This window comes from Vibrio sp. T3Y01, from assembly GCF_013114525.1.
Classification (GTDB): domain Bacteria; phylum Pseudomonadota; class Gammaproteobacteria; order Enterobacterales; family Vibrionaceae; genus Vibrio; species Vibrio chagasii_B.
The window spans coordinates 1-115,343 of record NZ_VTXJ01000003.1 but is presented as its reverse complement, the minus strand read 5'-3'; the positions used below and the strand labels follow the sequence as shown (position 1 = coordinate 115,343).

The 115,343-nt window shown below is 44.2% G+C and carries 97 protein-coding genes, 2 tRNA genes and 1 pseudogene (1 of these 100 running past the window's edge); 45 read left to right on the top strand and 55 right to left on the bottom strand.

The features are described 5' to 3' along the window. The 5 genes from F0232_RS04730 to F0232_RS04710 all read left to right on the top strand — a co-directional run. On the top strand, positions 1-657 hold the 3' portion of the coding sequence (locus F0232_RS04730; RefSeq protein ID WP_105057292.1) for a LexA family transcriptional regulator. The gene continues 6 nt to the left of window position 1, outside the view; 657 of the gene's 663 nt are visible here — the last part of the coding sequence; its start codon lies off the left edge, out of view; the stop codon is at positions 655-657. Between the two features lie 168 nt (positions 658-825). After that, complete coding sequence (locus tag F0232_RS04725; protein ID WP_105057293.1) at positions 826-1,089, top strand: hypothetical protein; 264 nt, start codon at positions 826-828, stop codon at positions 1,087-1,089. A 178-nt stretch (positions 1,090-1,267) separates the two neighbouring features. Further along, on the top strand, positions 1,268-1,522 hold the full coding sequence (locus tag F0232_RS04720; protein WP_105057294.1) for a hypothetical protein: 255 nt from the start codon (positions 1,268-1,270) through the stop codon (positions 1,520-1,522). After that, positions 1,519-1,899, top strand: coding sequence for a hypothetical protein (locus F0232_RS04715; protein WP_105057295.1), 381 nt, complete (start codon positions 1,519-1,521; stop codon positions 1,897-1,899). The genes F0232_RS04720 and F0232_RS04715 overlap by 4 nt, the downstream gene beginning before the upstream one ends. Positions 1,900-1,980: 81 nt before the next feature. Next, the gene (locus F0232_RS04710) at positions 1,981-2,181 is read left to right on the top strand and encodes an AlpA family transcriptional regulator (protein ID WP_105057296.1); all 201 of its coding nucleotides are present in this window, start codon (positions 1,981-1,983) and stop codon (positions 2,179-2,181) included. 51 nt (positions 2,182-2,232) lie between these two features. Here the strand turns inward: F0232_RS04710 and F0232_RS04705 are convergent, their stop codons facing one another. Genes F0232_RS04705 through F0232_RS04695 form a run of 3 tightly spaced genes read right to left on the bottom strand, consistent with a single transcriptional unit; the run spans position 2,233 to position 6,323 of the window. Then, positions 2,233-3,984 (bottom strand): hypothetical protein, encoded by a 1,752-nt coding sequence (locus F0232_RS04705; protein WP_105057297.1) that lies wholly within the window; start codon positions 3,982-3,984, stop codon positions 2,233-2,235. Between the two features lie 9 nt (positions 3,985-3,993). Continuing rightward, positions 3,994-5,100 carry a dsDNA nuclease domain-containing protein gene (locus F0232_RS04700; protein WP_171750713.1) on the bottom strand — a complete coding sequence of 369 codons (1,107 nt, stop codon included), beginning with the start codon at positions 5,098-5,100 and terminating at the stop codon, positions 3,994-3,996. Positions 5,101-5,120: 20 nt separating this feature from the next. Beyond that, on the bottom strand, positions 5,121-6,323 hold the full coding sequence (locus tag F0232_RS04695; RefSeq protein ID WP_105057299.1) for a site-specific integrase: 1,203 nt from the start codon (positions 6,321-6,323) through the stop codon (positions 5,121-5,123). A 597-nt stretch (positions 6,324-6,920) separates the two neighbouring features. On the opposite strand from F0232_RS04695, the gene F0232_RS04690 reads away from it, so the two are divergent. Next, positions 6,921-7,853 (top strand): DUF3187 family protein, encoded by a 933-nt coding sequence (locus F0232_RS04690; RefSeq protein ID WP_105057300.1) that lies wholly within the window; start codon positions 6,921-6,923, stop codon positions 7,851-7,853. A 109-nt stretch (positions 7,854-7,962) separates the two neighbouring features. Here F0232_RS04690 and F0232_RS04685 read toward each other — a convergent pair whose 3' ends face one another. After that, positions 7,963-8,706: a sporulation protein gene (locus F0232_RS04685; protein WP_105057301.1), complete on the bottom strand. Its 744-nt coding sequence runs from the start codon at positions 8,704-8,706 to the stop codon at positions 7,963-7,965. Positions 8,707-8,883: 177 nt separating this feature from the next. Here F0232_RS04685 and hutC point away from each other — a divergent pair, with 177 nt between their 5' ends. The 6 genes from hutC (at position 8,884) to F0232_RS04655 (ending at position 16,203) form a co-directional block, all read left to right on the top strand. Next, positions 8,884-9,597, top strand: coding sequence for a histidine utilization repressor (hutC, locus tag F0232_RS04680; protein WP_061032737.1), 714 nt, complete (start codon positions 8,884-8,886; stop codon positions 9,595-9,597). A gap of 113 nt (positions 9,598-9,710) precedes the next feature. Continuing rightward, on the top strand, positions 9,711-10,955 hold the full coding sequence (gene hutI / locus F0232_RS04675; protein ID WP_061032738.1) for an imidazolonepropionase: 1,245 nt from the start codon (positions 9,711-9,713) through the stop codon (positions 10,953-10,955). Next, complete coding sequence (gene hutG, locus F0232_RS04670) at positions 10,942-11,967, top strand: formimidoylglutamase (protein WP_061032739.1); 1,026 nt, start codon at positions 10,942-10,944, stop codon at positions 11,965-11,967. The genes hutI and hutG overlap by 14 nt, the downstream gene beginning before the upstream one ends. Positions 11,968-12,027: 60 nt before the next feature. Next, positions 12,028-13,722, top strand: coding sequence for a urocanate hydratase (hutU, locus tag F0232_RS04665; protein WP_061032740.1), 1,695 nt, complete (start codon positions 12,028-12,030; stop codon positions 13,720-13,722). A 14-nt stretch (positions 13,723-13,736) separates the two neighbouring features. Then, entirely contained in the window at positions 13,737-15,269 is a 1,533-nt protein-coding gene (hutH, locus tag F0232_RS04660) for a histidine ammonia-lyase (RefSeq protein ID WP_105057302.1), read from the top strand. 208 nt (positions 15,270-15,477) lie between these two features. After that, on the top strand, positions 15,478-16,203 hold the full coding sequence (locus F0232_RS04655) for a DUF3581 domain-containing protein (protein ID WP_105057303.1): 726 nt from the start codon (positions 15,478-15,480) through the stop codon (positions 16,201-16,203). 94 nt (positions 16,204-16,297) lie between these two features. Here the strand turns inward: F0232_RS04655 and F0232_RS04650 are convergent, their stop codons facing one another. The 5 genes and pseudogenes from F0232_RS04650 to F0232_RS04635 form a co-directional block, all read right to left on the bottom strand. Further along, entirely contained in the window at positions 16,298-17,956 is a 1,659-nt protein-coding gene (locus F0232_RS04650; RefSeq protein WP_105057304.1) for a trypsin-like serine protease, read from the bottom strand. 145 nt (positions 17,957-18,101) lie between these two features. Further along, positions 18,102-18,224: pseudogene (locus tag F0232_RS25240) on the bottom strand (isoprenylcysteine carboxylmethyltransferase family protein); the annotation flags it as partial. A 121-nt stretch (positions 18,225-18,345) separates the two neighbouring features. After that, positions 18,346-19,977 (bottom strand): trypsin-like serine protease, encoded by a 1,632-nt coding sequence (locus F0232_RS04645; RefSeq protein ID WP_105057852.1) that lies wholly within the window; start codon positions 19,975-19,977, stop codon positions 18,346-18,348. Positions 19,978-20,126: 149 nt separating this feature from the next. Continuing rightward, a complete protein-coding gene (locus F0232_RS04640; RefSeq protein ID WP_105057305.1) occupies positions 20,127-20,588 on the bottom strand; it encodes an isoprenylcysteine carboxylmethyltransferase family protein in 462 nt (153 codons plus the stop codon). 67 nt (positions 20,589-20,655) lie between these two features. Next, positions 20,656-23,691: an FAD-binding and (Fe-S)-binding domain-containing protein gene (locus F0232_RS04635; protein WP_105057306.1), complete on the bottom strand. Its 3,036-nt coding sequence runs from the start codon at positions 23,689-23,691 to the stop codon at positions 20,656-20,658. 222 nt (positions 23,692-23,913) lie between these two features. Here F0232_RS04635 and F0232_RS04630 point away from each other — a divergent pair, with 222 nt between their 5' ends. The 7 genes from F0232_RS04630 (at position 23,914) to F0232_RS04600 (ending at position 29,946) form a co-directional block, all read left to right on the top strand. Then, entirely contained in the window at positions 23,914-24,597 is a 684-nt protein-coding gene (locus tag F0232_RS04630; RefSeq protein ID WP_008223007.1) for a DUF3334 family protein, read from the top strand. 209 nt (positions 24,598-24,806) lie between these two features. Next, complete coding sequence (locus tag F0232_RS04625) at positions 24,807-25,496, top strand: DUF2786 domain-containing protein (RefSeq protein ID WP_061032746.1); 690 nt, start codon at positions 24,807-24,809, stop codon at positions 25,494-25,496. Positions 25,497-25,612: 116 nt separating this feature from the next. Further along, positions 25,613-26,278: an OmpA family protein gene (locus F0232_RS04620; protein ID WP_105057307.1), complete on the top strand. Its 666-nt coding sequence runs from the start codon at positions 25,613-25,615 to the stop codon at positions 26,276-26,278. 154 nt (positions 26,279-26,432) lie between these two features. Beyond that, positions 26,433-27,506 (top strand): J domain-containing protein, encoded by a 1,074-nt coding sequence (locus F0232_RS04615; RefSeq protein WP_105057308.1) that lies wholly within the window; start codon positions 26,433-26,435, stop codon positions 27,504-27,506. 165 nt (positions 27,507-27,671) lie between these two features. After that, a complete protein-coding gene (locus F0232_RS04610) occupies positions 27,672-27,860 on the top strand; it encodes a hypothetical protein (RefSeq protein WP_004738475.1) in 189 nt (62 codons plus the stop codon). Between the two features lie 337 nt (positions 27,861-28,197). Continuing rightward, a complete protein-coding gene (locus tag F0232_RS04605; protein WP_061032749.1) occupies positions 28,198-28,605 on the top strand; it encodes a SulA-like leucine-rich domain-containing protein in 408 nt (135 codons plus the stop codon). Between the two features lie 237 nt (positions 28,606-28,842). Next, positions 28,843-29,946, top strand: a complete 1,104-nt coding sequence (locus tag F0232_RS04600) for a phosphoribosylaminoimidazolesuccinocarboxamide synthase (protein WP_004738479.1) — start codon at positions 28,843-28,845, stop codon at positions 29,944-29,946. Positions 29,947-30,058: 112 nt separating this feature from the next. Here the strand turns inward: F0232_RS04600 and F0232_RS04595 are convergent, their stop codons facing one another. Together F0232_RS04595 and F0232_RS04590 are read right to left on the bottom strand one after the other, a co-directional pair. Next, positions 30,059-30,436 carry a hypothetical protein gene (locus tag F0232_RS04595; protein WP_004738481.1) on the bottom strand — a complete coding sequence of 126 codons (378 nt, stop codon included), beginning with the start codon at positions 30,434-30,436 and terminating at the stop codon, positions 30,059-30,061. Positions 30,437-30,639: 203 nt separating this feature from the next. Continuing rightward, positions 30,640-33,036 carry a helicase-related protein gene (locus F0232_RS04590; RefSeq protein WP_171750712.1) on the bottom strand — a complete coding sequence of 799 codons (2,397 nt, stop codon included), beginning with the start codon at positions 33,034-33,036 and terminating at the stop codon, positions 30,640-30,642. A gap of 184 nt (positions 33,037-33,220) precedes the next feature. On the opposite strand from F0232_RS04590, the gene F0232_RS04585 reads away from it, so the two are divergent. The 3 genes from F0232_RS04585 (at position 33,221) to F0232_RS04575 (ending at position 37,394) form a co-directional block, all read left to right on the top strand. After that, positions 33,221-34,909 carry an NAD-dependent malic enzyme gene (locus F0232_RS04585; RefSeq protein WP_061032752.1) on the top strand — a complete coding sequence of 563 codons (1,689 nt, stop codon included), beginning with the start codon at positions 33,221-33,223 and terminating at the stop codon, positions 34,907-34,909. A gap of 162 nt (positions 34,910-35,071) precedes the next feature. Continuing rightward, the gene (locus tag F0232_RS04580; protein ID WP_032498702.1) at positions 35,072-35,824 is read left to right on the top strand and encodes a vancomycin high temperature exclusion protein; all 753 of its coding nucleotides are present in this window, start codon (positions 35,072-35,074) and stop codon (positions 35,822-35,824) included. Positions 35,825-36,023: 199 nt separating this feature from the next. Continuing rightward, positions 36,024-37,394, top strand: a complete 1,371-nt coding sequence (locus tag F0232_RS04575) for a DASS family sodium-coupled anion symporter (RefSeq protein ID WP_008222995.1) — start codon at positions 36,024-36,026, stop codon at positions 37,392-37,394. A gap of 241 nt (positions 37,395-37,635) precedes the next feature. Here F0232_RS04575 and F0232_RS04570 read toward each other — a convergent pair whose 3' ends face one another. Together F0232_RS04570 and F0232_RS04565 are read right to left on the bottom strand one after the other, a co-directional pair. Then, positions 37,636-37,986: a GlpM family protein gene (locus F0232_RS04570; protein WP_105057310.1), complete on the bottom strand. Its 351-nt coding sequence runs from the start codon at positions 37,984-37,986 to the stop codon at positions 37,636-37,638. A 124-nt stretch (positions 37,987-38,110) separates the two neighbouring features. After that, positions 38,111-39,406 carry a GGDEF domain-containing protein gene (locus F0232_RS04565; protein WP_061032754.1) on the bottom strand — a complete coding sequence of 432 codons (1,296 nt, stop codon included), beginning with the start codon at positions 39,404-39,406 and terminating at the stop codon, positions 38,111-38,113. A 302-nt stretch (positions 39,407-39,708) separates the two neighbouring features. On the opposite strand from F0232_RS04565, the gene F0232_RS04560 reads away from it, so the two are divergent. Continuing rightward, positions 39,709-40,533 (top strand): DUF2797 domain-containing protein, encoded by an 825-nt coding sequence (locus F0232_RS04560; RefSeq protein ID WP_105057311.1) that lies wholly within the window; start codon positions 39,709-39,711, stop codon positions 40,531-40,533. Positions 40,534-40,642: 109 nt separating this feature from the next. On the opposite strand, the gene F0232_RS04555 is transcribed toward F0232_RS04560, so the two are convergent. Together F0232_RS04555 and F0232_RS04550 are read right to left on the bottom strand one after the other, a co-directional pair. Further along, the gene (locus tag F0232_RS04555) at positions 40,643-41,893 is read right to left on the bottom strand and encodes a sensor domain-containing diguanylate cyclase (protein ID WP_105057312.1); all 1,251 of its coding nucleotides are present in this window, start codon (positions 41,891-41,893) and stop codon (positions 40,643-40,645) included. A 305-nt stretch (positions 41,894-42,198) separates the two neighbouring features. Next, positions 42,199-43,083 carry a LysR family transcriptional regulator gene (locus F0232_RS04550; protein WP_105057313.1) on the bottom strand — a complete coding sequence of 295 codons (885 nt, stop codon included), beginning with the start codon at positions 43,081-43,083 and terminating at the stop codon, positions 42,199-42,201. Between the two features lie 207 nt (positions 43,084-43,290). Here F0232_RS04550 and F0232_RS04545 point away from each other — a divergent pair, with 207 nt between their 5' ends. After that, positions 43,291-43,962 carry a type 1 glutamine amidotransferase domain-containing protein gene (locus tag F0232_RS04545; RefSeq protein ID WP_105057314.1) on the top strand — a complete coding sequence of 224 codons (672 nt, stop codon included), beginning with the start codon at positions 43,291-43,293 and terminating at the stop codon, positions 43,960-43,962. 140 nt (positions 43,963-44,102) lie between these two features. Here F0232_RS04545 and F0232_RS04540 read toward each other — a convergent pair whose 3' ends face one another. After that, on the bottom strand, positions 44,103-45,338 hold the full coding sequence (locus tag F0232_RS04540; protein WP_105057315.1) for a cysteine desulfurase-like protein: 1,236 nt from the start codon (positions 45,336-45,338) through the stop codon (positions 44,103-44,105). Continuing rightward, a complete protein-coding gene (locus F0232_RS04535) occupies positions 45,322-45,978 on the bottom strand; it encodes a 2OG-Fe dioxygenase family protein (protein ID WP_102320493.1) in 657 nt (218 codons plus the stop codon). Before F0232_RS04535 ends, F0232_RS04540 begins: the two co-directional genes overlap by 17 nt. A 983-nt stretch (positions 45,979-46,961) precedes the next feature. On the opposite strand from F0232_RS04535, the gene F0232_RS04530 reads away from it, so the two are divergent. Further along, complete coding sequence (locus F0232_RS04530; protein ID WP_105057853.1) at positions 46,962-47,729, top strand: S9 family peptidase; 768 nt, start codon at positions 46,962-46,964, stop codon at positions 47,727-47,729. Positions 47,730-48,148: 419 nt separating this feature from the next. On the opposite strand, the gene F0232_RS04525 is transcribed toward F0232_RS04530, so the two are convergent. Next, entirely contained in the window at positions 48,149-48,583 is a 435-nt protein-coding gene (locus tag F0232_RS04525) for a MarR family winged helix-turn-helix transcriptional regulator (RefSeq protein WP_105057316.1), read from the bottom strand. Continuing rightward, positions 48,576-49,001: an SRPBCC family protein gene (locus F0232_RS04520; RefSeq protein WP_216608162.1), complete on the bottom strand. Its 426-nt coding sequence runs from the start codon at positions 48,999-49,001 to the stop codon at positions 48,576-48,578. Before F0232_RS04520 ends, F0232_RS04525 begins: the two co-directional genes overlap by 8 nt. A 214-nt stretch (positions 49,002-49,215) precedes the next feature. Here F0232_RS04520 and trxB point away from each other — a divergent pair, with 214 nt between their 5' ends. The 5 genes from trxB (at position 49,216) to F0232_RS04495 (ending at position 55,222) form a co-directional block, all read left to right on the top strand. Beyond that, on the top strand, positions 49,216-50,175 hold the full coding sequence (trxB, locus tag F0232_RS04515) for a thioredoxin-disulfide reductase (protein ID WP_008223323.1): 960 nt from the start codon (positions 49,216-49,218) through the stop codon (positions 50,173-50,175). Between the two features lie 161 nt (positions 50,176-50,336). Continuing rightward, complete coding sequence (gene cydD, locus F0232_RS04510) at positions 50,337-52,121, top strand: cysteine/glutathione ABC transporter permease/ATP-binding protein CydD (protein WP_061032762.1); 1,785 nt, start codon at positions 50,337-50,339, stop codon at positions 52,119-52,121. After that, positions 52,114-53,835 carry a cysteine/glutathione ABC transporter ATP-binding protein/permease CydC gene (gene cydC / locus F0232_RS04505; RefSeq protein ID WP_105057318.1) on the top strand — a complete coding sequence of 574 codons (1,722 nt, stop codon included), beginning with the start codon at positions 52,114-52,116 and terminating at the stop codon, positions 53,833-53,835. The genes cydD and cydC overlap by 8 nt, the downstream gene beginning before the upstream one ends. A 332-nt stretch (positions 53,836-54,167) precedes the next feature. After that, complete coding sequence (locus tag F0232_RS04500; protein ID WP_105057319.1) at positions 54,168-54,743, top strand: nucleoside 2-deoxyribosyltransferase; 576 nt, start codon at positions 54,168-54,170, stop codon at positions 54,741-54,743. A gap of 125 nt (positions 54,744-54,868) precedes the next feature. Further along, positions 54,869-55,222 carry a hypothetical protein gene (locus tag F0232_RS04495; RefSeq protein WP_239961572.1) on the top strand — a complete coding sequence of 118 codons (354 nt, stop codon included), beginning with the start codon at positions 54,869-54,871 and terminating at the stop codon, positions 55,220-55,222. Between the two features lie 201 nt (positions 55,223-55,423). On the opposite strand, the gene F0232_RS04490 is transcribed toward F0232_RS04495, so the two are convergent. Continuing rightward, positions 55,424-56,281, bottom strand: coding sequence for an EAL domain-containing protein (locus F0232_RS04490; RefSeq protein ID WP_105057320.1), 858 nt, complete (start codon positions 56,279-56,281; stop codon positions 55,424-55,426). A 9-nt stretch (positions 56,282-56,290) separates the two neighbouring features. Beyond that, positions 56,291-56,581, bottom strand: coding sequence for a hypothetical protein (locus F0232_RS04485; protein WP_105057321.1), 291 nt, complete (start codon positions 56,579-56,581; stop codon positions 56,291-56,293). 260 nt (positions 56,582-56,841) lie between these two features. Between F0232_RS04485 and F0232_RS04480 the strand changes: the two genes are divergently transcribed. The 3 genes from F0232_RS04480 (at position 56,842) to F0232_RS04470 (ending at position 60,152) form a co-directional block, all read left to right on the top strand. Then, the gene (locus F0232_RS04480; protein WP_105057322.1) at positions 56,842-57,747 is read left to right on the top strand and encodes a transcriptional regulator; all 906 of its coding nucleotides are present in this window, start codon (positions 56,842-56,844) and stop codon (positions 57,745-57,747) included. Positions 57,748-57,900: 153 nt separating this feature from the next. After that, positions 57,901-58,518: a peroxiredoxin gene (locus F0232_RS04475; protein WP_061032769.1), complete on the top strand. Its 618-nt coding sequence runs from the start codon at positions 57,901-57,903 to the stop codon at positions 58,516-58,518. Between the two features lie 197 nt (positions 58,519-58,715). Then, on the top strand, positions 58,716-60,152 hold the full coding sequence (locus tag F0232_RS04470) for a hypothetical protein (protein WP_105057323.1): 1,437 nt from the start codon (positions 58,716-58,718) through the stop codon (positions 60,150-60,152). Positions 60,153-60,237: 85 nt separating this feature from the next. Here F0232_RS04470 and F0232_RS04465 read toward each other — a convergent pair whose 3' ends face one another. From F0232_RS04465 to F0232_RS04425, 9 genes are all read right to left on the bottom strand, one after another. Beyond that, entirely contained in the window at positions 60,238-62,121 is a 1,884-nt protein-coding gene (locus F0232_RS04465; RefSeq protein WP_008224272.1) for a methyl-accepting chemotaxis protein, read from the bottom strand. A gap of 345 nt (positions 62,122-62,466) precedes the next feature. After that, entirely contained in the window at positions 62,467-64,038 is a 1,572-nt protein-coding gene (locus F0232_RS04460) for a BCCT family transporter (RefSeq protein WP_008224276.1), read from the bottom strand. Between the two features lie 256 nt (positions 64,039-64,294). Beyond that, positions 64,295-65,893 carry a BCCT family transporter gene (locus F0232_RS04455; protein ID WP_105057324.1) on the bottom strand — a complete coding sequence of 533 codons (1,599 nt, stop codon included), beginning with the start codon at positions 65,891-65,893 and terminating at the stop codon, positions 64,295-64,297. Between the two features lie 170 nt (positions 65,894-66,063). Further along, positions 66,064-66,702 (bottom strand): response regulator transcription factor, encoded by a 639-nt coding sequence (locus tag F0232_RS04450; protein WP_061032772.1) that lies wholly within the window; start codon positions 66,700-66,702, stop codon positions 66,064-66,066. Next, on the bottom strand, positions 66,695-68,050 hold the full coding sequence (locus tag F0232_RS04445) for a cache domain-containing protein (RefSeq protein WP_061032773.1): 1,356 nt from the start codon (positions 68,048-68,050) through the stop codon (positions 66,695-66,697). Before F0232_RS04445 ends, F0232_RS04450 begins: the two co-directional genes overlap by 8 nt. Positions 68,051-68,154: 104 nt before the next feature. Then, positions 68,155-69,438: a TRAP transporter large permease subunit gene (locus tag F0232_RS04440; protein ID WP_105057325.1), complete on the bottom strand. Its 1,284-nt coding sequence runs from the start codon at positions 69,436-69,438 to the stop codon at positions 68,155-68,157. Positions 69,439-69,447: 9 nt separating this feature from the next. Then, positions 69,448-69,978: a TRAP transporter small permease subunit gene (locus F0232_RS04435; protein WP_008224282.1), complete on the bottom strand. Its 531-nt coding sequence runs from the start codon at positions 69,976-69,978 to the stop codon at positions 69,448-69,450. A 177-nt stretch (positions 69,979-70,155) separates the two neighbouring features. Continuing rightward, positions 70,156-71,250, bottom strand: a complete 1,095-nt coding sequence (locus F0232_RS04430) for a TRAP transporter substrate-binding protein (RefSeq protein ID WP_105057326.1) — start codon at positions 71,248-71,250, stop codon at positions 70,156-70,158. Positions 71,251-71,758: 508 nt separating this feature from the next. Next, positions 71,759-72,151, bottom strand: coding sequence for a hypothetical protein (locus F0232_RS04425; RefSeq protein ID WP_004740184.1), 393 nt, complete (start codon positions 72,149-72,151; stop codon positions 71,759-71,761). Between the two features lie 220 nt (positions 72,152-72,371). Between F0232_RS04425 and F0232_RS04420 the strand changes: the two genes are divergently transcribed. Further along, complete coding sequence (locus tag F0232_RS04420) at positions 72,372-73,172, top strand: DUF2982 domain-containing protein (RefSeq protein WP_105057327.1); 801 nt, start codon at positions 72,372-72,374, stop codon at positions 73,170-73,172. A gap of 118 nt (positions 73,173-73,290) precedes the next feature. On the opposite strand, the gene F0232_RS04415 is transcribed toward F0232_RS04420, so the two are convergent. The 15 genes from F0232_RS04415 to nrfB all read right to left on the bottom strand — a co-directional run bounded on the left by F0232_RS04415 (position 73,291) and on the right by nrfB (position 88,079). Continuing rightward, positions 73,291-73,944, bottom strand: coding sequence for an MBL fold metallo-hydrolase (locus F0232_RS04415; protein ID WP_105057328.1), 654 nt, complete (start codon positions 73,942-73,944; stop codon positions 73,291-73,293). A gap of 100 nt (positions 73,945-74,044) precedes the next feature. Next, on the bottom strand, positions 74,045-74,593 hold the full coding sequence (locus F0232_RS04410; protein ID WP_008222012.1) for a YcbK family protein: 549 nt from the start codon (positions 74,591-74,593) through the stop codon (positions 74,045-74,047). Between the two features lie 198 nt (positions 74,594-74,791). Then, positions 74,792-76,330, bottom strand: coding sequence for a murein L,D-transpeptidase (locus F0232_RS04405; protein WP_061032776.1), 1,539 nt, complete (start codon positions 76,328-76,330; stop codon positions 74,792-74,794). Between the two features lie 81 nt (positions 76,331-76,411). Then, positions 76,412-77,497, bottom strand: coding sequence for a DUF1513 domain-containing protein (locus tag F0232_RS04400; protein ID WP_105057329.1), 1,086 nt, complete (start codon positions 77,495-77,497; stop codon positions 76,412-76,414). After that, entirely contained in the window at positions 77,487-78,548 is a 1,062-nt protein-coding gene (locus tag F0232_RS04395) for an imelysin family protein (protein ID WP_105057330.1), read from the bottom strand. Before F0232_RS04395 ends, F0232_RS04400 begins: the two co-directional genes overlap by 11 nt. 160 nt (positions 78,549-78,708) lie before the next feature. Next, on the bottom strand, positions 78,709-80,097 hold the full coding sequence (locus F0232_RS04390) for a di-heme oxidoredictase family protein (RefSeq protein ID WP_105057331.1): 1,389 nt from the start codon (positions 80,095-80,097) through the stop codon (positions 78,709-78,711). Between the two features lie 111 nt (positions 80,098-80,208). Next, the gene (locus tag F0232_RS04385; RefSeq protein WP_105057332.1) at positions 80,209-81,468 is read right to left on the bottom strand and encodes an imelysin family protein; all 1,260 of its coding nucleotides are present in this window, start codon (positions 81,466-81,468) and stop codon (positions 80,209-80,211) included. Between the two features lie 175 nt (positions 81,469-81,643). Next, entirely contained in the window at positions 81,644-82,240 is a 597-nt protein-coding gene (ribA, locus tag F0232_RS04380) for a GTP cyclohydrolase II (protein ID WP_061032781.1), read from the bottom strand. A 248-nt stretch (positions 82,241-82,488) separates the two neighbouring features. After that, positions 82,489-82,665, bottom strand: coding sequence for a hypothetical protein (locus F0232_RS04375; protein WP_008222025.1), 177 nt, complete (start codon positions 82,663-82,665; stop codon positions 82,489-82,491). 88 nt (positions 82,666-82,753) lie between these two features. Beyond that, on the bottom strand, positions 82,754-83,194 hold the full coding sequence (locus F0232_RS04370; protein WP_061032782.1) for a cytochrome c-type biogenesis protein CcmH: 441 nt from the start codon (positions 83,192-83,194) through the stop codon (positions 82,754-82,756). Beyond that, the gene (locus tag F0232_RS04365) at positions 83,191-83,745 is read right to left on the bottom strand and encodes a DsbE family thiol:disulfide interchange protein (RefSeq protein WP_061032783.1); all 555 of its coding nucleotides are present in this window, start codon (positions 83,743-83,745) and stop codon (positions 83,191-83,193) included. The genes F0232_RS04370 and F0232_RS04365 overlap by 4 nt, the downstream gene beginning before the upstream one ends. Beyond that, positions 83,726-85,642: a heme lyase CcmF/NrfE family subunit gene (locus tag F0232_RS04360; protein ID WP_105057333.1), complete on the bottom strand. Its 1,917-nt coding sequence runs from the start codon at positions 85,640-85,642 to the stop codon at positions 83,726-83,728. Before F0232_RS04360 ends, F0232_RS04365 begins: the two co-directional genes overlap by 20 nt. Before the next feature lie 185 nt (positions 85,643-85,827). Next, on the bottom strand, positions 85,828-86,802 hold the full coding sequence (gene nrfD, locus F0232_RS04355; RefSeq protein WP_105057334.1) for a cytochrome c nitrite reductase subunit NrfD: 975 nt from the start codon (positions 86,800-86,802) through the stop codon (positions 85,828-85,830). Positions 86,803-86,804: 2 nt separating this feature from the next. Beyond that, the gene (gene nrfC, locus F0232_RS04350) at positions 86,805-87,491 is read right to left on the bottom strand and encodes a cytochrome c nitrite reductase Fe-S protein (RefSeq protein WP_061032786.1); all 687 of its coding nucleotides are present in this window, start codon (positions 87,489-87,491) and stop codon (positions 86,805-86,807) included. Between the two features lie 3 nt (positions 87,492-87,494). Further along, positions 87,495-88,079 (bottom strand): cytochrome c nitrite reductase pentaheme subunit, encoded by a 585-nt coding sequence (gene nrfB / locus F0232_RS04345; protein ID WP_008222036.1) that lies wholly within the window; start codon positions 88,077-88,079, stop codon positions 87,495-87,497. A 482-nt stretch (positions 88,080-88,561) separates the two neighbouring features. Here nrfB and nrfA point away from each other — a divergent pair, with 482 nt between their 5' ends. Further along, complete coding sequence (gene nrfA / locus F0232_RS04340; protein ID WP_171731631.1) at positions 88,562-89,992, top strand: ammonia-forming nitrite reductase cytochrome c552 subunit; 1,431 nt, start codon at positions 88,562-88,564, stop codon at positions 89,990-89,992. 125 nt (positions 89,993-90,117) lie between these two features. Beyond that, positions 90,118-90,462 (top strand): rhodanese-like domain-containing protein, encoded by a 345-nt coding sequence (locus tag F0232_RS04335; protein WP_061032788.1) that lies wholly within the window; start codon positions 90,118-90,120, stop codon positions 90,460-90,462. 25 nt (positions 90,463-90,487) lie between these two features. Here F0232_RS04335 and F0232_RS04330 read toward each other — a convergent pair whose 3' ends face one another. Together F0232_RS04330 and gyrA are read right to left on the bottom strand one after the other, a co-directional pair. Continuing rightward, positions 90,488-91,117: a tetratricopeptide repeat protein gene (locus F0232_RS04330; protein ID WP_061032789.1), complete on the bottom strand. Its 630-nt coding sequence runs from the start codon at positions 91,115-91,117 to the stop codon at positions 90,488-90,490. Between the two features lie 169 nt (positions 91,118-91,286). After that, positions 91,287-93,929, bottom strand: a complete 2,643-nt coding sequence (gene gyrA / locus F0232_RS04325) for a DNA topoisomerase (ATP-hydrolyzing) subunit A (protein ID WP_061032790.1) — start codon at positions 93,927-93,929, stop codon at positions 91,287-91,289. Between the two features lie 258 nt (positions 93,930-94,187). Here gyrA and ubiG point away from each other — a divergent pair, with 258 nt between their 5' ends. The 4 genes from ubiG to yfaE all read left to right on the top strand — a co-directional run bounded on the left by ubiG (position 94,188) and on the right by yfaE (position 99,237). Then, the gene (gene ubiG, locus F0232_RS04320) at positions 94,188-94,931 is read left to right on the top strand and encodes a bifunctional 2-polyprenyl-6-hydroxyphenol methylase/3-demethylubiquinol 3-O-methyltransferase UbiG (RefSeq protein ID WP_171750711.1); all 744 of its coding nucleotides are present in this window, start codon (positions 94,188-94,190) and stop codon (positions 94,929-94,931) included. Between the two features lie 509 nt (positions 94,932-95,440). Continuing rightward, positions 95,441-97,723, top strand: coding sequence for a class 1a ribonucleoside-diphosphate reductase subunit alpha (gene nrdA, locus F0232_RS04315; RefSeq protein ID WP_008222047.1), 2,283 nt, complete (start codon positions 95,441-95,443; stop codon positions 97,721-97,723). A gap of 102 nt (positions 97,724-97,825) precedes the next feature. After that, positions 97,826-98,959: a class Ia ribonucleoside-diphosphate reductase subunit beta gene (gene nrdB, locus F0232_RS04310; protein WP_061032791.1), complete on the top strand. Its 1,134-nt coding sequence runs from the start codon at positions 97,826-97,828 to the stop codon at positions 98,957-98,959. Further along, positions 98,959-99,237 (top strand): class I ribonucleotide reductase maintenance protein YfaE, encoded by a 279-nt coding sequence (yfaE, locus tag F0232_RS04305; RefSeq protein WP_105057336.1) that lies wholly within the window; start codon positions 98,959-98,961, stop codon positions 99,235-99,237. Before nrdB ends, yfaE begins: the two co-directional genes overlap by 1 nt. A 155-nt stretch (positions 99,238-99,392) precedes the next feature. Here the strand turns inward: yfaE and napF are convergent, their stop codons facing one another. Both napF and F0232_RS04295 read right to left on the bottom strand, forming a co-directional pair. Then, a complete protein-coding gene (gene napF, locus F0232_RS04300; RefSeq protein ID WP_061032792.1) occupies positions 99,393-99,908 on the bottom strand; it encodes a ferredoxin-type protein NapF in 516 nt (171 codons plus the stop codon). After that, positions 99,908-100,474 carry a molecular chaperone gene (locus F0232_RS04295; protein WP_105057337.1) on the bottom strand — a complete coding sequence of 189 codons (567 nt, stop codon included), beginning with the start codon at positions 100,472-100,474 and terminating at the stop codon, positions 99,908-99,910. The genes napF and F0232_RS04295 overlap by 1 nt, the downstream gene beginning before the upstream one ends. 198 nt (positions 100,475-100,672) lie before the next feature. Between F0232_RS04295 and F0232_RS04290 the strand changes: the two genes are divergently transcribed. Genes F0232_RS04290 through F0232_RS04280 form a run of 3 tightly spaced genes read left to right on the top strand, consistent with a single transcriptional unit; the run spans position 100,673 to position 104,590 of the window. Then, complete coding sequence (locus F0232_RS04290) at positions 100,673-103,111, top strand: DmsA/YnfE/YnfF family dimethyl sulfoxide reductase (protein WP_105057338.1); 2,439 nt, start codon at positions 100,673-100,675, stop codon at positions 103,109-103,111. A gap of 11 nt (positions 103,112-103,122) precedes the next feature. Next, the gene (locus F0232_RS04285; RefSeq protein WP_061032795.1) at positions 103,123-103,743 is read left to right on the top strand and encodes a DMSO/selenate family reductase complex B subunit; all 621 of its coding nucleotides are present in this window, start codon (positions 103,123-103,125) and stop codon (positions 103,741-103,743) included. A 1-nt stretch (position 103,744) separates the two neighbouring features. Beyond that, entirely contained in the window at positions 103,745-104,590 is an 846-nt protein-coding gene (locus F0232_RS04280; RefSeq protein WP_105057339.1) for a DmsC/YnfH family molybdoenzyme membrane anchor subunit, read from the top strand. Positions 104,591-104,721: 131 nt separating this feature from the next. Here F0232_RS04280 and F0232_RS04275 read toward each other — a convergent pair whose 3' ends face one another. Then, the gene (locus F0232_RS04275) at positions 104,722-105,960 is read right to left on the bottom strand and encodes a CinA family nicotinamide mononucleotide deamidase-related protein (protein ID WP_105057340.1); all 1,239 of its coding nucleotides are present in this window, start codon (positions 105,958-105,960) and stop codon (positions 104,722-104,724) included. 210 nt (positions 105,961-106,170) lie between these two features. Here F0232_RS04275 and F0232_RS04270 point away from each other — a divergent pair, with 210 nt between their 5' ends. Next, positions 106,171-107,079, top strand: a complete 909-nt coding sequence (locus F0232_RS04270) for a DUF3943 domain-containing protein (RefSeq protein ID WP_032498632.1) — start codon at positions 106,171-106,173, stop codon at positions 107,077-107,079. Between the two features lie 234 nt (positions 107,080-107,313). Then, a complete protein-coding gene (locus tag F0232_RS04265; protein ID WP_008222069.1) occupies positions 107,314-107,826 on the top strand; it encodes a glycine cleavage system protein R in 513 nt (170 codons plus the stop codon). A gap of 122 nt (positions 107,827-107,948) precedes the next feature. On the opposite strand, the gene nspC is transcribed toward F0232_RS04265, so the two are convergent. From nspC to F0232_RS04240, 5 genes are all read right to left on the bottom strand, one after another. Then, entirely contained in the window at positions 107,949-109,082 is a 1,134-nt protein-coding gene (nspC, locus tag F0232_RS04260; RefSeq protein ID WP_061032801.1) for a carboxynorspermidine decarboxylase, read from the bottom strand. 462 nt (positions 109,083-109,544) lie between these two features. Further along, entirely contained in the window at positions 109,545-110,795 is a 1,251-nt protein-coding gene (locus F0232_RS04255) for a carboxynorspermidine synthase (RefSeq protein WP_105057341.1), read from the bottom strand. 8 nt (positions 110,796-110,803) lie between these two features. Continuing rightward, complete coding sequence (locus tag F0232_RS04250; RefSeq protein WP_171750710.1) at positions 110,804-113,743, bottom strand: pyridoxal phosphate-dependent class III aminotransferase; 2,940 nt, start codon at positions 113,741-113,743, stop codon at positions 110,804-110,806. 1,394 nt (positions 113,744-115,137) lie between these two features. Then, positions 115,138-115,213: transfer RNA gene (locus F0232_RS04245), tRNA-Gly, on the bottom strand. Between the two features lie 30 nt (positions 115,214-115,243). Further along, positions 115,244-115,330, bottom strand: a tRNA-Leu gene (locus tag F0232_RS04240). Between the last annotated feature and the right edge of the window lie 13 nt (positions 115,331-115,343).

Below are 115,343 nucleotides of genomic sequence, written 5' to 3'. Positions count from 1 at the left end.
ACTGCAGAAGATATTAGAAGAGAAAATGCACGAGCTCTCGCTCAAAAAGTTGGTGGTACTACGGCATTTGCAGACAAAATTGACCGTTCTACAACTCAAGCCAGTCGATTTATGGGAAAAGGCGCAACACGTGCTATTGGGCCAAAAATTGCTCGGCACATAGAGAAATCTTTCAACATGCCAGAAGGTTGGTTAGATACAGATCATACTGAAGATGAGCTAAAAGAAGCGTCGACGCAATTCACTTCAACACAAACTAGACGAGTACCTATTCTTAGTCATGTGCAAGCAGGTTCTTGGGGTAAAATCGACTCTAAAGACATTATTTACGAGGATTTAGACTGGCAAACAACCTCAAGCAATATCAGTGAGGAAGCCTTTGCCATGCGTGTTACGGGCAACTCTATGACCAATCCACACGGTTCCCCGTCGATACCAGCAGGCTCCATTGTAGTAGTTGAACCATGCAACTGCCCTGATAATGGAAAGATTGTCGTAGCGACACTTAATGATGCTCCAGAGGCAACGATTAAAAAGCTAGAGATTGATGGTCCACATAAGTTTTTGGTCCCACTGAATCCCAAATATGACCCTATCCCAATCAGTGGGAATTGCCGAATAGTCGGCTATGTAAAACAAGTCATTATGAACTTGTAGCAAAGAATCACTCAAAGAAAGCCGCTCACAATAGCGGCTTTTTTGTACCTTAAATTCGTAAAATTCAAATAAAACACAAAAAATGTACTTTACAAGGACAAATATAATAAGTACCTTAAATGTACATTTCGATAAATAACAATGTACCTAAAGTAAAAAGGAAAACCCATGACGTATTTATCTGTTACAGACATCAACAAAACTCTAGAAGGCGCTAAAGCTATTCAATTACATAGAACGAGCTTCGAACATTACCTAGCAAAGATGCCAAAAAGCGATCCATTTTATGACGATCTAGAACAACTCATTCAGCTAAGCGATAAGTGTGAAAATTTGGAAGTAAGCGTAGGAAAAGAAGACGCCCAAACGATCCATCAATTCAACGCTCTTTCTGACCAATTGAGCACTAAATTGAATGAAATGAGATTTTGAAAGGCTGAAAAAGAGAAAACCCCTATCGGTGACCAAACCAATAAGGGCTTACTTTGTGCAATGAGACTTAGATAACCAAACCTAGACCTCGCAATCAGTATATAACTGGCTGACCACCAATTTCAAGTACTTAGACTGATTGCCAGGTTTCACCCAGAAACCAAAGGAACTTTGTGTAATGACGACTCCCCTACTTCGAAACTCTCAGGAAGAGTTTATCCATAAAAAGATTCATCAAATCTTACTTGGTGAAGGCTACGAACACCACGAAGCAACTCGTTCATGTAATTTCGCGATTGAGACCTACCGAACCACCGCTTCGTTCGGAGGCCGTTGTGGAAAGTGTTTCGACTTTTGTTTAGCAAAAGCTCGTCAGTTACTTGCCCCAGTAAAAAAGAAGGCCACCGCTCGAAAGCGAAAAGCTGCAAAATGACTAAGGAACGTAAACGCAAACAAGCAGCAGCTCGCGCCAAGCGCCTAAGGGGTAAGCGTAAAACCAGTCGCAATAAAGATATCCGAGTGACGTTATCACCCAATGAAATCACAAAGCTTATTGATATATGCCAGTTCTTCGCTTACCCAAGGGAACCTTACACCCAAGTTGAAGCTTTGCAGTCGCTTATTCATCGTATTCATGCCGAGATGCCCAAGATAGAAAGCGATTTGGGTTGCTGCGGTAAATGTGGTGAACAGCTACCACAAGGCTGCGCTAAGTTACGCCAAGGCGGTTTGTTTAATGGTGATGCTATGTGTTGGCACACCACGAACCGAGTACGAATTATGCCACCAGCAAAAGGAGTTGCCCAATGATCAGTTTCACCGTCTATGCCGTTATTTGTGCGGTGTTTTATGTTTTTTATATGAAAAGTTCAGTTAATAGAGGAAATTAAAATGATTAATTCAACGATAAACCTAGCAACACAACGCTTTTTCATCAGTGATAAAGAGGTTCGTGAAACTCTTGGGATCAGCCAGCCTACGCTGTGGCGTTGGACTCAAGACCTTGGCTTCCCAAAAGCAGTAAAAGGCATGAGAGGAAAACGTCCTTACAAAGAGTTCATTGAATGGGCGAAAGAGCGCGGGATGATTTGAGAACTTAAGAAGGGAAGCTAGCGCTTCCCTTTATTTGTACACTTTATTCCATCAGCTCACAATATCTAGTGTATCCATCAACATTTCTTCATCATATTGACTCATTTTAGTAAAGAAACTTCTCTCATCTTCTCCTTGGCCAATGTATATAACTTTAGCCTTATTAGCGAAATAACTACTATTCACTTCGCTAACTTTAACCGCTTCAAATGGTTTTTCTTCCCTTTCTGTCACGATCTCTTCAACTTTATGCTCTGATATCGATATAAAACTTTGGGTATCACTAGGGACGTTCCTCCCAATAAATTTAAGGATCAAATCCAAATTAGTCTGGTCAATATCTTCTTTCAATACAGCATCTAATAAAAATGGAAGGCGATGAATATTATCTGTAGCTTCAATCAATTTATTAAGGGCAAAGTGGTACGCCATAACAGTTTTATGAAGCTCAACCCCTTGGAATGGGAATGAATTTATTCGATAGAGCTCTGAATAACGCTTCTCCTTAAGTGGCCTCAACTTAAGTTCTCTTAAGTAGCTATTAAAGAGAGTTGAAAAGTTACGCTCTTTAACTCGTCGCTCAACTAACGTCTCCTCTTCCGTTTTCATAGCACTAAGTTCGCCCTTTGCTTTATCAAGCTTAACTCTTAGCTCTTTGACTTCTGCTTGAATATGAGCATATAACTTTACATCCGTTTTATTCTCAAGCCACTCATCAAAAGTAACACCTTCAAATTTGATCTCTAACAACTCACCATAAGTAGATAATATCTCAGCCTCTAATTTTCTTATTTTTTTATCAGCCGTGTTCAAGGCAGATTGCTTATTCTTCAACTTGCCTTTGATTGTTTCCTCAAGTTTTTCTGTATCATTTACTTTCTGATAATGACTGTATAACCCTTCCAAAGAGTAGGATAAGACTTGAGTACAAGAAGGACATCTATCTACTCCATCAAACTTCTGCTTCTTAATATTATTTTTCGTTCTTCTAAGAATACTTTTATGATTTTGAAGTAATGAGATTTCATTGCTTAACTTAGTATGTGAGTTTCGCTCAGCGATTAAGTTCTGCATCACAATTTGATAGTCTACGAGGTAGTCGTTCGCATCCTCACCAAACTTTTCATCTACTAAGCAAGAAAACTTAAAGTCAGCTTTTTTACTGTACCTAGCAAGGTTATTGATATCTGAAGAAAGGGTGTCCTTCACTTTGGTTAATCTACGGTGTTCTACTCGATCAAAATCATTAGTAATACCTAAGTAATAATCTAAGTAATCTTCACTAAAGCCTTTGTAGTAATTGAGATTCGAGAACGACTCACGAACATAAACCCACCCTACAGACTGAGATACATAATATGGTAAAAACATACTCTCTAGAGGAGCATGCTTAAGCTCACCATTTTGCTCTAACATTAGATTAAAGCCAAACTGTTCACTTAAGTACTTCTTCAGTTTTACATGTTCAGCACTGTGATCAAAATCTACACCATAAAATATGGTCGTTCCCTCAGGACCTTTGATATACAAATCATCAGCTTCTCTAATAAGTGTATATCGTTCACTTACTCGACCCCAATTTTTTGTAAAATCCAGCCTAAATGTCGGATTATAGGATAGAATTTCGTACAGGCCTTCCTTTACATCATTTATTCCGAACGCATATAGCATGCTCTGCATAAGAGTACTTTTCCCTGACGTATTTCTCCCACTAATCAGGTTCGGTCCAATATTAAAGCTCTCATAAAAAGAAAGCTTCTTATCTCCGGTAAATACAAAAAGACTTTCAAAGTTAATTATCATAGTAACAACCTAGCAGTAGTGCTCTACAAATGAGCATAAAATAGCCAACAGAATATCTGCGTCACTTAAGTTCGTATGATGTGATTTCTTAATATCAATTAAGTAATCATTAAACATCTCCCCCAAGGTTCCTTTTGACATGTAGTCATGAGTTTTTACATAGCTTTTTATTACTTGGTATGAGAAATTATTCATATCTTTTAGCAACTCAAACGTATCTGAAATATGCTGCTCTGGTTTCAAAACAACCTTTATAGGGAAACTAACCTGTTTCGAAAAATCAGCGGAAAAATCCCTCCAAAAGTCATAGGTTTTCTGTTTCTCGTCAAGAATCACCAAAGTATTGCCAATCTCATGCCCTTCAACTCTCTTAGAAGTATCCATTAGTTGGACGTCATTTCCTTGGTTGTATGTATACTCGACATTTCGAAAAAGCTCCAAAAGCACATCTACAGCCGCCTTTGAATCAACTATATGTGGAAACTTGTTCTGCATCAGACCGTACAGCGCTTCTTTTTGCCTTTGAGGAGTCTTTTGCAACTCAATAAACTGGAATCGAACATCGCAAAGACCATCTTGATGATCATCCAGGTCATACTTTTCATAAAAACACTGTATATAATTACATGCCTTCTCTTGTATATCCAGTGGCAATTCATCAAATTTGATGAGTTCATTTGCCTCGCTGATCAGCACCTTCTGAGCAATTTTGCCTTGTTCCATTTCAGCTTTTTTAGGATTGTAAAAGTAATCTTGCTCAGTATTTGAGATAAAAGTTAGTTCTTGTACATAATCTGGTGACTTAGGAATAGGATCATTTTTAAGATCATGCCCAGCCTCAAGCATCTTGCCCAAAACCTCTCCCATAGCTGAATCTATCGTCCATAAAGCACCCGTTTTTTTCTTGGCTTGGTATGCTTCAATCTTTTCAACTTGCGTAGAGTCTGCGGTTCTATAACAAAACAAGAAATCATCATAATGCTCTATGCACAAAAAATAGTCTTTATCCTTAAAAGAGTCATAGTTATCTAACAGTAAAAACAATGCGCAATTTCTCTGGAATTCATAACCACTGAGAGCAACTACACCGGAGTTGGCCGCTTTTTTCTTAGTCAATGAGTGATTCTCCAAAGTATTTACTTGAACGCACAAAGTAAGGTTCGAGTCCAAAGATCATACGCATTTACCTGCTCTTCTAGATAGTCATAATCAAGATAGTGGCTCTGTACCCCTCTGTGCACCTTGTGCCCAAGCATGGTTTCAGCCACATGAAAAGGAACACCCATAGCTTCCCATATATTGCGAGCTGTTCTTCGCATGTCGTGATTGGTTGTCCTAGGGAAACCTGCCGCCTCTATCGCATCAGCTAACTTACGGCCAAACTCTACAGGCTGGTTTTCAGACATTGGCCTATCGGCTTCTACTCTTACGGGTGGGAACATAATTTCAAGATCAGGATAAATGGCGAACTGATTGCGAATGACTTCTTCTGCCAATGGTGGAATCGCTCGTCGAATTGCCCCGCCCTGCTTTTTCCTGATCTTGTTGTTTTCTGCTGGTACTGTCCACACAAGTGCCTCTAAATCGAAGTCTTGCTTCTTCGCTAAACGCAGCTCGTTACTACGATTGGCAAATATCATCATTAGGCGCAGGAAGTTTTTGTTGCTCTCATGCACACCTATGTCGTCAATAGCTTTCCATAGTGCTTTAACGCCAGCTTCTGTCTGCTTGCTCTTTTTGGTGTCTGTTGGTGCACCTACATCGGTTTTTTTTACTTCTGCAAGCATGTTGTATTTGAGTAAACCGTGACGAACAGCATAAGACAGCACTTGTTTAAAGCGCGACATAAGGTTTGCTGAATGCTTGGCACTCACGCGAATCTTAGCCTTTTGAAATACTGGCATGTAATCGGTCAGTTCGAGGTGTTTGGCTTGGCGTTGGCCTAAATATGGACTGATGTCTGTTCTAAACATCTTCTCTAGTGCTTGCCACTGCTTTACGTTGTGTTTGCCATGGTGTTCAACCCAATAGTCAATTAGGTCATCGACTGTACTTGGTAGAGCTTTATCTGAAGGGTTGATGCCTATTCTTGGGTCAATGCCTAAGATAACGAGCTCAGCTTTCTTTTCACGCTCGCGCAATGCATCGCGCATTTTCATAGCTGGGTACTCGCCAAGCTTCATTTTTATGGCTTTACCTAGATAAGTAACGCGGTAAACCCAGGTCACTTTACCTTTCGGGCTCACACGCACGCCTAAGCCATCCCTATGGGTAACTTCGGGTTGCCCTTTGTAAGGCTTACCTTGTGTGGCTCTTAGCCAAGCATCTGTAATTGCCATTCATTTACACCAAAAATATTTGGTACAAATTTGGTACAAATCCAATATGAATGCAAGTGTATTCTAATCATTATGAGCTACTATCCACCAAATATTTTGAATGACGTTCTTTTTGTTAAGCGATTGTATTGAAAGGATTAGATCAAGGGGTATGAATGGTAAATAGGAATTGCAATAAGAAGGGAAATTCACGTCTTGAGGCACACCAAGCAACACATGAAAATGTTTAATATATGTCTTTCAATCAACTAGTACGCTGATTGGGGATATATGCATAATAAATATACCCACGGAGAAGCAAATACAGATGCCTCGCTCGTGGGTATCAGAGCATTGTAACGAAATAATATGAAATAACAATGACGGAGGAGATCTCCCTACACTTCTGTCGCCCTTTGCTACCCAGCTTATGCAGACTCGAATCGCTTCTATTATGCTTCCACAATTTGAAGCGCCTTTCACAATGAGCCAAATCAATTTAGCTATTTCGGTTTATTCATTTCGAACTAAGCTATATAGGTGTGCCGAAATAAGGATGAGGTGTGTATGGGAAAACGAAGGGCTTTTCTATCGCTCACATCACCCCTGCCCTTCATAATGCTCACAACGGCCTGCGTACCGAGCGCTTGGGCCAATAAGGATTACGGCCCCTTAATCAGTTATACCCAAGCGCCACTGCAATCCGTTCGACTCACTCCAATGCTTCGCTCTGGTTTCGCACTCGAAGAGGATAAACTCGAGTTGTTTACCTCTTTAACAGCCGCCAGTATCTGGGCTAACTCCCGCGACTATCATTTAGATTATTATCAAAACCAACTTCAAACAGGGCTACGATGGCAATTAACCTCAGACTGGCAAGTAGAACTGAATTACCGTTGGCTTTTCGCCGCCAACAATCACCTCGACAAAATCACCATCAACTTCCATGAACTGTTTAGCATCGACCAAGCCGGACGAGAGCGAAAAGCCAGACATCAATTCGACATCTATGCTCCAGAGCACGATATCAGCATCCGAGACTTTTCTGGCGACACACTGACCAGCGCTTTGACGCTCTACACCCAATACCAAATCATAGAGAAAGAGAACCATGGATTATCTGTTGGTGTCTCGCTTTACCACAACAACGTCAGTAACGGAGCATTTAAAGGAAGCAGCACAGAACAAAGCGCTCAACTCAACTATGCATACCAACTCGATATCAATACCTTCTATTCGAGCTTCGGCTTTGCGAACCAGTCTAATCGAGAATCAGAGAACAGCTTTATACATAAAAAGGTTACATGGTCTTGGCTGGGAGGCTATCAGCTAACGCTCATTGAAAACCACGAATTGCACATAGAATACCGGTGGTATGAAGGCGCTGATTATGGGGAAACAGAGTTATCAGAAGCTGCCAATGAAATGATGTTTGGCTATCGCTATGTGATGAAACGCTCGGCACTCGAGGTCTCCATCATCGAGAACATCTTCAATATGGACAACTCGACCGATGTGGCCTTTCAATTGGCTTATCGGCATCAGTGGTAGATCTTATTTAATTAGAGACAATAGAATCAAAAAAGCCGAACAGTTAAGTTCGGCTTTGAAGTTGTACTGTCACTATTAATGGAGAGAGCGACGACTAACAGAGAGGCAACTACGCACTCATGATTCTTGAAACGGCATTGCGAATGTCAGAGTCAGCCGCGTTCGCAGGCAGAGTGAACGAGATGTATTGGTCACCGCGGAAGCTCAGTGAACGGTCAATTTCGGCTAAGCAGTGAACCACAGAACCATCTACGATGAATGACAGCTCGATTTCTTTGTTATTCATGAAGCCACCACTACGAAATTCAATCTCTTGGTAGCACCCCGAACGTGAAGCGAAGGTGTTACCTTTCAAGTAGCCCTTCTCTACGTCTGCTTTCACCATTGCCATGCCCGAAGCTTCAACACCTTGAATGATTTTCGCGACTGTTGGTAATGGGTGAACAGAGATGAAATCACGGTCTTTAGGGTCAATCGCGAAGCCGATATCTAAGTTGGTTTCTACCCAAACATGGCACTGGTTCATTTTTGCATTCAATGCCGTTACTGGCGTCTCATCATTCAATTTAAGACGAAATGGCACCAACTTAGTTTCACCGGGTTGAATCACAAACGGCTCTACAGCTTGAATACGACCAAGTGAAAAGGTTTCGTAGCTGGTGCTGTCTTCTGTTTCTACTTTCACTTCTGTGTTGAGAACCAAGTTAATCATGTCGATTTGTTGCTCAACATCGCCACCAATGATGTGAACGTTGCCAGACAACTCGCCACCTTGGAAAACTTCAATATTATCTAAGACGGTATCGACCTTAGCTGCACCTATGCCTAGCGAGGCCTTTAATTTCTTAAACATATCCTTTCTCTTTGTAATTATTTGATTAACTGGGGCGTGTTGACAATTTGCGACACTTGCCCCACAGAATCAAGACATTTGCGCTATCTATGTTGAACAAGCTCACATCCTCTGAGGAAATGTTGAAATCGTGAAAAAATCCGTTACTCTATTTGTATAGTCAAATAAGGTTTCATTATGTCGAAAGCGCCGCTCTACCTGCAAATAAAACAGTTCATAGACGATAAGATCAGCAATGGTCATTGGCCGGTTGGCTATCAAATCACCACCGAACTCGAACTCACAGAGCAGTTCAACGTGAGTAGAATGACGGTGAATAAAGCCATTCGAGATCTTGTGTCTGAAGGCAAGCTAATTCGGAAACCAAGACTGGGCACTTTTGTGTGTGAGCCAGAGGAAAAAGCGCAATCTCCCCTACTTGATATCAACAACATCGCACAAGAGATCAAAGACCGTGGCCAAACTTACACAAGCCAAGTGATCAAACACGACAGTATCAAGGCTGATGAAAGCACCGCTACACGGTTAGGTGTGATGATCAATGCGGAAGTCTTCTATAGTGAAATCATCCACTTCGCCGACAACACACCGATACAGCTAGAAGCTCGCTGGGTAAACTCACAAGCGGCTCCCCAATACTTAAAACAAGATTTTTCAACCTCAACACCGAATGAATACCTTTCCAAAAGTTGCCCGTTGAGTGCGATTGAACACACGGTCGAAGCCATCATTCCAGACTCCAACATCCGCCAAGCACTAAAGCTAACGGAATCAGAACCTTGCTTGCTTCTTAATAGAAGAACATGGAGCAAGGAACGCCTTATCAGCTTTGCATTACTCTACCACCCTGGCTCTAAGTACAAATTAAGCTCTAAGATCGTTTTAGATTAAAGAATATCATCCTGATCGCCGATCACATTTTTGCAACATCAACTTGATTCGGGTCAGTATTTATCCTATTTATTTGTATATACATTTATTGTTTAGCAAAGATCTAGGTGATTATGAATTTGATCCTCAAAAATGCACGAGTGGTCTCGATGAGCTCGGGAGCTGACGGTTATCAACCTTCTTCCCCGCAAGATATCGTTATCGAGAACGGTAAGATCGTATCCCTGTCACACTCAAGCGATGAGTCACTTCATTGTGAAACGGCGAGTGTTAGCCGCTCTGTTGATCACATCATCTACGACTGCAAAAACAAGCTCGTTACCCCTGGGCTGATTGATTGCCACACTCATCTGGTGTTTGCTGGTAATCGTGCCAATGAATTTGAACAACGGTTAAATGGTGTCTCCTACACCGACATCGCAAAACAAGGCGGTGGTATTTTAGCGACGGTAACGGCGACACGAGCCGCACAAGAAGCCGAACTGGTTGAGAAGGCGCTGCCTAGATTAGACGGCCTGCTAAGAAGTGGTGTCACCAGCGTTGAAGTAAAGTCTGGCTATGGTTTAACGCTTGATGATGAACTCAAGATGTTACGTGCTGCTAAAGCCTTAGAAAACCACCGTCGTATTAAAATCACCACCACACTCCTTGCAGCACATGCTGTACCACCAGAATATAAAGAACAGCCCGATCGTTACGTTGATCTGGTATGCCAAGAGATCATCCCTAAAGCCGCAGAGCAAGGGCTAGCCGACGCAGTCGACGTATTCTGTGAATCGATCGGCTTCAACCTAGAACAAACTGAGCGTGTATTTGCGGCTGCTAAAGAACATGGGCTAGCGATCAAAGGCCACACAGAGCAGCTTTCTAACATGGGCGGCAGTGCGCTTGCCGCGAAATACGGTGCTCTGTCTGTTGATCATGTTGAGTACCTAGATGAAACCGGAGTAAAAGCACTGGCGGAATCAGGTACTGTCGCTACCTTATTACCGGGCGCTTTCTACTTTTTGAAAGAGACTCAACAGCCACCTATTGCCCTACTTCGCGAGCACAACATCCCAATGGCAATCGCGACCGACTTAAACCCCGGCACTTCCCCCTTTGCGGACTTAACGCTGATGATGAACATGAGCTGCACCCTATTTGGTACAACCCCAGAAGAAGCATTACGTGGGGTAACTTGCCATGCCGCCGCTGCCATTGGCGAGTCGCAAAACAGAGGCAAAATTGAAGTGGGTTACTCTGCTGATTTGGCTATCTGGAATATCGAGCACCCTGCCGACTTAAGCTATCAAGTTGGTGTTCCTCACCTGCATAAGCGCATTGTTAATGGCGAGGTCTGTCATGACTCAATCTAAATCCAGCTGCACTAATACAGTATCCACCACTCACAACTTTGTGTGGACGGGGCGTAATGACCTTGAAGATGGTGAGCTCGGTACTCGTGTTCATCACATTACCACGCAAGTACAAAGTAATGTTTTAAATGAAGGGCTTACTGACAACGCTGTTGCCTTGGTTGGCTTTGCTAGCGATGCCGGAGTGGCAAGAAATAAAGGACGTGTTGGCGCAAAACAAGCACCTAATTTGATTCGCCAAGCGTTAGCTAATATGGCTTGGCACTGTGATACACGCATTGCTGATCTTGGCGATATCGAATGTAACGATGATCAATTAGAAGTGAGCCAGAAGCAGTGCGCTACTGTGATTGCCAATGCGCTATCCACCAGCAAAGTGATTACCCTTGGCGGCGGTCACGAAGTCGCTTGGGCTTCTTTCCAAGGCCTAGCTGAGCATCTTCACAGAACTCAATCAGATCACAAACCTAAGATAGGCATCGTTAACTTTGATGCTCACTTTGACCTTCGTGAATTTGAAAGCGACATCGCTGACGTCAAACCAAGCTCAGGCACACCCTTTAATCAGATTAGCGAATACTGCCACACACATCAGTGGCCATTTCATTACGCGTGTCTCGGTGTAAGTGCCGCCAGCAATACCAAAGCGCTTTTCAACAAAGCCGACCAACTTGGTGTGTGGTACGAACATGATCGCGATATCACCCAAGTAAACCAAGTTGCCCAACTGGTTAAGTTGCAAAAATTCATGGCTGAGTGTGATTACCTCTATCTCACTATTGATCTCGATGTCTTCCCAGCGGCAACTGCACCGGGTGTCAGCGCCCCTGCGGCAAGAGGCGTTAGCTATGAAGCGCTCGCGCCTTTCCTAGAACAGATTTTTAAACACAGTGAGAAACTCATTATCGCGGACATTGCGGAATATAACCCAGACTACGACGTCGACGGCCAAACGGCTCGATTGGCGGCTCGTTTGTGTTGGGATATTGCCAGTGCAATGGCCAGTGAATAAGCCAGCTATATAGATAAATACAACTACAACGATATAACGTGAAACAGAAGGAATTTCAAAATGACGGAACACCACAACAGTGACCCTCGTCTCGACACGACTCGCGAAATTCGCGCACCTCATGGCACCACTTTGCGCGCAAAATCTTGGTTAACAGAAGCACCCCTTCGTATGCTAATGAACAACCTAGATCCTGATGTGGCAGAACACCCACATGCACTGGTTGTGTATGGCGGTATTGGTCGTGCAGCACGTGATTGGAGATGTTACGACAAGATTGTTGAAGTATTAGAGCGTTTAGAAGACGACCAAACATTACTTGTTCAGTCTGGTAAACCTGTAGGCGTGTTCCCGACTCATAAAAACGCACCTCGCGTGTTAATCGCTAACTCGAACCTTGTTCCACACTGGGCAAACTGGGAACATTTCAACGAGCTCGATAAAGAAGGCTTGATGATGTACGGCCAAATGACCGCAGGTAGCTGGATCTACATCGGTTCACAAGGCATCGTTCAAGGTACTTACGAAACCTTTGTCGCTATCGCGAAGAAACACTTCCAAGGCGAAGCAAAAGGCAAATGGGTACTTACAGGTGGCCTTGGCGGCATGGGTGGCGCTCAACCTCTTGCTGCTACCATGGCTGGCTTCTCAATGATTGCGGTTGAGTGTGATGAATCACGAATCGATTACCGTCTGCGTACTGGTTATGTAGACAAGAAAGCCACCAGCTTAGATGAAGCGATGGCTATCATTAAAGAGTCTGACACACCTATTTCTGTTGGTCTGTTGGGTAACGCTGCGGATGTGTTCCCTGAGTTAGTAAAGCGCAACATCACGCCAGATGTCGTTACTGACCAAACCTCTGCCCATGACCCTCTGAACGGCTATTTGCCACAAGGTTGGACGATGGAGAAAGCCGCACAAGAGCGCACTATTGATGAAGCGAAGGTCGTTAAGGCAGCTAAGCAGTCCATGGCGATTCAAGTTCAAGCGATGCTAGACCTGCAATATCGCGGCGCTGCAACCGTGGACTACGGCAACAACATTCGCCAAATGGCACTGGAAGAAGGCGTAGAAAACGCGTTTGATTTCCCGGGTTTCGTTCCTGCTTATATTCGTCCACTGTTCTGCGAAGGCATCGGTCCATTCCGTTGGGCAGCCCTTTCTGGCGACCCAGAAGACATCTACAAAACAGACCAAAAAGTAAAAGAACTGATTCCAGACAACCCTCACCTGCATAACTGGCTAGACATGGCGCGTGAACGCATTCAGTTCCAAGGTCTACCTGCACGTATCTGCTGGGTAGGTTTGAAAGATCGCGAACGCTTGGGTCAAGCCTTCAATGAAATGGTGAAAAATGGTGAACTAAAAGCACCAGTGGTTATCGGTCGTGACCACCTAGATTCAGGTTCGGTTGCCAGCCCGAACCGTGAAACAGAAGGCATGATGGATGGTTCAGATGCCGTTTCAGATTGGCCTCTATTGAATGCACTGCTAAACACTGCAGGCGGCGCAACTTGGGTTTCTTTACACCATGGTGGCGGCGTTGGTATGGGCTTCTCGCAACACTCAGGTATGGTGATTTGTTGTGACGGTTCGGAAGATGCATCGCAACGTATTGCTCGCGTACTTCACAATGATCCAGCGACAGGCGTTATGCGTCATGCTGATGCGGGTTACGACATTGCTAAGCAGTGTGCGAAAGAACAGAAACTTGATTTACCTATGCTAAACGAAGAACTTCGTCGCCTTTAATGTCTGGAGAAAACATGTTGAATTTATTACTGAAACCAGGACTTCTAGGCCTATCTGAACTTCGCAAGATTAGTCGTAGCCCTGTGAATCTGTCACTCGACTCTGCTGCTATTCCAGATATTGAAGCGAGTATGCAGGTTGTAGAACAAGTGATTGCTGAAGACCGCACTGTTTATGGCATCAACACGGGCTTTGGCTTACTGGCGAACACCAAGATCGCCCCAGAAGATCTCGAAGTTCTGCAGAAAAGTATCGTGCTGTCTCACGCAGCAGGCATCGGCAAATTCATGTCTGACGAAACCGTGCGCTTAATGATGGTGCTCAAGATTAACAGCTTGTCTCGTGGCTACTCAGGTATTCGACTCAAGGTGATCAATGCCCTGATCGATCTAGTGAACGCGCAGGTTTACCCTTGTGTGCCACAAAAAGGCTCAGTAGGTGCATCTGGCGACCTCGCTCCCCTAGCCCACATGAGTACCGTTCTACTTGGTGAAGGCCAAGCTCGTCACAACGGTAAAATCATTACTGGTTTGGAAGCAATGAAGATCGCAGGGCTAGAGCCAATTACACTCGCTCCTAAAGAAGGTTTAGCGCTACTCAACGGTACGCAAGCATCCACCGCATTCGCCTTAGAAGGCCTATTCGCAGCAGAAGACTTGTTCGCGTCTGCGACAGTATGTGGCGCTATGTCAGTTGAAGCTGCGCTAGGTAGCCGCCGCCCATTTGATCCTCGTATTCACCGCGTTCGTGGTCACCGTGGACAAATGGACGCTGCGCTTGCTTACCGTCATCTGCTTGACCAGAAGAGTGAGATTGGTGAATCACACACTTGTTGTGAAAAGGTTCAAGACCCTTACTCACTGCGTTGCCAGCCTCAAGTGATGGGCGCGTGTCTACAGCAGATCCGCAACTCAGCAGAAACACTGATGGTTGAAGCGAATTCCGTATCGGACAACCCACTGGTCTTTGCGGACGATGGTGACATCATTTCGGGTGGTAACTTCCACGCAGAACCCGTTGCTATGGCCGCAGATAACCTAGCCTTAGCCATTGCTGAAATCGGTAGTTTGTCAGAGCGTCGAATGGCACTGCTGATTGATAGCGCGCTAAGTAAACTTCCACCGTTCTTAGTCGACAATGGCGGCGTTAACTCTGGCTTTATGATTGCTCAGGTTACCTCAGCAGCACTAGCTAGTGAGAACAAAACACTGGCTCATCCAGCTTCTGTAGACAGTTTGCCAACGTCCGCTAACCAAGAAGATCATGTCTCTATGGCAACCTTTGCTGGTCGTCGTCTTCGTGACATGGCAGAGAACACTCGTGGAATCTTGGCAGTTGAGTATTTAGCAGCAGCGCAAGGGTTGGATTTTAGAGCGCCAAACCTCTCTTCACCTCGAGTAGAAGAAGCGAAACAGATCCTGCGTGAAAAAGTCAGCTTCTACGACAAAGACCGCTACTTCGCACCGGACATCGAGCAAGCTAACTTATTGCTCAAATTGTCTGTGCACAACCACTTAATGCCTGAAGGTATTTTGTGTAGCTTTTAAGTCGTGAAATAACACGTCATATAAACAAGGGCTATCGATTAGCCCCTGTTGCATTGAGCCAGTCACCATATCCCCTGTAAAACTGCCACATACCATCCAACGTATCTATCTAATTGACTGATATATAAGCAAAGTTAACTGGATAGACCATTAGATCGAAGTTAGTTAGCTATAATCCACCCCAGATTTGATGACTAATAGCGATACTATGTTTCTGACACCTTACTTTTCTACTGAAGACAATCAATTTCAATTCACTCGTGAACAAGCAAGCCACTTTGCTAAAAAAGTAGCTGGCGATTTCAACCCAATTCACGATGAAGACAACAAGCGCTTCTGTGTTCCTGGCGATCTTTTATTTGCGGTTCTTCTGCAAAAAGAAGGCATCAGCCAAAAAATGCGTTTTGATTTTTCAGGTATGGTTGGTAACGGTATTGCGTTAAGCGTTGATAACAAGAGTGAAAAAGAGAGCTCACTTATCGATGCAAATGGTAAAGAGTACCTACACATGTCTTGTGAAGGTGAGAAGAGCCACGATCAAGCATTCATCGAGCACGTAGTAACGAACTACGTTAAGTTCTCTGGTATGAACTTCCCTCACATCATGGTTCCTCTTATGGAAGAGCAACAAATGATGATCAACTGCCAACGTCCTCTTGTTATTTACGAGAGCATGGAAGTTGAGTTTACTCGCCTAGACCTTTCTCACCCAGAAGTTGAATTCTCTGGTGCGACTTTTGACGTTGAAGGCAAGCGCGGCATCGTGACCCTGAACTTCGATTTCAAAGAAGATGGCGAAGTAGTCGGTAAAGGCGTGAAGCGCATGGTAGCAAGCGGCCTTAAGCCATACGACCAAGCTTCTGTAGACGACCTAGTAAACCGCTTCAACGAGCGCAAAGAGATGTTTCTAGCTCAGTTCGCGGCTGCCGCTTAAGTAAGCCAACACAGAATTAAAAAGCCCAGCTTGATATCCTCAAGCTGGGCTTTTTTCATTCTAGACAATATATATTGGTATAAGTCGCAGTTATTTACTGAGTACCTTTCCTCTTCGATAACGAAAGTGACTTACGCATCATCGTGCCACCCAACAGCATTGCCAGCCAATACCAACCCATTGAACCGCCTGTCTTTTTGGTAGTTGGATCTTCCACCAAGCTTAGCTCCTTAATCTCATTACTATAAGCAAAGTTCTTAATGGTCACTCTGTCATGCCCTGCAGAACCCACCTCATCTTTGCTGTACGCAATCATGAAGCTATTGTCTTTAGCTCTCGCCATTGGCAGTTCAACAGTGCCAGATAATAGGCCTGCAAAAGCGCCAACTTCAAAGCCGTTAATGTAGATCTCCATGTAGTCACGATCTTCTTCAGAAAAGACGGTGAGATCCAAAGATACGGTACCAGCTGGGATCCCGTCGACAATGAATGCGGTGGACTGGCTATTACCAATATCCGGTGACGCTATCGTATCCCCTTCAACATCCCAAGCTTCTGTGCTGTAGACTGCATTCTTAGGTATCGTGACGAGTGAATTCACCGTATTAGAAACCTCATTCGCGCCAATAACATATGCCTTTGACGTCACTACACCCGCTAGTGAGTCGGTTGACACCTTGATACCAAAATCATGGTTACCCACTGAGTCTATGTTGTAGCTTACAACCACATCACAGCCTTCATTCGGTGATAACGTCGCACAACTATTGCTCTTTATAATCGCACTACCATTGTAGGTTATAGGATCGTTTGTACCGGTAGCCAAAGATACGTCGGTTACGTTAATCTCTTGATCGGATTTGTTCGTAAATTCAAACTTGTGTTCAATTGGACCCAAAGGTCGAGCGCCTAGCATCACTTTAGTTTGGTAACTAAAGCCTGCCGTCTTCTTACCTATCCAGTCAGCAAAGTGGCTTATGTTGGTGTAAACACCGTATGCCTCTGGCTGTGCGCAACCTTCTCCCCAACTCACAAGACCTAGCTGTTCATAGTGACCGTTGTTGGTGGACAACATGATTGGGCCACCGCTATCCCCACTACATGAATCGCGGCCGCCTTCTTTGTAGCCAGCACAAAAAGCATCAGCACCAATATCTGAATATCCATCTCCTTGACCAAGGTTACAATCTCGCTGACTAACTAACGGAACATTCACTTGCTGCAACTGGCTCGTGGATGAGTATTGCTCTTGCGACGAATTCTGGTCGCCCCAACCTATGACGGTTAGCATCTGACCTGCACTCAAGTTATCACGGACATAACCATCGACTAGGTCAACCGCAGATTCCATGGGCTTATCACTAAGCTCAATAATGGCAATATCATGACTCGCAGGCTCTTGAGTATAGCTTTCATGAGCATAAACTTGCTCGACGGAATAGCGGTGCTTCTCTACGTCAGGCGAAGAAAGATCAGAGAGACCAATGACAACCTCAAAATCTTGGCTACTGCTTGCTTCGATACAGTGCGCTGCTGTGAGTACATATCGCTCACCAATAAAACTTGCACCGCAGAACTGCCCTTCGTAGGCGTCCATGTTTTTTGAAACAAGTGCGACCATGAATGGCCAACTACCTTTTGTCGCTTCGTTACCGTTGATAATTTGAGGGGAGATATCTGCCAATACCGGCATTGAAGAGAGGCCAACCGCATAAATACTTAATGGCAGCCATTTTGTCTGGATAACTTTCATTACCTAACCTTTCATTTGTTTTAATAATGGCGGGCAGGTTATTTGATAAAAAATAAATATAAATGGTGAGTACGCCAAAATATGGCTTACCTTGAAAACGGAACTGATATTAGTGGTTGGTTAACTCATTACCCCACAGAACAAATCACACCCAACGCCTAACTTTTTGTTTGTAATCAACATATTCTGCACCGAATAATTGCTCTAGTGCTCGCTCTTCTGGTTTGATTTGGAACTGATTGATACCACGTTAGAAACGGAAATTGATGGTAGCTATAACCGTGAATTCAGATCAATAAAGCCCAGCTGATTTCATCATGCTGGGCTTTCGCGTTTAACTAAAGGTGATAGGTTGGCTATCAGTCTTAAGTTAACGTCAGTAGTATAGTTTACTGATCACCTTTCATCTTCAGTGGTGAAAATGACTTACGTACGATCGCACCGCCTAAAAGCACAAATAACCAATGCCAAGCCAGAGAACCGCCACTGCTACCTGAGCTTTTCGCATTCTGCGTACCCTCTGATTTAGATATCTTTATTTCATCGGTATAAGCAAAGTTTTTAATCGTAACTCTGTCATCCCCGTAAGAAATCGAGCCATCTTTCACATATTTAATCATAAGGCTGTTGTTGGAATCCCTCACCATCGGCAAGTTCACTGAACCAGACAGCTGACCTGATTCTTTGTCGAACTCTTGACCGTTAATATAGAGCTCAATGTAATCATGATCCAATTCAGACGATACCGTCACATCGAAAGAGACTGTACCGGTAGGTATCCCCTCTACAACCAACATGGTCGATTCGCTGCTACCTATTGATGGAGAGACGATTGTTGATCCTTCGGTACCCCACGCTTGTGTGCTGTAAACACCACTGTTTGGAACACTCACATGAGAGTCCACAGTATTCGTTACAGATCTCGCTCCTATCACAGAAGCCTTTGATGTGACCGTGCCCAATAGTGAATCAGTATCAACATTAATGCCAAACTCATGTTCGCCAATTGAGTTCAGGTTATAACTCACCACTACTTCACAGCTTTGTCCTGCTGTTAAAGTGCTACATCCGTTGTCAGTTATAACGGTGTCGTAATAAGAAATTGGAGAAACATGATTTACTTCGATATTTTGATCAGACTTGTTGGTAAATTCAAAAGTATGTGAGATAGGCGCCAATAATCTTGCACCTAGCATTTCTATTTGACGATAACTAAACCCTGCTTTCTGCTCATTAATCCAATCATCAAAATAGCTAATATTGGTATAGACTCCGTAGGCGTTGGCCTGTGCACAGCCTTTACCCCAGCTTACAATGCCCAGTTGCTCATATGTTCCATTTGTCGAAACGACGATTGGGCCACCACTGTCACCCTGACAAGAGTCATAACCACCATCACTGTACCCAGCACAGAATGCATCACTGCCAATAAAGGCATAGCCACTGTGAGGAACACTATTACATTGGTACTGGTTAACTAAAGGAACGTTGACTTGGTACAGTTCACTCTTAGATGCATATCCATCTGATGCGTCCTGATCCCCCCATCCCATCACCGTTAGCATCTGACCATCATTCAGGTTACCTCGAACATAACCATCAACGAGATTAACCACAGACTCCGATGGCTTATCGACGAGCTCGATAATCGCTATATCATTGCCTGTAACTACAGAGTTATAGTATTGATGTACATAAATATTCTCAACCGCGTATCTATGCTGTGCAGCTTGAGAGGCAGAGAGGTTGGATACACCAATCACCACATCGAGATCTTCACGACCATTACCGTCTACACAGTGAGCAGCCGTAAGGACATATCTCTCGCCAATGAAGCTCGCACCACAAAACTGACCGTCATAAGCGTTCACGTTTCTTGAGACTAGTGCAGCCATAAATGGCCAATTCCCTTGTGTTGCTTCTTTACCGTTTATAATTCGAGCTGAAACATCTGCCAACGCCGATGTTGAGGACAGACCCACTACACAGAAGCCTAATGACAACCATTTAGTCTGAACAATTTTCATTACCTAGCCTTTTATTTATATTAATAATGCTGACAGGCTATTTTATAAAAGATAGATATAAAACCAAAATCATAATGAAGTGTGATAGGTATCGATTAAATGATAACAATTCTTATCCTGTAGGTTTGTTTTAACGAGGTTTGTTAAACCCAACGTCTAACCTTTTGTTTGTAATCAACATATTCAGCACCGAATAATTGCTCTAGTGCTCGCTCTTCTGGTTTGATTTGGAACTGATTCATGTAGATGACAAAGGCAAAACTCAACAAGACGCTGAAAATATTTTGGAAGAAATAGCCAAAGCAGAACAGTAAGATGAAAAGGCCTAGATACATTGGGTTTCGCGTGTATCCAAAAATCCCGCTATCAACGACGGTAGAAGCGGTTTCGACTTTAATTGGATTAACGGTAGTTTTCTGTTTTCGAAACTCCCAAATGCCAGATAATCCAATAACGCCGCTCAAAACGATTCCGACACCAAGAATGATGAACTTAAACGGCATCCCTATCGCACCTGTACTCAACTGTTGCGCACTGAAATAAGAGGCGACTAAAACCAATATAAACAGAGCAACTGGTGGGACTTTCAACTCAAGAAATTTCATAGCTTTCCTTATTAACAATTCCATTGTTAGTTTAGAAAAAAGCCCAGCAATTGCTGGGCTAAATAGTTTAAAGAATTTGTGCGAGTGCCTGTAATGGGTGGGCGAGCTTCTCACCTTCAAAACGTTTCACTTGGCTACGGCAAGAGTATCCTGTTGCTAAACAGCGCTCTTTTGGTAAGTCTTGAATCCTTGGCTTCCAACTTAAACCGTAGATGTCTTTTGACATTTGTAACTTATCGACTTCATGTCCAAACGTCCCCGCCATGCCACAACAGCCTACAGGTACGCTAGTAAGTGCTGCTCCAAAGTGTTGGAAGATAGCGCCCCACTCTTTTTCAGCATTTGGCATCTTGGTTTTCTCGGTACAGTGAGAAAATAAATACCACATCTCTTCACTTGCAGAGCGCGCTTCATAGTCACCAAGCGATGGTAATAACCATTCATGAACAGTGAGCACATCAAAGTCACCACGCTTATCCGCTAAGATCTCGACATATTCGTCGCGATAGCAAAGTACCAAAGCGGGATCCACACCCACGAGCGGAATACCAATGTCTGCGACCATCGACAAGAAATCAGAAGTGGATTTCGCCTCGCGCGCAAAACGACTTAAGAAGCCCTTGATGTGCAACGCCTTACCATTTGGTTTAAACGGCAGTAGCACTGGTGTCTTGCCAAGCTTTTGAGCCAGAGTGACGAAGTCTTCAACCACCTCTGCATCATAGAAGCTGGTAAACGGGTCTTGGACAATCAATACATGCTGTTTCTTCTCTTCCGAAGAGAGCCCTTCTAGGTATTGAATATCAAAAAGTTGCAGCTCTTTGCTTGCCAGACGATTTTTGAGCGTAGGCACCGACATCAGTGGTGCATCGACATAACCGACTGTTTTCGCTGTTGCAGATTGAACCCACTTTTGACCCAATGCAGCATTAACGACCTTTGGCGCTTTCGCCATGAGTGGCAGCATGGTTTCAATGTTTGCGACCAAGTAATCTTTGGCAGGGCGTTGGTAGCGTGAGTAATAGATGTTTAAGAATCGTGAGCGGAAGCTTGGTACATCAACTTTGATCGGACATTGGCTCGCACACGCTTTACATGCAAGACAACCATTCATCGCTTCATGTACTTCGTGCGAGAAATCGTACTCGTGGCGTTTGTTCATGGTGTTACGAACGCGCTCAACCATAGTTTTGACCGGAGTGTCGTCTTTTAGTGCTTCTTGCTCTAAATCGAGAATATCCACGCCTTGCTCAGTTAGCTGACGCAACCATTCTCTCACTAAACCAGCACGACCTTTTGGTGAATGGCGACGGTCAGCAGTGACTTTCATAGAAGGACACATTGGCGAGCTGGTGTCGTAGTTAAAGCATAAGCCGTTGCCGTTACACTCCATCGCTTGCTTAAAGCTGTCGCGCACTTGAACGTCGATCTGGCGATCATAGAAACCACGCTTGGTGTCGGTCACTTTAACCAACTCAGCATCACTTTCTAAAGGTGTACAGATCTTGCCTGGGTTCATCTTATTGTGTGGGTCGAATGCCGCTTTAACACGTCGAAGCTCGGTAAACAGTTCTTCACCGAAGAAGTCAGGACCGTACTCAGAACGGAAACCTTTACCGTGCTCACCCCACATTAAGCCGCCGTATTTCGCCACCAGCTTAACCACTTCATCAGAAACTTCGTGCATCAAGGCTTCTTGCATAGGGTCACATAGGTCGAGTGCCGGACGAACGTGTAGAACGCCCGCATCAACGTGACCAAACATGCCGTAGTTCAACTCTTTTGAATCAAGCAGGACTCGGAATTCAGAGATGAAATCCGCCAAGTTTTCAGGTGGTACACAGGTATCTTCAGCAAAAGCGACAGGCTTAGCTCGGCCTTTCGCAGCACCTAATAGACCTACCGCTTTCTTACGCATGTTGTAGATTCGACCAATACTCGCCAAATCACTGCACACTTGGAAGCCAATCACGCCCGCTTCTTCGCTCTCAACCATGGTTTCAAGTTTGGCTGTCAGCGCTTGAACTTGTTGTTCAACTTCCGCTTCATCTTGGCCCGCAAACTCAACCATGTTGATGCCAAGCATCTCTTTGTTAGGAACATCCGTCAGTAGGTCACTCACGGTGTGCCAAACAATGTCTTGCTTCGCTAGATTCAATACTCGTGAATCGACCGTCTCTACAGAGAGAGCCTTCGCTTCAACCATGAAGGGTGCATTACGCAGCGCAGAATCAAACGTGTTGTATTTCACGTTAACCAGAGTTCGCGCTTTCGGGATTGGGGTTAGATTTAGCTTTGCTTCAGTAATGAAGGCTAAAGAACCTTCTGCGCCACATAAAACGCGAGTAAGGTCAAAGCTGTCATCGTCATCATTGATAGCATTCTTGAGGTCGTAGCCCGTCAAGAAGCGGTTCAATGGTGGGAATTTATCGAGGATTTGAGTGCGTTTTTCACGACACACCGCTTCGGTAACCGCAAGCGCATGATGCGCAAACTCGCCCTCTTCCGGTAAGCCATGTGATAAATCAGACTCTAGACACGAACCATCGGCGAATACCGCTTGCAAAGACAACACGTGATCAGACGTTTTACCGTACTTCAATGACCCTTGGCCTGATGCATCAGTATTGATCATGCCACCCAGTGTTGCTCGGTTACTTGTTGAAAGATCTGGAGAGAAAAAGTAACCGTAAGGGCGAACCGCATCGTTCAATTGGTCTTTAACGATACCCGACTGAACTCGTACCCAGCCTTCCTTCTCATTAATCTCAAGAACCTGATTCATGTAGCGTGATAAATCAACCACAACCCCTTTAGTTAAGGATTGTCCATTGGTTCCGGTACCGCCACCACGAGGAGAAAAAGTTACGCGTTCATAAGCAGATTTAGAACCCACTTTACCGATAAGCACAACGTCGTGTGTTGTTTTGGGAAGAATGACAGCTTGGGGCAATTGCTGATAGACACTGTTATCAGTCGCGACCGCCAAACGGCTAGAATATTGAGATTCAATGTCGCCAGTAAAGCCCGCTGTTTTTAGTTCATCTAAAAAGCGTACAACAACTGGATCGACATCAGCATTGAGTTGAAGTCTTGGTAACATTTGCTTCCTGCCCCTACTTCGCTGATCCTATCAGCATTGGGTTATCTGAGATTTTTAATAATTTTCTTTGAATTTCGTCACTTTACTACTATTAAGATCATATAAAAAGGTGATCAAATCAGAATCTCAGTGCAAGAATGGAGAAATAGTCACTTTCGTCTTAATTCAGTAACAAAATATTGAATAACATTTTGTTTAAGACATCTCCACGAGCACATCAAAATGAAAAAAAATAAAACAGTCACCACTGAAGATATTCTTCTTAAGCTATGCCAATCAGTCTCAAGCGTACTTACATCAGCAACGGCTTCTCAGGTGTCCTATTCAGCCATGGTTCAAAAGATCAATAAGACAAGCCTAAAGCCAGATTTTGGCTGCTTCGTTCTATTTGACGGAGGCTTTTCTGGTCTTGTTGTTATCAATTTTACGTCGAAAGCCGCATTAGAGATCTACACCAATTACATGCGTAACATGGGCATGCCGGAAAATGAACTGGCTGTGCTGCATACATCTGATGAAGTGGGTGACGTACTAGGTGAATTAATGAACCAGCTAGTTGGTGACTTCACTAATAAGATCCGCAAAGAGCTGCAAACTAACATCACTCAAAACCAACCGAAGATGCTGGCACTGAACAAGCAAGTAAACCTTTCTGTTGATACTAACCTTGATCGCCCACAGGCTCGTCGTGTGACCTTCTCAACTGAAAACAATAATATCTTCTACCTTGAGTTGGCTATGGACAAAACAGAGTTCATCCAACTAGAAGAATTTGAGATTGCAGAAGACGAGTGTCCAGACAGCATTCTTGAAGCAACTCAGAAAAAGATGCAGGAAGGTAATAAGCCAACACAAAGCTCAGGCAATGATTCAGCAGCCGATCTGCTTGATGAACTGGGTATCTAGTTTGCGAATGCTCTAGTCATTACCAAAAACCCTGTCACTAACGCCATCTATCTTCTTGATGGCGTTTTTGTTTATACTCCAAAGTCCGTTTTGCTTAATTAATTGTTACGAACCCAACTCGCCCACTGAGTGAGTTTTGCTTTCTGTTACCCGCCAAAACATGTAAAATGTCGGACTTTTCAAAATTTGCGGTAATGATTAAGTAGTCGATGGATAAGAAAAAAGCCCTAAAGAAAATAGCTAAGTGTCTTGAGCTTGGTAATTCTGCTAACGTCAATGAAGCTGCCAATGCAATCAAAATGGCGCATAACTTGATGCTGAAATATGGTCTCGAAAAAGACGATATTGAATTTATCAAGATGGGCAAGACTCAATCCACGCACCTGTTACCCGCAAATATCAGCTCAACACTGCTGCGTGTTATTCGTGGTATCAACACTAAATTTGGCGTAGAAGCTGTACTGCTGAACCATAAAGGTCTCAAGCGTGTAGAGTTCATCGGTGAAGCCGATCGTGCCATCTTTGCAGCCTTTGCTTTCGATATCATCTATCGTGAACTGAATGAACATACTGGCCAATTCCGCAACAGCTTTGCGGGGTCTGGTACGGGTACATTAGAAGTAACCCGTCGCGTGAATTCCTTTGTATCAGGTTGGGTTGAAGGTGCGCTTGAAAAACTACCGACGATCACACCAGACGACGAGTCGAACAACAAAATCAATAACTACATCGATAAAGAGTTCAAAAATATCGACCGCGAAACCTTCAAACAACAACTTAAAGAGGCGATGAAAAATCTCACCGCTGATTACGAAGTTGGCTTGAAGAAAGGCCGTAAATTGTCTGTTAATCGACCAGTTGCCGGGGCACAGGCACCTAAAAAGATATCTAAATCATAGAGCCGCTTTACATTGCTTCAGCGTATTGATAAAAACCATCAATAGGACCTACAGGACTATATGTTTGTCATTCGTAATCCATACGTTTGACAGAAGTACATGATGGAGAAAATACGTTGAAAAAAATCACACTAGCCCTAGCGCTTACTGTCGCACTTTCGGGTTGTCAGGCAACTCAACGCCAAAACGCTACTACTGGCGAATCTGAGACTAACTCTGCAACTCAAGGCGCTCTAATTGGTGCAATCGCTGGTGCCGTTGCTGGTGCTGCTACCGGTGACTCTAAAGACCGAGGTAAACGTGCTCTTATTGGTGCTGCCGGCGGTGCTGCTGTTGGCGGTGGTATTGGTTACTACTTTGACCGACAAGAAGCGGCACTTCGTGAAGAACTGATGAACTCAGGTGTTCAGGTAGAACGTGTTGGCGAAAACCAACTTCTACTTCGCCTTGAAAACGGCATTGGTTTCGATTCTGGTTCTTACGCGCTTGAATCAAGCATTCACAACACACTTCGTGGTGTTGCGCGTATCCTAGTTGAATACCCAGACACGAGCCTAGTAATCGAAGGTCACACTGACAGCACTGGCAGCGAGTCGACGAACCAAATCCTTTCTGAACGCCGTGCTGAATCTGTTCGTGCATTCTTGATCTCTCAAGACGTAGCGGCAGGCCGTGCCATTGCTCGTGGTAACGGCGAACGTTACCCACTATGCGACAACAACACGTCTCAAGGCCGTGCTTGTAACCGCCGTGTAGAGATTCAAATCTTGCCACTTAAGTAGCACGATTAAAGCCCAATCTCCTTTATCTATTGAAATAACCGCTATATAGTTGCTTGTCTGTGGTATGGCTGATTCAAAGCTGTACGACTTTACTATTCACTACATAGCGTCTTGATACTGATATCGGCACTGGGCTTTTTACGAGACTTATCTTTTGCTTATCCTATCCAACTTTCTAACATCATCGCCCCTGAGAACACTGCTTCTAGCCCTTGTTTTATTGCTTTCCTCCCTCGCCCTCGCGGCAGATAACAGTGAAGAACGTAACGCAGCAGATCCATCACCTAAAGACTCGGCATCACAATATCAATTAGCACAAGCGTATGAATTAGGGATAGGCGTCTCTAAAAACATCGATGACGCATTCTATTGGTATTCGCAATCCGCGGAAAACGGCAATGCAGATGCACAGTTCAGATTGGCTGAGCTTTACTTGGCCGGAACGGGTGGTGAGCCCGATAACAAATTAGCCTTGGAATGGTTTATCAAAACCGCATTGCAAGGGAACAAGCAAGCGACACTAGAAATCGCCAAGCTCTACGAATCTTCCCCAGAACACGAGCTACTCAGCCCACTAGACGCCGCACAACTTTGGTATGAAGCAGCGTTGCCAAACAACCCAGACGCGGAAGATGGCTACAACCGTGTTCTTGAAGCACAGTTCAACCAACAACGTGCAAAACAGATCTCTTCAATCGAACAGCTCGACGAGGGTATCGGCTCTGAAATAGACAACAGTCAGGGAGCATCTCAGCAAATACAATCTAACCAAGTGCAATCTAACCTCTCCAGCTCTAGCCTAACTGGCTCTGACTATATGATTGGTGCTGCTTTAGCGTTACTGATTGTTATCGTGAGTATCAGCGCGACTCTGGTGATCTCGCGAAAAAGAGAGATTCTAAAATCGAGTGACTTGGGAACGCAGAAGCAGGCACTCGAAGCGCAACTGAGCGAGAAGAACCGCGCCATTAAGCAGCAAAAACGTCAATTGCAGACCATGTTCAACGAATTGAAGAAACAAAAAGGCCAAAAAAGTTCGAACAATTTACAGTTAGCCTGTGCACTATTTGGCTACACGCCAAGCTCTATTCCTAATCAGAAAAGTATTAAGGTGAGATATAAACAACTATCAAAGATTTACCACCCTGATGGTCAAGGGTGTGACGAAGAAATGAAACGTTTGAACAGTGCGCTAAAAACGATCTTACAAAGTGTTACAAAATCGTAAACAACTACACACCTTTATCTTTCCATCTCACAGAGATATCGATTTTATTAGTGTTGCAATCGATCACCTTCTCAAAAACGAGTAACAAACTATTAACTAATAGGTCTCTGTTGTGTCATAATTTGCGCCGAAAATACACCTGACTTAAACAGGTGAGGAGAGAATATGTTCACAATAGAAGGCGTTTGTGATTGGTGCAAAAAGCCAAGCCTAGTAAAGAAGCACGACTACCTAGATGGTAAGTGCCATCATGCATGTAAAGATTGCAATGATATCGCGACCATGGATGTTCGCCAGTTCAATATTGGTGAGATGGAAATGAGAGCAAAACTCTCCCAAGCAACACTGAGATAAGCTACACCATTGAAATATAAGAAAGCGCCTTAGGCGCTTTTTTTGTGCCCAGCGTTTATCTTCTTATCTTCTTATCTTCTTATCTTCTATACAGGTATATACAGTGGTTTTTACAGAAAACTACTGTATACACCTGTATAAAGCTCACACTTTTTTCCATTTCTGAGAAAAACAACAAAATCATTCAAATTTAATTTATCAATTAATTTCATGGACTTATAAGCACAAACTTCATTTCACTATAAGAAATCGTCCAATAATCCCGCAAAAAGCGCTTGATCTTATAAGCAACAAAAACTACTGTATACACATACAGCATGTATATAAGGACAGCAAAATGATTCAAGCACACGTTAAAGCACAACACTCTAGCCCGCTAATTCACGGCGCATTTGCATCAGCTTCTCGCTCAGCTCATCATTCAACTGATGAAGCGTTATTTGCAAAAATGGCGTTACTGTCCAATCAACATCAATGGCTACTATTTACGGCTCAAACGCCAAGACCATCCGCTAAGCAGCTGCAGAAGCATAACGTATGCTGCGACCGCGTTATTCACATGAAAGCTTCTCACCAAATGACCGAAGCTGAAACAGTAGAGAAAGCGATCCGCTCTAAGAATGCGAGTGCGATCGTTGCTAGCGCGTCAATTGATCAATTTAGCCAACAATACTTAAGAACATTAGGTATGCGTTTCCAGTGTGAGGTTTTCTTCATGGATGCCAACTCAGAGCGCATTCACTAAGCAACATAGCGCTACTAGATAGCTCAGTAATATAGTCCAAATATACTGCCTTCCCCTGCCCTACATTTCGCCTTAAATTTGGTGGATAGTTAGGCAGGGGTTTTTATTTGATTAGTTGATTTAGCAAACGTTTGCTTTTTCTCTGGAAGCAAACGTTAGATTGGGTATAATGCCCGTCTAATCATGTGCACATTGCACTTCTCTGTATGACGTTTGATAAAAGATAGGAATGTCTAAATGAGCCTCGCTGATCAAGTTCTTGCCGTAAATGATGACCTCCCAATCCGCACTGATAAACCTGTCCACAGTGGCAAGGTTCGTTCGGTTTACTGGTTAACTGAAGAAGATAGCCAACGACTAATTAAAGAGAAAGGCTACGACGTAGCACCTGATGCTCCGTTAGCTATCATGGTAATCAGTGACCGTATCTCTGCATTTGATTGTATCTGGCGTGGTGAAGGCAACCTGAAAGGTGTTCCTGGTAAAGGCGCTGCGCTTAATGCTATCTCTAACCATTGGTTCAAGCTTTTTAAAGACAACGGTCTTGCTGACAGCCATATTCTTGATATCCCTCACCCATTCGTATGGATTGTACAAAAAGCGCGCCCAGTAATGATTGAAGCGATTTGTCGTCAATACATCACAGGCTCTATGTGGCGTGCATACGCAAATGGTGAGCGTGAATTCTGTGGTATCGAAATGCCAGAAGGTCTAGAAAAAGATAAGAAACTACCAGAGCTTCTAATCACTCCTTCGACTAAAGGTATTTTGAAAGGCATTCCTGGTGTACCAGAAGCGGACGATGTAAACATCACACGTCAGAACATCCAAGATAACTTTGCAGCGTTTAACTTCTCTCAAGAGAGCGATATCGCGCACTACGAGAAGCTATTGAAAGAAGGCTTTAACGTCATCAGTGACGCGTTAGAGAAAGTAGACCAAACCTTCGTTGATACCAAGTTTGAGTTTGGTTACGTGAACGATGCACAAGGCAAAGAGAAGCTTATCTACATGGACGAAGTGGGCACACCTGACTCATCTCGTATCTGGGATACAGAGCAATACAACAATGGCAACATCGTTGAAAACTCAAAAGAAGGTTTCCGTCAGTTCCTACTTAACTACTTCCCTGATGCCGATATTCTCCTTAATAAAGAGCGTATGCCAGAGCGTGAAGCGCTAGCGCGTGACAATGAATTGCCATTGGATGCACTGATGTCTCTTTCTCGCACTTACCTTGATATCGCAGCAAAGATTACTGGCGCTGAGATTGTACTGAGCGAAAACCCTAAACAAGAGATCATCGACGTATTGCGTGCTGACTACGGGCTAATCGATTAATCATCTTGTTGATTTAAACACCGTTACGATACAAAAAGGGCCTCAATATTGAGGCCCTTTTTACATGTACGTTTTCAGTCTTGTTTGAGCATCGCTGGCACTGCTCCAACGTTTACAGTCGGATAGTAAACTCTTCTCCAGTATTCCCTGCAATCACTAAATGACTACGCGATTCGATGTACTCAATCTGCTCTTCTTCAAGAGAATATGGCATCACCACTTTGAGTTCATTGATGCCTTCTAATTTGGCAAGCTTAAGCAAAGTCACAATATTTGATTCATCGCTTTTACGTGTAGACATCGATTTCAATGCCATTTGCCATAAGCGATCTTCTGGGCTTGCTAGCTCTTTGATGCTGTCTCGCCAAACGGTGCTGAACACTGGAGCAATGGTGGTGAGTGCCTCCAGAAAAGTCCATTTTTTACTGCATGAGGCGCCAAGAAAAGTTGTGTAATCAAACTCTACACGCGTCTCTTTCTGATTATCCATGATGTCCCCCGACACTTTGGCAACACAATATACTCAATATCTATCAACTTTTTCGTTATAGCAATAGGATATAGAACAATAGTCTTTTATGACCTTTTGATTGGTTAAAAAGGCATATAAAAATCAAACTTGTAACATAATGCGCACCGAAAAATAATATATGCGCCTATTTGATTAATATTTTGGAGATAAAACTTATCTATCTATTTTATATCAATAATTCGACTCGCCTTTTTGTACTGAATACGCCAGCCAGACCAAGTTGGTAGCTCCCATCGTTTCGGCGGTGCTTTTCTACTACCCGACTGATAATGAACGTAAATCAACTTTCTTCCCACAAGGTACTCAACCTCCAAGTTCAAGTCAGCAAGAGTGAGTGAGAACGGGTACTTTTCAGCGAACTCTGCATATAACCAACTAGGGATACCGTCAAAAGGAATGTCCGATGCGTCAAACATTTCGAGTTCACTGACATCGGTAACTCCTAGCACTTCAAGCTGCTCAATAAACCACGATTCAAAACTCAGTTGCTCGATATCGGAGGTAAACTTGGTTTGCTCATCCAGTCCAAGTTTCACGTACAACTGCCAGTGCTTTATCTCTTGAGTGCGAACCTTGGCAAAATCAGGAAGCTGAGTACCACTTACCACCAGAGCCACGATAGGTTTTAAGGACAACTGACCTTCTGCAGCAACCAGTTTGGTTGTAATTGTACGACCTGCGTACACCAAATCCATCTCGGTAAATACACCCTCATCATTGACCACGGTTTCGCCCTGCTGCCATTCGCCGAGCTCTGCCTCAACCACCAGTTCAAGTGCAATTGGTGCTGTGGTCGTTGCGAGAGTCAGTGTCTGCTTAACCCCTCGCCCAGGAAGGCTGTGGGTATCCAACACCAACATAGCCTGCGCGTTATCAGGAAAACGATGCTGACGACCAAGTACTACCTCTAGTGACCCGTTAGCAAACGCCTCTCTTCTTTTTAAACGGCGCACAAACACCAACTCAGGATGCAGCTTAATGATGGTTTCAAGTAGCGCTGTTCGTTGATAACGAGAGGCAACTTCCAGCAGAGGAAGCTCAAACACTTCACGCATTTGCTCGGCAAGCCCTTGTGCTTCCGCCAAAGCTTGTTGGTCGATTTCAAGATGCGGATAATCGCGACCACGCACAATCTGAATCAACAAGGTTAAATCACAGCCCTCTTTTTCTTGCTGGGCGAGCGCTTCCAAGTGTTCAGCATTATTAGGTAGCTGATATAACCGAGCAGGCACAGACAATGCGGCCGTGAGATCGACCATCGCCTCTTTCAGTGCTTTGGTTTTAATTCGGGTAACAATGTCGGCATACAAAGCATCAATCGGTAGTGGGTAAAGCTTTTTGCCGTGATCGGTAATTTGATGGTCGTGGTCAATCGCTTCCATCGTCAGCAAAGTTTGTGTTGCGCTGTGTAGTGATTTTTCTGGAATGGGATCGAGGAAAGACAAACTCTCCAAAGTGAAGCCACTGCATGCCGCTGCCAACATCGGCTCAGTCAGCTCTTCACGCTGCAATTCAGGTGGTGTAACTAATTCTAATGCCGCATGCTCACCATACAAACGAACACAAACACCGTCCATAATCCTACCCGCACGCCCGGCACGTTGCTTGGCACTCGCGCGTGATATGGATTTCAGCATCAAAGTGGTTCTGCCATTACGTTGAACCGTTCTTCTTTCCAATCCAGAATCGATCACCACACCAATATCGGGAATGGTAAGTGAGGTTTCAGCCACGTTGGTTGCGAGAATGACCTTTCGCAAGCCTCTACCATCGTTTCTATTGCCACTTTCGTTACCCGTGTTGCGACCAGATAACGCGAGGTCTCGCTCCTTGTCACTCACCGAGGCATGCAATCTAACAACTTGCAGATCCTGATGTTTTGCCAATGCTTGCTCACACTGCACAATCTCTTTCTTGCCCGGAAGGAAAACCAAGATATCGCCGTGCGATGCAATAAGTTGATGATTCACTTCTTCAGCGACGCGTTGCTCTAGATGTCGACTATCTGGCAAAGCCCTAGATTCATTTGCTCTGTGCTCGATATCAACCTGATAAGTTCGTCCCTCACAACTGATCCTGTTCGCTTGTAGATAACCAGCGAGGCGCTCCCCTTCGATGGTTGCCGATGTGATGACCAAACGGTGACTCGCCTTCTGCTTGAGGATCGCCACCAGCAAGTCGATGTCCCAACGCCTTTCGTGAAATTCATCCACCACAATCACATCAAAGCCTACCAACCCATCTTCCGCTAACCAACGTAAGGCAATACCGGGCGTAACAAACACTACATCAGTCTGCTCATTGTATTGTGCTTCAAGCTTGATGGCGTAACCCACTTTGCTGCCCAGCTTCTCACCTGATTCTTTCGCTAGAAACTTAGCTAACGATGTACAAGCGACTCTTCTTGGTTCTACCACTAGCACACGCCCATGTTGAGATGCCCAAATTGGCAGGCGCGTTGATTTACCCGAACCGGTTTCAGCTTCTACAACAAGGTGAGAATCGGCGATCTGTTGATGGAAAGCACTTTGATAGCTATCGATGGGAAGTTGAGACATAAAAAGAGAGAGCCGCGAAAAAATGTGAGCAAAGTATAACGAATTATGACGTTAGAATTCGATAACTGTGGGATAGGAGAAAGAATATCATTTTGTTTGCCAAGATCGGGGAGAAACTATTTACAATTGAATAACTAAACCGTTATCATTTTTCAGTTACCCTTTCTCCCATATTAGGCATCCAATGAACAACGATAAACGCCCTTTATATATCCCTTATGCTGGTCCTGCTCTACTAAGTACACCCCTTCTAAACAAAGGCAGCGCATTCACTGCTGAAGAGCGTAGCTCTTTTAACCTTGAAGGTTTGTTACCGGAAACAACGGAAACAATCCAAGAGCAAGTTGGACGTGCATATAAACAATATTGTAACTTCGAAAGTGATATGGATAAGCATATCTACCTTCGTAACATCCAAGACACTAATGAAACGCTTTTTTATCGTTTAGTTCAAAACCACATCTCTGAAATGATGCCTATCATTTACACGCCAACGGTTGGCGCAGCATGTGAGAACTTCTCAAATATCTACCGTCGTGGTCGTGGTCTGTTTATCTCTTACCCGAACCGCGATCGTATCGATGATCTACTGAATAATGCGACAAACCACAATGTTAAAGTTATCGTGGTTACGGACGGTGAGCGCATTCTTGGTTTGGGAGACCAAGGTATCGGTGGCATGGGTATTCCAATCGGTAAACTAGCACTGTACACAGCGTGTGGCGGCATCAGCCCAGCTTACATGCTACCAATCGTGCTAGATGTTGGTACAAATAACCCTCAACGTCTTGCTGACCCAATGTACATGGGCTGGCGTCACCCTCGTATCACAGGTGCTGACTACGATGCATTCGTTGAAGAGTTCATCCAAGCCGTTCAACGTCGTTGGCCTGATGCGCTAGTTCAGTTCGAAGATTTCGCACAGAAGAACGCAATGCCTCTACTTGAGCGCTATAAAGATCGCATCTGTTGTTTCAACGATGATATCCAAGGTACAGCAGCGGTAACTGTGGGTTCTTTACTTGCAGCATGTAAAGCAGCAAACAGCAAACTTTCAGACCAACGTATCACCTTCTTGGGTGCAGGCTCTGCAGGTTGTGGTATCGCAGAAGCGATCATCGCTCAAATGGTGTCTGAAGGTATCAGCGACGAGCAAGCGCGCTCTCAAGTATACATGGTTGACCGTTGGGGCTTACTACAGGAAGGCATGCAGAACCTGCTTGATTTCCAACAGCGCCTAGTTCAAACCAACGCGAACACTAAAGACTGGGAAAGCGATGGTACTGGTTTCTCTCTACTAGACGTTGTTCGTCACGCAAAACCAACAGTATTGGTTGGTGTATCTGGTGCACCAGGTCTATTCAGCAAAGAAGTCATCAAAGAGATGAACCTTCACTGCGAACGCCCTATCGTGTTCCCACTATCGAACCCAACAAGCCGTGTTGAAGCAACACCAAACGACATCATTCGTTGGACAGATGGTAAAGCACTAGTCGCAACAGGTAGCCCATTTGAGCCAGTGGTTCACAACGGCACAACTTACCCAATCGCTCAGTGTAACAACAGCTACATCTTCCCAGGTATTGGCCTTGGTGTGTTAGCTGTAAACGCTTCACGTATCACTGACGAAATGCTAATGGAATCGAGCCGTGCACTTGCGACGTGTTCTCCACTAGCAATCAATGGTTCTGGTGCTCTACTTCCACCACTGGAAGAGATCCACACTGTATCTAAAAAGATTGCTTTTGCCGTTGGTAAGAAAGCAATTGAACAAGGTGTTGCACTAGAAATCACTGAAGAAGCACTACAACAAGCGATTGACCAGCACTTCTGGCAGCCAGTTTACCGTCGCTACAAGCGTACTGCATTCTAATAGAGCGTACTTGTTCTCAAATACCACTCTTACAAGAGCCCCTGCCATTGCAGGGGCTTTTTTCTTTACATTGTCTTGTCTTTTTAACTGATTTTTCTCATTTTTATTTGGTATTATCGAGCACTCAAAAAAATAATGCTCAGTCAAAGGACTATGCCGAGAGTGAAATTCGATTCTCACATTTGCCGTAACTACTTATTAAAAGCATACAAAAAACTGCAAGGTTTTCTGTATGGCGCTTTCATTGTGTTCTTGATAGGCAGCGCTACAGTTATTGCGATCGATTATTGGGTTTCGTGGCAAGCCGAAGACCGCATCATCTATGACATCGATGAGGTACCAGAAGTAGAGGTTGCCGTCGTGCTGGGTACCAGCAAATACTTGGGTAGAACGCTCAACGACTATTACAAACATCGTATTGAAGCGGCAATAGAACTGTTCGACCGTGAAAAAGTAGACCAATTTTTATTAAGTGGCGACAACGCTCACCGCTCTTACAATGAGCCGTGGACAATGAAGCGCGACTTGTTAAAAGCTGGCGTTCCTGATGAGCGTATCAACCTCGACTACGCGGGCTTTAGAACCTTAGACTCGATTGTTCGTGCGAAGAAGATCTTCGATACCGACAACTTCCTGATCATCACTCAAAAATTCCACTGTGAACGAGCGCTATTCATCGCCAACTCATATGACATTCACGCGCAATGTTTGGCGGTTTCCGGGCCGACTCACCACTCTGGAACATCAATACGTTTACGTGAAGTGTTTGCTCGTACCAAAGCCTTCCTAGACCTATATATTATGGGTACAACCCCGAAATTCCTTGGCCCGAAAGAGCCGATTCAGCCCAGCCCAAAACAAGAAATATCACCAATTCCAAGCCCTATTTCTGCCCCTTCAGAGACCGATGTGTAGAAATCTACACATTTTGAATTTGTTGCCTCACATTTCCCTACTGTTACACAAAAACACACCAACGCCCCTTTATTAACTTAAGTAACATTCCCTCAACAAAGCCCAACCCTACATGAAGTCAATATTCCTCGAAAAACAATAAGCACAGCTCTATGAAGCAAGTGCATCCATAAACGAGGATAAACAAAAGGAGCGCCTTATGACGGCACTTGTTACTACACTGAAACACTGGTTGTTTACACGCAACAGCATGATATTAATTGGTAATTTCACGCTATTCGCACTCTTGCTCAACACTCTTCCTTTCGAATCACAAGTCAATACTGGTTTGAGTATTCTCGTGTTCGTTGCGGTTCTATGGTTAACCGAAGCTATTCATGTCAGCATCACTGCTCTGCTTGTTCCACTCTTGGCTGTCCTGTTTGGTGTCTTCAACACACCCGCGGCATTGGCGAACTTCTCCAACCCAATCATCTTCCTATTTATGGGTGGTTTTGCTCTTGCTGCCGCGCTAAACAAGCAAGAACTTGATAAAGCGATTGCTGACAAAGTTCTGTTGATTGCAAAAGGTAGAATGTCGGTCGCGGTCTTCATGTTATTCGGCGTGAGTGCTGGTTTGTCGATGTGGATTTCTAACACAGCAACAACCGCAATGATGCTTCCTCTGGTTCTTGGCATCATGAACAAAGTAGACCAAAGCGAAGACCGTAATACTTACGTGTTCGTGCTACTAGGTATCGCTTACTGTGCGTCTATCGGTGGTATCGCAACCCTAGTAGGTAGCCCACCGAACGCTATCGCTGCAGCAGAAGTTGGCCTTAGCTTCACAGAGTGGATGGCACTTGGCCTACCAATCTCGATGATTCTATTGCCAATCGCAATGTTGATTCTTTACGTGATGACCAAGCCAAAACTTAACCATAAGTTCGAGCTAGACCACGCGCCAGTAGAATGGACAAACAGCAAGAAAATCACACTGTCTATCTTCCTACTCACCGTGACTCTGTGGATTTTCGGTAAACCAATCAACGCAATGATCGGCGGCTTCTCTAAGTTCGATAGCTTAGTTGCAATTGGTGCAATCGTACTGCTGGGCGCTTCTAGAGCGGTAGAATGGAAAGATGTTGAAAAGACAACCGACTGGGGTGTATTGATTCTATTCGGTGGTGGTATCTGTCTAAGTAACATCCTTAAAGCGACTGGCACCAGTGTATTCCTAGCGCACTCACTAAGTGGCTTCTTAGAGACAGCAGGTGTGCTACTAACGATTCTAGCGGTAGTCGCGTTCGTGGTATTCCTAACAGAATTTGCGAGTAACACAGCAAGTGCAGCATTGTTAGTACCAGTATTCGCCACCATTGCTGAAGCATTAGGTATGTCGCCAGTTATCCTGTCTGCATTAATCGCTGTCGCTGCATCTTGTGCCTTCATGTTACCTGTTGCAACACCACCAAACGCGATTGTATTTGGCTCTGGTCATATCAAGCAGAAAGAGATGATGCGAATTGGTATGGTTCTAAACCTAGTTTGTATCCTAGTGCTAACACTGTTCGCTTGGATCTTCTGGTAATAAACACTGATAAGAGATCTGCATAAGCAAGTGCTCTGACGAAACTGGCTGCAGTTCCCCCGCTCAGCCAGTATAAAAATGCCCACTCAATGTGAAGCCATCATTTACTTGAGGTTATCACTAAGCGGGCATTTAAAAAGAATAATAAAACGATTTCCCTTTTTGGTGGCTCCTCGCCACCTTTTTTGTTTGGGTATTTACATCCCTATCAGGTATTCATTCCCGTTCTAAAAGTCATTTATCACGCCACACTTGGTACAACACGCGTCCAGCCGATAAGCAACATAGAGGCGCACAGCACCCACACCACTGTTGCCAGCGACAGAGTCGACACTAAGCTGTAGCGATAGCTAAACACATACACAGCCCCTAAATAAGCCGCGTATGGCACCAGAGAAAACAGGCCAAACAGTGCGGTAGTACGCAGCTCTACCATGGTTTGCTCTGTGCCGACAATATAATGAGCAATCAAGGCAAAAGTGGGAAACAAAGGTACAAGCCCTGATATGTAAAAACTCTTACTTTTCGACAACAGTGCAATCAACAAAACCGCTGCAGCACCAAGCAAACATTTAAAGAACAGTGAGATCATTTCAATACGTTATCCAAACAAACCAACAAAAACTCTAGAGAGTAAACTCATACAACGCCCACAAAAAACGCCACACGTCACATATGCACGTGTGGCTTATAAAATAATCAAAATAATTTGCAGATTAGTGGCTCAAGATCACCTGATTGCGTCCTGAGTGTTTAGCTTGATAGAGCGCCTCGTCAGCGCGAGCAATCGTCTCTGTCACCCTCTCTTGCTTCATTTCAGCAACACCAATACTGCAGGTCAGTGGGTCACCATGAACCCAAAGGTGTTGGCTAACTAAGAGGAGAATTTTCTCAGCTTTTCTTTGTGCTTCGCCAAGATCAGTCTCAGGGCAAAAAACAATGAACTCTTCACCACCCCATCTCACCAATTTATCTGTCGGGCTGATTGCACTACCGACCACCATACTAAATTCTCTTAGAATATGGTCACCCATTTGATGGCCGTATTTGTCGTTCACACTCTTGAAGTAATCAATATCAAGATAGAGCATGCTTAATTTACCGTGCCCTTGTTTGACATGTTGTGACTGCATCTTCAGCCAATCACGAATCGCATGCCTGTTAAGGATTCCGGTCAATTCATCACGATGCGCCATTTCCGAGAACTCAAAGTTTTGCTCTCTTAATGCTCGGTTAACGTTCTTAAGATGATGATGTCTTTTCTCGGCAATCACCATACGTTTGCGCGAGCTGTGTAACTCTGAAATTAAGAATACGGTGCCAGTACCAACCCAAACAAACAGCAAGATTAAGAACAAGCTCTCGCCGGTGATGTAAGAGCCCTCAAATTCGATACTACGAATAACAATGCGATGATGCCCAAGTTTTGCGCCTGATGCCGTCGCGAACTCCACCATATTTACGTTGGAATACTCGGGAGCAGAGTGCTCTAGCGCGATGTCATTATCTGCAAGCCACCATGTCATCACTTGCAGGTTTTTAATCGGTATTTCAATCACGCCGCCATCGACACCTGGCGAAAACTCCATGCCATTGTACTTATGCGTGTACTCATTATCCGGAACCGAATAAGCAGGGTTGTAATTGCGTAGGTAGGTTCGTAAACGGCCGCTAGAGTCCGCTTCCGCGTGGTAATCGATGTTGACTCTAAAAGTGTGATACTGGGAAAGGTCGAGGCCAACCGTGATATCTGGGTCAATACGAATCGACAAGCCACAATAAGGCCAAGGGTACTCAGACTCTTTCAGCTCACAATCAAGAATGTACTGCCCATTAGCGAAGGATAATTGAGACGTACTCACGCCTCTATCGACCTGATCACTGGTTGCAATAAACTCATATTTGTCTGGTGTAATTGCCGTTATCACGCGATTTCCGCTAACACGGTAGTACTGCACTATGGCAAGCGTCGCGATAACTAAAAAGATGACTATCTTATGGATCCACTTCACATCTAAGCTTCCGGCATATATCCCTATCTTTGGGATTTCACGATATAAAATAAGTGACGTAAATTAGTGATCTTAATACCAAAAATTTACTAGAAAACGTTATATCACGCCTGAACAAAATGTCATACTATATTTTTATGCTTATATTTCATGCTAATTATTTACGCCGAGAATCAAGTATTATTGCGTATAAAAACAGGCGCCATTTGTTATACTCATCGCATAATCATCGCTAACCGTACTGCCTGCTCACAGCGCAAACGAGTCGGCGAAATAACAATCAAAATACAACGAGTAATGTCATGTCTTTATTAGCGAAAGGAACACTCAAGAAGATGAGTGCTTCCCTTGACGGCGCGGTAACCTACCGTTTGCCTGTAGGCGAAGAGTTTGTAGAACTAACCCCTCTGATTGGTAAAACCATCAACCTCACCCACACTGGCAATATTTTTTGCTGCTCTTGTGGCAAGAAAACCAAGAAGAGTTACTCTCAAGGCCACTGCTTTGTGTGTATGAAAAAGCTAGCAAGTTGCGACATGTGCATCATGAAGCCAGAGACTTGCCACTACGACGAAGGCACCTGTCGTGAGCCTGAATGGGGCGAAGCAAACTGCATGGTTGATCACTTCGTTTACCTATCGAACACATCAAGTCTAAAAGTAGGTATCACTCGTCACACTCAGATCCCTACTCGCTGGATTGACCAAGGCGCAACACAAGGCCTACCGATCCTTAAAGTAAAAACTCGCCAAATCTCTGGCCTGATCGAAGTTGAATTGGCAAAACACATTGCCGATAAAACCAACTGGCGCACGCTGCTGAAAGGCGATGGCGACGACATGGAACTGGTAGAGAAAGCAAAAGAGCTGCTTCCACTGGTTGAAGATAAGATCCAAGAGATCAAAGCAAAATTCGGTGACGATGCTATCGAAGTGTTGAGTGAGAACATCACTTCACTGAGCTACCCAGTAGAACAGCACCCAGTGAAGATTGTTTCTCATAACTTTGATAAGAACCCTGAGGTATCTGGTGTGCTGCAAGGCATTAAAGGCCAATACCTAATCCTAGATACGGGCGTGATTAACATCCGTAAATTTGGTTCTTACGAAGTTGAGGTATCTGCTTAACCAGCAGAGCACCATCACAAGTGAGAGACAAAAATGCCCTGAGGCTTCTACTTCAGGGCATTTTTATTTCAGATAGGACGATCTGCTTTAAAAGAGTAAAGAGAAAAGACTAGAGCACGACCATATCTCCATCCACACAGTTTTTACCATTGGCTTTAGCTCGATAGAGTGATTGATCGGTTAGATTAACCAAGGCATCGATCGTCATGCGCTCTTCACACGCAAGGCTATCACTCATACCAATACTAACGCTCGAATTGAATCGAGTCTGTTCGTCGATTTTAAACTCTGCTTGATTAAACTGTTGACGAATTTGTTCAGAGATTTCATGTGACATTTCTGACGTTGCATTTGGAAGGAAGACGATGAACTCTTCACCACCCCAGCGACCCGCAACACCGCCCACACTCTCAACACTGCGCTTAGTAATATTAGCCAACGCACAGATCACCTCGTCACCGACCATGTGACCGTATGTATCATTAATCGATTTAAAATCATCAATATCGAGCAGCATACACACAAGGTGATTGTCAGAGGTCATGTGTTCTCTAAACCACTCATAAATAGCTCGACGATTGAGTAAGTCCGTCATCTCATCGTAATTCGCTTGATGCACGAGCTGCTTTTCTAACATTACTTTCTGGGTTACATCTTCAAGCACAACCTGCATGGCTGGCTTACCTTCCCAAATAACTGCGTTGTCATAGATATTGAAAAATCGATGGACACCATCCAAGCCGATATTCTCAACCACATTACTGGTACCCGACGGCTCACCCGACATGACAGTCTGGTAACGTTGAGAAATACTTTCTACGTTTTGTTTTGGCACCAAATCAAGAATAGAGTCGAGCTGCAATACCTGCTCTATCGACTTGCCACCTTGTAAGTTCACCCAAGATTGGTTAACCATCAAAGGTTTAAAATCTCGGTGTACCAATATTCCCTGCCCCGATTGCATGATCATATCGCGATACATTTGGTCTTGTTTGCGGACAATATTCTGCAGCTGAATAGCTGGGCTAAGGTCAATAACGGTCACTTGTAGCGCCGGTCTTCCCTGCCACTCTGTGACATGATCAATAGAAAAAACCGTGAACTCTCTGCCGTTTCGGTCCACATTGGTAAAGGTGTGAACTTGTGGGTCTCGTTGACCACTAACCGTTTCAAGATAGTTTTGGTAGGCGAGAACATGGAACTCTTCAGGAATTAGATCCAGAAAGCTGTCAATATTGGCCAATAATTCTTCGGGAGATTGGTAACCATAAATACGAGCATAGTTAGCATCGACACTAACTACATTCATATCTTGAATGATTATCACACCGTAAGTGGATTCGAAATTTATAGAAAACATTGCCAACTCCGCAATCTAGCTACACTTCATAAAATGGAGCATAACAACACGCCCTGCCAACGCTTCCATATAATCTCTTACGCGCTTAGGGACATTAATACAAACCGTAGTATATCGTACTGCTGAGCGCTTCTCTACAATTCAATCGCTAGCACGACTTAGTAAAAGTAGACAAGTCTCTCAATCTGATTACGCGCGCCAAAAAACAGAAATAGATAACCTATGGCTATGTAATGATTCAATTTTTTATTTTTCACATCAGTTGAAGCACACAAGCTGCTCACCACGAACTTCAATCGCACTTTCTACTCATCCCAGCCAGAGAAGTAATCGACTAAGAAGTCTATCGCAAGCCGCGCTCGTTGAGGCAGAAAGCGTCGGTTCTGATACACAATCCAACTGCTTGTCCCCGAGCCCCAATACTCTTCTAGCACCGGAACTAGTTTGCCATTACTTAAGGCACCATTAAAACTGCTTCTAGGAAGGTACACAACGCCAAGTCCCTCTTCACACGCTTTCAATACCGCGCTTGAATTGTTACTTCTCCAACGACCATGCACTCTTACCGCATTCAATGGCTTTCCATTTTGCTCAAACAGCCATTGGTCACTATTAGCAATAATACAGCTGTGTTGTTTTAACTGTTCCGGATGAGCGGGCGCGCCATATTGATCGATATACGCTTTGCTTACCGCCGCTGCCATTGGGCGATCAACCAACTTTCTTGCCACCAGCCCTGAATCATCTAACCGACCGTAACGAATCGCGAAGTCGATACCGTCTTCAATAAAGTTCACCATCTTGGTGTTGAAGTTCATTTCAATGGTTAGATCTGGATGAGACTTTGCAAACTCCATCAACGCTGCCGCAACATGATTCTCGGCAAATGCGCCCGCCGCACTGACACGCAATGTACCGCTTAGCTGAGTTTGTTGAGACGTCACTTGCTCATTGGCTTGTTGCAGCCCAATCACTAAATCTTTGCACTGTTGGTAGTAAGTATGTCCAGACTCAGTCAGGCTCACCATGCGCGTTGAACGAGCAAGCAGAGCTACCCCAACTCGCTCTTCTAACCGTGAAACTTGTCGACTCACATGGCTAGTACTGCAACCTAACTGCTTAGCGGCCGCAGAAAAACCGTGACATTCGGCAACCGCAACGAATTCGTTAATCCCTTCAAAGCTATCCATACTTAATCTACTCGCATTTTATCTTTGCTATATAGCAACAATGTTTTGCCTTTTAAGCATATTATCACCTAAATGATTTGGAACTAGTATTAGATATAACAAGACGGCGATAGCTAAGTAACAGTGCACAGGTTAACACCAAGCACGAGTGCTTAGAGAAAAGCGCCAACATCTAACTAGAAGAACAGCAGCTCAAAGGGACGAATCATGAAAAAAATACTAATTCCAGTGACTAACCACGCGACACTTGGCGAGACAGATCAAGCGAACGGTACTTACGCTCCAGAACTTACCCACGCTCTGAAAGAGATCTTGGCTGCTGGGTTCGAATACGACATCGCTTCTATCAATGGTGGCAAAGCACCGCTGTACGGAACTGATATTGAAGGAGATACGGTTAATACTGAAATCTTGGCGAATGATGACTTCCAAAACCGCATTAACAACACGATTCCAGTAAGCCAAATCAATGCAGACAGCTATGATGCGATCTTCTACCCAGGTGGTTTTGGCCTACTTTCAGACCTAGCGGCTAATGATCAATTTGCTAGCATCGCTGCCAAGCATTATGAAGACGGTGGCGTTGTCGCGGCAGTATGTCACGGCCCAGCAGCCCTACTCCCTATCGTACTGAACAATGGCGAAACACTTCTGAGCTCTAAATCAGTGACTGGTTTTACACGTGAAGAAGAGATCGACTTTGGCACCATCAACGACATTCCATTCCTACTGGAAGAGTCGCTTACTCGTGGGGCAGCACGTTTCAACAAGGTTCAACCTTGGCAAGAGCTTGTGATTGTTGATGAGCGAGTGATTACCGGTCAAAACCCGACAAGCGCACACGCTGTGGGTGTCGCGATTGTTGAGCACCTTTCTTAATCGAGCAATAAGCTTGATGGATCTATAGCTTGCCCGACTCAACTACGCGAGTCCCCTAAGCAAGGTCAAAAAAAAAGAGCATACTCCCGACTCAATATTCTTGAGAGAAGTATGCTCTTTTCTAATTCTGTAACCCGCTTTTAGTTATTTCTAACAATGCCCTCGAGCACGTTGAACAGTAGGTCTATTTCTTCAATCGAGTTGTAATGCATGCAACCAATACGCACTACGCCCTGCTCTTCAATACCCAGCTGCTTCACTAAACCTAATGCGTAGAAGTGTCCGTTCCACACACAGATATTATGCTCGCCCAGCTTCTTCGCGATGAACTCTGGGGAGTGGTTATCAAAGGTGATGGCGAATGTTGGCGTTCTTAGGTTCGAATCAAACTCTGTCTTACCGTAGAGTTTTACCCCTTCAAGATCGCCCAAGCGTTTTAGGAAGTACTCGCTCAGCTGGCTTTCATGCTTGTTATAAAGCGCGTAGCTTTGCTCTAAGCGAGAACGTAATGAGTCGGTTGGCTCACCAAATTGTGCCAAGTAATCCACCGCAGCAATCACACCCGCGAGGCCTTCAAAGCTCTGTGTTCCTGTTTCAAAACGACCAGGCCCGATGTTAGTGGCAGGCTCAACCTTATATGGCTTTAACGTATGTAGCCATTGAGGCGCCACGTAAGCAATACCAACGTGAGGGCCAAAAAATTTGTAAGCCGAACACGCTAAGAAGTCACAGTTCAACTGCTGAACATCAATCAAATGGTGTGGCGCATAATGAACAGCATCAACATACACCTGAGCGCCGTGTTGGTGTGCAAGCTCAATGACTTTCTCCACATCAACAATTGAGCCAGTGGTATTTGAAGCAAACGTCACGGCAACCAGCTTGGTTTTTTCGCTCAGTAACGACTCAAAGTGTGCCATGTCTAGGCTGCAATCCGACTCGTCAACACGAACTTGACGAACAATCGCACCCTTGTCGTCTGCTGCTTGTTGCCAGCTCGATACATTCGAGTAGTGGTCTAGTGCTGTAACAATCACTTCGTCGCCAGCTTGCCAATCGCGGCTGATCGCACGGCTAAGCTGAAATGTCAGCGAAGTCATGTTGGCACCAAACACAACATTGCCAGAAGATTCAGCATTCAGTAACGCTTGCACCGACTCTCGCGCTTGTTGCATCAAGCCTGTCGTCTTCTGGCTCGAAAAGTAGTGACCGCCCAAGTTGGAATTAAAGTGACCAAGGTATTCTGTCATCGACGCAAGAACATTCTCAGGAACCTGAGAACCACCCGGGCCATCAAAAAAGGTGACTGGCTTACCATCGTGATATTGGCCTAGCGCACTGAACTGCTGGCGTACGTCATTAAGAGTGAAGGACATTGCGTGCATCCTTAGCCGTTAGAACAAACACATCCATGTAACCCATTTCGTCGTGGTCTATGGTGCGAATTGGTTGTGCGTTGTGCCAAAGCTTACTGTCTGCAAGCATTGCGACTTCGCCATCTTCAAGCACTTTTCTAAAGAACGGTGCTTCATGTGAATCTTGGTACAGCATGATTTCGCCACCCACAATGTTATGACGGTTCACGCCAATTAACGCGATGTGGTCGAAGCCATCTTGGTGCACACCTTCTGGCGCAACCTGAGTCTCTTCAAAAATGGCAGCGATACGAATCTGGTGGATTTCGATTTCTTGTCCGTCTTCAAGCCCATTGGTTTCAATAAACAGTTCACACATCTCTTGCATGCCTTCGCTGCTCAGGATTGGTGCTTCAATTGGCTCGAATTGACGAACAACATCACCTTGAAAGTGATTGATGTCTTCAGACTGAACGAAGTTATGTTTGTCTAGCTCAACGACTTGTCCATTACTGAATTCAACCACAGAGTATCTTCTCAATCGGTACTGTCCGTCTGCGTGCTCTGTGCTAGGTAGCTTAGAGAAAGAAGGTGACAGCTCCTTAACCGCGTGGTTACTGAGATGGGTAATATGTAGGGTGTTTTCGTGAGCGTGTAACATCATCGACTCCTTAATGATTGTTAATTTACTTTCGACATTTAACGTTTTGTTTACATAAAAGGATACTTGAAGATCTTGCCAAATCAACAATAAACAATCATTTATCCCGTCAGAATTAATAATTCAGATTGTAAAACCAAGTTTAAAATCAAAAGCAGTGAATAACACCAGAATAAAAGATGACCAACTCTTAAAACTAGCACACTTCACTAGCTAGTTATAAACACCTATAAAATCAAATTTAACGACATTATTAACTAGCACGCTGTGTTTATTATTTTGTCAGCACATATTCACTAATACGCCTGCCGCAGCATCCAGGCTCATCCCCCTACTTCAGCATACTTATTTGTATGTTTTTGCACATCGAAATACGACCAACCTATCAGTTGCCAAGCTATTGATTATTTACACAACAAACTGGAATTGGTTAATTTATGAGTACGCCAGAATCCACACGCCTTTGCTTGCGCGTCTGGAACAGGTCGAGTTCGGGGGGAACTCGGCCGCCCCAAATGGTTCATTTCTTTTAAGAGAGCGAGTTGATTGCGCTTTTTAGTCTCGAAGGTGTTTGAAGTGGAATGTTGCGGTTGAGAATTTGGAAATCCACTATGGCAATAGATGTAGCTCCGAGAGAATCGGCACATGTTTACAAACGTGGGGGGCTCTTCCTTAACACATTTATGCCCCATTGTTCGGTAGACCTTTTACTCATTCATCTGCTGTTAATCTTAGTTTGCACTACTAAAACTTATCCGAGCTAATTGGTAAATCAGAATCTCTGTTATTAGGCGACATTTGGCAGCCCAAAGTTCCCTTCATGTGACTTAGGTTGTTGATTGTTAATTGAACCAATATAAACAGTGTTGCATTATAAGATGATAAAAGACGACAATTTTTCGTCTAATCAGCGTTCGCTGTTTTCTGAAGTCTGACGGTTTATGGTGCTTGTAAACGAATATATTGAAATATATGGGGCGTTCATGGAAGGTGTTGTAGTAGAAAAAAGTAAGATCGGTGAAGTTACATATCTGCTCTATTGTAAAAAAGAGTCGGTAAATAATCCTTTAGTCATCATCTGTCACGGTTGGAGCAATGATAAATATGAAGGCTCTAATCTAGCTTTAAATTTAGCTCTTCAGGGTTATTCTGTTATCTGTTTTGATGCAGATAAACACGGCGAAAGAGATGATGGTAATGCTCAAAACGTTAGTAGCCATTCGAGATTTATCAAAAGAATGACGGGTGTTATCAAGCAGAACTCAGATGACATAAATACGCTCATTGAGCATTATCAGGAAGATATAAGGATTGATCCATCGAGGATTGCGGTTGTGGGTATCTCTATGGGGGCAATGTCCACATTTTATTCTTTGACCAAAAATAAACGGATTAAAGTTGCGGTACCAATTATCGGCTCTCCTGACTTTGTCGGCTTGGAGAAGTTCGCCTTAGAAGCCGATTCAGTTAATAAGATTCTTAGTGACGATGAGAAGTTAGCTATTAGGTATATGGCAGAGATTGATCCATGTTTGTACCTTATAGAAAATGAAAGTCGCCCTATGTTGATCATAAATGGTGAGAAAGATGATTGGGTTCCTGCTAATTTCGCGAAGGACTTTTATGAAAAAGTGAAGAGTAAATACGATAAAAACAATACTGAAATTGAGTTCAATTTAGCTGATGAATCGCATTACTTTTCCAACGACATGCGAGATCATACGATAAAATGGTTGAATAAAAATTTGTAGGCTAAAAGGTAAATCTGTAGCAATAGACAGCCATACAAACGCTTAAGGTTTCAAAGTATTTTTCTAATCAAATACAAAAAGGCCGTGGATGAAAACATCAACGGCCTAGGTAATAGTGCGATAGGTTTGCTACGTAATAGCTACACGAAAACGGCCGTAAATAAGGTATTTACAGCAACAACATAGAGTTTGAGTGGAAGTAGTTATCAGCGTCATTTTTTTAAATTAAAATAGATGATTAACAAAAGCAATACATTTATTTGATGGCTATGTTGAGCATCATCGTTGGTAGTAATGGACGTCACCCTCACTATCAAAAAGGGGCATTAAACTTAGCTACTTCCCATACCATTAGTTATCCATGAATTGCTAATTTAGCTGAAGCTGTAGCTCATTTCTGTCCAATAGTGAGTTTTAATTCAAGGGCTGTTAAGGCCTGCTAACAGGAAAATAAATCGCCCTCTTTCGTCCTTTAAGCTTTCGAAATATAGTTGGTCTAACTCTTCCACCTGCGCTATTGCATTTATTGCTAGAGCTTCCCCAGTTTTCGTGAGTCTCAGAGAAAAGCTGCGTGAATCTCTAATACCTTTATCTTTAGTGATAAGATCATTCGCAACCAGCGCTTTCATCGACTTTGATAATGTCATCTTATCCAAGCCTGTAATATTGACTACTTCTGTTTGCGTGGTTTCGTTTTTGTTCTTGTTACACCATAGTACTGAAGCCAGTATAACGAACTGAGTATGGTTGATGTTTAGCGGCTTAAGGAGTTTCATTACCTCTGAATGCCATTTATTGTAAGCGACCCAGAGCTGTAACCCTACGCTGTCCGATGGGAGCTCATGCTTAAACATTGTTCTCTGCCCTTTTTTTTAATCCTTCAAGAGTAGACGGTAGTCCATCATAAATTTTCTTACCCACGACTTTCCCAAATAAAAAACTGGTTACCCCCGAAAACTTAACTCTATGAGTTACCTCCGTTATTTCTCCTTTAGCCTGTAACTGGTGCTCAAATGATAGAAGGCAGAATGGCAGTTTGCTCATGACAGTAAAGCTCTTATTTGGTGTAGCATCCGTAATGACTATCTTTGATTTAGGTCCATTGGTCGGCTTTATAACACCTTTCACACCAACCTCGAATGCCCCCAGTAGACGAGAGTAGACCACTTCTTTATCCCATTGATTCCAGTTTTCTACATCGACATATAGCGAATATATGTCTTGAGGTGATGCTTCAATACAAATACGTTCTTCAAAAATCACTTTTCTCATCCTAGTTGATTGCATTTTAGTAAACTAGTTTACAATAATTCATGATGGGTACATTTGCAACATCGCTTTAGCCACGAAAACGTTTGTCTCGATTAAGTTCTAAACTATAACGATTAATTACACTTCAGCCCTTGTTTAACCTTTTATTGCCTCCATATTTTCCATACAATCCTAAGCGATTATAAATTAAAACAAATTCAATTTCGGAGTCCTCATGAGCGACGTAAAGCACTGTAATTTATTGATTCTTGGTTCTGGCCCTGCTGGCTATACAGCTGCAGTTTACGCTGCTCGTGCAAACCTAAACCCAGTTCTGGTTACTGGTATGCAGCAAGGTGGTCAGCTTACAACCACAACTGAAGTGGAAAACTGGCCGGGTGATGCTGAAGGTTTAACAGGCCCAGCACTGATGGATCGCATGAAAGAGCACGCAGAGCGCTTTGAAACAGAGATCCTGTTCGACCACATTAACGAAGTCGACCTATCAAACCGCCCTTTCCGTCTTAAAGGCGATTCTGGCGAGTACACGTGTGATGCGTTGATCATCTCAACAGGTGCATCGGCTAAGTACCTAGGTTTAGAGTCTGAAGAAGCATTCAAAGGCCGCGGCGTTTCTGCTTGTGCAACGTGTGATGGTTTCTTCTACCGCAACCAGAAAGTAGCGGTTGTTGGTGGTGGTAACACAGCAGTTGAAGAAGCACTTTACCTATCTAACATCGCGTCTGAAGTTCACCTAATTCACCGTCGTGACACGTTCCGCGCTGAAAAGATTCTTGTTAAGCGTTTAATGGACAAAGTAGAGAACGGCAACATTGTTCTTCACACTGACCGCACGCTAGACGAAGTTCTTGGCGACGACATGGGCGTAACAGGCGTTCGTATTAAAGATACTCAGTCTGACAAGACAGAAGATATCGACGTAATGGGCGCGTTCATCGCTATCGGCCACCAGCCGAACACTGAAATCTTCAAAGGACAAGTAGATATGAAAGATGACTACATCATCGTTCAGTCTGGTCTTGAAGGTAACGCGACACAAACAAGCATCCCTGGCGTATTCGCTGCGGGTGATGTTATGGACCACAACTACCGCCAAGCGATCACTTCTGCTGGTACAGGTTGTATGGCTGCTCTGGATGCTGAACGCTTCCTAGATGGCCTTAACGATAAGTAAATCTGAGATTGCAGATTTGATTATCGACGCTCTCGCCTTAGTAGATGCAGGGCGTCATCACATTTTGTTGTAAATCCCTAAAGCCCAGTGGTATATCCACTGGGCTTTCTTTTGTATACTAGCCGCCCTCAACAAATAATAATTATCATTAAGCCTTCATAATGGATAAGAAAAAACAACGCAGCTTGAACAAGTGGCTTAAGCAACAGAGTAAGTTAGCGAAACGCTGGCTTATGATTGCGATTAGCCTTGGCGTACTTTCAAGTGTGTTTTTAATTGCTCAAGCAGCGCTTCTCGCCTCTATTCTTCACCAGCTGATCATCGAGAATGTCGATAAATCTGAACTGGTTGGTCATTTTGCTGGCTTGGCACTCTCGGTCGTTGGCCGTGCGGGCTGTACATGGGGTCGTGAAATCGCAGGTTATCGCTGTGGTGAACAGATCCGTGTCTACATTAGGCAGCTCATTCTAGACAAGCTACGCGAACTCGGCCCTGCTTACATCAAAGGTAAGCCTGCCGGTACGTGGGCAACGCTGTTGCTAGAGCAAGTTGAAGACATGCAAGACTTCTTCTCACGTTACTTGCCACAGATGTCTTTGTCGGTACTGATTCCATTCATTATTTTGGTTGTGGTATTCCCAGTAAACTGGGCAGCCGGCCTTATCTTCTTGCTGACTGCGCCACTGGTACCGATGTTCATGGCATTAGTGGGTATGAAAGCGGCAGACGCAAACCGTAAAAACTTCAAAGCGCTTCAGCGTCTTTCAGGTCACTTTTACGATCGTTTGCAGTCCATGACAACCATTCGTCTTTTCGACCGTACTAGCTCTGAAACAGAAGTATTGAAAGGTGCATCTGAGGTGTTCAGAACGCGCACCATGGATGTATTGAAGATCGCTTTCTTATCGTCTGCTGTGCTTGAGTTCTTCACGTCTATCTCGATTGCGATGACGGCGGTTTACTTTGGTTTCACTTACATCGGCGAGCTTAACTTCGGCCACTACGGCGTTGGCATTACGCTATTCGCAGGTCTGTTTATCCTTATCTTGGCGCCAGAGTTTTACCAACCTCTGCGTGACTTAGGTACTTTCTACCACGCGAAGCAACAAGCGGTGGGCGCAGCCGAGAGTATTGTTGAGTTCCTAGAAACCGACATCACTAAGGTTAAATCAGGTGACACTCAATTAGACCCAGCTCAAGGCATCAATATTGAAGCTCAAGATCTGAAAGTATTGAGCCCTGAAGGTGTTCAACTGGTTGGCCCTATTTCGTTCGCACTGAATACTCGCCAATCAACGGCATTAGTTGGCCCAAGTGGTGCAGGTAAGACAAGTTTGATTAATGCCATTCTTGGTTTCATGCCTTATGAAGGAAGCTTGAAAATCAATGGTATTGAACTGCGTGATTTAGACTTGGCATCTTGGCGTAAGACGATCAGCTGGGTTGGTCAAAACCCACTCTTGCTTCACGGTAGCATTCGTGACAACGTCACTCTAGGTAAGCAAGATATTACCGACCAAACGGTTCAAAACGCACTAGACCAATCTTTCGCTAGTGAGTTCGTTAATGAGCACGGCCTGGACTACATGATTTCTGATCGTTCTGGCGGCCTGTCTGTTGGTCAATCTCAACGTTTGGCATTGGCTCGTGCAATGATCCAAGACGGTCAATTCTGGTTGCTTGATGAACCTACTGCCAGCCTAGATACTCGTAGTGAGCAGCTAGTAATGAAAGGCATCAACAGCAACATCGAAAGTCGCACTGCCCTGCTTGTGACGCACCAACTGGCTCCTCTTCAATCGGTAGATAACATTATGGTTATGCGCGATGGTGGTCTTGTGGAACAAGGTCATTACTCTCAGCTGTCAACTGCGGGTGGTTTATTTGAAGAGATGCTAAACGCGAACTTAGCTCAACAAGACAATAAGGGTAATTTAGATGCGTGATTTACTGCCTTACCTGAAACTCTATAAAAAGCATTGGTTTGGCCTATCGCTAGGCATGCTATTGGCTTTTGCTACTCTGTCGGCTTCTATTGGCTTGCTAACGCTATCGGGTTGGTTCATTTCAGCTTCTGCGGTTGCAGGCCTGACGATTGCGCGTGAAACCTTTAACTACATGCTACCTGGCGGTGGTGTTCGTGGTTTGGCAATGAGCCGTACTGCGGGTCGTTGGGGTGAACGTGTTGTGAGCCACAATGCGACATTCAAACTTCTGACTGATCTGCGTATCTTCTTTTTTAAAAAGCTGGCTCCGCTGATCCCTGGTCGTATCTCAAACCTACGTGACGCTGACCTACTGAACCGCTTGGTTGCTGATGTCGACGCCATGGACCACGTTTACTTACGCTTAGTAAGCCCTGTAACGGTTGGTGTGTTTGGTATCTTCTTCCTGACTCTGTTCTTGATGTGGTTTGATACTTCACTAGGTCTGATCTTAGGTTCTATCCTGCTTATCATGCTGTTGATTTGGCCTGTCTTGTTCTACAAGCTGGGTAAACGTAACGGTGGCGAGCTTACGCAAAACAAAGCGGATCTGCGTGTTACCACTCTTGATTGGATTGAAGGCTACAGCGAACTGACTCTATTTGGTGCGGAAGAGCGTTACCGTAATGCGATTCTAGAAACCCAACAGAAGCTGATGGCGAACCAGTTTGTGAACGCTAACCTTACCGGTATGGCTTCAGCAGCGCTTATGCTGTTCAATGGTTTGACGCTGGTTCTGATGCTTTGGCTAGCGGCTGACGGCGTGGGTGGTAATGCTCCAGATCCGTTCATCGCGCTAATGGCGTTCGCAACCATGGCAAGTTTTGAACTATTGATGCCAATCGCAGGCGCGTTCCAGCATTTAGGTCAAACTCTGTCTTCTGCACATCGCTTGAATGAAGTGATTCTGTCAGAACCTGAAGTTCAGTTCGCGGAAGAGAAGCTCGACATCAACAAGCCGCTTGATATTGCGTTCTCGAACGTGACCTTCAACTATCCTGACTCTGAGCGCAGTGTTCTGAATGCTGTCGACCTAACGATCCCGGCAACGAACAAAGTAGCGATTGTGGGTCAAACGGGTTCTGGTAAATCGACACTGATTCAGCTTCTAACTCGCTACTGGGATCCTAAGAAAGGCTATATCTCTATCGCGGGCATTGAACTAACACAATGGAACGAGTCACAACTGCGTGAATCGATCAGTGTGGTAAGCCAGCGTGTCGACATCTTGAATGGCAGCCTACGCGACAACTTGTTGATTGCGAAACCAGATGCCAACGATGAACACCTAGCTAACATCCTTAAAGACGTTGGCCTAGAGAAGCTGCTGGAGAACGATGGTCTTGATAGCTGGTTAGGTGACGGTGGTCGTCAACTATCTGGTGGTGAGAAGCGCCGTGTTGGTATTGCACGTGCCATTCTTCATGATGCCCCTATCCTGCTTCTCGATGAGCCTACAGAAGGCCTAGATAAGCAAACTGAGCAGAGTATCATGGCACTGTTTGAGAAGCATTTTGAAGGCAAGACGGTTATCTTCATTACGCACCGTTTGATTGGTCTGGAAGCAATGGATTCTATCGTTCTGATTGAACAAGGCGAGATTGTAGAGCATGGCTCTCACGAGACACTGTTGAACGAACAAGGACGCTATTTCCAACTTCGTCAGGCAATCTAGTCGCTTCATCGATGACAAAAACATCCAAAGCCCGAGTTCATACTCGGGCTTTTTATTGCCTATCGATTTTTCTGTATCTCAAGTAGGTCACCTTCTCATTCTACTCACAGTCACATTCTTGCCTTAAGTGAACACAAAGCAGCCTCAAAGTAATATTCAAATCATGAGCTTAAACAAAACAGCACCAACGAGTCGTTTTTTAAACTATAAAGCTAAAAACACACCAAAACCACACATTAGCAAACCGTGTAGTTTCGGTTATTACTTAAACAATCCAATAGATAAAAATATCAGCACAAACCCAAGCACTGTTGCTAATCAGGAGTTAACCGTTGAAACGTATTTATCTAGCAGGACCAGAAGTATTTCTAAGTGACGCTGTCTCTATCGGTGATCAAAAGAAGAAGATTTGCGAAGCTTATGGCTTTGAGGGTATTTTCCCACTCGACAATATTCTAGAGTTGAATGAACCTAGCCCTCAGCAAAATGGCTTGAAGATTGGCCGTGCTAATGAAGAGCTGATTGAGAGCTGTGATATCGTCATCGCCAACATGACGCCTTTCAGAGGCGCGAGCTGCGATGTGGGTACAGCCTATGAAATGGGCTTTGGTAAAGCGCTAGGTAAAACAGTACTTGCTTACAGCAACAATTCCGATCTTTTCTTAAAACGAAACCTAGACCAACTGCCAAACGCTAAGCAAGTCGATGAGCAAACCTATGTGGATGGCATCGGCATGACGCTAGAAAACTTTGGTTTAATTGATAACCTAATGCTAGATAACGCAGTATCAGGCCCGATAGAATTAGAGAATGTTGGCGTATTTTATGATCAGACAGACGTGTATCGAAACCTACGTGCTTTCATACGCTGTCTAGAACAGCTAAAGAGCGACGCTAAGGCTGCGTAAATCGCTATCTAAACTGAATGATATTGATTCTCCCAGCATCCTCACAATGCTGGGAGAATTTCTATTGACGATAAGGTATTAACGATAAGGCATAAATAGAGAGGAAAACTATGAGCGAGATTTGCATGATGTCTCTTACAAGAGACGAAGTAGCGGAACGTAAAGACTATGATGCGATCAAAGCGTCATTTGATGATTTATGGTCTTCGATTAACTCAAACGAAAATGCCAACGTTAGTATTTGTACCAGTGAAGGGACTTGTCTTTTTGTGGATAGAGAACAGCAGCTTTACAACATTAAGCTTGGTGTTGATCAGAAGGAAGGGTATGTATCGTGCAGAGTGAATCAAGTTGAAATTGAAGAGGTTGAGAGATTTCTTCATGCCTATTGCACTTACAGTAAAAGCGGATTGATTCAGTTAATCCAAGAAAGTAATTCAAAAAGTAATCCAGAAAGAAATTCAGAAAACGAACTGTAATCCTCGTTAGAATACTGATAGCCCTCCCCAGCGTCTAAACCGTTCAATCCAAAGTAATTCAAATTCAACTCACTCATATCGATGTCACTAGCCAAAAAGCTAACCTCCCACACGAGAGGTTAGTGAACCGAAGAGTAGTAGTTCAGATAAGGGAAATCGACAAATTGATTATTTGGAGCGCGGGTTCAGTCACTTGGTGAGTTAAGCGCTTTTACTCGTTATTCTGGTTTTCTTATTGAGATAAGTGTTTAGCCTGAATTTTTCATCTGGCGTGGCAACACCTTGGTCTAGCATGTTTACAGGATAAGATTTAGGGAAATCTATGTGGTAACCCTGATAATAATCAGCCCCATACTGGGCAGCAGAACGTAAGTTATCCACGTTCTCAATCCCCTCAAAAATCACCTTAATACCTTGTATCGTCGTAATGGTGTTCAGTTCTTCCAAAAGGTTGTCGTCTTGAGAACCACTCATAGCAAACTCAATCAACATATCACGGCTCACTTTGAGGTAGTCAGGCTTCACGACTGCCATGCGGCTATAACCCGCCCAACCAGAGCCAAAGTCATCCAGTGCGAAGGAAACACCTATGTTTCTGAGGTACTCAGTACCTCGATGTAAACTCTCTATGTCAGCTAAAGGGCAATAGTCCTCGACAATTTCGACGACGATTTGACTCAAGTCTACCCGCTCCTCCTTGATTAACGGGAGATATAAGCTGTTTAAGTCGTTCCCGTATGAAAAGTACTTAAAAAAGCATGGGGTAACATTGAGAAACAGCTTTAGATCACGACCGTAGATGCTCGAGTTCCGAAAGTTTCTCAAGTGCATAATGTTCAAGAAAAACTTAAATCTAAACTCAGACTTCTCACCGAAGTCCTCAAGAATTTTATAGAAGCGTTTAACGTTTACCTTTGCACCTTGCATCTCTACTCGGCATATCGCCTCATAGCCAAACACATTTTGGTCTGCGTCATTAATCGACTGAAACACACTATGCACTTTAAATCCAAGAACCGACATCTCATATCGACGGTGTTCAGAGTTCCACTCAAGCATCAGTTAGCCTCACTTGGATTGTGCTAGATTGCATAGCGGGCTAACAGAGTCCATTAATATCGCTTCAGCTTCTTCCAGCTCCATTTTTTGGGCAAAGACTAGCTCTTCGGATATCAAATCTTTGATGTGGTCCACTAAAACTTGGCGATCGTCTTCTGAGATCTTCTTGCTCTGAAGGTGACATAAGCGAATCAGTAAACTAATGACGTCTAAGCCTTTGGATTCAACACAAGCTACCTGTTTATATTCTTCAATGCTGCCTAAAACGCGTGTAACACTTTCTTTTGATACAACTTTCATCTTCACTCCCAAAAACAAACAACCTTATTAATAATCCCTATATCTGTTGATGTTCTATCCGTGAATTATGCGTCTATCGTACTTGCGCACAACCTAAACCACATCATTCAAAACTAACTAAAAACACACCAAATATACATTCCACACATTTTTCAAACGAACTTGATTTTTGATAGCCAAAGCGATGAAAAAAAATAGAATCGACGACAAGTTGGTCTAGGCGTAATAACAATAAAAATAATTAATTTGAGAGAAGTAGAATGATTAATGATAATTCACTTGTAATTAATGATGAGTTACATATAAACCTGAGCGATCGTTCGATAATGAATATCGAAAATAAAACCTTAATCAAACTAAGGCCAAAACCATTCCGTGTTTTACTCTATTTGCATAACCATAATGGTCGATGTGTGAGTAAAGATGAGCTTTTTAGTGAATGTTGGAATGGTGCTATTGTCTCTGATCAATCTCTAACCAATACGATCAGTACGTTAAGAAAGTCGCTCAAAACGATTGGTATTAAAAATACAAAGCTCACCACTGTGAGTAAAGCTGGCTATTTGCTTGAGAAAATATCCAATGAAGAGTCATCAGAAGCCCATCTACCTACTGAAAGCCATTCACCTACTGAAACCAGTCTAACTTCCGAAACCCAGGAGGACGACACAGTAGCCGCTGCTGCCATAGATGGAGCAACAAGCGAAGTCTCAGTACCTGTCGAAGTAATCGACAACCAAGAGCCGTCGAATAAACCTCGCGAAACTCTGGTTTATCTTAAAAAGCTATTCATGTTAATGCTGGCTATTTCCTCCTTGTCACTCATTAGAGGTTGCTATAACACAAATAATATCAACAAAAATATGACCCAGCGTTTGGTGTCCACAGAAAACATCTCATATAACCTTGTTGATCATACGGGGATGTTAGACCTTGATAGTATGGAGGGAATAATCCGAGTAAGCTCATATAAGGACTGTAGAGCTAGGCATATTGATATAACAGTAACTAAAAATGGCGAAGGTGTTTTTGAGACCGATTTTTCGATAGTTTATAAGAATAAAGCCCATAACTACTTGCATTCATACAAAATAAAAAATGACAGTTCTGAAGTTAGAATAATACAGATTTCTAAGATACTCAGTTTATGTAAACTCTCACTTTAAATAGGGTCTTATTCTATTAGTCATTGATATTTTATAATAAAGTTGAACGATGTGATTTTCATTATCTGTTGGTTTGAACAAACCCCATGTTGTTTAGCTAGAGTTTGCCCCGCTTGAAACTGAGCTTAACTAATATAATTCAAGAGACTCAACATGAAAAAAACGTTAATCACGCTGGCGGCACTGATTTTAACCACAACGGCAGGTGCTGCGGACTACTTAACAACCAGTGAAACGGCTCCAACAGGAAAAGACAATACGCTGACTTTATACTACGAGACAACGTTCAACCTTGTCGGTAATAGCTTGGCTGTTGGTGATTACCTGCCTTCAGTAACATTGATGACAAACAAAAACCAGCCGTACGATACCACAGCAAAAACAGACAAAGTGCGTATCTTTAGTGTACTGGCTTCGATTGACACACCAGTATGTAACCAACAAGCTCAGGATCTTTCTAACTTTGTAAAAGCAAACCCTGAACTGACAGATAACATTGAATTCATCGGCCTAAGTGCAGACACAACTTTCGCACTGGATCGATTCAAGAATGAGAAAGGTATTACAGACAACCTAACTTTGCTTTCAGATGCCAAAGACCACGTTTTTGGTTTTGAATCAGGCACACAAATCAACGAACTTGGTTTACTGGCTCGTAGCACATTCGTTGTCGATAAAGACAACAAAATCGTTCATATTCAGCGAGTTCCAGAGCTGACTATGATTCCAGATTTGGACAAAGCTGTTGAGGTAGCGAAAAAATACTTCTAAGCAAAGTAAACCAGTGGGCAAGTTAGGCTTGCCCACTTTGATTACCCTTCTTACTTCCCGCAAATTGATAGCTCAAATACATAACTTAAAGGTCATTTGTAAGCCCTATCAATACATAACTTACAAAAGCTTACCAAGAGAAAATACCATTTCTTGTAACATGCGAGCTTTATTGCTTGCAGATAATTTGGTTCTCTATGATAAATAAACTCATTATTCCTTCTCTTGTTGTTACAACAATGCTTACTGCATGTGGCGGCGGAAGCGGTGGCGGTAACAATAACAGTAACAATAACAGTAACAATAACAGTGCTTCAAAAAACGTCATTGACGCATCTAGTGCCAGCTCAGTTGTTAGCTTGGGCAACAATTTCTCGCTGCAATTCAGCGTAAAGTCGATTAAAAATGGCGCAGACAAAAACGTGAACGTTGATATTACCCAGTACGGTAATAATCTAAAATCAAGCGGCAGTTTTGCTCAAGTTCATGGTATCCCAGAGCGCAACTATAAGACTCAAAATGACGCAGACATTACGTTCACAGTAACGGCAACAAGCTCGTCTGGTAAAACGTATAATGTTGAAAACTTTAATATTTACTACGAGAACTTCAACTCAACCACAACACCAGAAAAACTTGCTGTTGCGAAAGTCGAAAACAACATCAAGAACATCATTCTTTGGAAAAAAGCCGACACCGTAACCATCAACAAGCAATTCATCATCGATAGCACTGGCGACAAGTTTAATATCGACCAGATGAGACCGATGAACCTTTACGTTCGCGTGGGTAACACCCTAAGTAACGCTATCCAATTTGTTCCAAGCTTTGCTCAAAGTGCTTCAGAGACGTTCGCTCGTGTACCAACGAGTGATTGTTCTGTTATTTCAGACACAACAGGCAACTTGCTTAACAATGGCATCAAGCAACGCAGTTGCGTAGAAGCTCATGGTTACAAGATCCCGTTACTGATCGAAGACAAAACACAGAATGACGGCACGGCCAAAGTTGCGCACGTTAAGAAGATCATGCAGTACTACCTTGATAACTTCCCAGCTGAAGTGACCAAGGCGATCTACGACAGCAAAGCTGCGATGGCGTTCTTTTACGATGATGATTGGGCTAACAGAGGTGCGGGCGATTACTTAGATGAAAACTACCGCTTCCAAGATCTATTCGCGACTGAAACGACAGATACTACAGCAGGCGAAAACAAGCCGGGCTTAGCAAATCAACGAGACGCTGCGTTTGAAGAGATCATTCACTTTGTACACGACTACGGTTTGATGAATTTAGCGGTGCAGTCACCTTCATCAAAGTGGGGTGTGATGCAAAAAGAACTCGATGAGCTGAATGAAAAAGCGATTCTTGCGGGCTCTTACTTTCCAAATGGAAAAGACTCGACGATTGTTGAAGCTGACCTAGACGCTGAGTCATACGATCAAGAATACCTAGCGTACTCTCTGTACGCTTACTACGACGTAAACTACAAAGGCTACAGCGCTCAAGAGCTAAGTTCCGCGACATTCACAGAACTTCAAAAGAACGCCCCTGCGATGGTGAAGTTTATGGAGAAATACTTCCCTACTCGCGCTAATCTAAAAGCGAAGTTCCCAGGTTACCCGAACAACTAGTTCTCGGTTCCTAAGCCTCCAACTAAGAGGCACAAAAAAGCCGAATGTGATAATCACATTCGGCTTTAAATTTACGCTTTAGTGCTTACAGCTTGAAGCGACTGATTTCGCTCTCTAGCTCGTGAGACAGTTCAGACAGCTGAGCTGCTTGCTCTGCCGCTTGGTGTGCTTCGTCTGCTAGCTCGTTAGACACGTCACGGATTCCCTCAGTGTTACGAGTAATCTCAGACGTTACAGAAGCTTGCTCTTCTGCCGCAGAAGCAATCTGTGTCGCCATGTCGCTGATACGTTCAACAGCAGCATGAATTTGCGTTAGGCTTGCAGCCGCTGAGTTTGCGTCATCAACACTGGTTTCAGCCAGAGTACGGCTGTCATTCATGATGCTAACCGCTTTGCCTGTTGTACCTTGTAGCAATTCGATAGTCTGTTGAATCTCTTGTGTTGAACCGTGTGTACGTTGGCTCAGAACACGAACTTCATCAGCAACAACCGCAAAGCCACGACCTTGCTCACCAGCACGAGCTGCTTCAATCGCTGCGTTAAGTGCAAGTAGGTTTGTCTGTTCAGCGATGCCTTGAATGTTAGACAAGATAGCGTTGATGCTATTACCGTGCTCTTCAAGTTCTAGGATTACGTTCGTCGCAATCTGAACTTCTTGAGCAAGATTTTGGATTGAGCTTTGAGTCTGTGTTACTTGACCAGTACCGTGCTCACACGCACCAACCGCTTCAGATGAATTCTGTGCCGTGTGGTCTGCGTTACCCGCGATCTCTTGTGTTGCCGCTGCCATTTCGTTAACAGCCGTTGCAACCATGTTGATTTCGTCTTGTTGCATCTGGATGCGAGCACTACGCTCTTCCGCTTGTGATGCTGTTTGGCGCGCTTGGTTACCCAATGCAGCAGACACTTCACTTAACTTGATCACCATTGTGTGCATGTTGCCCACGAAACGGTTGAAGTTTTGCGCCAGCTGGCCGATTTCGTCGTCGCTCTTAGGCTCAAGACGCTGAGTAAGGTCACCTTCACCTGAAGCAATCTCTTCTAGTGCTGCAGATACACGGTTTAGGTCACGGAATAGGAAGCTTACTAACCAAGAAACCAGTACGATCACGATAAGCGTGATCACTACAGCCGTCATAATAAGCTGAGTAAGTAGTGTTGAGTGGTTTGCTTCTTCAGTCGCTCGGTCCATCTGAACCGCGAAGATCCAGTTAGTGTTTGGTACTTTCGTGAAGTAAAGCAGCTTCTCAGCGCCACGTTCTTTAATGATCTCGATGCTACCAGTACGCACTGCGTTCTCGATGATAGGCATAGAGATGTCATTAGAAAGCTGGCTTACTGGCTTCAGGCTTAGTGCTGAATCTGGGTGCGCTAGGAATGTGCCGTCAGACGCATCGATTAGCATTGCGTGAGCGTTGTCACCCACATCTAGGCTGATAACGTCATTAACCAATTGGTCGATAAGTACGTCAGCACCTACCACACCAACAAGTTGACCATTGTGGCGAACTGGCTCTGCAATCGTTACTAGAAGTGCTTTGGTGATTGCATCTTGGTAAGCCGTAGTAATGATTTGCTTACCTGCAGCGTTTGCTTCTTGGTACCAAGGACGTTGACGAGGGTCGTAACCGGCACGGTTACGTTCAGGGTGTGAACGGTACATGCCACCTTCTGGAGTACCTAAAAAGATATCGTCAAAGCCACCCGCTACACGAGCTTGCTTAAGGAAAGGAACAACATCATCCTCTCGTGAAAAGTCGTTGAATGCTGAAGCGATATCCGTACGAATATCAATCCAGTTTTTAATACCTTCAGATGCTGCTTCTGATACGCTTTCAGCTCGTAGGTATACGCCATTACGAGTCTGTTCAAATAACTGGTTTGCTGATAACCAAGTCAGTGCTGTAGCCATAACGACAACAGCAGATAGGCTCGCACCTATTAACTTCTGTTTTAGTGTTAGTTTCATGTCAAAGTTTCACGAGTGGTGGGAAATCCCGCGCATACTACCCAATATCAGTATTAAATTCGAGCGATTTCACAATTTAATATTGGAATATATTTTTATGTAAACCATAGCCTTAGCTTATGCCAATTAGTTGGCATATCGCCAAATTCAAGGCGCTATTAACGATATGGTTATTACAAAATATTTCAGCTCCGATACGATGAAGTATGTATAGAAACTGCCATGAAAATAGATAGAAATAGGCATGAGAATAGATAGAAAAAAGGCAGGTGAGTATCCTCACCTGCCTTCGTATTATTTATCGTTCGACTGTATTTATAACACGGTCGATTCACGCTTTATGAGCTAGCGTTTTTCTGTACGCATACCCATTAGCAAGCTCACACACATCAATAACAGAATGATGGTGAAAGGCAGTGCCGTCGAGATAGCACCAGCTTGAAGAGCTTGTACTGCTTCAGTACCACCAACCCACAATAGTGCCACTGCAATCGCACCTTCAAGGAACGCCCAGAAAACACGTTGAGGTACCGGCGTGTCTACTTTACCACCAGCGGTAATGCTGTCGATAACCAGAGAGCCTGAGTCAGACGATGTAATAAAGAATACTAGAACCAATACTACTGCAATGATTGACAGCAACGTACCAAACGGTAGCGCATCGAACATTTGGAACATCGCCAGTGATACGTCGGTTAAACCTTCACTACCAAGTGTGCCGATGTTATTTACGATTTGATCAATCGCCATACCGCCAAATACTGACATCCAAATGATAGTTACAGTAGTTGGAACAATCAGAACCGCTGTGATGAACTCACGAACCGTACGACCTTTAGATACACGTGCGATGAACATACCTACGAATGGTGACCATGAAATCCACCAAGCCCAGTAGAATACCGTCCAACCGTGCAACCATGCTTGGTCTTCACGACCGTGAGGGTTACTCAGTGGAATGATGTTCTCGATGTACGCCATTAGGGTTGTTGGGATAGAACCTAGTGTCACGGCATAACCGATTAGTGCCACTAAGATAAGCAGTAAGAACGCTACCAGCATGTTTATGTTACTGATAACTTTTACACCGCCATCTATACCACGAAGTACTGAGACTACGGCCAGCAAAGTTACAGCCGTAATAACGATAACTTGTAAGCCCAAACCAGCTTCAAGGCCAAATACGTGTTGGATACCACTTGCTGCTTGCTGGGCACCTAGACCTAGCGAGGTCGCCAGACCAAATAGAGTCGCAAGTACCGCTAGAATATCAACAACGTGACCAGCCCAGCCCCATGCTCTATCACCTAAAATTGGGTAGAAGATAGAACGAATCGAAAGCGGAAGTCCCTTGTTATAAGAGAAGAATGCTAACGAAAGAGCAACCACGCCATAAATAGCCCAAGGGTGCAGACCCCAGTGATACATGGTTGCACCCAGCGCCAGTTTTGCCGCCTCTGGTGTGTTCGGCTCTACGCCAAGTGGCGTCTCAAACCAACCAGTGTAGTAAGCCGCTGGCTCTGCCACACTCCAGAACATCAATCCGATACCCATACCTGCTGCGAACAACATGGATAACCAAGACATGAACGAGTAATCTGCCGTTGCATCAACACCACCAAGGCGGATTTTACCAAACGGAGAAACGATCAAGCCTAAGCAGAAGATTACAAAAATATTGCCTGACCAGATGAACAGCCAATCGAATGAATTGATGATTTGCCCTTTAACGCCATCCAGTGCGGCCTTCGCTGATGCAGTATCAGTAACCAGAACACCAATCAAAAACAGAGCAATCAAACCTGCACTAATGCCAAATACTGGGTTATGTACGTCGAAACCCCATTTTTGGACGTTATCCTGACCAACAGTGTAATCGGTACTGTCGATACTGTATTTATCTATACCTTTAGTCATTATCCCTCTCTACGGAATACTACTAATATCCCTTACTTACCTGTGACCTAATCACAAACTCGAACCTACAATCCAAGTAGCACAAGCCGTTGTCACATTAATTCAAATACTTGGATGTCTGAAGTTTAGCAGGTTAACTTATTGTTTTCAGTAAACCTGAAGCGGTTCGTTTGGTTTTCATCCAATATTCACGTAAATACTCAAATTAATGTCGAAAAAAAAGCCGAACATGTCGGCCTTTAATTCAATATTACTTTCAACTCAAAGCATTTCGGTGTTTAACCAATTGATTTTCTGTCCGTAAACCGAGTAATAAGCTTAGGCACATAAGCAATAATATGAACGCAAATGGAAGTGCCATAGAAACGGTACCGGCTTGCAATGCTTGGATAGATTCTGTGCCACCAACCCACAATAGAACCGCAGCAATCGCACCACCAATTACCGCCCAAAAAACACGTTGAGGAACAGGTGAATCCACTTTACCACCAGAGGTAATACTATCAATCACTAGTGAACCCGAGTCTGAAGAGGTGATAAAGAACACCATAATCAAGCCAATCGACACCACAGATAAAACAGAGCTCATTGGCAGCGCATCGTAAGTGTGGAACAGCGAAAGTGTAATATCTTGTAGACCATTCATGCCTATCTCACCGACTTTGTTCGCAACTTGGTCTATCGCAATGCCGCCAAAAATCGCCATCCAGATAATGATCACTGTCGTTGGGATGAACAGTACCGCGACGATGAATTCACGAATCGTACGACCTTTAGAAATACGAGCGATAAACATGCCTACGAATGGTGACCAAGACATCCACCACGCCCAGTAGAATACCGTCCAACCTTGCATCCAAGTTTCATCACCACGACCATGGGGATTACTTAGAGGAATAAAGTTTTCGACGTAACCCATCAGCGCCGTTGGGATAGCTTTAATACCAGCAATGCCACCAGCAATCGTCACGAAAATTAGCAAGCCTAAAGCGACCAACATATTCACATTACTTAGCACCTTTACGCCGCCGTTGATGCCACGCACAACCGACATCGTTGCCAGAAAAGTGACCACAGCAATTACAACCAACTGCATGCCAATACCGCCATCAGTACCAAACACATGGTTGATGCCACTTGTCGCTTGCTGCGCGCCTAAACCTAATGAGGTTGCTAAACCAAACAGCGTTGCTAGTACCGCCACGATATCAACAATGTGACCAAACCAACCCCAAGTTCTATCCCCTAGAATCGGGTAGAAAATCGAGCGGATTGAAAGAGGTAAACCTTTATTGAAAGTAAAGAAAGCGAGTGCAAGAGCAACAACAGCGTAGATAGCCCAGCCGTGTAAGCCCCAGTTATAGATGGTTGCACCCAGTGCAAGCTTGGCCGCTTCAGGTGAGTATGCTTCGACACTAAGCGGCGTTTCATACCATCCAGTGAAGTAAGCGACTGGCTCTGCAACACCCCAGAACATCAAACCAATACCCATTCCTGCAGCGAATAACATCGACATCCAAGAAAGGTTAGAGTGCTCTGCTTTGGCATCATTGCCACCAATACGTATCTTGCCATACGGGGAGACAATGAGGGCAAAACAGAAAATAACAAAGATGTTGGCTGCCCACATAAAGAACCCATCGAAGTTACCGATGACTTTCCATTTTATACCATCAAGAGCAGATTTGGCGGTCTCTGGCTCTGCCACCAAAAGTGCCAACAGGAAGATGATGATCGACCCAGCACTAATACCAAATACAGGGTTATGTACATCAAAACCCCATTTCTGAACGTTATCTTGTCCTACGGTATAATCAGTATTATCAATACTATACCTATCCTTAACAGACTCCATGTTTCCTCTCTAACTTTGCAGTGCTCGGTTTGCAACATTGCATTCGGCACTTAAATTTCGAAAGGAAGAATATCAATCTGTCGCAAAAATACTAAAAAAACCTCCATAATGGAGGCCTTAATTACACATTTAGTAATTAAATTACACATTTACTGTAATTTAGCGTAAGATCAATCCACAAGCCCACAATTGACAGCGTACTTGGCAAGCTCTGCAGTAGAGTGAATGTCGAGCTTATGCTTAATGTTTTGTCGATGGGTTTCGACAGTTCGATAGCTAATATTCAGCGCCTTCGCCACCTCTTTACTGCTCTCGCCTTTCGCCACTAATTTCAGTACAGCTTCCTCACGTCGACTCAGTGGATTCTTCACCGATGGCGTCGGATTAATTGGCTGGGTGAACAAGTTTTGAGTCACTTTTTCGCAGAAATACGTCGAACCTTGATTGACCGTTTTGATTGCTTGAACCATTTTTTCAGCGGAAATCTCCTTCAACATATAGCCCACTGCACCCGACTGCATCACCTTCATAATATATTCACGGTTGTTATGCATGGTCAGCATCAGTACCTTAGCGTCCGGGTCTTCTTCTTTGATCAGGTGTGTGGCATCAATCCCATTCATAATGGGCATACTGATATCCATCAACACCACATCCGGGCGTAAGTCTTTGACAATCTCGACTGCCTCTAAGCCATTGCTTGCGGTACCTATCACGCTAATATCAGGCTCGAGTTCCAATCTCGCCATAAAGCCATCCAGTACCACTTGGTGATCGTCAGCAATCACAACTCGAATAACTTCACTCATTCATTAATCCCTCTAGTGTCAGTAACACTGTAATTTCCGTTCCGAAGCCAATCTCGCTCATCAGTTCAAAATCGCCACCGATAAACTCCACCCGCTCTCGCATATTTCGCAGACCGATCCCTCGTTTTTCCATCGCTTTGTAAGTATTAAAACCGACACCGTTATCCTGAATAAGCAGTTGCAACACATTGCCAATTTGCTGCGCGATAACCGTTACTTTGGTCGCTTGTGCATGTTTCTCTATGTTGGTTAACGACTCCTGAACCACTCGATACAAGGTTGTCGCCGCCTCTGACTTTAACTTCCCCGGTTGAGTGGCGAACAGGGTTTCAACCTCAATGCCCGAGTGCGCTTTAAAGTCTAAAAGCAGTGATGACAAAGCGGCTTCTAGACCAATATCATCTAATGAACTTGGACGCAGCTGGTGCGAGATATGCCTCACTTCCTCAATGGCGCGCATCAGTGAGTGCTGCGATTTATTGAGGTGAGCCTTAAGCTCTTCACTCTGTAACTTATTACCAAGCAGCTCCAAATGGCAACGACTCGACACTAATAATTGGTTAATACCATCATGCAGCTCGCGCGCGAGGTGCTTTTTCTCATCCTCTTGAAACATCACTGTCTTGTGAGCCAGCTCTTTCAAGTTGTTATCCGCAATGCGATGTTCGTGCATATTGATGGCTAAAGTCAGCACGATGATCACTGCTACCGTTACGCTCAAAATCACCACGATAGAGAAAAAAGTGGTTTCAATATTCTTGTTGATCGCAGCCTGCATTGAAGCGACTTCTTGATGTACATCTTCAATGTACAAACCCGTGCCAATCATCCAGTCCCAGCGTTCCAACCAGGCGGCATAACTCAGCTTGGATACCACTTCCCCTGTCGAAGGCTTTTGCCACAAGTACTGATGAAAGCCTCCTCCGGTTTGTGCTTCTCGTAACAAGGCTTCAATCAGGAAATCACCATCTTCATCTTGAAGTTGCAGTAAATTCTGGCCGATCAATTCCGGCTGTATTGGATGCACGAGATTGGTTCCGTGGCGATCATAAGCGAAAAAATAGCCATCTGCGCCATATCTAAGTTTAGACAATATGGCTCGAACTTCCGTTTTAGCTTGGGCTTCTTGAATATCGGGATCGTTGTAGATGTGTTCAATAGCGTCGAAAGCGAGATCGACAGTGTCCTTGAGTGCATTTTCACGGGACTTGATCAGGCTGTCTCTGAAGATCTCGACCTCTTTATCACCCAAAGTTTTAGTCTGGTGTAACGAGATCCAACTAATGCTCGCCGTAACCAGCAGCAGCGGGAGTAGCGTCAGCAGAATCAGCTTGGCTTTTAGAGGCATTCCTTTTCCTCACTAAAAACGGCTTATTGAACATCAATAAGCCGTTTTATTTTAGCAATTTATAGATAGCCGTTGAAACATATCGTTCACATTCTTGGCGTCACTCACATTCCATAAAACGCGGGGAACGCGAGAAGTGACCCAAGTACGAGTATCTGAATCACAATGAAAGGCATAACACCTCGGTAGATGTCTTTGGTCGTTACGCCTTTTGGTGCCACACCTTTTAGGTAGAACAAGCTAAAACCAAATGGTGGCGTCAAGAAGGAGGTTTGTAGATTCATTGCAATCAAGATAGCGAACCACGTCATGTTGATGCCCATTAACTCAGCAACCGGCGCTAAGATTGGCACGATGATGAAACAGATCTCTACGAAATCGATGAAGAAACCCAGAATCAAAATCACCAACATAGTAATAATCAGGAAGCCCCACTTCTCACCAGGAAGCTGTAGCATCCACTCTTCAACCAGATAGTCACCACCAGTATAGGTAAACGCCATCGAGAAAGCGGTCGCACCCAGCAAGATTGCAAACACCATTGCCGTTACTTTTACGGTTTCTTTAGAAGCGTCATACACCATCGACCAGCTAAACTGCCCGTACAGCAGTGCAAGTATCATCGCACCCGCTCCACCTAATGCGGCAGACTCTGTTGGCGTCGCCACGCCCGCAAAGATAGAACCCAGTACCACTATGATTAACGCGAGCGGCGGAAGAGTCGCTTTAAGCGCATCAATCACTTCTTGTTTACGGCTGATTGAATCGTCACGATCAATTGGCTGAGCCGCTTCAGGGTGAAGTTTTGCGTATATCAAAATATAAACAATGTACGCGCCCACCAGCATTACACCCGGCCAAATCGCCGCTTGAAACAAGTCACCAACCGGAACACCAAGCACATCACCGAGTAGAATCAAAACAATAGATGGTGGGATGATTTGACCTAAGGTACCAGAAGCACAAATGGTGCCGCACGCTAGGCCTTTGTCGTAATTGTACTTAAGCATTACTGGCAACGAGATAAGCCCCATCGCAACAACAGAAGCACCAACCACACCTGTTGAAGCTGCAAGCAGTGAACCTACTAATACGGTTGAAATCGCGATACCACCACGCACACCACCAAACAAGCGGCCCATAGACTCAAGTAGCTGCTCAGCAAGCTTGGTCTTTTGGAGAACAAGCCCCATGAAAACGAATAATGGAACGGCCATTAACACCGTATTTTCCATGATCGATTGAATTCGATATGGCATGAAAGCAAACATCTCTATGCCTTCAGCCCAAACGCCAAAGATTAAGGCGATACCACCAAAGGTAAACGCAACTGGGAAGCCAAGTAACAGTGCAAACAAGGCTACAAAAAACATTACTATTCCAATCATGTTTAGCCTCTACTTATGATTTGCATGGATAAGGTGCGGATTAAAAATCTTGTTGAGTGAGTGCAGGATCAAACCTACGCCACTCAGTGCCATCAAGAAGAATGACAGCGGGATCATGGCTTTGATGATCCATCGATATGGCAAGCCACCGGGATCGCCTGAGGTCTCACCCAGTTCATAGCTCTCTTTGGCTACATCGATACCAAACCAAGCCACCAGCAGGCAAAACGGAAGTAGAAAGATCAGCGTGCCTAGCAGGTCAATGATGGCTTGCGCTTTAAAGCTCAGCTGCTCGTAGAATACGTCTACTCGAACGTGGCCACCTGCTTTGATGGCATATGGCACACCTAGTAGGAAAACGGCAGAGAAAAGGTGCCATTCCATCTCTTGAAAGGCGATTGAGACATCGTTGAACGCATATCTCATGACAACGTCATAGACGACGTTGGCGATAAGTAAAATAAACAACATACTGGAAAGCCATCCCAGTGCGTCACCAATACGATTAAACAGGCGTTCAATATAAATTAGACTTCGCATTCCCGACTCCATGGAATTTGAAAAGACATCGTGCAGCGGGGTAACAAGCTGTTCGATGTAGAAAGGGTTCTTGGGCATTTAATTATTATGTTTAAAATGAACCCTCAGCTTATTCACTCTTAAATACTCAATAAGAAAAGCTTTGGGTTCATTTAACTTCAGTTCAACAACCGTCGATTATTTCGCTTGGCTATTGAGATAAGCTCTATGTGAAATATCCGTCCATGAACGTACTTGCTCTAGGTAAGCTGCTTGTGAAGCTTGAATCTCTTTTGCCAATGCATCTTTATCAGCGTGCTCAGCAAGCAGGCGATCGTTCGCTTCTTTCAGTGCAGACATAACCTCTGGCGGGAAATCTTTTACTTGTACATCTGGGTACTCGGTCTTCATTGAAACCCAGTTCTTACCACTTTCATGCGTTGCTTGTGTGTACATGTCGTAAGCCGCTGTACGCATTGCAACACGCAGGATTTCTTGTAGATCTTCAGGAAGCTTGTTCCATGTACGCTTGTTCACTAGGAACTGAAGCTCTGAACCCGGCTCGTGCCAACCTGTGTAGTAGTAAGGCGCAATTTTGTGGAAACCCATACGTAAATCCAGTGATGGGCCTACCCACTCTAGCGCATCAATCGTGCGACGCTCTAGAGACGTGTAAAGCTCACCTGGGGCAATGTTGGTCGGTTTAGCACCTAGCTCAGCAAGAATCTCGCCTGCAAAGCCTGGGATTCGCATTTTCAGACCTTGTAGATCTTCAACGCTGTTGATCTCTTTCTGAAACCAACCACCCATCTGGATATCGGTGTTACCACCTGGGAATGACATCAAGTTGTGTGGAGAATAAACCTGCTCCATCAACTCCATACCACCACCGTGATAGAACCATGCGTATTGTTCTGCAGGCGTCATACCGAAAGGCATAGAAGTGAAGTAAAGAGTGTTTGGAACTTTACCTTTCCAGTAGTAAGAGCCTGAGTGACCCATGTCGTATTGACCAGACTTAACCATGTCAAAAACGCCTAGAGGGGCTTTGTGTTTGTTCGCTGAATCGATTCTGATTTGCAGTCGACCATTCGACATCTTCTCAGCCATCGCTGCCATGTTTTTCGTTGCATCACCGAAAACAGGGAAATTAGGTCCCCATGTTTCAGCAAGTTTCAAACGATAAACCTTATCCGCAGCTGTTGCACCGGTTGCGACCAAAGCTAAACAAGCAGCAGCAGTTACCGCTACGTTTTTAAAAACTCGTGTAAGGGAGTTAGAAATGAGACTCATGTTCACGTCCTTTGTTGGGTTAACACTCTTTCTTTGAGCATTTTTTATGATTCAACCTAAGAGTGCACCGCGATGAAGCAACAAGATATCAGGGAGAGCACGCACCCTGAGCTTGTGTAAAGGTACGTATTAGACCAAAGGATTAAGTAGAACTACGTAGGAGATAAAAGAATGGTAACGATTTTAAAGGACTTGAAGAATTCACCCCGAAAATGCGTATTGATAAATACCTAAGTAGTTACAATGAACCCGTATTAACAATTGATTCCCATTTCGTGATGAAGCTCTAGTCGTTGCTGCATTTTAGGGAGAGTCATCCGCATTTATCGGTTGATCCGCCCTACTTTAGTGCTCGCTGATAAGAAACAAAATTGGAAGTTATCGTGAATAAGTTAAGAGGATATTTAGAATGGGAAAAGTAAAGGAGTTATTCAGCACCTTTCAGATACAAAAAAGCCTCGATAATCGAGGCTTAAAAACTTAACGAAGCGAATATCATCCCGTGGGATTAGATAGCTTTGTAGATAACCTTGTTACCTGCTAGCTGCTCTTTCGCTACTAGGTTTTCTTCAAGAAGTTTTTTCAATGCGCCTGTTGCCCATGAAGCTGCTTTCGCGTCTTCTTGACCAGCTGCTAGGCCGATACCTTTAGGGTTAATGCCTTCAGCATTGCTAACAACGATGTCTAGAACTTGTTGTTGCTTAGGAGTCAGTGCTACTGCAACTTCTTTAGTTGCTGCTACTGTTTTCTCTACCGCTGGTTTTGCTGCTACAGTTTTTTCTGCTACAACTTTCTCTGCGACAGGCTTCGCTTTTTTCGGCGTTGCCACTGCTTTAACTACAGCCGCTTTAGTGCGTTTCTGCAGTTTAGCCTGCACCTTACGCTTATGAGCAAGTCTCATTGAATATTTCTCCAGTTCACTGCTCTTTTCGCAGTGGTGAAAATTTGAAGCGCGATTTATACCAAAAAACAGGAGCTATTTGTAGAGTGAAGCGTCGAAAGTCGACGAAAAATACCGATATTGTCTACTAGCGTCTATTATTTAAACATCGACTTATCAATTCAGGGTCATATACACTGGTTATCCATCCAGACAAAAATATGAAAACTTGGTGTTGCCTATGGACACTCGTCATTTAACAAATTTCTCTTTGCCTTCGTTTACTCGCTCATACCGTATTCTAGCTGTTATTTTAGGCTTTATTTGCTTCATCATTGCACTCTATAGCAACAACCCAAAGTTACTGATCGTAGGCGCATTTTGCATTATTACTTTACTCGCCACTGGTTATTATTTAATGCTGCGTAGCAGAGTGATGTTCACACTCACACCAACACATTTTCAGCAGCATTTTTATAAGGGCGGGTGGGTTTTAAAATGGAGTAATATCCAAAAAATCGGCTTGTGTACTTATGAACAAGATGGCTGGCATCAACCTCTCCCTTGGATCGGTATTAAGGTCAAAGATTACTCACCCTACTTGGATTCCATCTGCCCTAAAATCACCTGCGAACTACTGCTCAGCCAGCGCGCACTTTTGTATTTAGGTGCCAAACAAGCAGGGAAAGAATCGAAGTTTGAAGACATGGTGCTCGACTCTTCGCATTATCACACTCGCTGTACTGAAGCTGGCTGTGTAGAGCTAAGCAAATTTAAAGAATCAGAAAACACTGAAGAGAGCTATTTTAGTAACAGCCAAACACAAGCTGCATCTGAATCCTCTAAAACGTCAAATGACGAGAAAGCCGTCATCAAAGATTACTCTGGACTACAGGCGATGCTCGCTAACAGAATGAAATATCAAAGAGGTTTTCACGGCTACGATATTTTTATATCAACCAATGACCTAAATATTAGTGGGGAAGAGTTTGTGGGCCTTGCTAGGCGCTACCTAGCCGCTGCCGAACGTATTTCTAATTAACATTCAAAGCTATAGAAATGAATGTTCACGCTAACCCGCGATGAACAATAAAAAAAGCTTAGCTTTCAGAAGAAAAGCTAAGCTTCATTTTCAATCGTTTTGGTATTCAATAACTGACTTAGTACAGAGGCATCTCATCTGCTACGAACGGGTTTGAAGCGCGCTCACGACCGAATGTCGATTCAGGTCCGTGACCCGGAACGAAAGTTACATCGCTGCCTAGTGGCCAAAGCTTGGTCTTGATTGATGTGATAAGCGTGTTGAAATCGCCTTGCGGGAAGTCAGTACGACCAATTGCACCGTTAAACAACACATCACCAACAAACGCTAAACGAGCTTGCTCGCTAAACAGTACCACGTGGCCTGGTGTGTGGCCCGGAGTATGAATCACATCGATAACTTGGTTACCAAACCTCACTTTATCACCCTCTTCTAACCAAGTATTTGGTTCAAACGCTTTACACAGAGGGAAACCAAACATTTGGCTTTGATTCTCAAGGCCTTGTAGCCAGAAGTTGTCTGCCTTATGTGGGCCAACAATTTCCACGTTCAACATCTCTGAAAGTGGCACCGTACCACCAACATGATCTAAGTGACCATGAGTCAGCACCAAGTTCACTACCTTCACACCTAGCTCTTCGATGATTGCAGCTAGCTGTTGGATGTCGCCACCTGGATCAACAACGATGCCTTCCATGGTTTCATCACACCACACAATCGAGCAGTTTTGAGCGAAAGAGGTAACAGGTACAACTTGATACTTAAGAGACATATACAAACCTTAAAGGGCAAACTAAAATTTGGGCAAACTATGACATTGGATGTCTACTTTGACAAGTGCCTACCGCTTCAGTTCACCACAGAGCCTAGAGCTACCAGCTTCGTACTGGACCAGTATCAATGTGGATGAAGTTACTACGAGCGTAATAACCAACACCACCTGCTTGCAGACTTTTAGCTACGTCTCTCAGCTCCTTTAAATCAACACCATCGATACGAAAATCGATCGCTTTTCCAAGCATGTGGTAGCTCTTTTTCGCAACCCCACTCGACTTAGATCGTAATGCTTCGTTTGTCGCCGGTGAACGGTAACCAGAGATGATCTGAACTTCTTTTTGAATACCCAAGATATTTTGGATCTGAGTGATCTGATCAAAGAGGTTCTTATCCATTGGGTGGATTTCATTGCGGCGGAAGTCTCGACATAACTTACTAAGGCGAGCCATTTCATCACCAATATAGTTAGTCCCATCGAAATAACAGGTCTCTAATCTTTCACCAGTATGAAGGTTGTTCATGCTAATCGTTCTTGGTTGATCAGGGTATGAAGCAAAAGCAATAGAAGGAGTAAGTGAGGCAACAACAGCAGTACCACCAGCGTAAGTCAGAAACTGACGGCGTGAAAATAAACTTTGAGACATACAGCAAGAAAACCAATTAGATCGAACAAAAAACGCACGATACATAATGGAATTTGCTGCGTCAACGTACAAAAACCGCGCAAAACGTTAGTATTTGTAACCTTTGCACGGTTAGTTATTGATACTCATTATAATTTTATCAATAGAAGGCGAGTTGTCATTTTTTGGTCAAGATCACCATTCTATGCATATCTGCCATTAACCACCCTGTTTATCGTATTGATAGATGTCGCCACGATATTGAATCCCCTCTTCCTCAAATAACACGGTTTGATAAATGATATGTACAGGGATTCTTTTCTTGAGTCGAACTTTAGTATTGGGTGCTAGGTCATCACTCTGATTCGGCACTTTCTTTACCTTAGTCGCAAATAACAACTCCGCGAGTTCTTCGGCATGCTCAACACGAATACAACCAGAGCTATAGGCGCGGAAGTCATCGTTAAACAAGCTTTTACTTGGGGTATCATGGAGATAGATAGCTCGCTTGTTGGGCGTATTGAACTTATACAAACCTAATGCATTGCTAGAGCCTGCTTGCTGACGCATTCGATATGGGAAAGAGTTGAAGTTGATTGTCTGCCAATCAATCTCGGTAGTATCGACAGTTTCCATCGAACGCCAACCATCAATCACTTGAAAATTGTGTGTTTCAAGATAACTTTCGTCGGCTTTTACTTTAGGCAAGATATCTTTAACCATGATTTTCCATGGCACGTTCCAAGTCGGGTTTAAGATCACCGAATCAAGTTTTATCTCTAAGAGTGGTGTTTTTCTCGATTTTCTCCCGACCACGACTTTAGATTCAAAAACCTCTTCTCCTCCTTCCCAATACTTCATATCAAAACTAGGTACATTCACCACTATCAGTGAGTCTCTATTTCTTGGCCATAAACGTGCACGCTCGGCGTTCAATGCTAGAGCAGTGAGTCGATCATCAAAGCCCATGTTGATCCACTTAATAGTGTCTGGTCCGATAATCCCATCCGCGGTAATCCCATGCATACTTTGAAAAGCTTTGGTCGCGATTTGTAAGTCTCGATCAAATCGAGGGGAATCGATAGCGATCATTGAAGTGTCTACGCCAACCAATGCAATGCGCTCAACCAGCGTCGCTTTGTCTGAAAGTTGATCCCCCAAGCGTTTCAAACCTTTTTGTCGGTAACGTTCAACACCAAGCTCTGATGCCGTGTTTAAAACAGAATAGGTTGCTTTGAATTGGTCAAAATCGCCAACCGGTGGCGCGTAAGACAGCACCATCTCCAACAAGTAATCATTGGCAACGCTGCTTTTAAGTCTCATAACAATATGAGGTGAAGGCGCGGGTAATTTAGAATGCAGCTGACCGGAGAAATACCACTCCTTACCTATGATTGGCGCATTCTCAACGTAGCTCAGATAATAGATGAAGGTGTCAGTCAGTAGTATGTCCAACTCTTGCCACTGCTGTCGAGATTGGTATTGGCGAATCTGTTTAAGCTGTCGCTCAAAAAGCGGGGCCATCTTCGCTTGTTCAATCAGCGATAACTGGAATTCAAACGCCTTGACCAGCTCGGGAGAGTCCCACAAGAATGGAAATGAGGTATCTTGGTAAATGCTCTGGGTAAGTTCAGGGTATATCAGCATGAAAGAGAGCTCTGAATCTGCCGGAATAAACCGACGCTCTTCAGAACTCGTATAGCTCCATGTACTCACGGAAACTAGTACTAATAAACCACAGAAGTATCTCGCTAACATGCCTTACTCCATCACCACTAATCCCATAAGTATGGCAAAGAAATTGGAGTAAGCATGTTAATTTTTAAGACAGTATATGCATCAAATTGACGACCAGTGATTATCCCACTGGACGGATGATTGCTGGCTTGATTTCTCATAAGGCTTGCGTTGGCTAACCACACTGCCCGCCCCAGAACTCAACCTAAATTCACCATCAAGTAGCACAGCACCAGAAGCATCAGATAATGCCGATAATTCCACTAACTCTTTGGTTTGTTTAGACCAAATACCGTAGCAATTGCCTCGTGGCGAGGTGGCGATAATCCAATCATCGGATGCGGCAATACTTGCAATGTAGTGATTAAATCGCGCCCATTGCTCTGGCTCTGCGTTCAAGGATTCGAACTCACCGCCTTTCGTATGCATCGCTAAAAGTGAAGGATATTCATCAGGTTCGCCGCGATATTGCTGGCCACAAAGTACTGTCTCTGCCCCATCATGCGCTAAGTGTCGAATGCTTAACTTCTTATCCAGCAATTCAACCTGTTCAAGCAGCTCACCTTGCGATGAAACATAGCTCAAACTAGGCTGCATGGAATCCAAGTTTTTCGGTGTTCGACCATCAGTGTGTACACCGCCAACGCCGATAGCAAGATTACCATCAGGCATGATAATCACTTCGTGAGGGCCAATACCAAAACCGGTGAATTCTTCGACCTTACGGTATCCTTGCGCAACATCATAGACGCCAATCACGCCCTGGCTTGTGTCCGTTTTCCCTTCGGTCGCATACAGTAGAGTACCGTCTAACGAGTAAACGCCGTGACCATAGAAATGACGGTTGTTACCCTTCACTACCATTTTTATCTGCTCACCACGTTTGTAGTCAAACACCATAAAGTAGTCACCAGGGCGACGGGCAAACACCACCGCATGGGATGACGTTGGACAAATGGCGACACCATGACCGCGCTCAGGGATAGGTAGCTGGTTCAGTGGCATGCCATACTCATCTGCAACAACCGCGGAATACTGACCTCGACCATTAAGTGCGCAGCCAATCAACTGAGGCTTGCTCGATGCGTTTTCACCTGAACGGCTTGCACATCCGAACGGCAGCACCGGCACAGCAGCACAACCCAGTGCTGCTTTCAATAAGGTTCTTCGTGTAGTATCAGTCACCATCGGTAGCATTAAATCCTATTACCACGCCAAGTTCTATCGCCACTTCTTCATGAATCAGGTACTTCAAACGCTCAAGTTTGTTGTACTGAGTCAGCACCTCGCGGTAACCCTCTTTACTCTGCAATAACTCAAACAAGCTTGAATCAGTGGGCCAAGTATCTAGCGTCAATGTGAATTGGTCAGCAACACGATCTGCAAGTGCGTTTAAGCCCTTCTCTCTCAATAATCCGTCTAGGCCATTGCCATCAGCAAGGTACAAATTCTGAAGTGCTGCTACATTGGCTTTGAGTTGAGTCATCGAGGTTTGTGCACGCCATGATTCTGAGAAATAAGGGCGCGGGTGACCAATTTTTGCCATCGGACGACTCAGCTTTTTCATGCTGTAATCAAGTTGGTTGGTCAGTAGTGCGATGTATTCCGACTCCCAACGCATCTCGTCCAAGGCTAGCCATGGGTTCACTTGCCAAGCTTCAGCAATCGAAGCAGATTTCATTGCCAAGTTTTGCGCGATAGCTTGTGAAGAAAGACACCCCGATGCTTTATCTTTAATAAGTGGCGATTGCTCGTCATAAAGTGACCATTCCAACGCGCCTAAACCTTGAACTGTCACACTTTGTTGCGCGATTTCGTCTTGTGTCCAGGCTTTGGTCTGTTGAGTCAATTGACGCATCTTAAGACCCGTCGTGTTCTTCTTGTCTGGCCAGAACTGAACATTCCAGCTCTCTTCTAGTGCCGCCGTTGGACCACGTTCTTGCCCTTGCAGCGCCATCCAACTGTTCATGGTTAGCTGCCACTGATTTTTAACTGCATCTAACTCGACGTTATTTGTTTCACAGTAACCTTGCATCAAGGCTTCTAATTCGCTCGATTGCTTAGCGAATAGTACTGCTGAATCAAACTCCTGTTGATACACACTACGACTAATATGACTTGTCGTGTCGGCTTGATAAGACACACCGTTAACCTCAGACGAAGCAACTTGCTCCCCTGATGATTGACAGCCTGCCATGGCTAAAACCGACAAAGGCATTAACAATAATTTTTGAGCCATGCTGTTACCTTACTTCCTAATTTTTCTTTTAATTATATGAGTTCATCAAATATGAAAACGACCGCTGAGCTCGTATTTCTACAAGTTCAGCGGCAGTCAGTCATTTATTTGCTACTTGTTTCGCTCATCAAGCCTCTGGCCCAAATGAGTTCAAGTTAGCTTAAAGTGAATCTAAGAACGCCAGCAGTGCTTCACGTTCGCTACGACTTAGTGACAACACTTTCTGTTTCGCCATCTCAGCTTCACCACCGTGCCATAGCACAGCTTCCATCACGTTTCTTGCTCGACCATCATGCAGCAAGAAGGTGTGGCCATTCACTTCTTTTGTATAACCTAAACCCCACAATGGTGTGGTTCGCCACTCACGTCCATTCGCTAGATACTCTGGACGATTATCCGCTAGGCCTTCACCCATATCATGCAGCAGCATATCGGTATAAGGGCTGATTAACTGGTTAGAGAGTGCAGGTAAACCGTCGCGCTTGGCTGTACGAATCTCAGCTTGGTGACAGCTTTGGCACCCAACCTCTTTGAACAGTTTCTTGCCTTGAACAACAGCAGGATCATCAACATTTCGACGAATTGGAACCGCTAAGTGCTGAGAGTAGAACTCAACAAAGTCGAGAATATTATTGCTGACTTCTGGCTCACCACCATTAGGGAAATCATCACATGTTGACTGTGCTGATGTGCAGTTTTCGTTCGGGAACAAGCTACTTGTTAAACCTAAATCACCATTAAATGCCGCAGCGTTTTGCTGCATTAGGTTTGGTTGCCCTGCTTTCCAACCAAATCGACCCAACGCCATCTCGTTAGTTTGAACGTCAAGAACGTAATTGGCTTTGCCTGTTACACCTTGATTGTCCGCAGCTTGCTGCTTCGCGAAGCCAAGAATCGTTTCTTGTGGAATGCTCTCGAGCAAACCTAGGCCGATCATTGGTGGCGCAACACGAGCTGAGAATTCAGTTTTAGGATTCATCTCACCGAACGCAAGCTCAGTAATTTTTAAAATCGGTTTACGCAGAGTAACGACCGTGCCGTCTTTGAAGGTAACAGGTACATCCGTGTAGCTAATGTTTACTTTACCCTCTGGTTTTACCCCTTGAAGAGCAAAGTCTTGTAGCTGACCACCGTAAGTTGGCTCTGGTATGCCGCCATCTCGGATAAAGGCTTGTCTTTGCTCTGGTGTTTCGGCCGGAATGCTTAAGCGAACTAGCATAGATACTGCGTTCTCATCGCCTTTTTCTGGCGCGTGGCCTCGCCCATCTTTGATGTGACAGTTTTGACAACCGTTCGTGTTAAACAACGGACCTAAACCATCACGAGCGTCAGTTGATGATGGCGCGGGTACCCACGGGTTTCTAAAGAAGCTATTGCCAACGCTGAAATCTAAGCGCTTGCTCATTGGCAAGTTAGCAGCAGGAAGAGAAAATGCATTTGCTCCCTCTTTCTTTACAGTCGTTTTACCACCGGAGTAGGTTTCATGGGCGTATAATGGAGATAAGAAAAACAGTGCAGTTAAGAGTGAGGCTGATAGATACGACTTCATACAGTGCCTTGCTGAATTTTTGATTTTAGTTTTTATAAGGAAGTGGCTTTTTTCTTAGCAAACAATTAAGGGCTCGATCAGAGCCCTTACATTGGTGTTTGACTCAGGTTCTTAGAACTCGTGATCAGCCGTGTCTGGGTTTAGGCTATCAATACCAATCACACCAGCAGCACGCTCAATTGCACCTGTTTGTGATACTAGAGCAACAATTGTTTTATTTACTAGTGCGTTACCTGCAGCGTTGTCAGCAGCAATTAGCTGGTCAAAGTGCTGGTTGTTTTTCTCAGCAGACGTTACCAGTTGGCCTACTTGTGCACGTGCTAGGTCAAACTGCTTTTGAATCTCTTTTGCAGCTTGCTCATCTTTTTGCTCAACTAGGTCAAACAGGCTTGGACCTGAAAGTAGAGTACCGTCTTCACGCTTGTATAGACCCGTGTAAACGTTGTAGATACCTTGCTCGTTGTAGTAATGAGAGTTATGCGTGTTATCAGAGAAGCAATCGTGCTCATCTTCGGTAGAGTTCGCTTCTAGTGCTACCTTCATACGCTCACCAGCAAGCTCACCAAGAGACAGTGAACCCATGCCGAATAGCATTTTACGTAGGCCGTTTTCACTTGATTCAGAAAGAAGCTCTTGACGGTAGTTACCTTTCTCGCCTTCAGCCCATTGCTTTTCCATCCACTCTAGGTCTTGAATTAGTAGCTCAGCTGATGCTTTTAGGTATGCGCCACGACGGTCACAGTTGCCATTTGTACACTCAGCACCAACAACGAAGTCAGTGTAAGCACGCTCACCTGCACCTGAGTTTGTGCCATTCAGATCTTGCCCCCAAAGTAGGAATTCAATCGCGTGGTAACCCGATGCAACGTTTGCTTCAGAACCACCGATCTCGTTTAACTCTGCGATTAGCTCAGGAGTAATGTTCGTCGCATCTACTGTCGTCTGACCAATTTGGAACGTTTTGTTTGCAACGATGTTAGCGCTTGCGCCTTCGTTACCTAGTTCGTATTGGTAATCAGAAGAAACGTAATCGATCAGACCTTCATCTAGTGGCCATGCGTTTAGTTGACCTTCCCAATCATCAACAACCACGTTACCGAAGCGGAATACTTCAGACTGCTGGTATGGTACGCGAGATTCAAGCCAAGCTAGTTTAACTTTTTCGAAGTTGCCAGCAGAAGGAGAAGCTAAGAAGGTATCGATAGAAGAGTTCAACGCTTTTGCTGTGATTACTGAATCAGCAAATACCGCGTGTGCAATATCTGCGTAATGTTCTACTACTTGATCTTGAGTTACTGCAGCGAAAGAAGAAGCAGAGGCAAAAATGAGTGACGAAGTTACGGCTTTTGTCACTAAAGATTTGATAGTCATGAAGCATCCTTGTTGAGCTTTAAATTATTATTCGTAGTAATAGTGCAAACCATTATCATTTGCACTACGGATTGGAATAATACAAACTTACAATTTTATTGCAAGATAAATACAAAAAAACCTCACATATGTGAGGTCTTTAAGCGTTTCTGTGTTAAGCGCAACAAGCTGCGGATTAGATATCCAAGTTATGCTTGCCGTGTGAAACTTTCGCTTTTAGGTAGCTTTCATTACCAGATTTGATATGAGCAGATGTATTCACCACTTCTTCAATCTCGATACCATAAGACTTCAGCTCATTAATCTTCTTAGGGTTGTTTGTTACCAAGCGAATCTTAGGGATGCCCAAAGCACGCAGCATCTCAGCGGCTTCAGTGAAGTCACGCAAGTCATCCCCAAAACCTAGGTGGTTATTCGCTTCGTAGGTGTTCATTCCTTCGCTTTGAAGGCGGTACGCATCGATCTTGTTATATAAGCCAATACCACGACCTTCTTGACGTAAATAAAGAATCACGCCGCCAGTTTCACCCATAATTCTGATGGTTTCATCTAGCTGCTCACCGCAATCACAACGAGAAGAGTGGAAAACATCACCAGTAAGGCACTCAGAGTGCATACGAACAAGAGGTACATCTTGCGTCTTATCTGCTGATTTGAATATCACAGCAACATGCTCTTTATCTGTTTTCAATCCATGAAAAGAGAGCAATTCAGCATCAATACTGCTTGTTACTCCTACTTTGAAATCTATTCTGGCACGCACTTCCGCCATAGCTATACTCACTTGAAAATTCGATGTATTTAACAACACTACATTATATGTCTAGGCAATATTTTGTAGCTAACTATCTAATGATAGACACTATGAGGCTCTTAACAATTTTTTTCAAGGTCGATAGAGCACAAATTGTTATAATATAACAATTAATCTTCAGGTAACAAAAAACCCCACATTGGTTTGACCAACATGGGGTTATAAATGAATCAGTTGCAGCGGAACCTGCTATTTTTACCGAACACTCAACTTACTTGGGTCTGTTTCCAAATCACAAGTTGTACCCAAGCGTTCTCCAATTCAGCTAGCTCTTCTTGCGTCAGCGTAGAGATGCTCGACTTCGCACTGTATCTTTCTGCCCATTTGTCGGAACGAACATGGGTATGGAACTCTTTTTTTAAATTTGAGATAACGTTATCCACAGACACATCCTTATATACAGTGCTTAGCCTTTATAATCCGTTAATGTTACAAAATACAGGTCAATTGGTAAACAGTAATACACAATTTTTATGAGCGCTTTCTAACACTTTTTACTGATAAATATATAAATAACAGAAATAATAGGCTCGGTATCAACCAAAGTAATAAGTTTGCCGTGCTCAATGACGGTTTATAAAGCACAAATTCTCCAAACCTCTCCGTCATATATTGAGTAATTTCATGATTACTCTTCCCTGCTTTCACCATATTAAATACAACTAGACGTAAGTCCTTTGCAATTGGAGAGTTTGATTCAATCAGGTTTTGGTTTTGACATTGAGGGCAGCGCAGTGTCTTTGCTAAAGCAATGGCACGCTGTTGTTGGTCAGGACTTTCAAATTCAAAAAGTTCTACTTGAATGCTGGTGCTCTTATCGCTGGGTGTAAACAAGTCTTCCGCCACCGCAGGCAAACTCGTCACGATAATCATAGAGGCAAATAATATTATTTGGGCTAAAGATCTCATCATCCATCCACACCATCAAAATATAAGGCGAGCTCATCTTGCCATGCAGATTCATTAATAACGCCCATTAACTTCTTCACAATATTTCCTTTGGCATCAACCAAATATGTCTCTGGGGTCCCTATTACACCTAATTCTAAAGCCAACTTACCATGAGGATCGCTAATCACTTTTGTATAGGGGTTGCCATCGCTTGACAACACATTTATTGCAGCCGCGGGGTTATCTCTATAGTTAAGCCCAACAATAGGAATCCCTTTATCGCGAAGTGCTAACAAATAGGTATGTTCCGATTTGCAGATACCACACCATGAAGCCCATACATTCACTAACTGGTAAGGGTGCTCAGTAATGTCTTTTAACGTCAGCTTTTGTTTACTGCTGATGCCTTCTCTATCCGTTAAAGCCATAGAAGTAAATTCAGGAAACGCTCTTTGTTGTATCGATACGGTGGTGGTTTGCTGTTTGTTATCAAGAGCAAACAAAAATACCAACACCAACACCAGTGCCAATACAATAAGCGTAATAAGTTTGTTACGAACGCTGGTATGCATACTGTGACGCCTTAACGGTTTTCTTTTTACGATGAGTTAACGAAAGCAGTGCCCCCAGTATGGATATCAAACCACCGAACCAAATCCAGCGCGCATACGCTTTGTATTGAACACGGAATGCATAAGCGGTTGAATCCACTTTTTCACCCATGGTGATATACACGTCGCCATGCCAGAACCACTTCATTGCTGGCTCACTCATGTTCATTACTCTGACTTGGTAATGTCTTCTCTCTGGTGCGATAGAAAATGCTTGTTCGTCGGCATGGAGGTTGAGCAAGGCTCTTTCTGCCGTAAAATTCGAAGCGACATAGAGCTCTGTATCGCGATGAGAGAGCGTCCAGTCCATAAACTCAACCTCTTCACCTGGGCTCAATTTGTAACTTCGCTCAAATGAATGGTAACTGTTCATCGCGGCGCCTATCGCTAATACTGCGACACCCACATGCGCCAACGTCATCACCCATACTTTGCGTTGAAACTTAGAGTTGCGCGTTACCGCCAAGCCGTAAACATGAGTCAGAGCTACCCAAAACGCAAGTGCCCATGTCAGTAGAACCATCACTTGAATCGCTTCAACTTGCGAAACATAAGTTACAAAGCCAATACAAAGAGACAATAAGGCAATAATTCCAATCACACCTTTCGACGCTTGAGGTTTGATACTGAGCAATGGCGCTAACCCTATCACTCCCATCGCAAGCAGAGCCAATGGCGCAATAAGAAGATTAAAGTAAGGTGCGCCCACAGAGATATTTCCAAGGCCAAGTAATTCAAAAACCATTGGGTAGAAGGTACCAAACACCACCACCGCCGTAGCCAGTACAAATATAAGTACCGCCACTAAACTCAAAAAACTTTTACTCGCAAAGCTAGTGATTGGATTCGACTCGAAAGATTCACCACGAACAATAAGAAGAGAAAACGAACTCACTAACACCAAAACCAGTATCAGCAACAGCGCGATACCTTTGGTTGGGTCAACAGCAAAAGCATGAACGGAAGTGAGGACGCCAGATCGAACAATAAAAGTACCGAGGATACTTAAACAAAACGTAATGAAGGCAAGGCTAAGTGACCACTTCAGCAACTGTTGCTTGCCTTTAGCAACACCCAAACTGTGCAATAGAGCGGTTGATGTTAGCCAAGGTAATAGGCTGGCATTTTCTACCGGGTCCCAGAACCACCAGCCGCCCCACCCTAATTCGTAATATGCCCACCAAGAACCAAGAATGATCCCCGCGGTTAAAAAGATCCAAGCGACCAAACACCAACTGCGACAATGAGCGACCCAATCGAACTCAATCGGATCCACTAGCAAAGCGGCCACAGCAAATGCCAAGACCACAGAGAAACCAACATAACCCAAATACAACAGAGGCGGATGGAATATCAAACCAACGTCTTGCAGCATTGGGTTAAGGTCACGCCCTTCAAGTGGCAAGGTCGAATTCAATTCAAATGGGTTCGAAGCAAATAAGGTAAACCAGGCGAATATCGCGAGTAACACATTCATCACCCACAATACGCGGCTCTGATACTCAGAAGAATATTGCTTTTGTAGGGCAATCACACCCGACCAACAGCTGATGGTTAAGACCCAAAATAGCAATGAGCCTTCATGTCCAGCCCACACAGCGGCCATTTTGAAGAAGGTGGGTAATTGAGTATTGGAGTGTTCTGCAACATAGAGGATGGAAAAGTCGTCACCGACAAAGGCATAGCCAAGTAAAACGATAGCGCCAATGGAAAACAAAGCGCTAGAGAGGGAGAAACTGCGAATTAAAGCCACATTTTGTGCTTGTTTAGTTAGCATTTGATACATCGAATACACAGCGATAATGCTGCTGAGAACAGCGACCAAAATTAAACTAAACAGCCCCAAAGAACCGACCATATCACCTCAATCAGGCTCTACCTAAGCAGAACCAAGTTAAACCATTATTGGCATTGATTGCTCAACTAGCTGATGTAACTCAACTAGCTATTATTACTCAACTAACTATTGTTACTCAGCGAAAAGAAATTTAGTGAGCAGATGTTTAATATCCAACATCCACTCACTTATAACCTTGAGCGAAATTAAGCTAACGTTAATTGTCCTGCATAAAGGACAAACGTTCTTAGCATTAATACGCCCATCAGGCTCAGCGAAGTAACAGAGAAAATATACACAGTACTATGGCGAACCGATGCTGGTGTCACGGCGTTAAGCAACAAGGGTAAAACCATACCCACACCAATTACGCCATACCAGAACCAACTTGCCCAGAAACCACCGCCAATGGCGTTCCATACTGCCTGTTCACTTTGACCACCAGCAAATATCAACCCAGTGAAGAAAGTAACAAGGACAAACAGTTCAAACATAACAACAGGACGTTCAAAGCCGTGGATCCAAGAAATACTCGCACTATGCGGAGACTCCTTAAAGACCAACACACCAAATAAAATACATGCCGCCGCTCCCGAGGATAAACTCGAGAATAAGAACAATATCGGCAACACTGGGTTATTCAGCATTGGGAAGGTATTTAGCGCAGAGAGTAAGAAGCCAGTGTAAGCCGCAAGTAATAGCGCAAGCACAGCCAAGAATATTTCAAAAACATTCTCAAAAGATTCTAATTTGCCAATCCAGTTACTGACAAAATCGAGTCGCCCTTTTAACCATGCTTGATCACTCAAGAATACGGCAATCTGATTTCGGAATATAATGCCGATCCAAACAAATAGGATCACCATATACACTTGGAATAAGATCACACCCATCGACATCACTGACGTCGGATTATAAAAGATCATGATCTTCCAAAATGATAGTGGTTTCGTCAGGTGGAAAACCAAGATCAATAAACCTGAGATGATCCCGAATGGTGCTAGAAAAGCCGTTACCTTTAATACACCATTATTCGCTGGATCCCCATCAATAACCTTTCTCTTGAGATAGATCGAGATCATCACTGCACCCGCTGACATACCCGCCAAAAACAGATAGATAGCAATGATCCAGTCCCAAACCACGGTACCTGATTGAAACGCTGTATCCCATGCACTCATAATCAAATCTCCCCTTTTTGGTGTGGCACTTTATAGAGTTTTGGCTGAGTACCTAGATAAGCCTTATCTCTGTAAACCACTTCAGATTTAAGTACCTGGTTTATCTCGCTCTTAGGGTCATTCAAGTCGCCAAATATCAGCGCATTGGTAGGGCAAGATTCAACACAAGCAGGTAATTTACCTTGTGCAAGATTGGTATCGCGGCAGAAGTTACATTTGTCGGCCGACTTATTCTCAGGATGGAAGAAGCGCACTTGATATGGACAAGCTAGCAGGCAATAACCACAGCCGACACACTTCTCTTTATGTACATCGACAATTCCTGTCTTCTCATCTTTATAGGCGGCGCCTGTTGGGCAAACCATCACACAAGGTGCATTATCACAATGTTGACAAGAGTTACGAGTGAAACGGTAATCAACATTTGGATATTCACCTTGAGGTTCACTCTTTACGATTTCTAAGCGCGATACGCCTTCAGGCACTTTGTTTACTTCACGACACGCCTCAGTACAAGCAGTACAGCCAATACAAGCAGTTTCGTCATGAACCATTCCGTAACGCTTGGTGCCATCTTCCTGAACGTTAGCCAGCGTTTTGCGGCTTGTAACCGCTGCAGTACCTGCAACACCAGTTGTGAAAATAACGGCACCCGCGCCAGCTAAAAAGTTTCTTCTTGAGCAGCTCATAGATTACTCCCCTTCTTTCTTCTGGTTGAAGTCTGAATGGCAATCCACACACAGCTTGATGGTTTGCTTTTTATCTAAGCCAAGCACCTTCGCTTCACTCGCATGCACATCGTGACAGTTTGAACACGTTAAGTTTTGTGCGTGTACGTCATGAGTCCAACTCGCTTCGCGCAGATCATCAGGCTTATGACAATCTATACATTGGCTGTTGGCGTCTAGGATTAAGCTAGGATCGAGGAAAACCTTTTCGGTTCCGGGTTGTGATTGAGCCGCGCGATACTTCACCACCTCAGGTGCACCATCACGGTGATCGGGGCCAATAGAACTATGACAATCTGTGCAATTCACTTCACGGCCAAGCAAAGCGTGCGCACTCTCACCATGTGAACCAAATACCGTTTCTTTAGAATCTTTATGGCATTGGACACACTTGTAATCTTTGTCACGTATTAATTCGACTTCATGTCTTGTTGACTCTCCTACTGGTGTAACAGCAGGCTCTGCAACAGCATGAATGGAATAACCATAGAGGCAGAATGCTAGAAGGGATTTAAGCATTATGACTATGGCCAATTTAATATTGCCCATTTTATCCTTTCCTTATACCGGCATTATTTAACTCTCAACTAAATAATATTCCGGTTAAACAAAAGTACCCTTAAACGATATTATTACCGCTTAAATGATATCAATTCTTATTTTGGATAAGCCACAACGCTTTCTATATTTAGAATATACCCCTAATTAGGTAAAGCGAAATATACAAAGGGTAATATGTGAACACAATCACCCTATTTATAGTGAGGGCATGTCGGGTAATTATTTGTTATATATGATAATAATTCTCAATAAGGCCAGTCTAACTTGATGTCCATATACCCCTTTAGAGTTATATAAACTTCAACGTGATTGAAGTCACTGTCATTAATTGATCTAAAACAAGCAAACATCCGACACGTAACAAAATGTGTTTATTTATGAATTAATATAAACAGCAATTCTCCAGTTCTTAATTTGAATAGCAAACTCACAACGCTTGGTATAAAAATCAGTATATTGGAGATATCACTGTGAAAAAGCATTGGATACGTAATTCCGTCACAGCATTATTAATGGTTAGCGCATCACTAGTAAGCGCGACCAGCTTTGCTGCGTCTGAACAAAAAGAAATTGGTGATCCTCGTAACGACCAGTTCGAGCAAAACCACCCAGATCAATACCATTCATGGAGACAAACGTCAGAGAGCGAAGCCATTGAAGACGCACTAAAAGAAGATCCAAACATGGTTATTCTATGGGCGGGCTACGGTTTCGCGAAAGACTACAACAAAGCCCGCGGCCACTTTTATGCGGTTGATGATGTAAGACAAACCCTGCGTACTGGTGGACCAACCGACGAAAACTCAGGCCCAATGCCAATGGCGTGCTGGAGCTGTAAAAGCCCAGACGTAGCACGCGTTATTGAAGAACGTGGTGAAGACGGCTACTTTGAAGGTAAATGGGCTCGTCTTGGCAGTGAGATAGTCAATCCAATTGGTTGCGCCGACTGTCACGATACTCAAAGTGAAGGCTTTAAAAATGGCGAACCTGCACTAAAGATCACTCGTCCTTATGTTGAACGTGCGTTCGATGCGATTGGGAAGAACTTCGAAGAGCAAGGTCGCTTTGATCAGCAAGCCTCTGTGTGTGCTCAATGTCACGTGGAATACTACTTCACAGGTCCAACAAAAGGTGTGAAGTTCCCTTGGGATAAAGGGACGCGTGTCGAACAGATGGAAGAGTACTACGATGACATTGGTTTTAAAGATTGGACACATAAAGTCTCTAAAGCACCAATGCTAAAGGCTCAACACCCAGGTTACGAAACTTGGCGTGAAGGTATTCACGGTAAGAACAACGTTGCTTGTGTTGACTGCCACATGCCTAAAGTGACGAAAGAAGACGGTACCGTTTACACCGACCATAAAGTAGGTAACCCGTTTGACCGCTTCGAAGACACTTGTGCTAACTGCCATACTCAATCTAAAGAGACCATGCGTAACATCGTTTCAAGCCGCAAAGCTCAAGTACTAAACATGAAGCTGACCGCTGAGAAACAAATCGTAGCCGCTCACTTTGAAGCAGGCGCAGCATGGGAAGCAGGCGCAACAGAACAAGAGATGGCACCTATCTTACAAGATATTCGTCATGCGCAATGGCGTTGGGACTACGCTATCGCATCTCATGGTGTTCACATGCACGCACCTGAAGTAGCCCTAGAGGTTCTTGGAACGGCGGTTGACCGCGCAGCAGACGCGCGAACTAAGATTGTTCGTCTACTTGCGAAGAAAGGCATTACCGATCCAATCGAGATTCCAGATATCTCAACCAAAGAAGCCGCTCAGAAAGCGCTAGGAATGGACATGGATAAGATGAATGCTGAGAAGCAACACTTCTTAGACACCGTGGTTCCTAAGTGGGAAGAGCAAGCTGAAAAGCGTGAAGCTAACTACGAATACTAGTTCCTTCAAATAGACCAATAAGAGAAAACCAGTCACACTGTAAAGGTGTGGCTGGTTTTTTAGATTTGGGTGCACTCAACCGTCCCAATTTCACATTACCTTTTAGCTAATTCAAGGAACAAAGAATGAAGCACTTACTTTCGCTTTCGGCATTATGCATCGCATTAATAAGTTCAGGACTTCACGCCTCTGAACGAGCAGAAACAGGGTGGGAAATGATTGAGGAAGGTGCGCTTGTGGTTGATGTCAGGACACCAGGAGAGTTCAAGCAAGGTCATCTGGACAATGCGCTTAACTACCCTCTTTCTGAAGTCGCTACGCACTTTGCCAGAATAGACAAAGCTCAACCTATCGTTTTGTATTGCCGCAGTGGTAACCGCTCAGGACAAGCTTACCAATATTTGAAAGCTCAAGGGTTTACACAGATCCACAACGCTGGCGGCTTAATTGAGATGCAAGAAAGCAAATAATCTAGAAATTAAAGATAGTGCCCGTTTAACGGATCATTTGCTTAGCTTGGTTGATCGAATGGATGATAGAGACACGATCAATGCCTTTCTGGTTAGAATCGAGAATTTGAGTCCAAGCATCGATCGCTTGTTGATAGCGCATACTGATGAAGTGATCGGTCGCTATCAACATCAATGCCGTACGATCGTTGGGATCAAGCTCCATGGATTGATTTAAGAGCACTTTCACATCATCACTCATCGCCTGTGAACTTAGGTAATACAAGGCGCTCGCTTTAGCTGCATAAAGCCCTGAAGGCGCCTGTGGGTCTAAACGAATCGCATAGTCGTAACAGGTAAATGCAGCATCAAACTCCCCTTTCTGCATATAAACACCACCAAGCTTAAACCAAAGGTCTGATTGATTAGGGTCTTGCTCCAAGCTCTGCTGAAGTTCATTTTGGAAATCTGTTGCTGTATAGCTGCTGTCGTCACTTGAAGCAAGTTGAGGGGCTTCTTGTTTCATCTGAGACCAAACCAGAATGCTGGCTAATATCGCCACACATGAAATAAGGAGGTTGCCTTTAAGATGACTGGTTTTTCTGTTTGATGCGATCACGACTGCCACTAGAAATAGGCTCATTAGCAGCAAAGCAATCAGTAACCAGATATCCATTCCACTCTCCTTTCATTGACGCTTTACTGTACCTTTTTCTCACTAAAACAATATTGATCGAGGTTTAGCTATTGGCTTTTAAACAAGTCACAGCCAAATTCTAGGTAATAAAAAACCGAGCACAATGGCTCGGCTTTTTGTCTCAACTTCTATTTATAGAAGTGAAAGATTACTCAGTGTCTTGCTCGCTATCAGAAGCGTCTGATGCTTGCTCTTCACTTGATTCAGAAACGACTGCTGCTTCAGCGTTTGCTACTTCAGCTTCGCCTTCAACAACCTCAGCTTCTTCTACTTCGTCGATACGTTGTAGACCTACAACATTCTCGTCGTCAGAAGTACGAATCAGTGTTACACCTTGAGTGTTACGACCAACTTGGCTCACTTCCGCAACGCGAGTACGTACTAGCGTACCTGCGTCGGTGATCATCATCATTTCGTCGCCTTCTTCAACTTGAACAGCGCCAACAACTGGGCCATTACGTTCAGAGACTTTGATAGAAACCACACCCTGCGTTGCACGGCCTTTCGTTGGGTATTCAGCTAGTTCAGTACGCTTACCGTAACCGTTTTGAGTCACAGTTAGGATATCGCCTTCGTTAGAAGGAACAATCAACGATACTACTTGATCGTCTTCTGGAAGCTTCATACCACGAACACCAGAGGCAGTACGGCCCATTGCACGTACTTTGTCCTCGTTAAAGCGAACAACTTTGCCCGATTTAGAGAACAGCATGATGTCGCTATCACCGTTAGTGATGTCAACGCCAATCAGTGAATCATCGTCACGTAGGTTAACTGCAATTAGGCCGTTAGCACGTACGTTTGCGAACTGATCCAGTGATGTCTTCTTAACAGTACCGTCACCCGTTGCCATGAAGATGAATTTCTCATTAGAGAACTCAGAAACAGGCAGGATAGCCGTGATACGCTCACCTTCTTCTAGAGGAAGAATGTTAACGATAGGCTTACCACGAGCAGTACGACTTGCTAATGGCAGTTGGTAAACTTTCAGACGGTATGTCTTACCACGAGTAGAGAAACATAGGATGTTATCGTGAGTATTAGCAACAAGCAGACGCTCAATGTAATCCTCATCTTTCATCTTAGTTGCACTCTTACCTTTACCACCACGACGCTGAGCTTCGTAGTCGCTTAGGATTTGGTACTTAACGTAACCTGCGTTAGAAAGCGTTACTACAACATCTTCTTGAGCAATCAGCTCTTCCATGTCGATGTCATGAACTGCCGCTGTGATTTCTGTACGACGCTCGTCGCCATAGATTTCACGTACCGCTTCAAGTTCTTCACGGATAACTTCCATCAAACGCTCAGTGCTTGCAAGAATGTGCATTAGCTCAGCGATTTCTTCTAGAAGTGCTTTGTACTCGTCTAGAATCTTCTCGTGCTCAAGGCCAGTTAGGCGGTGAAGACGAAGTTCTAGAATTGCTTGTGCTTGTGTTTCCGTTAGGAAGTATTGACCATCGCGGATGCCGTATTGGTCTTCCAACCAATCAGGACGAGCTGCGTCAGTACCTGCACGCTCAAGCATTGAAGCTACGTTACCAAGGTCCCAGCCGCGAGCAACTAAGCCAGCTTTTGCGTCAGCTGGTGTTGGAGCGTTACGGATAAGTTCAATGATTTCGTCAATGTTAGCCAATGCTAGAGACAGAGCTTCAAGAATGTGTGCACGGTCGCGCGCTTTCTTCAGTTCGAAGATAGTACGACGTGTCACCACTTCGCGACGGTGGTCAACGAAGCACTTAAGCATGTCTTTTAGGTTAAACAACTGTGGTTGACCATTGTTTAGAGCAACCATGTTGATACCGAAAGTCGTTTGCAGCTGAGTTTGTGCGTATAGGTTGTTCAGAACAACTTCACCCACAGCGTCACGCTTACATTCAATAACAATACGCATACCATCTTTATCAGATTCGTCACGTAGAGCACTGATGCCTTCTACTTTCTTATCTTTAACCAGTTCAGCAATTTTCTCGATCAAACGAGCTTTGTTTACTTGGTAAGGGATCTCAGTAACGATAATGGTTTCTTTACCATTCTTGTCAGCTTCGATATCCGCTTTTGAACGCATGTAAACCTTACCGCGGCCAGTCTTGTATGCATCTACGATGCCTTTACGACCACTGATAAGTGCTGCTGTCGGGAAGTCAGGACCAGGAATGTAGTCCATTAGCTCATCAATAGTGATCTCTTCATTATTGATAAGTGCTAAACAGCCATCAACAACTTCACCTAGGTTATGAGGTGGGATGTTGGTAGCCATACCTACTGCGATACCAGAAGCACCGTTCACCAATAGGTTAGGAATTTTTGTCGGAAGAACTGCTGGGATTTGTTCAGTACCATCGTAGTTCGGTACGTAATCCACAGTTTCCTTATCAAGGTCAGCCAAAAGCTCGTGAGCAATTTTCGCCATACGAACTTCGGTATAACGCATTGCAGCCGCGGAGTCGCCATCGATAGAACCAAAGTTACCTTGGCCATCAACTAGCATGTAACGCAGTGAGAACGGTTGAGCCATACGAACAATTGTGTCGTATACAGCACTATCACCATGCGGGTGGTATTTACCGATTACATCACCTACTACACGAGCAGACTTTTTATATGGTTTGTTCCAATCATTACCTAGTACATTCATCGCGAACAAAACGCGGCGGTGTACTGGTTTTAGGCCATCACGCACATCTGGAAGGGCACGACCAACGATGACGGACATCGCATAGTCTAGGTATGAACCTCTAAGCTCATCTTCAATATTTACGGGCGTGATCTCTTTCGCTAGATCGCTCATAGAGCCATTTTCCCTCTATAGTCAGATCGTATATTTGAATACGTATAAGACCGAAAAATATAACACAAATTTACCTACGGAGGCATCACTTTCCCTATCCTTTTACCATCTTGTGACCCTTGTAGCCAATCAATTGATGAGAAATTGCACCTCAGCATCATATCTCGCTGAAACATGGTCACTTTACATCCAATAAATTCGCAAAATTGTAGATCTTCTGGTCAGCGAGAAAAGGCAAGTTATAATGCCTGCAATTTCATGGATGCATTATTTAACTTGGAAATGCCGATTATGACTAAATCACAAAACGTAGACCCAGCAGAAATTAAAAAATTCGAAGACATGGCGTCACGCTGGTGGGATCTCGAAGGCGAGTTTAAGCCGCTACACCAAATCAACCCACTTCGCCTAAATTACGTGCTAGAAAAAACCGAAGGCTTGTTTGGTAAGAAAGTACTCGACGTTGGCTGCGGCGGCGGTATTTTAGCGGAGAGCATGGCTGTTGAAGGTGCGGTAGTCACTGGCTTAGACATGGGCAAAGAGCCGCTCGAAGTGGCACGTCTTCATGCACTAGAAACCGGCACCAAGCTAGATTACATCCAAAGCACGATTGAAGATCATGCAGAGCAAAACCCGCAAACTTACGATGTGGTGACTTGTATGGAAATGCTTGAGCATGTACCAGACCCACAATCCGTGATTACCGCGTGTTCAAAATTGGTGAAACCAGGCGGACATGTGTTCTTCTCTACGTTGAACCGTAATTTCAAATCTTACCTGTTCGCGATTGTTGGCGCAGAAAAACTGCTTAGAATTGTTCCTGAAGGCACACATGAGCATGACAAGTTCATTCGCCCAGCTGAGCTAATCAAGATGATCGATAACACCCCACTTCAAGAATTAGGCATCACTGGCCTGCACTATAATCCGTTAACAAACAGTTACCGTTTAGGGCAAAATGTAGATGTTAACTACATAGTTCATACGCAAAATTTCGCCTAACCAATATCAAAAAGCCAACCGTAAAATCTTTTATAAAAAAAGACTAATGAAAAGAGTTGCAATTAACATAAGTTTGCGACTTTTTTCAGTCTAAATTTCGTGCGCCAGCTTCCATTTTAACCACCTCGATTTAAATTTAATCGCCGAAAATCCATCGCTCATTTTGCCCAAAGATCAAGGTATTTTTTTTTATCAGCGTGCAAAAATAAAGCATCCTTAAAAGGCGAGTTTTATACAATCAAGTGACATCTAACCTCATCAGTTAGTGGTCACTTACAGTTTTTTTTCAATCCACCACTTATCCACAAGCAACCCCATTTCTTTACCTTGAAAAATGTCAGTTGTAGCACTATCTTGTAACCCAACAAACAAATGACCCCTATATGTTGTGTTTGAACTACAATATATGGGTAGACCAAGATCACAAAGCCGAAACGTAATTTACAAAAATTACACAGAAATAGACAAAAACACGGCCTTGTTCAGTTTTGTTAGGGAAATTAAGCAGAATGAACCAACAACTTACTGTTACTAAGCGTAACGGGCGCAAAGAAACGATCGATTTAGAAAAAATCCATCGCGTGATTACATGGGCAGCGGAAGGCTTGCACAATGTTTCAGTATCACAAGTAGAATTGAAAGCTCACATTCAGTTTTACGATGGCATTACCACTACTGATATCCATGAGACAATCATCAAGTCAGCAGCGGATCTAATCTCTGAAGAGACTCCAGATTACCAATATCTTGCAGCACGTCTGTCAGTATTCCACCTACGTAAGAAAGCGTACGGCGAATACGAGCCACCTGCACTTTACGACCACGTTGCAAAACTGGTTGATATGGGTAAATACGATAGCCACCTAATGGAAGACTACACGAAGGCTGAGTTCGACGAACTTGACTCGTACATCGACCATAAGCGTGACTTAGATTTTTCTTACGCAGCGGTTAAACAGCTTGAAGGTAAATACTTCGTACAAAACCGTGTAACGAAAGAAATCTACGAGAGTGCTCAGTTCCTTTACATTCTAGTTGCTGCATGTCTATTCGCTAAATACCCGAAATCGACTCGTCTTGACTACATCAAACGTTTCTACGACGCATCGTCTACGTTTAAGATTTCTCTACCTACACCGATCATGTCTGGTGTACGTACGCCTACTCGTCAATTCAGTTCTTGTGTACTGATCGAGTGTGGTGACAGCCTTGATTCTATCAACGCAACAGCAAGCTCAATTGTTCGTTACGTATCTCAACGTGCTGGTATTGGTATCAACGCAGGTCGTATCCGTGCGCTTGGTTCTGAAATCCGTAATGGTGAAGCGTTCCACACTGGCTGTATCCCTTTCTACAAATACTTCCAAACAGCAGTAAAATGTTGTTCTCAAGGTGGTGTTCGTGGTGGTGCGGCAACGGTATTCTACCCACTATGGCACGGTGAAGTTCAGTCTCTACTAGTACTGAAGAACAACCGTGGTGTTGAAGAGAACCGTGTTCGTCACATGGATTACGGCGTACAGCTGAACAAGCTTATGTACTCTCGTCTAGTTCAAGGTGGCAACATCAGCCTGTTCTCACCTTCTGACGTACCTGGCCTATACGACGCGTTCTTCGAAAACCAAGAACGCTTTGAAGAGCTGTACGTTAAGTACGAAAACGATCCGTCAATCAAGCGTGAAACAGTAAAAGCAGTAGAGCTATTCTCTCTACTAATGCAAGAGCGTGCTTCTACTGGTCGTATCTACATTCAGAACGTTGACCACTGTAATACACACAGCCCGTTCGACTCTGAAGTTGCTCCTGTTCGCCAGTCAAACCTATGTCTAGAAATTGCGCTGCCAACTAAGCCGCTTTCTAACGTAGAAGATGACGAAGGCGAAATTGCACTATGTACGCTTTCAGCATTTAACCTTGGCGCAATCAACGAACTGGATGACCTAGCAGAGCTTTCTGAACTGGTTGTTCGTGCTCTAGACGCACTTCTTGATTACCAAGACTACCCGCTTCCAGCAGCATACAAATCGACAATGAACCGTCGTACTCTAGGTGTAGGTGTTATCAACTACGCATACTACCTAGCGAAGAATGGTGTGAAGTACTCTGACGGCAGCGCAAATGGCCTGACTCACCGTACTTTTGAAGCGATTCAATACCACCTACTAAAAGCGTCTGTTGAACTAGCGAAAGAGCAAGGTCGTTGCCCATCTTTCCACGAGACTAACTACGCGAAAGGCCTACTGCCAATCGATACTTACAAGAAAGATATCGACTTAGTATGTGATGAGCCTCTGCACTACGATTGGGATGCGCTACGTGAAGAGATCATGGAGCACGGTCTGCGTAACTCTACGCTAACTGCGCTTATGCCTTCTGAGACTTCATCTCAAATCTCGAACGCGACTAACGGTATCGAGCCACCACGTGGTTACGTATCAGTGAAAGCATCGAAAGACGGCATCCTGAAGCAAGTGGTTCCAGATTTCCTAAATCTTAAAGAGAACTACGAGCTACTTTGGAACATTGGTTCTAACGACGGTTACCTACACCTAGTGGGTATCATGCAAAAATTCGTTGACCAAGCTATCTCTGCAAACACTAACTATGATCCAAGTGTTTACGACAGCGGTAAAGTACCAATGAAGAAGCTGCTTCAAGACCTACTAACTGCATACAAGTTTGGTGTTAAGACGCTTTACTACCATAACACTCGTGATGGTGCAAAAGACGACCAAGGCGACGCAGTAACAGTGCCGGAAGAAGATTGTGAAGGCGGCGGTTGTAAGATCTAAACCGCAGTAAAACATTAAGACCCCAGAGAAGTTATCTTCTCTGGGTTTAAAGCATTAACAGGGTTCGTTTTATAACGAGTCTTTAAAGGATTTGAGGCATTTATGGCTTACAGTACTTTTTCTCAGAAAAAAAATGACCAGCTAAAAGAACCAATGTTCCTAGGTCAGTCGGTTAACGTTGCACGTTACGACCAACAAAAATTCGAAATCTTCGAAAAGCTTATCGAGAAGCAACTTTCTTTCTTCTGGCGTCCAGAAGAAGTAGACGTGTCTAGCGACCGTATCGACTACAACAAACTTCCTGAGCATGAAAAGCACATCTTCATCTCTAACCTGAAGTACCAAACACTGCTGGATTCTATCCAAGGCCGTAGCCCGAACGTTGCCCTACTTCCGCTAGTATCACTACCAGAAGTTGAAACTTGGATTGAGACTTGGTCTTTCTCTGAAACGATTCACTCTCGTTCTTACACGCACATCATTCGTAACATCGTTAACGATCCAGGTCTAGTATTTGACGACATCGTTGAAAACGAAGAGATCCTAAAGCGTGCTAAAGACATCGCGTTCTACTACGACGACCTAATTAAGCTAACCGCTGATTACCATCGTTACGGCGAAGGCAACCACAACATCAACGGCGAAGACGTTAAGGTTTCTCTTCACGACCTGAAGAAGAAACTTTACCTATGTCTAATGTCGGTAAACGCACTAGAAGCAATCCGTTTCTACGTGAGTTTCGCATGTTCATTTGCATTCGCTGAGCGTGAGCTAATGGAAGGTAACGCAAAAATCATCAAGCTGATCGCTCGTGATGAAGCGCTTCACCTGACTGGTACTCAGCACATGATCAACTTGCTACGTAACGGTCAAGACGACTTCGCATTCATGCAAATCGCTGAAGAGTGTAAGCAAGAGTGTTTCGACCTATTCAAGCAAGCAGCTGAGCAAGAGAAAGAGTGGGCAGAATACCTATTCAAAGACGGCTCTATGATTGGCCTGAACAAAGACATTCTTTGCCAATACGTTGAGTACATCACCAACATCCGTATGCAGGCCGTTGGTCTAGGTACCGCTTACCCAGAAGCAACATCAAACCCAATTCCATGGATCAACGCTTGGTTGTCTTCTGATAACGTACAAGTTGCTCCGCAAGAAGCAGAAATCAGTTCTTACCTAGTTGGTCAGATCGACAACGAAGTGAAAGCTGACGACTTTGAAGGATTTGAGCTGTAATGCCAACAATCAAAATCAACAAGCTAGCTTCAATTGAATCTAACCCTTCTAATACGCTATTGGAAACAATGGAACAAGCTGGGTTAGAACCAGAATACAACTGCCGAGACGGTCACTGTGGCGCATGCCGCTGTACGTTGGATTCTGGTGAGGTTGAGTACGTTGGTTTTGCTATGGCTTACACGCAAGGCAACGAGATTTTGCCTTGTATCTGCAAAGCGAAATCCGATCTATCGCTGAGTAACGTGATTCATCGAAACAAGCAAAAGCGCGCTTAATCCAATCGGCTTAAGTACGCTATGTTCCGAAGAGAATGAGTTAAGCGAAGATTAGAGACTTCAAAGCAATACAGACTAAAAAGGGTCCGCCTCCTCTTGGAATGCGGACCCTTTTTCTATTCGTGTCTTTAGTTCTCAAGCATCAAACCAGATGTTTACTGTTGAGTCAGGTTCAATGTCACCGAACCGATGTAACAAGCGCTTCGACACTCTCCACAGCCATTGCACTTATCTTGAGCAACCGTAGGTAACTCCCCGGCTTCAATCTGTATTGCGCCCACTGAACACGCAGATTGGCAGGCATGACAATCCATTTGCATATAGTTATTGCAGCTATCAGCAAAGTTAGGTTTTAAATCAATGTAAGGCGTGACCGTTGGGTGAAGCGCACCAGTCGGACACACTTCACTGCACTTGTTGCACATAGAGCAGCTGTTGTAATCCAAATTGAGCAGCGCACTGCCCTCTTGTATCTCAATGACACTATTTGGGCATGCTTGCTCACACAAGCCACAACCGTCGCAGAGGCGCTCAAACAGCACCTCATCGACAGCTCGTGGCGGCCTAGCGTGCAAGCGCTGTGATTTCTCTTCATAACTTACCGCAGCTTTAACCGGCTTAGAGAGTCGAGTTAAGAAACCGCGTCTATTTGAATTTATTTGTTCAGACATTAGTCGATATATAACTTTTTAGTAGCAACGTTTAAATTATATTCAGATGTTAAGTACTTAAACCAATCTATTACATCAACCGATAGCTTTTTATAAAAAGATAGCTCTGATGCTTTATTTAGTTTTTCTAAATAAACAGAAGACCAAGCTAATAAGTGACCCTCAAGCAATTCACCAGCTGAATTGGTTTTATTATTTTCTAACAAATATGCATGAGCGAATAACATTAAACCAAATTGATCTTCCGGCTCTCTTAACCCAGTGTCTAATTCAATCTGATTCAATTCTAAAAACTGGCGATACTCTACAGTAGAAGCGCCGAACACAACGCGGTCTTTATCTAGGTACACTGAACCCCAAGGTGGCGCCGGCATGTCTCCCACGCCTTCAAACAGGCGGCTGAACTCTGCTGCAAGTGCATCTTCGTCTTCACATCTCAATGCCTGCAAGCATTCTTCAGAGAGCACTTCGCTCTCAACCAAAGCTTCGACAATGGTGATTAACTGTTCTTTACTTGTCGCTTGATAAAATAGCGAACCCAATAATTTATGCGTATCGATAATCATTATTATTTATACCGTTATAGGTTTAAAGATAATTATATTAATTAATGCATTTCATTCTTTGATTTATTTTATACATTCGATTTATATAATCTAAATTTCGATCTTATTTGATGTTAATCAATCAACATTTATATATTAAAAGACAAAAATAAAACTACCTATAAAGTGCTAGTCATCAATAACAATAGGCATCTTAGAATGACGAATAAGAAAGAATCTGGGGTAATGAATCTTACTCGAAGAGGCTTCATGAAAGCTTCTTCTGCGGTAGGTAGTGCAGCCGCGCTTGCGGGCGGTATCGCTCTACCTTTCAAATCCAAACCAGTAGCGGCTGCAGTTGCTGAGAATGTGGATGAGAAAATCGTATGGAGTGCGTGTACGGTAAACTGTGGCTCTCGCTGCCCATTACGTATGCATGTGCAAAACGGTGAAATCAAATACGTAGAAACCGACAACACGGGTACTGACGAATACGGTCATCACCAAGTTCGTGCGTGTCTACGTGGTCGCTCTATGCGCCGCCGTGTTTACAACCCAGATCGCCTGAAATACCCAATGAAACGTGTGGGTAAACGTGGTGAAGGTAAGTTTAAGCGTATTAGCTGGGAAGAAGCTTATGATGAAGTCGCTGGCACCATGCAGCGCCTTATCAAAGATTACGGTAACGACACTATCTACCTAAACTACGGTACCGGTACGCTTGGCGGTACGGTTACTAAATCTTGGCCACCAGCTCAAACGCTGATTGCTCGTCTAATGAACCTAAGTGGTGGTTACCTAAACCATTACGGTGACTACTCAACAGCGCAAATCGCGAAAGGCTTGAGCTACACCTACGGTGGTTGGGCAAACAACAACTCTTTCTCTGACTTAGAGAACACTAAGCTTAACATCCAATTTGGTAACAACCCTGCCGAGACTCGTATGTCTGGCGGCGGTCTGATCCACCACTACGTAGAAAGCAAAAACAAATCAAACGCTAGAACGATCATCATCGACCCACGATACACCGATACTGCCGGTGGCCGTGAAGATCAGTGGATTCCAATTCGTCCTTCTACGGATGCTGCTTTGGTAGCGGGTCTTGCACACGTGATGATCACTGAAGACCTTGTCGACCAACCGTTCCTAGACAAATACTGTGTCGGTTACGATGAGAAAACACTTCCTGCTTCAGCGCCTAAAAACAGCGACTACAAGTCTTACATCCTAGGTTTAGGTGAAGATGGCGTAGAAAAAACACCAGAGTGGGCTTCTAAGATCACAGGTATTCCAGTTGATACCATCATCAAGCTTGGCCGTGAAATGGGTACAGCAAAACCATGTGCTATCCACCAAGGTTGGGGCTTACAACGCACTGCGAACGGTGAACTAGCGTGTCGTGCAATCGCGATGCTGTCACTACTAACCGGTTCTGTCGGTGTATCAGGCGGTTCAACAGGTGCTCGTGAAAGTGACATCAACATTCCGTTTGTTCGCTTCCCGACGGTGCCAAACCCAGTTGAAACATCAATTTCAATGTTCATGTGGACAGACGCGATTCACCGTCACCACGAGATGACAGACATCACTGACGGTGTTCGCGGAGCTGAGCGCCTTAAGAACCCAATCAAGATGATCTGGAACTACGCAGGTAACTGCATCATCAACCAACACTCAGACATCAACAAAACGCACGCGATTCTTCAAGATGAAAGCGCATGTGAAATGATTGTTGTGGTTGATAACCATATGACGTCTTCAGCGAAATACGCCGACATCATCCTGCCTGACTTAACCACATCAGAGCAAGACGACTGGTGTATGGATGGTAAAGCATCGAACATGCCTTACTTCATCTACGCACAGAAAGCGATTGAACCTCAGTTCGAAGCGAAATCGATCTACGAGATGTGTACTGAGCTTGCTAAACGCATGGGCGTTGAAAAAGAGTTCACTGAAGGTCGAACTCAAGAGCAATGGATTGAACACCTTTACGCAGAAACCCGTAAGAACGATCCAACACTGCCAACCTTCGAAGAGATGAAAGAGCTGGGTATCTACAAGCGTAGCTACGACCACCACTACATCGCTTACGAAGATTTCCGTAAAGATCCTGAAGCGAACCCACTAACCACACCAAGTGGCAAGATCGAGATCTACTCAGAGCAACTGGCTGAGATTGCTAAGACTTGGAAGCTGAAAGAAGACGAAGTGATTCACCCACTTCCGATTTACGCGGACTCTTTTGAAGGTCATAACGATCCACTAGCAGAGAAGTACCCACTTCAGCTAACCGGTTTCCACTACAAAGCTCGTACTCACTCAACTTACGGCAACGTTGCAGAAATCAAAGCAGCAGCACCGCAAGAGTTGTGGATCAACCCAATCGATGCGAAAGAGCGCGGTATTGAAAACGGCGACATGGTCAGTATTTTCAACGACCGTGGCGAAGTACACATTCCAGCGAAAGTGACACCTAGGATTCTTCCTCGAGTTGTCGCGCTAGGCGAAGGTGCATGGTACGCACCCGATGGTCAGAAGATTGACCATGCAGGCTCTATCAACGTGCTGACCACTCAGCGCCCGAGCCCACTTGCTAAGGGTAACCCTCAGCATACAAACCTAGTTCAAATCAAAGCGCTAAAGAAAGCATAAGGTAGGTTGGAATGAAACAATACGGCTTTTACATTGATTCAAGTAAATGCACGGGTTGTAAAACCTGTCAGCTTGCTTGTAAAGATTATAACGATCTAGACATCAAAACGAACTACCGTCGCGTGTACGAATACGCAGGTGGTGGCTTCACTCAAGATGGCGATACCTGGGTTCAGAAAGATGTTTTTTCTTACTACCTGTCTGTCGCTTGTAACCACTGTACTAACCCTGCGTGTGTGAAAGTGTGTCCTTCGGGCGCAATGCACAAACGTGATGAAGACGGCTTGGTTGTGGTTGATGAAAGTGTGTGTATCGGTTGTCAGCACTGTAGCAATGCATGCCCTTACGGCGCACCACAATACAATGCTAAGAAAGGTCATATGACCAAATGCGATGGCTGCTACCAACGTGTTTCTGAAGGTAAACAACCTATCTGTGTTGAGTCTTGCCCACTTCGTGCATTGGAGTTTGGCGAAATCAATACACTTCGCGAGAAGTACGGCTCTGGTGCAGATGTGGCTCCACTGCCATCTTCAACAGAAACGCTACCGAACATCGTGATTAAGCTGAACAAAAACGCGAAGCCGACTGGCGATACCAGTGGTCACCTAGCAAACCCTAAGGAGGTGTAAGATGATTTTTCATGAGTGGTCTTTAATCTTCTTTACGGTGCTAGCGCAAACTGCGGTTGGTGGTTACTTACTGATTGGTGCACGTGCTCTGGTACTTGGTCATGACGAAGAGAAACTGAACAGCTACAAGGTTCCAATGTTCACCCTATGGGCATTAATGGGCCTTGGCTTCATGTTCTCGACAACGCACCTTGGCTCCCCACTGCGCGCGTTTAATGCCTTTAACCAACTAGGTTCAGCTTGGTTGTCTAACGAAGTGTTCTTCGGTGCGGCATTCTTCGCAGTTGGCGGTCTACAGTGGCTACTGTCTGTGGTTAAGAAAGGTGGCATGGCTATCCAGAAAGCACTGATGGTTGGCGCTATGGTGCTGGGTGTCATCTTCATGTACGCGATGATCAACGTATACATGATCAACACAGTACCAACATGGGACAACATCTACACACCACTGAGCTTCGTCATGACTATGGTTGTAGGTGGCTTGCTGCTGTCTCAGTTCGTGATTGTATTTGTTAACGACAGTCGCTTTACGGTTGACCGTAACATCACCATGCTGGCTGTGATTGCGGTTGCGATCAGTTTGCTTGTGACAGTCGGTAAACTGAATCTAATCGGTGACATCCAAACTTCAGTAGCAAAAGCTTCAGAGTTGGTTGATGGTTTAGGCAGCTATGTGATCCTTCAAGTTGCATTGCTAATGGCAAGCTTACTGATTTGGATTCTACCTATGCTTAATAAAGCAAAAGTGAACCCAGTCAATCTAGGCCTAGCATTAGTACTATTCCTAGCGTCAGAACTAATCGGCCGTGGCTTGTTCTACAGCCTACATATGACAAGCGGTTTGTAATCACAGGCTCCTTATTTGGTTATCTAGAAGGCTAGATAAACTCAAGGTCCAACACCTATTTAGATGTTGGGCCTTTTTATTGGTTCTGTCTAATCTTGATTTAAGAGATCTTGGTTTACGACAAGAGCGTCTTATTTGATGATCGCTGAAGGGATAAACATATCCTTTACGCGTTTTACTGAAGAGTAGTCACCAAACATAGGTTTATTGTCTAGATGCCTTCTTAGCATGTCTGCAGCGACCGTTTTGATGATAGTACGTGCATCTTCGCGCTTGTATTGACGATAAAACTCCAGCACTTGCCCCCACTCACCCGCTTCGCTCGATAAAGCAACACTAAAGGTATTGCCCTCTAACTTGCCCGTGACTAGGGCTAACTCGGTACCGCACTTTTCTCTTGTCGCGCCAGCCAGAGCAAACGTTGCTGCTAGTGGGTCGTTCTTTTCAAGCTCACTCTCTTTTGGCTCCGCCATCACCCAAGAGTGACCGAAGCAATCTTCAACCTGTTCATTCGATTGTAGCCAAGCCGAAAGCGCACCTTTGGTTGATACTTCCGATACCGACAAGGTCTTCTTTCTTTCCGCCATAATATGACCGATATGGTCGATCATAGGCTCATCAACACTGACAACGTTGCTCTCTAACAGCTTGTACACCATTTGCAGTAGCTTAACGCGAGTTTCTAAATCTGACTTAGGCCCAAACAGTTTCACTTCAATGAACGGCAGATAAGAGCGGTAACCCAGCTCATAACCTTCCGGCAGTTTCAGTTGGTCTAACACATCAGAAATGCCGGATTCAGACAAACCAAAGGCAAATAACCTGCTGCATTCAGAAGCGACTACTTGAGGATAAGTGCGAGCAAGATCAGGGATAATTTCAAAGCTCACCATGCGCTTAAACTCACTCGGTACGCCCGGAGTGAAATAGAAAGTCGCATCGTTAATCTTAAGTTTGAAGCCACATGCTGTTCCGACAGGGTTATCGACGATTTCTGAACTTGCTGGCAATAAGGCTTGTTTTAGGTTGCTGTCTGGCATCGGCATACCGCGTCCAGAAAACATCTCTTCCATACGCGATAGCCACTCAGGGAACATGACTAATTTCTGTTCTGACGCAGTCGCAGCTGCCGCAGCACTCATATCATCGGTTGTCGGGCCTAAGCCACCATTAACGATAACCACATCATAGTTAAAGCTTAGCATCAGCAACTCTTCAACCAAGGCATTCATTTGGTCACCGACTGTGGAGCGTTTAGCCAAAGCAAAACCGTGCTGGTAAAACTCAGCAGACATCCAAGCCGCGTTCGTGTCTACAATGTCTCCGTGAAGAACTTCTTCACCTGTACTTAACATTGCGATTTTCGTCATGTTTCTATCCCTTGTAGTCATAAAAAGACGCTGCATTATCTACAAACTGGTCTATGTTTGAGTTTGAGCTATTTGGCTTTTTAACAAATATTAATAATGTTAAATCTAAGGTTTTCTTAGGAAAAGCGATAAATTATTAGTTCCCTAAATCAGGCATTTAATGGATAATTGTGACCCTGATCAATTCTAAACTTTCTCATGGAGACCCTTGTGGCCAAATCACCGTTACTAGCAAAGGTTACTGCTGCATTTACAATGCTAATGTCAGTTAACTCGGTTGCAAGCCAATACGACTTCGACCAGCCAATCAACCTTTCTTATTCGGATGAATGTGCTCAAGATTACTGTGTTAATGATAGCTTGTACACCTACAAGCCTAGTACCAATTACGCACTGAGCGAATCAAGCGAAGAGTACGATTTCTCAATCCAACAACCAAAGCACCTTTTGGTTAGCGAAGAGAAAGATTGGGATTACCTAATGGGTCAAACTTACACGATTCTTGGCTTAAGTGTTGCAACCGTTGGTTTAATGACCTTCTTACCAGAAAGTATCACTAAATGGGACGACGACCAACGCGACTTAAGTAAGTTAGGTCAAAAGTGGAAAGATAACGTTTCTGAAGGCCCAGTGTGGGACCGTGACGAACACTTCCTAAACTATGTGATGCATCCGTATTTTGGTGGTGTTTACTACACAGCTGCACGTCACGCGGGTTACAACGAGTTTGAATCGTTTATGTACTCTTGGACGATGTCCACCTTCTTCTGGGAATACGGCGTAGAAGCATTTGCTGAAGTACCTTCATGGCAAGACCTTTTCATCACACCTTTCTTCGGTGCGGTTGTGGGTGAAATAATGCTAGAAACCGAGCAAGACATCATTGCTTCAGGCGGTGAAGTGATGGGTTCTCAAACCATGGGTGACGTGTCTCTATTTTTCCTAAACCCTGTCGGTCATATCCACTATTGGGTAAGTGATGCTTGGGGTGGTGACGCAGAAGTTAACCTGAATACTAACCCTTGGTGGGATAATCAAGACGCAGCTCGATTCGCTTACGATGCTGGCGCGCCATACGATTCTCAGTTTGTTGGTATGAACTTTAAAGTAACCTTCTAATACAGCGACCTGATTACTTTCGGTAATAACCAAAACTTTTCTAAAAAGCGGCTCTTAAGCCGCTTTTTTTGTGCCCTACTCTTCATTCTCTTTTTTTGCATCACAGCTTAGTTTCAAAAATTGACACAGGTCAAACATTGTTCGATATAAACTTCTACACTGAAATTAACGAACTTTATCGCTTAATATCAAACATTTAATTAGCAATGATTAATTGAAACTTTGGGGGCTGATATGAACAGTACATTTATCGTAAACTTTATCGGAAAAGCGTCGCCTGCGACCATTAAACAACTCGCTGCAGTGACTCATGAGAACGACGGCAAATGGCTCATCAGTAAAGTGAACTTTATTGAAGACCAAGTTGCAGGCGTACTTAAGGTTCAACTTCCAGCCATCAATGAATCGATTGTTAAAGAGGCATTCAGCGCTAACCCGGACCTGATTGTCCAGTTCGTTGATTCAGACCATGCACATAATGTTCAAGATACCATTCACCATCTGAGACTCGATTCTAACGATCGCGCCGGTATCGTCAATGAAGTGACACATGTACTCGATAGACAAGGTATCAATATTCTCGACATGGATTGCCAGCGCGTATTTATTGCCGGTGGTGGCGGTGTCAGTTCAAGCCTATTCACTTCTAAAATCGCGGTTAAGCTACCAATCGAAGTGCAAATCGATGACGTGGTCAATGAGCTAGAAACTCTCAGTGAAGACACTCGAGTAATGATCGAGAACTAGTTGTTAGTGCTTAACCATACAAACTAAGCCCTATCTACAAACAAAACTTTATCTACAAACAAAAAAGAGCAGCTCACTAGCTGCTCTTTTTATTACGCTCGACTTGTCAGTCAGTTAGTTAGTTAGTTAATTGACCATTGAGACAATGAACGCTTAAAGTCTTGATAGCCAAACTCATTCAGCTTTTGTACTTCGCCATTGCTGCGCTCACAATAGATTGATGGCATCTTCAGTCCGTTGAACCAGTTGAGCTTCACCATGGTGTAACCTGCGCTATCCAACAAGTGAAGTTTTTGACCAATCTGCAGTGGCTCATCAAAGCTTGTTTCGCAGAACTGATCGCCCGCAAGGCATGAACACGAACCAATCACGTAGTCATGGCTGCCGTTTTCAGACGCTTCTAATACCGATGCTGGTTCATTGTAAATAAGCGTATCAAGACGGTGGGCTTCAGTTGCTGAATCCACAATAGCCGTTTTCTTCACGTTCTCAACAATATCCACCACTGTCACAACCAAGTCTGTTGTTTTCGTGATGATCGCTTCACCCGGCTCAAGGTACATCTGCACACCGTGCTTTTCAGAGAAGGCTTTCAGCGCAAGCCCCAGTTTCTCGATGTCATAACCCGGCCATGTAAAGAACACACCGCCGCCCATGCTCACCCAATCTAGCTTATCTAGGTGCACGCCAAACTGTTCTGAGATTGAATCAAGCAATCCAATAAAGGCATCGACATCTTTGTTCTCACAGTTCATGTGGAACATCACGCCATTAATCTCATCAAAGATTTCAGGCTTGATATGGTCAGCTTGAACACCTAAACGCGAGAATTGACGCGCTGGGTTTGCCAAGTCTTGCCCTGCATAGCTCACACCCGGATTTAAACGTAAACCTAGTGACGCTTTACCTTCAACAATATGACGGTACGCTTCGAATTGGCTTTGCGAATTGAAGATCATCTTGTCGCAGATGTCAGCCACTTCTCTCACGTCGTCTTCGCTGTAACCCACACTGTAAGCATGCGTTTCACCGCCAAAGGTTTCGTAGCCAAGTTTCACCTCGTATGGGCCAGAGCTTGTCGTGCCATCCAGGTAAGGCTTGATGATGTCAAACACACCCCATGTCGAGAAACACTTCAGTGCCAATACCAGTTTTACACCTGAAATCTCTTTCAGTTGCTTGGCTTTCTCTAAGTTCGCAATCAACTTATCTTCGTTGATCATGAAATACGGCGTTTTTAGTTCGTTGTTTTGCATGTTAATACCTTGCGGCCCTCGAGTTCACGAAGGCACATGATAATCGAACAAAGCCGATGCAACAGCATCGGCTCGATATAAGTAATTGTATAGGAAGTCTTTAAGTGTATTAGAGATTCCCTATTACACTCGTCCCTCGCTTTAGGGAATGACGATTTCTGCATTACCGATTAGATGAAGTAAATATCATCTTCATCAAATACTAGAGAAAATAATCACCTTTCGTCATCCTCTAACGGAGTAAATACACTCTCCGTCATCCCCAAGAGGGAAGAATGAGCGAGTTGGGGATCTCTCAAAGCCACCTATCGTTCAATAGAGATCGACAACAATCAAGATTCCCGATTACGCTCGTCCCTCTCTATAGGGAATGACGATGCTCTTAGTCATCTCACGGAAAAAGTAACCATCACCTTCGTCATTCCCCCAATAATTCAGAGCGTGGTAAGAACCTACTATGTATTACTTCAATTTGTGGATCAGAGGTAAACTGGCTTTCGGCTCTAGCTCTTGAACATGCCAATCTAGACCGATTTCAGGCATGGTTGCTAGGAACGGGTCTGGGTTTAGCTGTTCCATGTTGAACACGCCTTTGTCAGCCCATTCACCACGGAAGAACTGAAGTGCAGCCGTAATAGCTGGAACACCCGTTGTGTAAGAAATCGCTTGGTGTTCTACGTCTTCGTAAGCCACTTCGTGGTCTGCGTTATTATAGATGAACACGCTGCGCTCTTTACCATCTTTCTTACCTTGAACCCAAGTACCGATACACGTTAAACCTGTGTAACCCGGAGCCAAAGATGTTGGATCTGGCAGTAGTGCTTTAAGAACGTGTAGAGGCTGAACCACAGTGCCGTCATGCAGTGTGAGTGGATCCGGGCTCAGAAGGCCGATATCACGCATGCAGTTGAAGTAGTTCAGGTAAGCATCACCAAAGCCCATCCAGAATTCGATACGCTTCGCTGGGATGAATTCCTTCATTGAACGAACTTCATCGTGCGCCATTGAGTAAACTTTGTGAGAACCACAGTTAGGGAAATCAAACTCAAGCATACGAGAGTGACAAGGTACCTGTTTCCACTCTTCATTTTCCCAGTAGAAAGAATCACCTTGGATCTCAAGCATGTTCGTTTCTGGGTCAAAGTTAGTCGCAAATTTCTTACCGTGGTCGCCTGCGTTTACGTCCATCACGTCGATCGTATCGATCTCATCAAACAGGTGCTTAACCGCGTGCGCTGCAAATACTGAAACCACACCAGGATCGAAACCCGCACCAAGAATACCTGTGATGCCTGCTTCAGCAAACTTCTCACGGTAGCCCCACTGCCAATCGTAAGCTTGTGGTACTTGTTGGCCCTCAGAACATAGGTCAACCGCTACCGATGTATCTAGGTAAGATACTTTTGCTTGGTAACACGCTTCCATGATCGCCATGTTTACCCAAGGAGGACCAGCGTTGATGACTAGGTCTGGTTTCACTTCGTTAATCAGAGCAACAAGAGCATCAACATCGTCAGCGTTTACTGCGCGAGCTTCTAGTTTTTTAGTTGAATCTTTAAGGTTGTTTTTACCTTTAATCGATTCGATGATTTTTTCACACTTCGCGATTGTGCGAGAAGCGATTGTGATATCACCCAGTACTTCGTTATTTTGTGCTGCTTTGTGTGCAACAACCCAACCAACGCCGCCTGCACCAATTTGTAGAATAGCCATAGTATTAATTACCCTTGTTGTTCTGCTAGCTCAGTGGCTAGAGTTTGAATTTTGTTAATTAGAGATTTGAAATCTGATGTCTTTAGGCACGGATTCAAGATAGTGAATTTAAGCGCACTCTTGCCATCCACGACCGTTTCACCGAGTACTGCAACACCACGAGTCAGCGCTTCCAGTCTTAGCGTTTGATTCAATTTGTCTAAATCTAGCTCACCGTTTGCTGACGGCTTAGATCGGAACAGCACTGTTGATAGTGACGGCTCCGCGAGTAGTTCTAAGTCAGCTTGGTTTTGAATCAGGTCTGCCACTTCTAGCGTTTGCTCAAGAAGATGGTCGTACATATCACCCAACTGCTTTGGTCCAACGCTTTGCATCGTCATGAAGACTTTCAATGCATCGAAACGCTTGGTGGTCGCGATAGACTTATCGACTAGATTTGGCAGTTCATCGTGTTCACGGTTTAGGTAATCTGCGTGATGCAGAAGGTACTTAAAGTTCGCTTTGTCTTTCAACAACACCGCACCACAGCTGATTGTTTGATAAAAAAGCTTATGGAAATCGACACTCACAGAGTCCGCTTTTTCGATGCCTTGTAAGCGAGCCTTGTGGCTACTCAAGATAAGCGCGCCACCGTAAGCACTGTCGACATGGAACCAAAGGCCTTGTTGGCTTGCGATGTCTGCAATCACATCAAGGTCGTCGATAGCTCCATGATCGGTTGTACCCGCCGTACCAACTACAGCAAAAGGAATCAGCCCTTGGGCTTTAAGCGCTTTTATTTCTGCATCCAACAAATCAGGTTTGATGGTGCCGTTTGCGTTTGTCTCAACACAGCACACCGCGCTCTCGCCTAAGCCAAGTAGTGACGCGGATTTTTGAACCGTGAAGTGGGATTTGTTTGAACACAAGATACGAAGCTTGCTCGCGTAATCTGGTAAACCTAACTTTTGGATTGAGTGACCATTGTGCTTATCCGCAACCCAGTCTCTCGCTAGCAATAAGCCCATTAGGTTACTTTGCGTGCCGCCGCTGGTGAAAACACCGTCCGCTTGTTCACCAAGTTGGTACTTGTCACACATCCAATCAACTACGCGCTGCTCAACATATGTAGCAGCCGATGCTTGGTCCCATGAGTCCATTGATTGATTCAGAGCTGCGATGATTGATTCCGCTGCTACTGATGCCATAAGAGGAGGCGTATGAAGGTGTGCGATACAATCTGGGTGTTGCACGAAGATGGAGTTTACAGCGACAAGATCTACAGTGCTATCTACAACGTCAACCAAAGCGTGTTGGTTGTTGTCTAGATCGACAGCCTTGATAGCGGCCTCCAGCACTTTTGGTTCTAGACCTGAGTACGGCGTTTCAACCTGCTCAAAAACCGCTTTCATCGCTTGAGTGGTTTGGTTCATGACGTTAGCGAATTCATCGCTACCACCTAGGCCTGTGTGAATGAAGTGCTTGTTCCACTCTTGGCTTGCTTGTTCAGTTGAAGCTTGATCTTCTTGCATACCTCCGCCAGCAGCAATAATGGCTTCTTCCATCACGCGCAGTGCAAAATCAATCTGTTCAAAGGAGATAATCATTGGTGGCAAGAATCGAATCACTGAGCCATCGCGCCCGCCCTTCTCGACCATCAAACCACGTTCTAATGCCGCGCGTTGAATCGCTAGGGTGAGTTCGCCGTCGGATTGTGGTTCGCCAAACTTGTTAAGCTCACCATTTGGTTGTTTGATCTCAACGCCGAGCATCAAGCCTTTACCACGAACTTCAGCAATACAGTTCACACGAGATTGAATCTTCTCTAACCCATGACGTAGGTATCGGCCTGCAATGTTCGCGTGTTCTACCAAACCATCTCGCTCGATGATTTCTAGTGCTTTAGCACCAGACACCATTGCTAACTGGTTACCACGGAAAGTACCGGTGTGCTCACCCGCTTTCCATGTATCGATGCTCTTATCGAATACAAGCAGCGACATTGGCAGTCCACCACCAATCGCTTTAGACAAGCATAAGATATCAGGGTTAACACCTGACTCTTCAAACGCAAATCGATGACCTGTTTTACCGACGCCACACTGGATTTCATCAAAAATCAGTAGGATACCGTGCTCATCACAGATACGACGTAAACCTTGTAGCCAAGATGCTGGAGCTGGAATTACCCCCCCCTCACCTTGCACGGGCTCAACGATCATCGCCGCTGGTTTCATGATGCCGGATTCATCGTCATTCAACATACGCTCGATGTAACGAATGCTCGCGTTGGCACCCGCTTCACCACCAATGCCAAACGGGCAACGCAGGTTGTATGGGAAAGGCATAAAATGTACATCAGACATCAAGCCGCTACGACGCTCTTTGGTACCGAGGTTACCCATCATGCCCATGGTGCCGTTGGTCATGCCATGGTAAGCACCACGGAAAGCAAACATGGTGTTGCGACCTGTGGTTTGCTTAGCAAGCTTGATTGCCGCTTCTACAGCGTCAGCACCCGATGGGCCACAGAATTGAAGAACCGAGTTATTTGAAAAGTCTTGAGGAAGAAAAGCTTTAACACGCTTGATAAACGTCTCTTTTGCTTGAGTCGTAATATCAAGAGTTTGGTATGGCAAACCAGAATCGAGCTGGTCTTTGAGTGCTTGATTAATCTCAGGGTGGTTATAACCCAGAGAAAGTGTACCCGCACCGGCTAAGCAATCGAGAAAGAGTTGGCCACGAGTATCTTCAACTAAAGCGCCACATGCTCGTTTAATAGCAATAGGCAGACGTCTCGGGTAAGAGCGAACATCCGACTCATGCTGTTCTTGCTCTAGCAAAATAGCGTCAGGTGTTAGGTCATAAGTTCCCTCTACGATAGGAACCATAGTTGAAAATGAATTTGCGATAGTGTTGATATCGACTTCAAAGGCGGTAGTCATAAAAATTCCCTTGAATATGTTCATACCCATCTCCAGCAAACGCAAATACACACCAGCCCTCTTGATTAACAAGAGTTCAGAGTAAAATACGCATATTGTCTAGAAATGAGATATAGCTGTACGCCCGCATAAGTCAAACGACGAATACGAAATTAGGCCATCTTAAGACAGCGAGAAATTGTTAGCGTGAGCTCAAGGTTCAGTAATACTACTGTTTTGAAGAATTGGACATTTTTGCAGGATCGGGCAGCTATGAGGAGCTGGTCCCTTTGGAAATGCAGAGCTGATTAGCAATGTTGTAGTTAGTATGTTCAATGTTGGGTTTCCCATTAGCATGGCGAACTGCGCCATAAGTATCCCGTCTATCAGCTAAAGGACTAGCCGATACCTACCCTACGTAATGTCCCAATCAGCAAGAATGGTCATTACGCGTATCCCCCAGAAAGCAATCGCGGCTCTTTTTGAACATCGGCCGTTCCGAGATTGCGCGGGAAAGTAACATAAATTGAAACTAACGATCAATAGTTTTTGATAAGCGCTTAATTAATACGCGCAGCGAGTGACAAATTGCTTTAAATATCGCCAATATAAGTTTAAAAGCGAGATCCCCGGTTCGTTCGTCCCTCACGCCCGAGGATGACGGTGTGGGTATACAAATGTTACTGGTGAGAGTTTAAAGCTAACCTTAGAACCAGAGGCGACCTCATAACGAACCTTACACTGAAACCAGCAAAGTTCAGTACACGATGAGGGAGTGAAAAGTTATTCACCTGCCCGCATCACATCATTCCCTAGTACTAGAACGAGTTCATAGGGAGTCTCTTTGAGACGGTTTTTATATAGTTAGACTCAAGCAACGACTTGATTATAAGCCGCAACCTCCTTCGTCATTCCATAGCGCGAGAAACGAGCTCATAGAGAATCCCCTACAACATGTCATTGTATTGCTTTATTCAAGAAACTATCTGATGCAATAGATTAAGCTGAAACTAATCAACAGAAAGTAAGTAGATCCCCGGCTCGCTCGTTCCTCGCGCCCGAGGATGACGGTGAGGGGTAATAAACGTTGCTAGAGAGACTTTGAACCATTGTACCTTTCCGTCATTCCCTAGAGCGAGGAACGAGTTCATAGGGAATCTCGCTTTTAAAAGCTGAGTGATATATACGTATTTGATAACGGAGGTTTTGATATAGAGATGAAGCTTGGCTGCGGGGTCAACTCGTGACCTGATGTCTCAAATAGCTTTAGTGTGTTTCAGATGCGAAAAAGGCTCATCATTTCTGATGAGCCTTTTCCAAATTGGAGCGACGCGGCCGGCTAGGTACACGAGGTCAACTCGTGACCTGGTATCTCAAATAGCTTTAGTGTGTTTCAGATGCGAAAAAGGCTCACCATTTCTGATGAGCCTTTTTCAAATTGGAGCGACACACGAGGTTCGAACTCGTGACCTCAACCTTGGCAAGGTTGCGCTCTACCAGCTGAGCTAGTGTCGCATTTGCTTTATCGAGATAAAGACTTGTAGATGGTGCCCCGGGCCGGACTTGAACCGGCACAACGCGAACGTCGAGGGATTTTAAATCCCTTGTGTCTACCAATTCCACCACCAGGGCACGCAATTCTTTA

Coding starts and splice junctions, on each gene's coding strand:
- F0232_RS04690 (WP_105057300.1), top strand. CDS start 6,921: ATGCTCACAACGGCCTGCGTACCGAGCGCTTGGGCCAATAAGGATTAC.
- F0232_RS04650 (WP_105057304.1), bottom strand. CDS start 17,956: ATGAAAGTTATCCAGACAAAATGGCTGCCATTAAGTATTTATGCGGTT.
- F0232_RS04335 (WP_061032788.1), top strand. CDS start 90,118: ATGAAGCACTTACTTTCGCTTTCGGCATTATGCATCGCATTAATAAGT.
- hutH (WP_105057302.1), top strand. CDS start 13,737: ATGTTGAATTTATTACTGAAACCAGGACTTCTAGGCCTATCTGAACTT.
- F0232_RS04610 (WP_004738475.1), top strand. CDS start 27,672: ATGTTCACAATAGAAGGCGTTTGTGATTGGTGCAAAAAGCCAAGCCTA.
- cydC (WP_105057318.1), top strand. CDS start 52,114: ATGCGTGATTTACTGCCTTACCTGAAACTCTATAAAAAGCATTGGTTT.
- nrfB (WP_008222036.1), bottom strand. CDS start 88,079: ATGGGCAATATTAAATTGGCCATAGTCATAATGCTTAAATCCCTTCTA.
- F0232_RS04585 (WP_061032752.1), top strand. CDS start 33,221: ATGAACAACGATAAACGCCCTTTATATATCCCTTATGCTGGTCCTGCT.
- F0232_RS04330 (WP_061032789.1), bottom strand. CDS start 91,117: ATGGATATCTGGTTACTGATTGCTTTGCTGCTAATGAGCCTATTTCTA.
- ubiG (WP_171750711.1), top strand. CDS start 94,188: ATGGATGCATTATTTAACTTGGAAATGCCGATTATGACTAAATCACAA.
- hutC (WP_061032737.1), top strand. CDS start 8,884: ATGTCGAAAGCGCCGCTCTACCTGCAAATAAAACAGTTCATAGACGAT.
- F0232_RS04265 (WP_008222069.1), top strand. CDS start 107,314: ATGAACAGTACATTTATCGTAAACTTTATCGGAAAAGCGTCGCCTGCG.
- nrdB (WP_061032791.1), top strand. CDS start 97,826: ATGGCTTACAGTACTTTTTCTCAGAAAAAAAATGACCAGCTAAAAGAA.
- F0232_RS04390 (WP_105057331.1), bottom strand. CDS start 80,097: ATGAAGTCGTATCTATCAGCCTCACTCTTAACTGCACTGTTTTTCTTA.
- F0232_RS04485 (WP_105057321.1), bottom strand. CDS start 56,581: ATGAAAGTTGTATCAAAAGAAAGTGTTACACGCGTTTTAGGCAGCATT.
- F0232_RS04460 (WP_008224276.1), bottom strand. CDS start 64,038: ATGACTAAAGGTATAGATAAATACAGTATCGACAGTACCGATTACACT.
- F0232_RS04520 (WP_216608162.1), bottom strand. CDS start 49,001: ATGAGAAAAGTGATTTTTGAAGAACGTATTTGTATTGAAGCATCACCT.
- F0232_RS04255 (WP_105057341.1), bottom strand. CDS start 110,795: ATGGCTATTCTACAAATTGGTGCAGGCGGCGTTGGTTGGGTTGTTGCA.
- F0232_RS04595 (WP_004738481.1), bottom strand. CDS start 30,436: ATGGATAATCAGAAAGAGACGCGTGTAGAGTTTGATTACACAACTTTT.
- hutI (WP_061032738.1), top strand. CDS start 9,711: ATGAATTTGATCCTCAAAAATGCACGAGTGGTCTCGATGAGCTCGGGA.
- F0232_RS04685 (WP_105057301.1), bottom strand. CDS start 8,706: ATGTTTAAGAAATTAAAGGCCTCGCTAGGCATAGGTGCAGCTAAGGTC.
- hutU (WP_061032740.1), top strand. CDS start 12,028: ATGACGGAACACCACAACAGTGACCCTCGTCTCGACACGACTCGCGAA.
- F0232_RS04725 (WP_105057293.1), top strand. CDS start 826: ATGACGTATTTATCTGTTACAGACATCAACAAAACTCTAGAAGGCGCT.
- cydD (WP_061032762.1), top strand. CDS start 50,337: ATGGATAAGAAAAAACAACGCAGCTTGAACAAGTGGCTTAAGCAACAG.
- F0232_RS04555 (WP_105057312.1), bottom strand. CDS start 41,893: ATGTTTTCTATAAATTTCGAATCCACTTACGGTGTGATAATCATTCAA.
- F0232_RS04590 (WP_171750712.1), bottom strand. CDS start 33,036: ATGTCTCAACTTCCCATCGATAGCTATCAAAGTGCTTTCCATCAACAG.
- nrfC (WP_061032786.1), bottom strand. CDS start 87,491: ATGAGCTGCTCAAGAAGAAACTTTTTAGCTGGCGCGGGTGCCGTTATT.
- F0232_RS04250 (WP_171750710.1), bottom strand. CDS start 113,743: ATGAACATATTCAAGGGAATTTTTATGACTACCGCCTTTGAAGTCGAT.
- F0232_RS04550 (WP_105057313.1), bottom strand. CDS start 43,083: ATGGATAGCTTTGAAGGGATTAACGAATTCGTTGCGGTTGCCGAATGT.
- F0232_RS04570 (WP_105057310.1), bottom strand. CDS start 37,986: ATGATCTCACTGTTCTTTAAATGTTTGCTTGGTGCTGCAGCGGTTTTG.
- F0232_RS04420 (WP_105057327.1), top strand. CDS start 72,372: ATGGACACTCGTCATTTAACAAATTTCTCTTTGCCTTCGTTTACTCGC.
- F0232_RS04575 (WP_008222995.1), top strand. CDS start 36,024: ATGACGGCACTTGTTACTACACTGAAACACTGGTTGTTTACACGCAAC.
- F0232_RS04470 (WP_105057323.1), top strand. CDS start 58,716: ATGATAAATAAACTCATTATTCCTTCTCTTGTTGTTACAACAATGCTT.
- nrdA (WP_008222047.1), top strand. CDS start 95,441: ATGAACCAACAACTTACTGTTACTAAGCGTAACGGGCGCAAAGAAACG.
- F0232_RS04715 (WP_105057295.1), top strand. CDS start 1,519: ATGACTAAGGAACGTAAACGCAAACAAGCAGCAGCTCGCGCCAAGCGC.
- nrfD (WP_105057334.1), bottom strand. CDS start 86,802: ATGAGTGCATGGGATACAGCGTTTCAATCAGGTACCGTGGTTTGGGAC.
- F0232_RS04560 (WP_105057311.1), top strand. CDS start 39,709: ATGTCTTTATTAGCGAAAGGAACACTCAAGAAGATGAGTGCTTCCCTT.
- F0232_RS04705 (WP_105057297.1), bottom strand. CDS start 3,984: ATGATAATTAACTTTGAAAGTCTTTTTGTATTTACCGGAGATAAGAAG.
- F0232_RS04635 (WP_105057306.1), bottom strand. CDS start 23,691: ATGTTACCAAGACTTCAACTCAATGCTGATGTCGATCCAGTTGTTGTA.
- F0232_RS04655 (WP_105057303.1), top strand. CDS start 15,478: ATGTTTCTGACACCTTACTTTTCTACTGAAGACAATCAATTTCAATTC.
- F0232_RS04400 (WP_105057329.1), bottom strand. CDS start 77,497: ATGGTGACTGATACTACACGAAGAACCTTATTGAAAGCAGCACTGGGT.
- F0232_RS04475 (WP_061032769.1), top strand. CDS start 57,901: ATGAAAAAAACGTTAATCACGCTGGCGGCACTGATTTTAACCACAACG.
- yfaE (WP_105057336.1), top strand. CDS start 98,959: ATGCCAACAATCAAAATCAACAAGCTAGCTTCAATTGAATCTAACCCT.
- F0232_RS04540 (WP_105057315.1), bottom strand. CDS start 45,338: ATGTCCTTCACTCTTAATGACGTACGCCAGCAGTTCAGTGCGCTAGGC.
- F0232_RS04445 (WP_061032773.1), bottom strand. CDS start 68,050: ATGCCTCTAAAAGCCAAGCTGATTCTGCTGACGCTACTCCCGCTGCTG.
- F0232_RS04425 (WP_004740184.1), bottom strand. CDS start 72,151: ATGAGACTTGCTCATAAGCGTAAGGTGCAGGCTAAACTGCAGAAACGC.
- F0232_RS04360 (WP_105057333.1), bottom strand. CDS start 85,642: ATGGTCGGTTCTTTGGGGCTGTTTAGTTTAATTTTGGTCGCTGTTCTC.
- F0232_RS04695 (WP_105057299.1), bottom strand. CDS start 6,323: ATGGCAATTACAGATGCTTGGCTAAGAGCCACACAAGGTAAGCCTTAC.
- F0232_RS04450 (WP_061032772.1), bottom strand. CDS start 66,702: ATGAGTGAAGTTATTCGAGTTGTGATTGCTGACGATCACCAAGTGGTA.
- F0232_RS04480 (WP_105057322.1), top strand. CDS start 56,842: ATGATTAATGATAATTCACTTGTAATTAATGATGAGTTACATATAAAC.
- F0232_RS04290 (WP_105057338.1), top strand. CDS start 100,673: ATGACGAATAAGAAAGAATCTGGGGTAATGAATCTTACTCGAAGAGGC.
- F0232_RS04295 (WP_105057337.1), bottom strand. CDS start 100,474: ATGATTATCGATACGCATAAATTATTGGGTTCGCTATTTTATCAAGCG.
- F0232_RS04465 (WP_008224272.1), bottom strand. CDS start 62,121: ATGAAACTAACACTAAAACAGAAGTTAATAGGTGCGAGCCTATCTGCT.
- F0232_RS04605 (WP_061032749.1), top strand. CDS start 28,198: ATGATTCAAGCACACGTTAAAGCACAACACTCTAGCCCGCTAATTCAC.
- F0232_RS04280 (WP_105057339.1), top strand. CDS start 103,745: ATGATTTTTCATGAGTGGTCTTTAATCTTCTTTACGGTGCTAGCGCAA.
- trxB (WP_008223323.1), top strand. CDS start 49,216: ATGAGCGACGTAAAGCACTGTAATTTATTGATTCTTGGTTCTGGCCCT.
- F0232_RS04455 (WP_105057324.1), bottom strand. CDS start 65,893: ATGGAGTCTGTTAAGGATAGGTATAGTATTGATAATACTGATTATACC.
- F0232_RS04545 (WP_105057314.1), top strand. CDS start 43,291: ATGAAAAAAATACTAATTCCAGTGACTAACCACGCGACACTTGGCGAG.
- F0232_RS04530 (WP_105057853.1), top strand. CDS start 46,962: ATGGAAGGTGTTGTAGTAGAAAAAAGTAAGATCGGTGAAGTTACATAT.
- F0232_RS04430 (WP_105057326.1), bottom strand. CDS start 71,250: ATGAGTCTCATTTCTAACTCCCTTACACGAGTTTTTAAAAACGTAGCG.
- F0232_RS04710 (WP_105057296.1), top strand. CDS start 1,981: ATGATTAATTCAACGATAAACCTAGCAACACAACGCTTTTTCATCAGT.
- F0232_RS04525 (WP_105057316.1), bottom strand. CDS start 48,583: ATGTTTAAGCATGAGCTCCCATCGGACAGCGTAGGGTTACAGCTCTGG.
- F0232_RS04370 (WP_061032782.1), bottom strand. CDS start 83,194: ATGATGAGATCTTTAGCCCAAATAATATTATTTGCCTCTATGATTATC.
- napF (WP_061032792.1), bottom strand. CDS start 99,908: ATGTCTGAACAAATAAATTCAAATAGACGCGGTTTCTTAACTCGACTC.
- F0232_RS04435 (WP_008224282.1), bottom strand. CDS start 69,978: ATGCGAAGTCTAATTTATATTGAACGCCTGTTTAATCGTATTGGTGAC.
- F0232_RS04415 (WP_105057328.1), bottom strand. CDS start 73,944: ATGTCTCTTAAGTATCAAGTTGTACCTGTTACCTCTTTCGCTCAAAAC.
- F0232_RS04630 (WP_008223007.1), top strand. CDS start 23,914: ATGAAAAAAAATAAAACAGTCACCACTGAAGATATTCTTCTTAAGCTA.
- F0232_RS04385 (WP_105057332.1), bottom strand. CDS start 81,468: ATGACTATCAAATCTTTAGTGACAAAAGCCGTAACTTCGTCACTCATT.
- F0232_RS04625 (WP_061032746.1), top strand. CDS start 24,807: ATGGATAAGAAAAAAGCCCTAAAGAAAATAGCTAAGTGTCTTGAGCTT.
- F0232_RS04275 (WP_105057340.1), bottom strand. CDS start 105,960: ATGACGAAAATCGCAATGTTAAGTACAGGTGAAGAAGTTCTTCACGGA.
- F0232_RS04495 (WP_239961572.1), top strand. CDS start 54,869: ATGATGTCTCTTACAAGAGACGAAGTAGCGGAACGTAAAGACTATGAT.
- F0232_RS04365 (WP_061032783.1), bottom strand. CDS start 83,745: ATGCATACCAGCGTTCGTAACAAACTTATTACGCTTATTGTATTGGCA.
- F0232_RS04395 (WP_105057330.1), bottom strand. CDS start 78,548: ATGGCTCAAAAATTATTGTTAATGCCTTTGTCGGTTTTAGCCATGGCA.
- hutG (WP_061032739.1), top strand. CDS start 10,942: ATGACTCAATCTAAATCCAGCTGCACTAATACAGTATCCACCACTCAC.
- F0232_RS04405 (WP_061032776.1), bottom strand. CDS start 76,330: ATGTTAGCGAGATACTTCTGTGGTTTATTAGTACTAGTTTCCGTGAGT.
- nspC (WP_061032801.1), bottom strand. CDS start 109,082: ATGCAAAACAACGAACTAAAAACGCCGTATTTCATGATCAACGAAGAT.
- gyrA (WP_061032790.1), bottom strand. CDS start 93,929: ATGAGCGATCTAGCGAAAGAGATCACGCCCGTAAATATTGAAGATGAG.
- ribA (WP_061032781.1), bottom strand. CDS start 82,240: ATGGCGGAAGTGCGTGCCAGAATAGATTTCAAAGTAGGAGTAACAAGC.
- F0232_RS04410 (WP_008222012.1), bottom strand. CDS start 74,593: ATGTCTCAAAGTTTATTTTCACGCCGTCAGTTTCTGACTTACGCTGGT.
- F0232_RS04285 (WP_061032795.1), top strand. CDS start 103,123: ATGAAACAATACGGCTTTTACATTGATTCAAGTAAATGCACGGGTTGT.
- F0232_RS04440 (WP_105057325.1), bottom strand. CDS start 69,438: ATGATTGGAATAGTAATGTTTTTTGTAGCCTTGTTTGCACTGTTACTT.
- F0232_RS04600 (WP_004738479.1), top strand. CDS start 28,843: ATGAGCCTCGCTGATCAAGTTCTTGCCGTAAATGATGACCTCCCAATC.
- F0232_RS04640 (WP_105057305.1), bottom strand. CDS start 20,588: ATGAAATTTCTTGAGTTGAAAGTCCCACCAGTTGCTCTGTTTATATTG.
- F0232_RS04535 (WP_102320493.1), bottom strand. CDS start 45,978: ATGTTACACGCTCACGAAAACACCCTACATATTACCCATCTCAGTAAC.
- F0232_RS04490 (WP_105057320.1), bottom strand. CDS start 56,281: ATGCTTGAGTGGAACTCTGAACACCGTCGATATGAGATGTCGGTTCTT.
- F0232_RS04720 (WP_105057294.1), top strand. CDS start 1,268: ATGACGACTCCCCTACTTCGAAACTCTCAGGAAGAGTTTATCCATAAA.